The sequence below is a fragment of the Salinarimonas rosea DSM 21201 genome (assembly GCF_000429045.1).
GTDB lineage: Bacteria > Pseudomonadota > Alphaproteobacteria > Rhizobiales > Beijerinckiaceae > Salinarimonas > Salinarimonas rosea.
Map to the genome: position 1 here is coordinate 60,537 of NZ_AUBC01000001.1, position 109,130 is coordinate 169,666.

Sequence of the window (109,130 nt, forward strand, 5' to 3'; positions counted from 1 at the left end):
ACGGCGACGTCGTGCTGGTACCCAAGGGCCACCACCCCTGCGCGGCGCCCTACGGCGTCGAGATGTACTACCTCAACGTCATGGCCGGCCCCCGCCGCGCCTGGCGCTTCGCCAACCACCCGGATTTCGACTGGATCGCGCAGCGTGACGCGGGCTGACCGGGAGGAGACTGCGGCAAGCGGCGTCAGATCTCCATCACGCCCTCGACGTGCACCGGCCAGCGTCCCCGCCCCAGGAAGACCGCGTCGACCCGGAACGACCAGCCGGCATCCGCCCAGCGATTGCGGCTGCGCCAGGCGCGGATGGCGCGGGCGAGGCGGCGGCGCTTCTGCGGGGTGACCGCGACGCGGGCGTCATCGAGGGCGGCGCGGGCCTTCACCTCGACGAAGAGAACCACGCGCCCGCGGCGCATGACGAGGTCGATCTCCCCGCCCGGAACGCGCCAGCGGCGGGCGAGCGGCCGCCAGCCCTTCAGCATCAGCGCGGCCAGCGCCCGCCATTCGGCGAAGGCGCCGTGCGCGAGAGCGCGGCGGCGGCGCGCGGGGCCGGGTCCGTCTCGCGGCTCGGAACGCACGATCAATCCCGCCAGCGGGCGCGGTGCGCCCCGGCCCGCGGCGCGGTCCGGACCGCGCTCGGGTCGGAGACGTTGGTGGCGACGCGGAGCGGCATCCTGGAAGCCTCGGCCGTGCGACGGCGCCATCGAGCCGTACCGGCCCCGCGTTGTCAAGCCGGTCGCTCTGCACGTCGAACGCTCGACGCCCGTGCACAGCCCCTGGCCGCGGGCGACCACGCGCCATACCTATGCGAGGAACACTTCCGTCGCGAGGCCCCATGATCCGGCTGATGCTCAACGGGCGCGAGACCACGCTCGACGTCGACCCCGACATGCCGCTGCTCTGGGCCCTGCGCGACCACGCCGGGCTCACGGGCACGAAGTACGGCTGCGGCATTGCGCAATGCGGGGCCTGCACGGTCCATCTCGACGGCCAGCCGATCCGCGCCTGCGTCACGCCGGCGTCCGCCGTCGAGGGCGCGGCGATCACCACGATCGAGGGGATCGCGGGACCGGTCGCCGAGGCGGTGCGGGCGGCCTGGCGCGATCTCGACGTCGTGCAGTGCGGCTACTGCCAGTCCGGGCAGATCATGGCCGCGGTCGGCCTCCTCTCGCAGACGCCCTCGCCGACCGAGGACGACGTCGTCGCCGCGATGGAGGGGAACCTGTGCCGCTGCGGCACGTACCAGCGCATCCACGCCGCGATCGCCGACGCCGCGACGCGGCTCGGCTGAGGACGGCCGGCGGCGTCAGCCGTCGCGGGTGATCCGCGTGAGGTCCACCACCGGCTCGTCGCCGGCCGCCGCGCGGACGTTGCCGAAGAACTGCCGGGCGCTCTCGTGCCAGGTGAAGGTCTCGCCATAGGCCCGGCAGCGGTCCCGGGGGATCTCGAGGGCGGCGAGCGCCGCCTTGCGCAGGTCGGTGTCGAGGACGCCGCAGCCGCTCGTGCCGACGACATCGAGCGGACCGGTCACCGGGTAGGCGGCGATCGGCAGGCCGGAGGCGAGCGCCTCGAGCAGCACGATGCCGAACGTGTCGGTGAGGCTCGGGAAGACGAAGACGTCGGCCGAGGCGTAGACCTCCGCGAGCGCCTCGCCGGTCCGCGCGCCGAGGAAGCGCACGTCCCTGTAGCGCCGCTCGAGGTCCGCCCGCGCCGGCCCGTCGCCGACGATCACCTTGGTGCCCGGCAGGTCGAGCGCGAGGAAGGACTCGAGGTTCTTCTCCACGGCGACGCGACCGACATAGAGGAAGATCGGGCCCGGGGCGTCGATCACGCGGGTCTCGCGCGGGCGAAAGAGCGTCGTATCGACACCACGGCCCCAGCGCAGCACGTTGACGAAGCCCCGCTTGACCAGCTCCGCCTCGAGCGAATCCGTCGCCACCATGATGCCGCGGCCCGTGTTGTGGAAGCGGCGGATCGCGCGGTAGACCCAGCGCTCCGGCACCGGCGCACGGGCGGCGACGTATTCGGGAAACCGCGTGTGGTAGCTCGTCGTGTAGGCGAAGCCGTTCGCGAGGCAGATCCGGCGCGTCGCGATGCCGATCGGGCCCTCGGTCGCGATGTGGATGTGCGTCGGCGCGAGCTCGGCGATCTTGCGCGCCACCGCGCGCGGACGCGCCAGCGCGAGGCGGATCTCCGGATAGGTCGGCATCGGCAGCGAGCGGAAGTCGAGCGGCGTCAGGAGCACGACCTCGGCGTCGAAGTCCGGTGCGTGCGCGATCATCTGCTCGATCGAGCGCACCACCCCGTTGATCTGCGGACGCCAGGCGTCCGTCGCGACGAGGAGGCGCATCAAGCGACGGCCCGCGAGCCCGGTGCCGCGACGGGCGCGGCGGCGCCGCCGTCCGTGCGCCGCGCGAGGCGCGCCGGGCGCGCGGGCTCGGGCAGCGGCTGCGCGGGTTCGCCCTCCTGCGCGGCGAGCGCCGCCATCGCCTCGACCCAGCGCACGAGCTCGAGCCGGCCGTCGTAGTGCTCGACGATCGCCGTGCAGCTCTCGACCCAGTCGCCGCAATTGAGGTAGCGCACGCCGTCGATCTCGCGCTGGGCCGCGTGGTGGATGTGCCCGCACACGACGCCTGTCGCGCCCTGGTTGCGGGCCTCCTCCACCAGGAACTCCTCGAACTTGGAGATGAAGTTCACCGCGTTCTTCACCTTGAGCTTGGCCCAGGCCGAGAGGGACCAGTAGGTCAGGCCCAGCCGCCGGCGGATCCCGTTGACGTAGGTGTTGGACAACAGCGCCAGAGAGTAGGCCCAATCGCCCAGGTGCGCCAGCCATCTGGCGTGCTTCATCACGACGTCGAACTGGTCCCCGTGGATGACGAGCAGCCGCTCGCCCGCGGCAGTCTCGTGGAGCGCGCGCTCGCAGACCTCGATGCCGCCGAAATGAGCGCCGATATAGTCCCGCAGGAACTCGTCATGGTTGCCCGGGACGTAGATCAGCCGGGTCCCCTTGCGCACCTTGCGCAGCAGCTTCTGCACCACGTCGTTGTGCGACTGGGGCCAGAACCAGCCGCCCCGCAGCTTCCAGCCGTCGATGATGTCCCCGACGAGATAGATCACGTCGGCATCGTAGCGCCGCAGGAAGCCGAGCAGCAGGTCGGCCTGGCAGTCCCGCGTCCCCAGATGGAAATCCGAGAGGAACAACGTCCGAACGCGGATTGCTTGATCGTCGTCAGTCACTCTTCCAGCTCCGCTCCGGCTGTTTGGGCGACAAGAACCGATTCTCCATTGCACTTTGATGACGCCGGCGGCGTCCTCCGCCGGTCGTGGGCGACTTCTCGCGGTGTCCGCGCGAGCGATGCCCGCGGGGATTGACGGAAGTGGGCGCCCATGCAGGTTCCATGCACGGAGCGCGCAGCGGCGGCGACGTCGGCGGCGCTTCTCGCGAGCACCGCGCGGGTGCATAGATGGATGCTCTTCCCCCGGACCAGACAACCGTGAAGCCCGCCCTCGGCGTCAGCCTCAAGATCCTCTCCGCCCTCGCCTTCACCCTGATGGCGGCGACGATCAAGCTCGCCTCCGAGCACTTCCCGACGGGCCAGCTGATCTTCTTCCGCTCCGCCTTCGCCCTCGTGCCGCTCCTCGTCTGGCTCGCGGCGACGGACACCGTCGTCAACGCCGTGCGCACGCACAACCTCAAGGGCCACTTCCTGCGCAGCATCATCGGCTCGACTGGCATGGTGCTCGGGTTCTCGGCGCTGGCCTACCTGCCGCTGACGGAGGCCGTGGCGATCGGCTACGCCGCCCCGCTCATCGTCGTCGTGCTCGCGGCGCTGCTCCTGCGCGAGACCGTGCGCGCCTATCGCTGGAGCGCGGTCGCGGTGGGACTGGTGGGCGTCCTCGTCATGCTCTCTCCCCGGTTCGGGGACGAGGCGCTGGCGCAGGGCGCCTCGCTCGGCGCGCTCTTCGGCATCGGCGCGGCCTTCTGCACGGCCGGCGCGACTATCCAGGTGCGCCGCCTCACGGCGACCGAGCGCACCGGCGCGATCGTGTTCTACTTCAGCGCGGTGACCACCCTGATCGGCCTCTCGACGGTCTTCTTCGGCTGGGTGATGCCGACCTTGCCTCAGCTCGCGATGCTGATCGGCCTCGGCATCCTCGGCGGCATCGGCCAGATCCTGCTCACCGAGAGCTATCGCTGGGCGGACGCTTCCCTGGTCGCGCCCTTCGAGTACACGACGATGATCTGGGCGACGCTGCTCGGCTGGTTCGTGTTCGGGCAATGGCCCGAGCAGGCGGTGATCGCCGGCGCCGTGCTGGTGACGGCGTCGGGCATCTTCGTAATCTACCGCGAGCGCAAGCTCGGCCTCCAGCGCCGCAAGGAAGTGGAGATGTCCTCGCAGCGGCCGGGGTGAGGGCAGGTCGCGGACGGCACGACGCGCCGCATCGCCTGGACTCCGCCCCCGCGAGATGGTGGAAGAGGCGGCGCCCCACCAGCGCGCCCTCCCCGCCGCCGAGACCCGTCGCCCGCATGAACGCCGCACCTGTCACCGACGTCGAGACCGCCTTCACGCGCTACGAGGCGATCCGTGCGCGCCTGCCGCAGGCGCGGTTTCCCGCGCGGAGCCGGGAGGCCGCGACGCTGAGCGACATCGCCGACGCCTACGACGTCTTCGTCCTCGACGCCTTCGGCGTCCTCAACGTCGGCGAGCGCCCGATCGGCGGCGCGGTCGAGCGGGTGGCGGAGCTGCGCGCCCGCGGCAAGCGGCTCGTCGTTCTCACCAACGGCGCCACGCATCGGCGCATCGATGCGCTCGGCAAGTACGGCGCGCTCGGCTTCGACTTCGCCCCGCACGAGGTCGTATCGAGCCGCGACGTCGCGGCGGCGGCGCTCTCCGCGCAGCCGGAAGGCCTGCTCTGGGCCGCCGCAGCGGGCCCCGGCGCGCGCTTCGACGATCTCGGCGCGCGGGTCGCGGATCTCGCGGACGACCCGGATCTGCTCGCGCGCGCCGACGGGTTCCTCCTGCTCTCCAGCGCCCGCTGGGACGCGCGCGCGCAGGAGCGCCTCGTCGCGGCGCTCGCCGCGCGCCCGCGGCCGGTCGTGGTCGCCAATCCCGACCTCGTGGCGCCCCGCGAGAACGGGCTCAGCCTCGAGCCGGGCTGGTTCGCGCACGACCTCGCCGATCGCACCGGCATCGCGCCGGCCTTCTACGGCAAGCCCTATGCGGACGCCTTCCGCGCCGTCCGCTCACTGCATGCGGACGTGCCGCGCGAGCGCTTCGCGATGGTCGGCGATACGCTGCACACGGACGTGCTCGGCGGGCGCGCGGCGGGGTTCGGGACGGTGCTGATCACCGCCCACGGCCTCTTCGCCGGGTGCGACGCGCGCGGCTTCGTCGCCCGCTGCGGCATCGTGCCGGACGTGATCTGCGCGACGACCTGAGGCGCCTCAGCTCCGGCGTGCGGTGACCGGCCCGCGCGCCTGCGCGAGCGTGCCCTCGACGAGCTCGAGCGCCAGGAATCGCGCCGGGTCGACCGGCCCGGGCATGGCGAGCCGCCCGCGCGGGACGACCGCGAAGCCGAAGCGGCGGTAGTAGGGCTCGTCGCCGACGAGGAGCACCAGCCCGTGCCCGGCGGCGCGTGCCGCGGCGAGCGCGCGCGTCATGAGCGCCGCGCCGATGCCGCGGCTCTCGAAGGCGGGCTCCACCGTCAGCGGCCCCAGGATCAGCGCCGGCACGCGCCCGGCCCAGATCGGCGAGAGCCGCACCGAGCCGACGAGGAGCGTTCCGACATTGGCCGTGAAGGAGAGCGCCGGATCGTGCGCCGCGCCCTCGCGCAGGCGATAGGCCGAGCGGGCGAAGCGCCCCGGCCCGAAGGCGCGCTCGTGCAGCCGCTCGATCGCGTCGGCGTCGCCGGGTACTTCCGGCCGGATGGAGAGGGAGAGCTCGGTCATGTCGGGAATCGCAGGTCGGGCGCGGAGTCGGGCCGGGAGCGGGACGGATGGCGAACGCATGGCGGGACGCGGCCGGCGCCGCGCCGTCAACGCGCTCGTCGTCGCTCGGCTCCCGCTTTCATCCGAACCTCCCCATGCGCGATCCGCGTCGCGCGCGACCGCTCTACCAGCCTCCTCGGCGCGCGTCTACGCCGCGCCGCCCCGGCGCCGCCGGCTCACCAGCGCGCGCCGATCTCCGCTCCGTCGGCCAGCTCCGCGAGGCGTCGTCTGGTGCCCGGCGTGACGTCGTCCGGCAGCGCCCGCAGGTCGAAGAAGCGCACCTCGGCGATCTCCCGCGCGCGGCGCCTGGAATCGTCGCGGGTGAAATCGTCGACGAGGTAGACGAGGACGTGGTCGCGGTTCGACACCGCGCTGTTGAAGAAGGCGCCGTGGAGCCGCGCGGGGCCGGTGAGCACGACGCCGGCCTCCTCGATGAGCTCCCGGGCCAGCGCCTCGACCGCCGTCTCGCCGGCCTCGATGCCGCCGCCGGGCAGATGCCAGCCCGGCGTATAGGTGTGGCGCACGAGGAGCACACGCTCGTCGGCGTCCGTCACGATCGCGCGCACGCCCATCGTCATGCCGCGGGTCACGCGCCAAAGGAGATGGAGCAGCATGCGCGGCACGCGCGGGAGCATGCGGTCGGTGTCGCGCTCGGGCATGATCCAGCCCATCAGAGCGCGCGCTCGGAGGGCGGGACCGGCGCCTCGACGCGGCAGGAGAACCCCTCCGGTGCGAAGCTGAAGCCGACCGTCGCCTCGAGCTCGCTGCGCAGCACGCCCGCGATCATCCGCAGCCCGAATCCGTGCCGCTCGGGCGGCACCACCGGCGGCCCGCCGGTCTCCCGCCATTCCAGCACGAGGCGCGGCTGGGGCGCCTCGTCGATGCGCCAGGTCAGCGCGATGCGTCCCGTCTCGGACGAGAGCGCCCCGTGCTTGCGGGCGTTGGTGCACAATTCGTGGAGCGCGAGCGTGACGTTGACCGCCTGCTTCGGGACGAGGCGCACGTGCGGACCGTCGAGGTGCATGCGCTCCGGTTCCACCGCGCAGCCGTCGAAGGCCTCGCGAGCGAGCACGTCGAGCGGCGCGCCGTCCCAGCTCCGCCGGGTGAGGACGTCGTGGGAGGCCGCGAGCGCCCGCAGTCGCCCCTCGAACGAGGCGAGCCCCGCCCGCGGGTCGCCGCCGTAGGCGAAGCTCTGGCGTGCGAGGCTCTGGACGAGGGCGAGCGTGTTCTTCACCCGGTGATTGAGTTCGTCGACGAGCAGGACGCGATGGCGTTCGGCGCGCTTGCGCTCGGTGATGTCCGTCGAGATGCTGCCGACGCCGATCACCGTGCCGTCGCCGTCGCGCAGGGGGAACTTGGTCGAGATCGCATGGCGCACCTCCCCGTCCGCCGTGATCGCCTCCTCCTCGAAGATCATCGGACGGTTCTCCTGGAGGACACGGACGTCGTTGGCGCTGTAGGGCTCCGCGCTGCCGAAACGATCCCGGTCCGTGAGCCCGGCGATATCCGCGAGCCGGGCGATGCCGAAGGCATCGAGATAATGGCGATTGGCCAGGATGTAGCGGCCTTCGAGATCCTTGGCGAAGGCGTAGCTCGTCGAGTTGTCGAAGAAGGCGCGCAGCAGCGCCTCCTCCGTCATCCCGTCCAAGGCCGGCGTTCCCGCTCGATCCCGGTCGTCGCTCAAGTGAATCGTCCCCCGGCGGCGCTCCGTTCCGCGCGCAGCCTAGCGCCTCCCGCGCCGCGGTTGAAGCCTCGGCGCGGTCGCGGCACGCCGCATCCGCTCAGAGCGGCTGCGCTCCCCAGATCTCGCTCGCGTATTCCGAGATCGTCCGGTCCGAGGAGAACCAGCCGATACGCGCCGTGTTGAGGATCGCCATGCGCCACCAGGTCGGCTGATCGGCCCACAGGCCGTCGACCTCGCGCTGGGCCTCCCAATAGGCGTCGAAGTCCGGGCCGACGAGGAAGTGGTCGTTGCGGTCGAGCGCCTCGACGATGGGGTCGAACCGCGTCGGGTCCTCCGGCGAGAAGACGCCGGTCTCGATCTCGTAGAGCACGCGCGCGAGCCGCGCCGAGCGTTGGTCGGGCGAGAGGCCGGCCTTGCGCTTGGCCCCGACCTCCTCCGCCGTGAGGCCGAAGATCACGATGTTCTCCTCGCCCACGTGCTCGCGGATCTCGACGTTGGCGCCGTCGAGGGTGCCGATGGTGAGCGCGCCGTTGAGCGCGAGCTTCATGTTCCCCGTGCCGGACGCCTCCATGCCCGCGGTCGAGATCTGCTCGGAGAGGTCGGCGGCGGGGATGATCGCCTCGGCGAGGGAGACGTTGTAGTTCGGCAGGAAGACCAGCTTGAGACGGTCGCCGACCTGCGGGTCGGTGTTGATCACGCGGGCGACGTCGTGGGCGAGCTTGATGATGAGCTTCGCCTGCGTGTAGCTCGCCGCCGCCTTGCCGGCGAAGATCTTCACCCGCTTGGGCCAGGGTCGGTCGGGATGCGCCTTGATGGCGTGGTAGAGCGCGACCGTCTCCAGCACGTTGAGCAGCTGGCGCTTGTACTCGTGGATGCGCTTGATCTGCACGTCGAACATCGCGGTCGGGTCGACGTGCCAGCCTGTGCGCTGCGCGATGATCACCGCGAGCGCTTCCTTGTTGGCGTGCTTGACGGCCGAGTAGCGCGCCTGGAAGGCGGGATCGTCGGCATGCGCCTCGAGCCCGCGCAGCACGGCCGGGTCGTCGAGCACGCGCTCGCCGAGCGTCTCGACGAGGAGCTTCGTCAGCGCGGGGTTGCACTGCTGCAGCCAGCGGCGGAAGGTGACGCCGTTCGTCTTCGAGACGATGCGGTCGGGGAAGAGCGCGTGGAGATCGGCGAACACGGTCTCGCGCATCAGCTCGGTGTGCAGCGCCGAGACGCCGTTGACCTTGTTCGAGCCGAGGAACGCGAGGTGCCCCATGCGCACGCGCCGGCCGTGGGATTCGTCGATGAGCGAGACCGAGCGGATCAGGTCCTGGTCCTGGGTGGAGCCCCGCGAGACCTCCTCCAGGTGGTGCCAGTTGATCCGGTAGATGATCTCCATGTGGCGCGGCAGCAGCCGCTCCATGAGCTGCACCGACCAGGTCTCCAGCGCCTCGGGCAGAAGCGTGTGGTTGGTATAGTTCAGCGTCTGCCGGGTGAGCCGCCAGGCGTCGTCGTAGGCGAAGCCGTGCACGTCGATGAGCAGGCGCATCAGCTCCGCGACGGCGATCGCCGGATGGGTGTCGTTGAGCTGGATCGCGGCCTTCTCGCCGAGGTTCTCCAGCGTGCCGAAGGCCTGCAGATGGCGGCGGATGAGGTCCTGCAGTGAGGCGGCGGTGAAGAAGTACTCCTGGCGCAGCCGCAGCTCGTAGCCCGCCGGCGTCGCGTCCGACGGGTAGAGCACCCGCGAGATCGCCTCGATGCGCGCCCGCTGGGCCATGGCGCCGACGTAGTCGCCGACGTTGAAGGCCTCGAGCGCGATCGGCTGGGGCGCCTTGGCGGACCACAGCCGTAGGGTGTTCACGTGCGCGCCGCGCCAGCCGACCACCGGCGTGTCGTAGGCGGCGGCGAGCACCTTCTCGCCCGGCTGCCAGACCCGGTGCACGGACCCGTCGGGTCCCGGATGATCGGAGACGTGGCCGCCGAAGCCGATCTCGTAGGCGACCTCCGGCCGCTCGAACTCCCAGGGGTTCCCGAAGGAGAGCCAGTCCTCCGGGATCTCCCGCTGCCAGCCGTCCGACACCGCCTGCTTGAACAGCCCGTAGTCGTAGCGGATGCCGTAGCCATAGGCCGGAAGCTTGAGGCTGGACAGGCTCTCGATGAAGCAGGCGGCCAGGCGCCCGAGGCCGCCGTTGCCGAGCGCCGCGTCGGGCTCGGCCTGGCGCAGGCGGTCGAGATCGACGCCGAGCGGCGCGAGCGCCTCGCGGGCGGTCTCGGTGAGCCCGAGATTGCCGAGCGCGTCGAACAGCATGCGACCGATCAGGAACTCGAGCGAGAGGTAGTAGACCCGCTTCTTGCCGCTGGCGTAGGTGCGCCGGGTCGAATCGATCCAGCGGTCGACGATGCCGTCGCGCAGCGCCAGGATGGTGGCGACGAGCCAATCGTGCTCGCTGGCCCGGGACGCGTCCTTACCGACGCTGTAGAGCAGCTTCCTGAGGATCGCCTCGCGAAAGACCGCCGGATCGGCGATCTCCTCGATCGCCGGCGCGCCGGAGGGCAGCGGCCCGAGCCCGACCGGTGCGGGGGCCGGCCCCGCCGCGGCCTTCGCCGCCGCGGTCGCGGCCGCCGACGCGGAACCGGTCGCCGCCTTCCTCGACTTGCGGGCGGGCTTCGCCGCAGGCTGCGAGTCGGCCTCGGCGCGGGAGTCCGTCTCGGCGTGGGAGGCGTTCGCCACCTCGACCGCGGCTTCGACGCCGGTCGCGCCGTCGGGCTTGCGCGTGGGGGAGCGCTTCAGGTTCTGATCGACCACAGACATCGTCCTCTTGCAGGCTCGTGCCGCGCGCCTGCGGGCGCGGATCCGGACTACGGATGCCGCCCTCGAATGCCGCCGCGATGGCGGAATCGGGGCGCGGGGGCGACACGCGTCGTCGCATCGTGCGCGGCATTGGCGCCGTTTCCCCCCGTCGGCGCGAAGTGGAACAGCGGCGCGCGCCGTTGTCAAACCCGCGCGGGCCGCCTCCGCGGCCTTTTGCGGCGCGGTGTTGCGGGAATGTCGAGCGCGACCTCGAACCGTTTCGCGCAATCTCGGGGCCCCGGGCAACGATCCGTCGATCCGCGCTCAGCCGGCGGCCGCCGTCTCCTCCACGGCGCGCGGCGCCCGCGCCATCAGGCCGTCGTACAGCCCGCGCATGCGCTCGCGCCAGGCGTGGACCGGGTCGTCCGCCGCGAGCGGGTCGAAGGCGCTGATCGTGTGCGCCCACTGGAAGCTCCCGGCGATCGCGTAGTCCGCATAGGCCGGGCTCCCGCCGGCGAGATACGGCGCCTCGCCCAGCGCCGCGCGCAGCGGCGCGAGGCTCGCGCGGAAGGCCCCGAGCCGGTCCTCGCGACCGGCCTGGACGTCCTCGAGCCTTCCGCCGAAGCGCGCCTCGCGGCTCTCGCGGAAATAGGCCGCGTCCGCGCCGTCCAGCGCGGCGCAGATGTCGGCCACCACCATCCGGGCGAGGCCGGCGTTCAGCACCGTGTCCGCCCAGGTCGCCACGAAGCGGGCCTCCGCGACGCCGCCGGGGAACAGGGTCGGCGCCTGCGGGTACGCCTGCTCCAGATGGCGCGCGATGGCGAAGCTGTCGGCCACCACCGCCTCGCCGTCGACGAGGACGGGCACCTTGCCCTGCCCCGAGAAGCCGAGCGCCTCGCGCTCGGTGAAGCGCCAGGGCCGGGCCTCGAAGGCGACGCCCTTGTGGGCGAGCGCGAGCTTCGCGCGCCAGCAATAGGGGCTCAGCCGCACGGCGGGATCCGCCGCGCACAGGTCGTAGAGGACGCGGGTCATGATCGCCTCAGCGCTTCAGCGAAGCGGCGGTCTGGCCGAAGAGGACCTTCTTGTCCTCCTCCGACATCTTCTGTCCGGACGGCCGGATCTCCTCGCCCTTGGCATAGGCGCGGATGGTGGCGGGCCGTTCGCGGATCGCGTGGAACCACCGCTTCAGGTGCGGGAAGTCGTCGAGGTCTTGGCCCTGGCGCTCGTGAGACACGATCCAGGGATAGGAGGCCATGTCGGCGATGGTGTAGGCGTCGCCCGCGACGAACTCCCGGTCGGCGAGGCGCCCGTCGAGCACGCCGTAGAGCCGGTTCGTCTCGTTGACGTAGCGGTCGATGGCGTAGGGGATCTTCTCGGGCGCGTACTGGCTGAAATGGTGGTTCTGCCCGGCCATCGGCCCGAGCCCGCCCATCTGCCAGAACAGCCATTGCAGCGTCTCGACCCGCCCGCGCAGGTCGGCGGGCAGGAAGCGGCCCTCCTTCTCGGCGAGGTAGAGGAGGATCGCCCCCGATTCGAACACCGAGACCGGCTCCCCGCCGCCCGGCGGCGCATGGTCGACGATCGCCGGCATGCGGTTGTTGGGCGCGATCTTCAGGAAGTCCGGCGCGAACTGGTCGCCCTTGCCGATGTCGATCGGCCGGATGACGTAGGCGAGGCCGGTCTCCTCCAGAAACATCGTGATCTTGTGGCCGTTGGGAGTGGGCCAATAATACAGATCGATCATGGGGATCCTCGTGCGCGTGTGCGCGCCGACGGGACTTGCCGCGCGGCGGGTTCGTGAGCTGGAGATTGGGGGAGAACCGGGGGCGGGGCAAGAGAGGACGGCCGCGATCGGGGGAGGGCTCGACCGGCCGCTCGACCTGGACAGCGTCGGATCGACACGCTCCGGCGTGCCGCTACCGCCGTGGAACCGCGGCCGGGGATCGCGCGGGCGTGACGCCCCTCACCCCACCCCGACCCGCCGATAGACCCCCTCGTACCCCCGCACCGACCCGTCCCACCCCATCGGGCGCGTCATCGCCGCGCGGCGCATCGACATCAGGCGGGAGCGGGCGCGGAAGGCGTCGAGCGCGCGGCGGATGGCGTCGAGGAAGGCGGGCAGGCTCGGACGGTCGAACAGGAAGCCGGTGACGCCGTCGTCGATCGTGTCGGCGAGGCCGCCGGTGCGGGTGGCGATGGGCAGCGAGGCGAAGGCCTGGGCGTACATCTGCGAGAGGCCGCAGGGCTCGAACCGCGAGGGCATCAGCAGGAAGTCGGACGCGGCGTACATGCGCCGCGCGCGCGCCTCCTCGAAGCCGATGTCGACGCCCACCATGCCGGGGTGGCGGCGCGCGAGCGCGCGCAGCTCGCTCTCGAAGCGCCCCTCCCCGCGCCCGGTGACCACGATCTGCCCGCCGTCGGCGACGATCGCCTCGGCCGCGTCGATGGAGAGGTCGACGCCCTTCTGGTGAACGAGCCGGGAGATCACCGCGAAGAGCGGGCCGCCGGTCTCCGAGAGACCGAAGGCGCGCCGCACCGCGGCGGCGTTCGCCTCCTTGCCGTCCCAGGCGTTGAGCGCGAAGGGGCTCTCGAGGTGCGGATCGGTCGCCGGGTCCCAGCTCGCGTCGATGCCGTTGACGATGCCGGTGAGCCGGCCCTGCTCGGCGCGCAGCCGCAGCAGCCCGTCGAGGCCGCAGCCGAGCTCGGGCGTCGTGATCTCGTGGGCGTAGGTGGCCGAGACCGTGGTGACGTGGTCGGCGTAGGAGAGCCCCGCCTTGAGGAAGGACAGCTTGCCGTGGAACTCGACCCCGTCGAGCCCGAAGGCGTCCTTCGGCACGCCGAGCCGCTCCATGCGTGCCGGTGAGAACAGGCCCTGGTAGGCGAGGTTGTGGATGGTGATCACCGAGGGGACGCGAACGCCCTCCCAATGCGCGTAGGCCGCGGCGAAGCCGGTGGGCCAATCGTTGAGGTGCAGCAGGTCGGGCCGCCAGCCCGGCGCGCCGGCGCCGCGGGCGATCTCCACCGCGGCGAGCCCCAGCCGGGCGAAGCGGATGTCGTTGTCGCGCCAATCGACGCCCTCCGCATCCCCGTAGGGCGTGCCCTCGCGGTCGAAGAGCTCGGGCGCGAGCACGACGTAGATCACGAGCCCGTCGGGCGTGACCAGCTCGCCGAGGGAGCAGGCGGGCACGCCGCGATGGGCCGGGAGGCGCGCGACCACGCGGATCTCGGGATGGCTCGCCACGATCTCGCGATAGCCCGGGATCAGCACGCGCGCGTCGATCACGCCGCGCATCGCCCGCGGCAGGGCGGCCGAGACCTCCCCGAGCCCGCCGGCCTTGACGAAGCCCGTCATCTCGGGCGTGACGAACAGGACCCGCGTCTGCCGGCGCGGGCGCGCTTCCGCGCGCGATCGCGCCGCCGCGGCACCCTGCGGCTTGTTCGACCGGTCGGCCGCCATCCGCGCGGGTGCGGTGCTCATCGGTTCACCCCTCGATCTCCGGACGTCGCAGCCGACGTTAGTGCAACGCGCGAAGCGGCGCCATGGCCTTCGTGCCGCATCGCGCAAAGAGCGTGCGCGAACGCGAGGCCCATATAGGTGACTTTCCAGAGTGTGGATAATGAGCATAACCGGGACAGGCGCGCCCGCGAGGCCTCCGTCGCGGGCACGCGCGCTATGCTCGTCGACGCTGTCGCGTCCCCAGAGTTGGCGTTACCCGTTGGCGTTACCCCGGAAGCAGCGTTCCGGGAAGTCGCGTTCCGTGAAATCGCGTTCCGAAGAATGATCGCGAGGACGCGTGCGTCGCGCGCGCTCGCCCGACGAAGGATGACGGTCTTGCTTGACAGGGAGATGACGCCGCGCGCCGCGCAGGGGCGGCGCGCGCCGCGTGCGGCGGTCGGCCGAGAGCCGCGCCAGGCATCGCACCATGCACTGCGCCAGGCGCGTCCGTGCCGCGTCCCCGCGCGGCCCGCCGAGAGCGCGGACGCGGCTCCGCGCCGGCACGAGGTCGTCGTCCAGGGCATGCGGATCACCCTGCCGGCCCTGCGCTTCATGGAGATCCCGCCACCGGGGCCCATCCGGCGCTAGCGGCGATCCCGGCCGCGCCCTACGCCGCCGCGATCTCCTCGGCGGCGAGGCGTTCCAGCACGGGGATGCTGTCCCCCATCGCGAGGCCGCGCGGGCGGTTGGGTGCGTTGCCGTCGCGTGCGCGGCGGTAGACGCCCTGGAGGATGGCCGCGAGGCGGAACAGCGAGAACACCACGGCGTAGCGCCAGTGCGGCAGCGCCGAGAGGCCGCGCCGGCGCATGTAGGCCTCGAGGTAGGCGGCGTCGTCCGGCAGGCCGAGCGCCGCGCGATCGACCCCGTCGAGCCCCGCGAAGGCCGCCCCCTCCGCCGGCAGCCGCCATTGCGCCACCTGGTAGGCGAGATCCGCCAGCGGATGGCCGAGCGTCGAGAGCTCCCAGTCGATCAGAGCGACGACCCGCGGGGCGTCGGGGGCGAGGATCATGTTGTCGAGCCGGAAGTCGCCGTGGACCAGGGCGGCGGCCGTGTCGTCGGGCGCGGGCTCGGCCTCGAGCCAGGCGATCGTCTCGTCGAGGAGGGGGCGCGGCTCGGTCTCGCTCGCGCGATAGTTCTCGATCCAGCGGCGGGTCTGGCGGGCGAAGTAGCCGCCCGGCCGGCCGAAATCCGCGAGCCCGAGCGCCTGCGGGTCGAGCCCGTGCAGGGCGGCGAGCGTGGCGTTCATCGCGTCGTAGACGCGCGTGCGCTCGTCCGGCGAGAAGCCGGGCAGGCGCGGGTCGTGCACGACCCGGCCCGCGACGTGGTCCATGACGTAGAACATGGTGCCGGCCACGTCCGGGTCGGTGCACAGGCAGCGCATGCGCGGCACCGGTACGGGGCTCCCGGCGAGGGCCGCCATCACGCGGTACTCGCGGTCGACCGCGTGCGCGCCCTTGAGCAGCACGCCCGGCGGCTGGCGCCGCAGCACGAAGCGGCCGCCGTCGGCCTCGATCAGGAAGGTCGGGTTCGACTGCCCGCCCGACAGCGGCGCGATGCGGCGCAGGCGGCCGAAGCCGGGGATCGCCTCGACGAGCCGGGCCTCGATCCGCCGGGCATCGAGCGCGAGCGGGGCGGCGGCCCCCTCCCCGCCCGGGTCGTGGTCCGGGTGGTGGTCCAGATCGTGCTCCAAGCGTCCGCCTCGCTGCTACGCGGCCCTGCCGGCCTGTGCTGCGGGCGAGGATAGAGCGGCTTCGCTGCGCCCGCCAACCCGGGCGCCGCGCCCCCTGCCCGGCGCGAGCGCGCGCAGGGCGTTGAGGATCGCCGCCACGTCGATCGCCTCCTGCAGGAGCGCGCCCTCGACGGGCGTCAGCCAGCCGAGCGCAGCGGCGATCATACCCGCGACCGACAGCCCGATGCCGAGCGCGACGCTCTGCAAGGCGATCTTCCGTGCGCGACGCGCGATGCCGCGCGCCTCGGCGACGGGCTCCAGACGGTCGACCAGCACCACGGCGTCCGCCGCCTGCGCGGAGGCGGCGGCGCCGCGGGCCCCCATCGCGATTCCGACGTCCGCGGCGGCGAGCGCGGGTGCGTCGTTGACGCCGTCGCCGAGCATGACGACGGGGCCGTGCGCGCGCTCCCGGGTCACGACCGCGACCTTGTCGGCGGGTGCGCATTCCGCCTCGATCGCGTCGATCGGCAGGCCGGCGAGGAGCGCGCGGGCGACGGCCTCGCGGTCGCCGGTGGCCAGCACGAGCCTCGCGAAGCCGCCCGTCCCGCGCAGGTCCCGCAGCAGGTCCTCGACACCCGGCCGGAGGCGATCGGCGAGGACGAGCTCGGCCGCCTCCGAGCCGTCGAGGGCGACCCGCGCACGCACGGCGCCGGGCGGGTCGCCCGCCCGCGCGGGAGCGCCGGCGACGGCGACGAGCCGGCCTTCGACGCGCCCGGCGAGGCCGTCTCCGGCAGCCTCGACGACGTCCGTCGGCGTGGCGAGCGCGAGCCCGCGCTCGCGCGCCGCGGAGACGAGGGCTCGCGCCGCGACGTGGCTCGAGGCCTGCTCCAGCGAGGCGGCGAGCCGCAGGATCTCGGCCTCGTCGGCGCGGTGCCGCGCGCCCTCGCGCAGGACGATGCGCTGCAGTTGCGGGGTCCCGGCGGTGAGCGTGCCCGTCTTGTCGAGCACGAGCACCCGCGCCGCGGCGAGCCGCTCGAGGGCACCGCCGCCCTTGACGAGCACGCCCGCCTCGGCCGCGCGCGAAAGCCCGGAGACGATCGCGACCGGCACCGCCAGGATCAGCGGGCACGGCGTCGCCACGACGAGCACGGCGAGGGCGCGCACCGGGTCGCCGCTCGCGATCCAGGCGACGCCGGCGATGACCAGGGTGAGACCGAGGAAGAGCATCGCCCAGCGGTCGGCGAGGCGCGCCATCGGCGCCTTCTCGGCGCGCGCCGCCTCGACGAGCCGCACGATGCCGGCGTAGGTGCTCTCGCGCGCGGGGCGCTCGGCCACGAGATCGAACGCCTCGCCCAAATTGGTCGCGCCGCTCAGCGCCGTCTCGCCCGCCCCACGACGCACGGGCAGCGGCTCGCCGGTGAGGGCGGAGACGTCGAGGAGCGCGCTCGCGCCGGGCGCGATGCGCCCGTCGACGGGCAGCGTGTCGCCCTTGCGCACGAGCAGCCTGTCGCCTTGGCGCACCGCATCGAGCGGGATCTCGGCGAGCCCCTCCGGCCCGTGGCGCAGGGCGGAACGCGGGGCGTGGGCGAGGAGCGCCGTCATCCGCCGCCCGGCCCTGCCCTCCGCGTAGGCCTCCAGGAACTGCCCGCCCGCGTACATCACCGCGACCACGGCACCCGCGAGCGGCTCGCCGAGCACCAGCGCCCCGGCCATCGCCAGCGCGGCGACGATGTCGAGGCCGACGTCGCCCCGGTGCAGGCTGGTGACGATCTCCAGGAGCAGCGCCGCGAGGACGGGCAGCGTCGCCGCGTAGAGCGCCGCGGCACCGAGCCGCGGCGAGGCGCCGAGCGCCGGCGCGATCAGCCCCGCCGCGAGGCCGCCCGCCGCGACCGCGAGGAGCGCGAGCCGCACGCGCCCGCGCCGCCCCGCGAGGATGTCGCGCAGCGGCGAGAGCCCGCCTTCGGCGGAGGCCATGGTGGGGGACGACGCCCTGGTGGGGGACGACGCCCCGGTGGGGGACGACATGGGCCGCGACCGCTCGGAGACGTTCCAGTTCGCAGCGGTTCTAGCCCGCGATCGGAGCCGACACCTTGCGGAACGTCAATCGGCGGCCGAACCGGCTCACTTGGCGTCGCCGGCGTCCTCGTTCATGGCGAGCGCGACGAAGCGCACCTCGCCGTCGGCGTTGGACACGAGGAGCAGCGCCGACCGGCGGCCCTCGGCGCGCAGGCCCTCGATGCGCTCGGCCACTTCCTGCGGCGTCGACACCGGCTCCTGGCCGACCTCGAGGATGACGTCGCCCTCGCGGATCTGCCGCTCGGAGGCGGCGGAGAGCGGGTCGACATCGGTGACGACCACGCCCTCGACATCGTCGGCGATGGCGTAGCGCGCGCGCAGCTCGTCCGTGATCTCGGAGAGCTCCATGCCGAGCGCCTGGCGCACCGCCGCGGGGGCGTCGTCGCTCTTCGGCGCGTCGGGCGCGCTCGCCTCCGCGACGCCGTCCTCCCGGAGGCGCGCGATGGTGACGTCGAGCGTCGTGCGCTCCCCGTTGCGGATCACCTCGACGGCGACCTCCTTGCCCACGGGCGTGTTGGCGACGATGCGCGGCAGGTCGCGCGAGCTCTCGACCGCGACGCCGTCGAAGCGCACGATCACGTCGCCCATCTCGATGCCGGCGTCCATCGCCGGCCCCGCGGGATCGACGCCGGCGACCAGGGCGCCGCGCGCCTCGTCGAGGCCGAGCGCATCCGCCGTCGTCTCGTCGATGCTCTGGATGCGCACGCCGAGCCAGCCGCGCCGGGTCTCGCCGTATCGCTGGAGCTGCTCGATCACGGGCAGCGCGGTCGAGGTCGGAATCGAGAAGCCGATGCCGACCGACCCGCCCGTCGGCGAGAGAATCGCGGTGTTGATGCCCACGACCTCGCCGCGCATGTTGAACAGCGGCCCGCCGGAATTGCCGCGGTTGATCGCCGCGTCCGTCTGGATGTAGTTGTCGTAGGGCCCGCTCGCGATGTCGCGGGCACGGGCCGACACGATGCCGGCGGACACCGATCCGCCGAGACCGAACGGGTTGCCGATCGCCACGACCCAGTCGCCGATGCGCATCTCTTCCGATTCGCCGAAGGGCACGAAGGGCAGCTCGACGTCCGCCTCGATCTTCAGGACGGCGAGGTCGATGGCCGAATCGGTGCCCACGACCTCCGCCTCGTAGGTCGTGCCGTCCGGGAAGACGACCTCGATCTCGTCGGCGTCGCCGATGACGTGGTTGTTCGTGACGATGACCCCCGAGGCGTCGATGACGAAGCCCGAGCCGAGCGAGTTCGAGCGGCGCGGCATGCGGGGCGCGCTCTCGCCGCGACGGTTGAAGAACTCCTCGAACAGGTCCTCGAAGGGGGTGCCCGGCGGGAGCTGCGGCATGAAGCGCTCCTCGACCTCGGCCGTGGTCGCCGCCTGGATGTTGACGACGGCGGGCATCACGCGCTCGACGAGGTCGGCGAAGCTCTCCGGCGCGTCCGGAAAGGGCCGCGGGGCGATCTGCTGGGCGGGCGCGACCTGCGCCGTCTGGGCGAGCGGCGCGGCGAGCGGCGGCACGGCGAGCGCCGCGGCCGTCGCGACGAGGGCGAGGCTGCGTGCGAGACCCCGCTCGCCGGATCCGAACGTCCTGCCCGCACGGGCGGCGAGCCGAGAGACGGCCTCGTACATGAGAAGAACCTCACTTCATGACGTCGACGATCGGCGACGGTGGGCGCCGATCCGGGCGGGAACGTGACGGGAGCCCGCTCGCGCAACACACGACGGGAAGATCGGCCGCGGCGCGGCGCGGGTCAAGCCGGCGAACGGCCGCGCGGGCGGCGGAGAGGCCGGCCGGCCGGCATCACCCCCGGATCAGCCAGACGATCGCGACGCCGACGATCGCCGAGGCGATGCCGACGAGGCGCATCCGATCGGCCGGCGTCTCGGCCGCGGCGATCATCGCGCGCTTCACGCCCTCCGGAAAGGCCGCGAACAGGAGGCCCTCGACCGCGAGGACGAGGCCGAGGGCGACGACGAGATCCGTCATGAGGCTGCGATCATCATCGCGATCATGGGCGGCCGATCAGGTTGCGCTGCGTGACCCGCTCCTCACTGTGCCAGCGCCGGGGCGGGCGCCGCCGCCGTCGCCGGGACGACGTCGGAGGCGACCTCCGCCGCCTGGGCGGGCAGCTCGATCGGCGGCGGCACGGAGCCCGTGCCGTCGGCGGCCGGAGCCGCCGCGGCGGGGGCCTCGCTCACCGGGCCGGGAGCGGCGCCGGCACCCGCGGGAGGCGGCAGCGCGCCCTCCGCGCCCCCGCGCCGGCCCGACGGGTCGGCGAAGAAGCGGAAGAACTCCGAATCCGGCGAGAGCACGATGCGGGTCTCGGCGTTCTCGTTGCGCATCAGCGCCTGCTCGTAGGCGAGCATCGAGCGGTAGAAGGCGAAGAACTCCGGATCGACGCTGTAGGAGCCGGCGAGGATGCGGTTGCGCTCCGCATCGCCCGCACCACGCAGCTCCTCCGCCGTGCGGTTGGCCTCGGCGACGATGACCGTGACGTCGCGGTCGGCGCGGGCGCGGATCGAGGCGGCGCGCTGGGCGCCCTGGGCGCGCAGGTCCGCGGCCTCGCGCTCGCGCTCCGTCTGCATGCGGCGGAACACGGCCTCCGAGTTCGCCGGCGGCAGGTCGACGCGGGTGAGGCGCACGTCGATGATCTCGATGCCGAGCGAATCGGCCTGGCGATCGACGATCTCCTGGATGCGCAGCATCAGCTCGACGCGGTTCGTGCGGATGATCTCCGGGAAGGACGCGTTGGCCAGCACGTTACGCATGGCGGAGTTGATGAACGACTGCAGGCGGGCCCGCGCGTTCTCGATGTTGTTCACCGCCTGGTAGAACTGCAGCGGGTCGACGATGCGGTAGCGCGAGAACGCGTCGACCTCGAGGTTCTGCCGGTCGGCGGAGAGCACGGTCTGCGGCGGGATGTCGAGCGACAGCACGCGCTTCTCCACCGGCAGCACCACGTCGATGAAGGGCGCCTTCACGTAGAGGCCGGGGTCGGTGATGACGTTGCGCACGGCGCCGAAGCGCAGCACGACGGCCTGCTCGGTCTCGCGGACGGTGAACAGGGACGCCCAGGCGACGACGATAATGACGACCAGGACGATGATCGCGCCGAGGCGGAAGATCGGGTTTCTCATCGCGTGGCTCCCTGGGTGTCGAGGCGGCGCTGGATCTCCGGCAGCGGCAGGTAGGGCACGACGCCGGTCCCGCCCGACCCGTTCTGGTCGATGAGCACCTTGTCGGTCTGCCCGAACACGCGCTCCATCGTCTCGAGGAAGAGACGGTCGCGGGTGATCTGCGGCGCGTTGGCATACTCGGCGTAGATCTGGTTGAAGCGCGACGCCTGGCCCTCGGCGGCGTTGACGACCTGCTCGCGGTAGGCCTCGGCCTGCTGGACCAGGCGGGCGGCCTCGCCTCGTGCTTCCGGCACGACGCGGCTCGCGTAGGTCTCGGCCTCGTTCTGGAGGCGCACCAGGTCCTGCTGCGCGGCGTTCACGTCGAAGAACGCCTCGCGGACCTGCGCCGGCGGCACCGCCGCCTGCAGCTGCACGACGCGCACGAGCACGCCCGCGCCGTACTGGTCGAGCGACTGCTGCATGAGCTGCTCCACCTCGGTGGTGATCTCGCCCTGCTCGGTCGTGAGGATCGCCTGGATGTCGCGCCGGCCGATGACCTCGCGCATGGAGGACTGCGCGATCGAGTCGATCGTGCCCTCGGGATCGGCGATGTTGAAGACGTAGTTGCCGGCGTTGGCCGGGTCGATCTGCCACTGCACGTCGAAATCGATGTCGACGATGTTCTCGTCGCCGGTCAGCATCAGCGACTCGTCGAGGACGTCGCGCTGCTGGCCCTGGCCGACCGAGCGATAGCCCACCTCGGTGCGGTTCACCTGCGTGACGTTCGGCTTGACCACCTCGCCGATCGGATAGGGCCAGTTGTAGTTCAGGCCCGGCGCCGTCTGGCCGCTGAACTGGCCGAAGACGAGGTTGAGGCCGACCTCGTTCGGGCGCACCGTGTAGAAGCCGGTGAGCAGCCACACGCCGACGACCGCGACGAGGATCAGCGCGATCCCCTTGCCGCCGAGACCGCCGCCGCCGCCCGGGACGATGTTGCGCAGCCGGTCCTGGCTGCGACGCAGGATCTCCTCGAGGTCCGGCTGGTTGCCGCCGCCCGACGGGCCGCCGCCTCCGCCGCCGCCGCCCCACGGGCCTCCCGACCCGCCGCCGCGCTGGCCCCAAGGCCCTCGCGACCCGCCGCCGCTCTGGTTGCTCCAAGGCATGATGCGCCTTTCCCTCTCGTCAGCAACGATGAATAACAGGTTCGACGTGTGTATCCGACCCCACGGCCGAATTCCGGGACCTCGCCGAGACCCCTCGACCGCCAAGCCTCACGTGGGTTCTCGCGCGCGCGAAGTCAACCGGAAACGAGCGCCGCACGGCGCTCTAAATCAATGAAAGCGAAGGCATGTTCGTCCTCCGGGCCGGCGGGGTGGGCCTCGTGTCGCACCTCCGTGAAGGCGTCGGCGTCGTATCCGGGGAAGACGGCGTCGCCTTCGGGCTCCGCCTCGACCCGGGTGAGGTACAATTTCGCCGCGTAGGGCAGCGCCAGGGCGTAGACCTCGGCGCCGCCGGCGACCACGATCTCGGGCGCGCCCATGCGCGAGGCGATGGTGTCGGCCATGGCCATCGCCGTATCGAAGCTCTGCGCCGTGTGCACGCCGGGGTGGGAGAAGCCGCGGTCGCGGGTGAGCACCACGGTCTCGCGGCCGGGAAGCGGCTTGCCGATCGAATCGAAGGTCTTGCGGCCCATGATCAGCGGCTTGCCCATGGTGAGCGCGCGAAAGCGCCGCAGGTCGCTGCGCAGGCGCCAGACGAGCTGGTTCTCCCGGCCGATCACGCCGTTGCGCGCCACCGCGGCGACGAGGACGATCGGCCTCACGACCCGGCCTCCGCCGACGACGCGCCCGCGAGCGCCTCGAGCGCGTCCCCGGTCACCCGCATCACGGTCCATTCGTCCATCGGCACGGCGCCGATCGAGCGGTAGAACGCGATCGACGGGGCATTCCAGTCGAGCACCCACCATTCGAGGCGGGTCAGGCCCTCGGCGCGGCAGCGTGCGGCGAGGCGCGCCAGCAGCGCCTTGCCGATGCCGCGGCCCCGGGCGCTCTCGCGCACGAAGAGGTCCTCGAGGTAGATCCCGTGGCGGCCGCGGAAGGTCGAGAAGTTGTAGAACCACAGGGCGAAGCCGACGGGCTCGCCGTCCCATTCCGCGATGTCGCAGAACACGCGCGGGCGCTCGCCGAACAGGGCGGCGTCGAGCATCGCCTCGGTGGCGTCCATCTCGTGCTCGAGCCGCTCGTAGCGGGCGAGCTCCCGCACGAAGGCGTGGACGAGCGGCGCCTCCCCCGGGCGCGCGGGCCGGATGCGCAGGCTCATGCCGCATCGCCCCCGACGATCGCGACCGCGCGGCGCGACCAGCGATGCTCGGCCAGCGCTTTCAGGAGGCAATCGGCGCAATCGGCGCGGCTCACCGTGCCGCCCCGGAACCCGGCGAGGTCCTCGACGACGCGGTAGGTGCCGGTGTAGGGCCCGTGCGTGAGGACGACGGGGCGGACGATCGTCCAGTCGCGGTCGCTCGAGCGCAGCATCTCTTCCTGGCGGGTCTTGTCGGCGTAGATCGCGCCGAGCGCGAGCGGCATCGCGAGCGTGTCGTAGAGAACCCCGCCGTGGCCCCTGCTCTCGCCCGAGCCGACGCCGGTGATCACGCCGATGCGCATGACGCCGGTCGCGCGCATGGCGTCGAGGAGCCGCTGCGTCGTCTCCGAGAAGACGGTGACGGGGCGGCCCACGTTCGGCCCGTAGCCGCCGCCGCCGAGGCAATAGGCGACCGCGTCCGCCCGCTCGAGCGCCTCCTCGGCCACGCCCTCGTCGAGGATCGAGCCGCGCATGTGCGTGAGGTTCGCGCTCGCGGCGGGGCCGAGCGAGCGCCCGACCGCCACCACGTGGTGTCCCGCGGCGCGGGCCTGCTCGGAAAGCGCTTTGCCGATGCCCCGCGTCGCCCCGATGATCGCCAGTCGCATGATCCTCCTGCGGCGGCCGATCCCGCCGGTGTCGTCGCGAAAGCGCGCCCGAGTCGACGCACCGCCATCCTTCCGGAAACGCTACGCCGGGCGACCGGGCGTCGCAAGCGCGGCGCGGTCGACGCGGCTCCTTTCCGCCACCCGGTGCGTTGAAGCGGGACGCCACCACGCCACGCCCCGACGCAGCAGGAGACGAGACATGACGGACAGCCACGGCGCCTACCCGCGCGAGGCGGATCTCGACGCCGGCGTGCCCCTCGCCGACTTTCCGGACGGCGCCACTCTCGTCGGTGAGGTCCGCGGCGAGCGCGTGCTCCTGGCGCGGCGCGGGTCCGAGTTCCTCGCGGTGGGGGCGCGCTGCACGCATCTCGGCGGTCCGCTGGGCGAGGGTCTCGTGGTCGAGGACACCGTGCGCTGCCCCTGGCACCACGCCTGCTTCTCGCTGCGCACCGGGCGCGCGCTCGAGGCACCGGCCTTCGATGCCCTGCCGCGCTGGGAGGTACGGATCGTCGACGATCGCGTCCACGTCGGCGAGCGGCTGGCGCCGGACACCGGCAAGGGGCTCGGCGCGCACGACGGGGACGCCGTGGAGCGGATCGTCATCGTCGGCGGCGGTGCAGCCGGCTTCGCGGCCGCCGACCTGCTGCGCCGCGAGGGCTTCTCCGGACGCGTGACGATGCTGTCCGACGACACCGACCCGCCCTACGATCGTACCATGCTTTCCAAGGCTTTCCTCCAAGGAGCGAAGAAGGAGGGCGAGCTCGGGCTCGCCGACGATCACGGGCTCGAGGGCGTCACCCTGCGCCTCTCGACGCGGGTCGCCGCGATCGACCGGGAGGGCAGGCAGGTGCGCCTCGTGGACGGCGGCGCGATTCCGTACGACAAGCTCCTCCTGGCCACCGGCGGCGAGCCGAGGACGCCGGGCATGCCCGGCGCGGACCACGAGGCGGTGCGGCTCCTGCGCTCGCTCGACGACGCCCGCGCCATCGTCGGGCGGCTGCGGGAAGGCGCGCGGGTCGTGGTAATGGGCGCGAGCTTCATCGGCATGGAGGCGGCGGCGGCCCTGGCGAAGCGCGGCTGCGCGGTCACGGTGGTGGCGCCGCAGGACCGGCCGATGGCGAAGGTGTTCGGCGAGGCCATCTCCGACATGCTGCGCGCGCTGCACGAGGAGAACGGCGTCGCCTTCAGGCTCGGGCGCACGATCGCGGCCTTCGCCGACGGCGAGGCCGTCCTCGACGACGGGACGCGGCTCCCGGCGGATCTCGTTCTCGCCGGCATCGGCGTCTCCCCGCGCACCGACCTCGCCGAGGCCGCGGGCCTCGACGTCGAGGACGGGGTGAGGGTCGACGCGTCCATGCGCACGAGCGACCCCGCCATCTGGGCCGCGGGCGACATCGCCCGCTTCCCCGATCCGCAAGGCGCCGATCCGATCCGCGTCGAGCATTGGGTCGTCGCCCAGCGCCAGGGCCAGACCGCCGCGCTCGCGATGATGGGCCGCGTCGCGGCCTACGACGATCCCGCCTTCTTCTGGACGAAGCAGTACGATCTCTCTGTGCGCTACGTCGGCCACGCGAGCGCTCCCGACGAGATCCGCGTCGAGGGCGATCCCGCGGCGCGGGACGCGGTCGTGCACCTGCTCGAGGAGGGCGAGGTGCGTGCCGTCGCGACCGCGGGCCGCGACGCGGACGCGCTCGAGGCGAGCGAGGCGTTCCGCCGCGGCTGATGGCGCGCCGGCGGAAACGGGGTCACGCCCGCCACACCCCGATGCCTGCGGCGTGCGCCCGCCCGCGCGCCTCCGCCGCGAGCCCGTAGTGCCGTGCGAGGCGGTCGAGCGCACGCGCGACGAGCATCTTCGCCGAGCGCGCCGGCCAGCCGCGCTCGCGCTCGATCGTGGCGAGCCCCTTCAGGAAGCCGCAGACGTCGACGAGGAGGTCGAGATCCTCGCCCCCGAGGGCCTCCCCGGCGCGGGCGAGGCGCTGGCGCGCGGCGACGAGCGTCTCCGTCATCGTCTGGCGCTCGCCGGGCGCGCGCCCCGTGCCCGAACCGCCCCCGCCGAAACGCGACCAGTCGACCGTCACGCCCGGCATGATGCCGGCGACCGTGATGTCGCGCCGCAGCCGCTCCCCCGCCTCCACCGCCGCCGGCGAGAGGAAGGGCGTGCCGTCGCGATTGGCGCGGCTCGCGAGCCAGGCGAGCGGGCTCTCGGCGTTGTTGACGGCGACGCGCCGGGGCGTGCCGTCCGCGGGATCGGGACGTGCCGCGACGGCGCCGGCGCGGTGCTGCGCGGCGAACGGCTCGGCCGGATCGGCTCCGCGTCGCAGCCAGGCGCGCCCGGCATCCGTCGCCTCCAGCCGGCGCGCGCGGCCGGCACGCGACCAGCGCGCGAGATCTGCGCCCACCAGGCGATCGGCGTCGGCGCGCGGGAAGGCGCCGGCGCTCAGCGAGACGCCACGTCGGTCGGCCGCGGCACGCACGACGACGCGAGCCTCCTCGACCGGATCGGGAAAGGCGCTCGCGCCCGGTGCGGCGAGCGCCTCGAGCAGGCGTACCGCCCGACGCGCCAGCGGCGTCGATCCCGAGCCCGCCTCGCGCTGCGCCGCGGTGGCGCGCGACCGGCGTGCCGCGGGAGATCCGGCTGCGTCCCGCTTGGTCTTGTTCGTGTTTTGTTCCATCACAGATCGCCGATCCATCGGTCACCGCTCCTCGCTCCCGCAGCCAGCCAAGGGTGCATCTTTCGGCAAAAATGTCAACGAGGTTGTTAGAACGGAGGAGGAACAAAACCCCCGATCGCCCGACCCGGGATCGGCCAACCGGCCGCGTCGGGACCCCGGATTCGGGGGCCCGCTGGTGCGCGCCGAGACGCGGGCGGATCCTCGGCCGCCCCGTCGCACCTCCCCCGGGCCCTCCCTAACCGCCCGGGCTCACCGCGGGGGCGGGCGTCGTCGGCGGCGCTGCTGGCCGAGCCCCATCTCCTTGGCGAGATCGGAACGCGCGCGGGCGTAGTTCGGCGCGACCATGGGGTAGTCCGGCGGCAATCCCCACCTCTCGCGGTACTGCTCCGGCGTGAGGCCGTAGCGCGTGCGCAGGTAGCGCTTGAGCGACTTGAACTTCTTGCCGTCCTCCAGGCAGACGATGAAGTCCGGCGTGACCGATCGGCGGATCGCGACCGCGGGCTCGAGCGGCGCGTCGCGCTCGGCCTCCTTCGCGCGCCCGAGCCCGGCGACAGCGGAGTACACCAGCTCGATGAGCCCCGGCAGATCCTGCGCCGGCAGGGAATTGTTGGCCACGTAGGACGCCACCACCTCGGCCGCGAGGGTCATGTAGTCGACCGTCGTGCTGTCTTCGCTCATGTCCGCACCGCTCCCGAACCCCGACGACGCGTGACCGCCGCTCGGCCTCGGGGCCATCGACGGACAGGCGTATCGCCTTCGAGTTGCGCGCGCCTCATCCGAGCCGCACCGGCAACCAGTCCTGTCACAATCGATATTGCATTGCTTTCGATTAAGCAACCGGGAGTCCGAGCGTTCTCCCGCATACGTTCTGCACGCGAACGACGCTGCCGCGCTCGGGCCCCGCACCGGAGAGGGCCTGCCGCCGGCAGGGCCGCCGTTTCCACCACGGGGTGCTCGAGCGTATCGTGGTCGACAAGCAGGGTGCGCGTCACCCGCGGGCATCGTCCGGGACATCGTGCCCGGCGTCGTCCCGGGCATGCTCCCCGGGCTGCGGCGCGACCCCGTAGGGGGCGACGAGGCGCCAGACGTGGGCCGGAATCATCGTGCGCATCCGCTGTGGCCGGGCGCGGCGCAGGTGGAGCACGGTCTCGGCCGCCTTCATCTCGACGCGGGCACGGGCGAACTCGAGGCCACGGGGCCCGATGCGCGGCTGCAGCCACGCCACGATGGGGCGCGCCCAATCGGGCATGGCGCGCAGCGGCAGGCCGCCGGCGGCGCGGGCGACGTTGGCGACGAAGCCCTTCACCGCGCTCGCGCGCGCCCCCTTCGAGCCGCAGGCCTCGAGCACGACCTCGTCGCCCAGGAGCGAGACCAGCTCCTCGCCGCGGGCGTTGCGCACGATGAGCCATTGCTTCCCCTCGCCGCCCATGTACCCGACGGTGATGTCCGCGAGCACGTTGGTGTAGTCGACGCAGGTTCGGCAGGTGAGCGGGAAGAAGTCCGCCGGCAGCTTCGAGATCGGCAGCTTCAGGAACGGCACGGTGCGCACGCGCCCGTCGTCGTGGCGGATCTCGACGCGGTAATCCGCCCGGAACTCGAGGTAGGAGATGGTCTGCGGCGCCTCGTCGAGCAGGGCGAGGAAGCCGTGGAAGCTCTCGGTCGTGGTGTTGTCCGAGCAGGGCGTGCCGATCACGTAGATCCGCTCGAACCCGAGCTCGGCCTCGAGCGCGCGCAGGGCGTAGACCTGGCAGGGGATGCCGATCACGGCGAGGCGCGCGATGCCCCGGGCCCGCGCCGGCTCGAGCAGGGAGAGGAGTGGTGCGTAGCCCATGCGCATGCCGCGGCAGCGCGCGAGATCGGCGGGATCGGTGACGAGCACCGGCACCGGACGCCAGCGGTCCTGCGGGTCCGGGGCCATGGTGAGGACCGCCTCGACCGCGCCCGTCCGGAGCAGGCGCTCGGCGATGCGGGTCGTGATCCCCGTCCATTGCGCGCCCGCGGCGGGCGCGTGGAGCGCCGCGCGCAGCATCCTGCGAAAGGGGCCGAAATGCAGCTCGTCCGGGCGCGCCGGGTCGCGGGCGCGCCCGTGCACGCGCGCCTCTAGCCGCTCGTAGTCGGGGGCGATGAACTGGCAGGCGCGGCCGCACCGCTTCGGGTCCGAGCTGCGCGAGATCCCGCAATCGGTGCACAGGTCGCGTCGCGGCGGCTCGCCCGCGGCGGCGCGCCGCGGCGGCGTCGCCGTGCGTCCCGCCGCGCCGATGCCGCCGTCGTCCAAGGCCGCTTCCTCCGTCCCACGCGCGCGCCGGCCGGCCACGCCGGCCCCTGCACTCGGCGACTCGGAGCGTAGCGGCGTCCGGCGCCGGCGTCGGCTTCGCAGGATTGCGGATGGTTGCGAATACTCTGGGGGCGACACACGCGACGTACCGCCCGAATCCGGGTCCAGTTGCAGCGTCGCCGTCGCCGCTCTAGCGTGTCGGAGATCGACGGTCCTTCGCGTCCATAGAAACGCGTGTTCTCGTGCTCGGAACCCGACACGGAATCGCAGGGCTTCGCCGACTCTACCTTACCTTGAGTAAGCGGCGTAGAACCCAAGCCAATTTGCGTCGCGCCGGGTGAACGTCTATCACGGCACCACACAACGGCTCGAAATCGAGTGAAGGCGGGAATGGACATGGCGCGGAGAACTTACAAGAATCGTTGCTTGGCTTTCCTTCCGGATGCCGACCTCGAGCGCCTGGAGCGCCGCCTCTCGCCCGTATCCTTCGAAATCGGGGACGTCCTGATGGAGGCCGACACCCCCATCTCCCGGATCGTTTTCCTGGAATCCGGATTGGTATCTTACGTAACCGTCATGGAGGACGGCGCCTCGATCGAAAGCCTCACCATCGGTCCCGACAGCGCCGTCGGCCTGATGGGCGGTGTCGGCGCGCCGCGGTCGCTGCGCCAGGCGATCATGCACGTCGAGGGCGACGGTTTCGCCATCTCGACGGCGGACATGCTCGCCGCCTGCGAGGAGAGCGCGGTGATCCGCGACATGGCCGTGCGAGCGAACATGGTCACGACGGGCAAGCTCCTGCAGAGCGTCGCCTGCAACGCCAAGCACGGCCTCGAGCAGCGCTTCGCCCGCCGTCTCATCGCCTGCTCGGACGCGAGCAGCGCGAAGCGCTTCGCACTGACGCAGGAGCAGATCGCCGACACGCTCGGCGTGCGCCGCACGAGCGTGACCGCGGCGGCGCGCACGTTGCGCAACGAGGGCCTGATCGCCTACCGCCACGGGCGCATCTGGGTGGAGAACGCCGCCGGCCTCGAGGCGCGGGCCTGCGAGTGCCGGGCCGCGATTCGCTCCGAGCTCGACGTGCTCCTGCCCCGGCGCCAGCCCTCCGAGCTCCGAGCCAAGGCGGGCTGATCGGGCGTTAAGCGCCGCTTAGGGGGGAGGTCGGTACAACAACCGGACCTTCCGCAGGGTAATTCGATTACATGAATACCGAGCATCGCACTCCGTCGTCCCGCCACGCACACCCGGCGCGTCCTCGGCAGGCCGCTCGTGCGTGGCGACGCTCGGACGGCGCCCTCTGTCGGAACGAGACGCTGTCGCTCGTCGGTTGCCGTGCGGAGCCGCGCCCGGCCCGGCGACCCTCGTGCCCGTGACGGCGCGCTCATGATCGAGAGCGGCCTCACGCGTCTCGTCTATCACAGCCGGATGGCGGCGGGTGTCGATGCGGATGCGCGCGCCGCGCTCGTCGCGACGAGCCGGCGCCACAACGAGGCGCGCGGCCTGCGCGGCGGGCTCGTGCTCTACCGGGGCGTCTTCATGCAGGCGCTCGAAGGCGGATCCGAGGCGATCGGCGAGCTCTTGCGGCAGCTTCTCGTCGACCCGCGCCACCACGCGGTGACGCTCGTCGCGCTGGGCCCCGTCGAGGCCCATGCGCTGCCCCCGGTGAGCCTCGCCATGCTCGAGGACGAGGACGCCATCGAGGAGCTGCTCGCCCGCCGCGCCGCGCGCCCGCCCTTCGACCCGAGCACCCTCGATGCCGCCGCGATGACCACCCTCGTGCGCGACGCCTGCCTCACCAGGACTTTCTTCCTGGACTGATCTCGGCTACGGCTCCTGGCGCAACGCGGGGCACGCACCATATCTCCGCGATCGACCTCCGAAGGGTCGAGACCCGAACTCGACGGCGCGGCCTCGCGAGAGGTCGCGCCGCTTTTTTTCCCGGCACGCCTCCCGCTCGGGCGGCTCAGCCACTCGCGCGCGCGTGCTCCCACGCGATCAGCAGCACGCCGGCGAGGACGATCGCGAACCCGACGAGATGTATCCAGGCGAACGGCTCGCCGAGCAGCGCGTAGGAGAGCAGGAGCGCCGAGGTGGGCATCACCGCCATGAACCCGGCCGCGATCGAGCCCTGCGTGCGTGCCACGCCGGCGTACCAGAGCCAGGAGCCGAGCGCGAGCGTACCCGCCCCGTACCACGCGACCGCGATCCAGGCGCGCGCGTCGACGCTCGCGGCATCGAAGCCCGACCATTGCCAAATCGCGAAGGGCACGAAGAGCGGGATCGACATCGCCGCCGCCAGGAAGGCGACGAGCACGGGGTCGACGTCCCGGGAGACGCGCTTGCCGAGGAGCGTGTAGGCCGCCTCGCAGCAGACCGCGCCGAAGACGAGGCCGACGCCGAGCCAGGAGACGCCGGAGGAGCCCTCGTTGGCCCCCGAGCCGGAGCCGCCCTCCCCGCCGAGCTGGAGGACGAGGACGCCCGTGACCGCGAGCGCGATCGCGGCGATCTTCCGCCAGGTGACCGCGTCCCGCATGAAGACGACCGACGCCGCGGCCGTCACGGCGGGTGCCGTCGACATCACGATCGCGCCGGTGACGCCCGACACCATCCCCATGCCGTAGAGCATCAGCGCGCTGAAGCCGAACATGCCGAAGAGCGCGATGAGCGCGGCGAGCATCCAATCCTTGCGCGAGAGCCTGCGCACCTCGCGACGCCGGCGCCAGACGATCGGCGCGAGCACCAGCGCGCCGATCGCGACCCGCAGGGCGGAGCCGACGAAGACCGGCATCGCCTGCGTGACGATCTTCGATACCGGCGTGGCCGAGCCGAAGAACGCCATGCCCACGGCGAGGCGGGCGTAGGTGGCGGCCTGCGATGGGCCCTCTCCCGAGCCGGCGTTCCCGGATCCGTCGTCGTGCGGGGCGTCTCGGCGGGGCTCCATGGGCTGCGAACGCGTCGGCGCCGCCGCCGGTTCGCGCCGCATCGGGAATCGCACGGAGCCGCGCGGGGCTTGCGGCTGCGTTAAGTTAGTTTATTCTAATGTTTGCATTGAAACGGAGATCCGCCATGACCCTCGACCGCGCCGTCCTCGCCTTCGCCGGCTTCATGATCCTCGCCTCGCTCGTCCTCACCGCGACGGTGTCGCCGCACTTCGTCTGGCTCACGGCCTTCGTGGGTGCGAACCTGATCCAGTCGGCCTTCACCGGCTTCTGCCCGGCCGCCATCGTCATGCGCCGCCTCGGGCTGCGTCCCGGGCCGGCGTTCTGAGCCCTCGCCCGCGGCGCCGGCCGGCGCTCACCGCGGCCGACGTGCCGCGAGGGCTCCCGGCAGGCGGGCCTCGACCAGCGCCTCGATCCCGTCGGCGAGGCCGTGGGCGAGCCCCGGCCGGTCCTCGGGCGACGCTGCCAGGAAGCCGCCGAGCGCCGCCTCCCACCCGTCGGGCCCCTCGAGGCCCATCGCCCGCACCTGCGCCACGAGCCGCTTCTCGCCGGGATGGAGCGCGTGGTTGGCCGCGAAGAGCATGTCGAACCAGGACGCCAGGAACGCGGCGGCGCGGTGGTTGCTCGCCACCGCGTCGGCGCGCGCACCCGCGAGCGTCAGCTGCTCCAGGAAGGAGCAGCGCGCCCCGCGCAGCATCGGCGCATTGTGCGCGCAGATCGCCCGCGCCAGCGCCTCCGGATAGGGCGCGCGCGCCCGCGCCCGGAGGCCCGCGAACCAGCCGCCGGGGTCCACCAACGGCCGCGCCCGCGCGACGTTGTAGACGAGGCAGGTGGACCAGCCGAGGCTCGGCTCGGCCCGCTCCATCGCGGCGGCGATCCGGTCCTCGATCCAGGCGGGGTCGCGGTACATGACGTCGAGGCCGATCCCCGCACGGTCGAGCCACTCGTCGCCGGGCTCGAAATAGCGGTTGTCGATTTCCCCCGTGCCGGGCACCGCGTGCTCCGAGACCAGCGCGCGGCGGGCGGCGACGCTGGGGCGCGGGTCGGCGTAGACGTAGAGGTCGAGATCCGAGAGCGCGTCCGCGAGCGCCTCCCCGCCCCCCGACGCCCGCGACCCGCCGAGCGCCACGGCCCGCACTCCGGGCTCGCGGCCGAGTCGCTCCGCGACCGCGCGGGCGATCGCCTCGGCGCGCTCGGCGGGGACGGGCGTGGGGCCCGGGTCGTGCGGCATGGCGGGCTCCAGATCGGTGCGGCGCGCGACAGGGATTGCGGAGGACTGGCGACGACAACGCGCGGGCGGGCGCGCCGATCCGCGCGGCGGCGCGCGATCAGACGCCGCGGACGATCGGCAGGCGCGCGAGATGCGCGTCGATCGTCGTCACCGCGGCCGCCGGCAGCGACAGGTGCGCCTTCTCCGCCTCCCACGCGAGGAGGAAGCGCTCGGTCGTCTCCCGTGCCACGGCGAGCGCCGGCCGCACCGGCAGGCCGGCCTTCTCGGCCAGGTAGGAGAGTTCCTCGCGCCCGAACGCGTCGAAGCGGCGGGTGCGGGCGAACTTCAGGGCAAAGCCATCGTCGTCCAGGAAGGCGATCGTCGAGACGAGGTCGTAGGCCGGCGCGAGGCGCGGCGTGCGCCGATCCGGGTAGATGAGGGACCAGTTCTTGAGGTGCATATCGGCATTGCCGATCAGCACGCAGAACACCACACGGCGGACGAGCTCCGCCACGCTCTCGGCTCCGCTCTCGATGCCGAGCACCTGCGCGATGCTGCGCACCGTGGCCGTCTCGTACTTCCGCTCCGGATAGACCCCGAACACCTGAGCGAAGTCCTCGATGTGCACCGGCCCATGGGGGCCGCGGTCGAAGCGGCGGATGGCGAAGGCCCGGCCCTCGCGCCGGCCGATGCCCTCCGGCAGGCCGCCGATCGCGTCGAGATCGACGAGCCGGAATTCGGGTACGTCGATGCCGACAGCGCGGGCGAGGCTCATCATGGCATGCTCGTTCTCCGGCACACCCTCGAAGCGGCTCGACGGCAGCTTGACGATCCAAGCGCCGCCCACGCCGTGCGCGGGAATGGCGAGACCGCCGTTCCTGCCGCGGTTCTCGATCGCGGAGAACTTGAGCTGCACGCCCGCGAGGGAGAAGCGCAGCGCATCCGGCCGATCGCCTCCCGCGCCTTCCGCGAGACCATCGTCGGCCATCGGCGGCCATGCCTCGCCGTCGGCAGGCGCGATGGTGACGGCGCCCGGCAGGTCCCGCCCGAGCACCCACAGCAGAAAGAACTCGCGCTCGGCATGCACGCCCGCACGCCGGGCGAGATAGTCCCGCAGCGGCCCCTCCGGCAGGAGGTTGGCGAAGAAGGGCGCGACGCGTCGCTGCGTCGCCGGCAGCTCGGTGATCAGCCCGCCGAGCGCGTCCTTGAAGGAGAGGCCGAGCGTCGGGCGGTCCTCGCGCGCGACGTAGCTGTCGCTGAAGGCGAAGATGGTGCGGTCGCCGCCCAGATGGGCGAGCGTGCCGATCGTCTCCCCGTGGAGCCGGACGTCGAGGACCGAGACGTCAGGCATCGTCGTCCTCCCCGTCGAGCGTGTAGGCCGGACGAACGGCAGGCGCCGCGCCGTCGGTGACAGCCCTCACGATGCTGTCGACGGCGGGCAACGCCTTGCGCGGGACGAGCCGCAGGTCGAGGTCGAGCACGCGCGCGAGCTCGACGAGGCTCGACAGCTTCAGGTCGACCGCGCCGCTCTCGATCTTGGAGACGTGGCTCTGGGGCAGGCCGACGAGAGCACCCAAGGCGCGCTGGCTGAGGCCCTTGCCCAGGCGGGCCGACTTGAGGCGCATGGCGATGGGCTCGGCTGCCGACACGATATGCCCTCGCATATAGACGGGGTGTTTCGATCTGCTTGGACATATGTATCGCGCCACCGGCCGTATGTCGAGGCCGAGCCGGGTGATCCGAGCGACGTGCGCCGTAACCTCGCCTCGTCGAGCTGCCCGGAGGCTCGGATGCATCGGGTCTTCCGCCGGGAGGGTACGGCTTCGGGCGCCGGTGCCGGGATGCGCGGCGAAGGGCACGACGCCTGCGCGCCGCTCTTCAGCATGCGTGGCTCCGCGCCCGGACCTGCCTCGCAATCCGGAACGACAGCCGATGCACTACACGCGAATGTCGGAAGAAGGTGGCGCGCCCGAAAGGATTCGAACCTCTGACCCCCAGATTCGTAGTCTGGTGCTCTATCCAGCTGAGCTACGGGCGCCTGCCGTCGCGGCGATCGCTGTGCGTCGTCGCGAGGCCGGTGGAATAGGAAATCCCGGCGGGCTTGGCAAGCGGGTTTTCGCCTCGAAGCGCACTTTTTTCGGGCCGGTCGCCACGGACGGCCGCCGGCCCGGTGCGTCGCGGCCGATCACGCGCCGTCGCGCGGCCGATCGGGGATCTCGATGCGGAAGGCGGCGCCCGGCAGCGTCCGGGCCGGGTCGACGTCGTGGACGATGCGGCCGCCGTGGAGCCGCACGATCTCCGCGCAGATGGCGAGGCCGAGCCCCGTGCCGGAGGCGCGGGCGGCGCCCTTGAAGGGCTCGAACAGGTGCTCGCGCGCCTTCGCCGGGAGCCCCGGACCCGAATCGCAGACCTCGACGATGCACGCCCCGTCCGCACGGCGCGCGGAGATCCGCAGGACGCGCTCCTCGGCGGGCAGGCGCACCATCGCCTGCACGGCGTTGCGGGCGAGGTTGACGAGGACGCGGGCGAGCTGCTCGCGGTCCGCGTCGATCGTCACGTCCGGCGCGACGTCCAGCTCGAGCCGCGCCGCGCCCTCCCCGGCCGGCCGAGGGAGCGCCTGCGCGTCCGCGGCGGCGAGCCCCGGCACGGCGTGGAGATCGGCGAGGATCTCGACGAGCGGCAGCACGCGCCGGCTCGGCGCCGGCTCGACGGCGCGGCCGTAGGCGAGCGTCGCCTCCGAGAAGTCGATCGCGCGCTGGAGGGTCCCGATCAGCCGCGGCGCGATGCGCTGGACGGTCGGGTCCTCGACGTCCGCCAGGCGGTCGGAGATCAGCTGCGCCGAGGCGAGCATGTTGCGCAGGTCGTGATTGATCTTGGCGACGCCCAGGCCGAGCTCCGCGAGCCGGCGCTTGGTGCGCAGCTCCTCCGCCAGCGCGCGCTCGGTGCGCTCGAGAGCCCGCTCCGCGGTGCCGATCTCGTCGGTGCGCCGGCTCGGCGCGATGATGCGCGAGGCGTCCTCCGGCTCCTCCGAGAAGCGCTCGAGGTTGGCCGAGAGCCGGCGCACGGGACGCACGATCACCGCCTGGAGCGAGAGGTAGACGAGCCCGGCCGTGATGCCGGAGATGATCAGGGACAGGATCAGGATGTTGCGCGAGAAGCCGAACAGCGCCTCCCGCAGGGGCGCGGGGTCGATGACGATCTCGACGAAGTCGATCTCCGCGGCGTTCGGCCCGGTACCGTCGCCGACGACGCGCATCATGCCGGGGTCGCGGCCGACGAGCGTGGCGAAGGCGGCGGGGATGGCCTCGAGCGGCGATTGCGTGCGCAGGTCGACCGTGCGGACGACCTCGGGGGGCATGGTGACGTCGACGGCGAGCAGCCGGCGCGTCCCGCCGCCGCGCACCGCCACCAGCTCGGCGCCGACGCCCGCGAGCAGCTTCTCCTGGAGGCCGGGCATGTCCGCGTCGCCCGCGTCGAGGACGAGGGCGGCGATCTGCGCCGCCGCGAGCCGGTCCGAGAGCCAGCTGCGCTGGAAGTTCGCCACCGAGGGAACGTAGATCAGCACCTCGGCCAGCATGACGAAGGCGATGGTGAGGACGAGGAGGCGTCCCGAGAGGCCCACGACGGGGCGCCGCGGCCGCGCCGCGGGGGCGGCGGCCGCGCCCTGCAGGATCCCGTCCCGCGAGATCCCGTCCTGCACCAGGCCCCGGGTCGGTTCGGCGATGGTCGCGTCGTCCATCGGGCCTCCAGTCCCGCCTAGCCGAAGCTGCGCATCAATCGGCGCCAGCGCTGCACCCAGGGATTCGTCGCGAGCGGTCGCAGGTCCTCGACGGCGGCGCGCTTCGTCAGCTCCGAGTAGGTCGGGTACGGCATCACGATCCCCGCGAGGTCCCGCGCCTTCAGGCGCTTGGCGAGGGCGAGCGTCCAGGGCGCGATCAGCTCGCCCGCGTGCGGGGCCGCGATGGCGCAGCCGAGCACGCGCCCGTCGCGCGCCACGAAGGCCTTGATCAGGCCGTGCGTGCGCCGCTCGGCCTTGGCCCGGTCCAGCTCGCCGACGGGCCAGCGCAGGATACGAGCCTTCGCGTCCCGGCGAAAGGCCTCCTCCTCGGAAAGCCCGACGCTCGCGATCTCGGGGTCGGTGTAGGTCACGCGCGGGATCGCCGTCGGATCGAGCGGCGCCCGGAGGCGGAAGAGCGCGTCGCGCACGACGAGCGAGGCGTGCTGGCTCGCCGCGTGGGTGAAGCGCAGGCCGCCCGTTCCGCCGCTGGCGCAGTCGCCGATGGCGTAGATCTTACGGTTGGTGGTGCGCAGCCGCGCGTCGACCCGGATGCCGGCGGCGTCGTGGGCGACCCCCGCCGCCTCGAGCCCGAGGTCGCCGACCGTCGGGCGGCGCCCGGCGGCGACGAGGAGGTGCGAGCCTTCGAGCACCTCCTCGGGGGCCCCCTCCCCCGCACGCACCCGGAGGCGCACGCCGCCCGCGATCGCCTCGGCGGCGAGGACCGCGATGCCCTCGCGCAGGTCGACGCCCTCCGCGCGCAGGGCGTTCGCCGCAATGGCCGCGACCTCGCGGTCCTGCCCCGCCAGCGCCGGGCCGTTCGAGACGACGACGACCTCGGCCCCGAGACGGCGATGCGCCTGGGCGAGCTCCATGCCGACCGGCCCGGCGCCGATCACGAGCAGGCGGCGGGGACGCTCGTCGAGGTCGAAGACCGTCTCGTTCGTGAGATACGGCGTCTCGGCGAGGCCCGGGATGTCGGGCACGAGGGGGCGCGACCCGGTGGCGAGGACGAAGCGCCGGGCGCGCACGCGGGTGCCCTCGACGTCGAGCGTCGCGCGATCGACGAAGCGGGCGTGCCGCGCGAGCACGGTGACGCCCATCGCCCGGTAGCGCGCGACCGAGTCGTTGGGGGCGATGTCCGCGATCACGGCGCGGACATGGGCGCGCAGCGCCGCATAGTCGACGCTCGGCTCCGCGGCCGAGACGCCGAACGGCGCGCCGGAGCGGATCGCGTGGGCGTGGGCGGCCGCGGCGATGACGGACTTCGACGGAACGCAGCCCGTGAGCAGGCATTCCCCGCCCATTCCGCCGCCGGGCGTGCCGTCCCTCTCGGCGCCCTTCTCCACCAGGACGACGGAGGCGTCGAGGGAAGCGGCGACGGCGGCGACGGACAATCCCGCCGCTCCGGCGCCGACGACGCACAGATCGGGCTCGAGCATGTCGGTCATCGTGGTCCTCGCGACCGCTGTCGCACGCGCCCGGGTCGGTGGCAAGGGGCCGCGCGCGGGCGAATCACCCGGCGATCGCCGCCGGAGCGAAGCGGTCCGTAAAGCGATTCAACAAGCATGGTACAACAAAGGTGGTCGTGGGCCGTCGATCAGCCAAGCAATCGGCACGTCTTCCAGCGCCGCGCGGACGTAACCCGCTGCGGAGGCGATGCGGATGCAAACACAATTTCTGACGAACATCATGTACCGCCGACGTTACAACAAACATATGTTAGGCACGTTCGGATTGCGCTCTGCGCAGGCGGAGACGGGCCTCGCCCGAACGCTATGCGAGCGATCCGACACAGGGGCCGGACGCGGATCGCTCACATCACGAGTCGCCGAACGGATGCGGAATCCTCGGCCAGGCCGGCACAAGCCCTTCACATTCAAGGATTTCCGCTCGTGCGTACGTCCGCGCGACCGGCTTGCCGGCCGCCATCCGAGCGTAGCCGTCCCGACGCATTACGTGCGAAAGCCAAACTTCCGGATTGGCGAAACCGCACGATGCAGGCTCGAAACCCTGCATTCTCCCAAGGCGGCAAACCGCCGTCGGCGCCCTTATGCATCTGCATTTTCGGGGCTTTCGGCATCTCTCGTCGATTTTTCCGCAACTCCGTCGACGTGTCGTTATTCTATCCACGGCCCACCGGGCACCGGACCCGACGCAGGATTTCTCGCGCACTTCCATTTACAGGCACGGAAAAAACGCATATCTCCTTAGACACACTCAACCCGAGATCAGTGGAAGCCCATGTCAACTCGTTGCCCCACCGACATCGACCGCTTCGTCGGTCAGCGTATCCGCCTGGCGCGCCGTATCGCCAAGATGAGCCAGCAGAAGCTGGGCGAGCAGATCGGCGTGACCTATCAGCAGATCCAGAAGTACGAGAACGGCACCGACCGCATCGGTGCCGGGCGCCTGCACCAGGTGTCCCTCTCCACCGACCAGCCGATCGAGTTCTTCTTCTCGTTCGGCGAGGAAGTCGAGGCCAAGCAGAGCGATCGGCAGGACATCCTGGCGGACGACGGCGTCCAGCGCCTGATCGTCTCGGCCTCGAAGATCCGCTCGCGCAAGCTCCTCGACAATCTCGCCCAGATCGCCGAGACCTTCGCCACCGCCGAGGTCACCGAGGCGCCGAAGGCCTGATCCCGCGCACCGCGCGGCTTCGCGACGCGCGGGGGCCCATGGCTCCCGCGCGCGGCGACGCAGCTCTCCGGTCTTCTCGCCCGAGAAACGGTGACGACCGCAATGCGTGCCTTCCACGACGCCCGGTCCGCCGCCCACGATCCGGATCGCTACTTCCGGCGCGGCGCGATCGTCGCGCATCCCGAGCAGGCCTCCCGCTACGCGGTCCTGCGTGATGCGATCGCCGGCCACCATCGCCTCGAGGCCCCCGCCGACCACGGCGAGGCGCCGATCCTCGCAGTGCACGACGCCGGCTACATCCGCTTCCTCGCCGAGGCCTGGAGCCGCCGGGCCGAGATCCCCGGCAGCATCGACGAGGTGCTCTCCGGCCATTTCGCCCGACCGGACATGAGCCGCCGTCCCGAGGGACTGCTCGGTCTCGTCGGCTACTACACCGCCGACACCTCGACGCCCGTCCGAGCGGGCACATGGGAGGCGGTGCGGGCCGGCGCCCAGGTCGCGGCCAGCGCCGCCGACGCCGCGCTGGCGGACGGGCGCGCCTACGCGCTCTGCCGTCCGCCGGGCCATCACGCCTATGCCGCCTCGGCCGGCGGCTTCTGCTTCATCAACAACAGCGCCGTGGCCGCACAGCGCCTGCGCGAGACGCAGGCGCGTGTTGCGATCCTGGATATCGACGTCCACCACGGCAACGGCACCCAGGGGATTTTTTACACACGTGGAGATATCCTCACGGTGTCGGTTCACGCAGACCCCGCGGACTACTTCCCCTACTATGCCGGATATGCCGACGAGACCGGCGCGGGCGCCGGCGCGGGATGCAACCGCAACCTCCCCCTCGCGCACGGCTCCGGCGACGACGCCTGGCTCGCCGCGCTCGCCGAGGCGCTCGACGGGATCGCGCGCTTCGCGCCCGGCGCTCTCGTCGTCGCCCTCGGCCTCGATGCGTCGCAGGACGACCCGATCGGCGCGCTGCGCGTGACCACCGACGGGTTCGCCCGCGCCGCCGAGGCGATCGCCGGAGCCGGCCTGCCGACCACGATCGTGCAGGAGGGGGGATACCTCTGCGAGGCGCTGCCGCGCAACCTCTCCGCCTTCCTCGACGCCTTCGACGCGGCCGCGGGCGCGACCGCGCTCAGAGCCCCGTCGCGCCCATGAGCCAGGCTTTGGTCGGCGCGTCGGCGCCGACGGGGATCGAGAACACCACGGGCGTCTCGTAGGGGTGGACCTCGCGGATCGTCGCGCCGACGGCCTCCTCGAGGCCGCGGCGCGTCTTCACCAGCCCGACGATCTCGGATGCCTCCTCGATCGCGCCCTGCCAGGCGTAGACGCTGCGCATGCCCGGGATCAGGTTGACGCAGGCCGCGAGGCCCCGCTCGACGAGCGCGCGCGAGACGGCGCCCGCCGCCGCCTCGTCGGGAAAGGTCGTGTAGACGAACAGCGGCTCATCCATGCTATGCCTCCTGTCGAACGCGTGTGTCCCAGCCGGGCGATAGGTGCAGCATCCCGATGAGCCGTGACAAGACGATCGCCTTCGTCGCGAGCGAGCATCCCGAGGCGCAGGGCGCGGCCGAGCGCCTGCGCGCCCGCTACCCCAGCGTCCCGGCGGGAGAGGCGGACGTGGTCGTCGCGCTCGGCGGCGACGGGCTGATGCTGCAGACGCTCCACCTGTTCATGGGCGTGGAGAAGCCGATCTACGGGATGAACCGCGGCTCGGTCGGCTTCCTGATGAACGACTACCGCGAGGACGGGCTGCTGGAGCGCCTCGCCGCCGCGCAGCGCGCGGTGGTGCACCCGCTCCTGATGACGGCGCTCGACACGCAGGGCCGCACCCACACCGCGCGGGCGATCAACGAGGTCTCGATGCTGCGCCAGACGCACCAGGCCGCGAAGCTGACGATCGCGGTGGACGGCAAGGTGCGCATGGCCGAGCTCATCGCCGACGGCCTGCTGGTCGCCACGCCGGCGGGCTCGACCGCCTACAACTTCTCCACCGGCGGCCCGATCCTGCCGCTGAACGCGCCGCTCCTCGCGCTCACCCCGATCTCCGCCTTCCGCCCCCGGCGCTGGCGCGGGGCGCTCCTGCCGGACCACGCGCGGGTGACGATCGAGGTGAAGGAGGCGGAGCTGCGCCCCGTCGCGGCGGTCGCCGACCACACCGAGTTCCGCCGCGTGGCGCGCGTCGAGGCCTCGCTCGACCGCACGGTGGACCTCGTCATGCTGCACGATCCCGGCCACGGCCTCGACGAGCGTATCCTGCGCGAGCAGTTCGGGCCGTGAGCCGATAGTCCGAGGCCCGAGACGCCGGGAGACCCGAGATGCGGATCGCCTTCGAGAACCTGAGCTTCGTCGTCGCCGAGGACGACCCGTTCTGGCGCCGGCTCACGGTCGCCTGGCTCGAGGCCTTCGGCGCGCGCTCGGTGCGCGACACCGCCGACGGCGCGCGGGCGCTGGCGCTGATGCGCGAGGCTCCCGCGGACGTCGTCGTCACCGACTGGGAGATGCCCGGCCTCGACGGCATCGCGCTGACGCGGGCGCTGCGCGACCGCGCCGCGAGCCCGAACCCCTTCGTGCCGATCCTGATGCTCACCGCCTACGGCGAGCGCGGGCGGGTGATGCGGGCCATGCGCGCGGGCGTGAGCGGCTACCTCGTCAAGCCCGTGACGCCGCGGGCCTTCTACGAGCGCCTCCTCGCCGTTCTCGCCGACACCCGCCCCTTCGTGGCGACGCCGCACTATTTCGGGCCGGACCGCAGCCGCCCGCAGGCGCTCGTCCTGCCGCAGGAGGCGTGAGGTATGCGGATCATCCCCGCACCGCCGAAGGCGGGCAAATCTTCCCGCGAGCCCACTCGCGAACCCTCGCGGGAGCCCGCGCGCGAGCCGAGGCCCACTTCACCGCGGCCTCGCCGCGAGACGGTGCCGGTCCCCGCCGACCTGCGCGAGCGCGCGCTCGCCTTCGACGCCGGCTACGAGGAGGCGCTCGAGGAGTCCGTCGCGCGCGCCGAGGCGGCGGAGGCTCGGGTGCGGGCGGACACGGGCGACGTTCTCGCCGCCGAGGCCGCGCGCTGCGCCGGCGTGGCCGACGGCTTCGCCGCCGGGGACGCGGCCTGCCGCGCGCGCTGCCTGCGTGCCGCTCATCGCCTGCGCGGGACGGCGCTCGGCGTCGCGTCCCCGCAGGTCGCGCGCATGGCCGCGAGCCTCGCCCGCCTCCTCGCCGGCGCGGAGAGCCGAACCCCCGGCGCCCTCGTCGCCGCCCACGTCGACGCCCTGCGCGCGGCGGCGGACGGCAAGGCGGACGCGCGTGCCGCCGAGACGCTGGCGCGAGAGCTCGAGGCGGCGGTGGCGGCCGTGCTCGCGCGCCTGCGCTGACGCTCTAGGCCCGCTCGATCCGCCCGGAATAGCAGCCGGGCTTCGCGTTGTGGGCGTGGATCGTGCACACCGCCGGTTCGGCGAAGAGCCGCTCGATCAGGCTCTCGACCTCGGCGCCGTCGACCACGTCGGCGTCGCGCATCATGCCCTCGGCGTCGAAGGCGCGCAGCGACAGAAGGCGCGTGCGCATGACCTCGGGAACGACGCCGACCCGGTCGTACGTCTCGCGCGCGCCCTCGCGCACGAAGATCGCGTGCGATGCCCGATAGGGCGTGCCGGCGGGCTGGGAGACGTGGTTGAGGAGGAGCACCGTCTCCCCGAGGTGCGCATCGCGCATCTCGATCCTGTCCGGGTACCCCGGCGCGCGATCGACCACGAGGCGCCGGACGCCGCGCGCCGCGAGATCGGCGTCGGGAAGGCCGTAGAGCGGCAGGAAGGGTTCCGGCGAGAGGCCGGTGATGCGGAAGGTCATGACGGGTGTCTCCGGGTGAGGGTGCCGCGGAAGACAGCATGCGCCGGGTGCGCGGGCCACCCGTTTGCGATGCCCACCGGACGTTCGTTCAGACCGAACGAAACGTTGAAGACAATGCATTTCACGGAACGTCTGCGTCCCGGTACATCCTCGCGGACATCGACACCACACCGGGGCCACGCTCATGTCCGCATCGTTCGATCACGCCGACACCCTCTTCAGCGCCGGCCCGGGCGCGACGCCCGTCGCGGTCGCCTTCGGCGACGGCATCGGCCCGGAGATCATGGCGGCGAGCCTGCGCGTCCTCGCGGCGGCGGGCGCGAACATCGCCTGCGAGCCCATCACGATCGGCGAGGCCGTGTACCGCGCGGGCGAGACCTCGGGCATCCCGGGCTCCGCCTGGGAGACGATCCGGCGCACGAAGGTGCTCTTCAAGGCGCCGATCACGACGCCGCAGGGCGGCGGCTACAAGAGCCTGAACGTCACCATGCGCAAGGCGCTCGGCCTCTTCGCCAACGTGCGCCCCTGCTCGGCCTACGCGCCCTTCGTTCCGACCATGCACCCGACGATGGACGTGGTGATCGTGCGCGAGAACGAGGAGGATCTCTACGCCGGCATCGAGCACCGGCAGACGGACGACGTCGTCCAGTGCCTCAAGCTGATCACGCGCCCGGGCTGCGAGCGCATCGTGCGCTACGCCTTCGAGTACGCCCGTGCCAACGGCCGGCGCAAGGTCACGGCCTTCACCAAGGACAACATCATGAAGCTCACCGACGGCCTGTTCCGTCGGGTCTTCGACGAGATCGCGCCCGAGTATCCCGAGATCGAGACCGACCACTGGATCATCGACATCGGCGCGGCGAAGCTCGCGGCGCAGCCGGACCTGTTCGACGTCATCGTGACGCCGAACCTCTACGGCGACATCGTCTCCGACATCGCGGCCGAGGTGACCGGCTCGGTGGGCCTCGCGCCGTCGGCGAACATCGGCCCGCACGGGGCGATGTTCGAGGCGATCCACGGCTCGGCGCCGACCATCGCCGGGCAGGACGTGGCGAACCCGTCGGGCCTGCTGCTGGCGGGCGTGATGATGCTCGTCCATCTCGGCCAGGCCGATGTCGCCACCCGTGTCCACAACGCCTGGAAGCGCACGCTCGAGGACGGCATCGTCACCGCCGACCTCGCCCGCGGCCGCGACGTCGTGCCGGTGGGCACGCAGGCCTTCGCCGACGCGGTGATCGCGCGCCTCGGCCAGGCGCCGCGCACGCTTTCGCCGGTCGCCTACCAGGCCGGCGCCCCGCTCGGCGTGCCGCAGGCGGCACCGCGCCGCAAGCAGGCGAAGGCGCTGGTCGGCATCGACGTCTTCGTTCACGACGACGGGATCGATCCGGACGCCATCGCCGCGCGCCTGCAGGCGGCCGCCGCGGGCCCCTTCGCGCTGACGCTCCTGACCAACCGCGGCGTCAAGGTCTGGCCGCAGGGCCTGCCGGAGACGAGCCTCGTCGACCATTGGCGCGCCCGCTTCAAGGCGCCCGCGGACACCACGCCCACCCACGCCGACGTCGCCGCCCTGCTCGCGGCGCTCGCTGCGGCGGGGATCGACTTCGTGAAGACGGAGCAGCTCTACACGTTCGACGGCGTGGCGGGATACTCGCTCGGCCAGGGCGAATGAGGCGCGGGACGCCGCTCGTGGAGGCCCGTGCGGGGGACACGCCGCGCGGGCCTTCATCGTTCATGTGATGCGAACGATATCTCCAAAACAATGAATTATACAGATCACGGATAGGCATGTAGTCAGGGGGCCCGCGCCACGTCCAGCGAGCCTCCGCCGCCATGGTCCTCGACTTCCTCGCCACCTTCCTCGCCCAGCTCCAGAAGCCCACCCTCGCCTTCCTGATCGGCGGCATGGTGCTGGCTGCGCTGGGCAGCCGCTTCGAGATCCCGGACGCGATCTACCGCTTCGTCGTCGCCTTGCTGCTCCTGCGGATCGGGCTCGGCGCGGGCATCGAGATCCGCGAGGCGGAGCTCGCCGCGCTGGCTGTGCCGGCGCTGGTCGCGGCCGTCCTCGGCGTGGCGATCGTGCTGATCGGGCGGTTCACGCTGGCGCGGATGCCCGGCGTGCGGGTCGAGGACGGGGTCGCGACGGCAGGGCTGTTCGGCGCCGTCTCGGCCTCGACGCTCGCGGCCGGCATGGTGATCCTCGACGGCGAGGGCGTCGCGTTCGAGGGCTGGGTGCCGGCGCTCTACCCGTTCATGGACATCCCCGCGCTCGTCACCGCGATTGTGCTCGCCCAGATGCACCGGCGGCGCAAGGAGGGCGACGGTGCGCGCGTGGCGCTCTGGCCGATCGTCGTCGACAGCCTGCGCGGCGCCGCGCTGTCGGCGCTGCTGCTCGGCCTCGCGATCGGTCTCCTCGCGCGGCCGGAATCGGTCTACGAGAGCTTCTACGACCCGCTCTTCCGCGGGCTCCTGTCGATCCTGATGCTGGTCATGGGCATGGAGGCCTACAGCCGCCTCGCCGAGATGCGCCGCGTTGCGCACGTCTACGCCGCCTACGCGATTGCGGCGCCGCTGGTGCACGGGCTTCTGGGCTTCGGGCTCGGCTGGGTCGCCCACGTCCTCACCGGCTTCTCGCCCGGCGGCGTGGTGCTGCTCGCGGTCATGGCCGCGTCGAGCTCCGACATCTCCGGCCCACCGACGCTGCGCGCGGCGATCCCGACGGCGAACCCCTCGACCTATGTCGGCTCCTCCACCGGCATCGGCACGCCGGTCGCGCTCCTCTCCATCCCGCTCTGGCTCGCGCTCGCGCAGACCGTGTTCCCCGCCTGAGAGGCCTCCCCATGACGACACCGGCCACCAAGATCTCGATCGTCGCCGAACGCTTCCTCCTGCCGCAGATCGAGCGCATCCTCGAAGCCGAGAAGGTCAGCGGCTACTCGATCTTCCCCGGCGGCGGCAAGGGCGCGCACGGCGTCCACCCCGCCGACGGCGCCTCGCTCGTGCGCGAGTTCTCGATCGTCAAGCTCGAGGCGGTGATGCTCGACCGCGCCGCCGCCGAGCGCATCGCCGAGGCGCTGGCGCGCGAGAGCTTCCAGCGGCACTCCGGCATCGTCTGGCTGGAGAGCGTGGAGGTCGTGCGCACCGAGAAGTTCCGCGGCGAAGGCGGCTAGACGGCCGCCCCCGAAAGAGCGAGCCCGCCGGGAGGCTTCCCTCCCGGCGGGCTCTACGATGTCTCGCCGTGCTAAGCACCGAGGTGCTCACGCGTGAGGCCAGTCAGGGGTCCGAAGACCTCAGCGGGCAGCCTCGGCGAGGTGACAGCGCTGACAAAGAGACACTGGACCACCTCCTTTCGCTTGTTTCGACTTCGGACATGATAGGTGGCGAACCCTCGCGAGAAAAGAGGGAGATCGCGCCCGTCCGCACGAAAAGTGTGCAGGGCCCGACTCGAGGGTCAGCCGATCGGGCGCTCGTCGGCGATCACCTTGCCGTCGTCGGGAAGGCTGCCGGGGGCGACGAGGGCGACCTCGCCGCGCAGCTTGAGCACCGCGCGCACGGTGTCCTCCAGCGCCTGCTTCAGCGCCGGCGTCGCCATGCCCGTCTCCGCGTCGAGCGTCATCGCGTCGCTCTCGCCGACGCGGCGCACCACGAGCCGGGCCTTGCCGATCTCGGGGTGGCGGCGGGCGATCTCGGCCACCTGCTCGGGGCGCACGAACATGCCCTTGACCTTCGTCGTCTGATCGGCGCGGCCCATCCAGCCCTTGATGCGCATGGCCGTGCGCCCGCACGGGCTCGGCTCGACGAGCGCGGCCGTCAGATCGCCGAGCGCGAGGCGGATCACCGGATGGCGCGGCTCGAGCGTCGTCACCACGACCTCGCCGACCTCGCCCGGCGCCACGGGCAGGCCGTCCGGCCCGACGATCTCGAGGATCACGTCCTCGTTGACGGACATCCCCTCTCCGGCCTGCGTCTCGTAGGCGATGAAGCCGATGTCGGCGGTGGCGTAGGCCTGGCGCGCGACGACCCCGCGGCCGGCGAGCTCCGCCTGGAGCGACTTCGGGAAGGCCGCGCCCGAGACCACCGCCTTGGTCAGCGACGAGGCGTCCCGCCCCGTCTCGGCTGCGGCATCGAGCAGGATCTTGAGGAAGTCCGGCGTGCCTGCATAGGCGACGGGGCGCAGCGTCTCGATCAGCTCGAGCTGCGCCTCCGTGTTGCCGGGACCGGCGGGGATCACCGAGCAGCCGAGCGCGCGCGCGCCCGAATCCATGATGAAGCCGCCGGGCGTCAGGTGATACGAGAAGGTGTTGAGCACGACGTCGCCCGGCCGCAGGCCGATCGCGTGGAGGCCGCGCGCGGCGCGCCAGGGGTCGGCCCCCTCCCCTTCCGGCTCGTAGATCGGCCCGGGCGAGGTGAACAGGTGCGGCAGGCCGTGCGTGCCGTCCGGCAGGAAGCCGCCGAAGGGCGGGCTCTCCTTCTGCAGGCGCGGCAGGTCGGACTTGCGCAGGACCGGCAGGCGCGCGAGCGCCTCGCGGCTCGTCACCGCGGCGGGGTCGACGTCGCCGAGCTGCGCCCGCCATCCCGGCGCGCGCAGGGCCGCCTCGAGCACGGCGGGAAGGCGGGCGAACAGGTCGGCCTCGCGCGCGGCGGGATCCTGCGTGTCGCGCGCGTCGTAGAACTCGCTCATCGGGGCGTCTCCTCGCGGTCTCGTGGTTGGCGCCCATAAGAGCGGCGCGCACCGCGATCCGCAAGCCGCCTCGCGTCCTCGCCCGCTTCCTCCCCGGACGGGAGGAGTCCGCGCGCAGCGCGGGCGGTGGGGCCGTTCGACCGTCGTGGCGAGCGGTATCGCCGCCCTCCCCACCCTCCGGCCTGCGGCCTTCGTCCTCCCCTGCGGGGAGGTGGCTGTCGGCGGCCTCTGGAGACGTCGCAGACGACCCTCAGCCCCAGAGCGCCCGCTCGGGCGGGTGCACCAGCGAGCCGTCGAACACGAGCGCGGGCTCGCGGTCCCGCGCCAGCAGCAGCGGGCCGTCGAGGTCGACGAAGCGGGCGCGCGGGGCGAGCAGCATGGCGGGCGCCATGGCGAGCGAGGTGGCCAGCATGCAGCCGACGAAGATTCCCATGCCGCGCGCCTGCGCGGCCTCGGCCATCGCCAGCGCCTCCGTGAGGCCGCCGGTCTTGTCGAGCTTGATGTTGACGAGGTCGTAGAGCCCGTCGAGCCGCGGCAGGCTCGCACGGTCGTGGGCGCTCTCGTCGGCGCACAACGGCACCGGCCGATCGATGCCGCGCAGCGCCTCGTCCGCCGAGGCGTGGAGCGGCTGCTCGACCAGGGCGAAGCCGGCGTCGGCGCAGGCGGCCACGAGCGCGGGCAGCGTCTCGACGCTCCAGCCCTCGTTGGCGTCGGCGATGAGGGTCGCGTCCGGCGCGCCGCGGCGCACGGCGGCGATGCGGGCGGCGTCGCCGTCGGGCGCGCCGAGCTTGATCTTCAGGATCGGCCGCGCCGACGCCTTCGCGGCGGCCGCCTCCATCGCCTCCGGCGTGTCGAGGGAGATCGTGTAGGCCGTCGTCGCCGGCCGCAGCCGGTCGACCCCGGCGGTGACGGCGGCGGGCACGCCGGAGCGCTTCGCGTCGAGGTCCCACAGGGCGCAGTCGATCGCGTTGCGCGCCGCGCCCGCGGGCAGCACGTCCTGGAGCGCCTCGCGGCCCATGCCCCCCTCGAGCATCGCGCGGACGGATTCGATCTGCGCCACCACGCTCTCCACGCTCTCGCCGTAGCGTGCGTAGGGCACGCACTCGCCCCGGCCGATCGCCCCGCCCTCGGCGATGGTCGCGAGGACGACGACCGCCTCCGTGCGGGAGCCGCGGGAGATGGTGAAACGGCCGGCGATCGGGAAGGCTTCGGCGGCGACGGTGAGGCTTCGGTGCATCATGCCCCAGGAATAGACCGGGCGGCCTCGACCGGGAAGCCCGTACGCGCTATCACCCATGCATCATGCGTATTGGCGATTGACGGGTCGAGCCACGTGTCCGCGACCGACGCGCCCCAGGCGACGGCTCCCGAGGAGGAGCGCCGGCCGGCTCCGCAGGCGGATGCCGCCTCGGGCGCGCTCGCCCTCTCCGGGGACTGGACGGCGGAGTTCGGCACCGCGCTCGAGCGCGCCGCGGGCACCCTCGTGGAGGCCGCCCGAGACAAGGGCGCGACGACGCTCGACCTGTCCGGGATCGGCCGCCTGGACACGGCCGGCGCCGTCGCCATCGAGCGCGCCCGGCGCGCCATCGCCGCGGCCGGCGCCGAGCCCGCGCTCCGAGGCGCGAGCGACCGGCACGCGACCCTGCTCGGGGAAGTCTCCCGCGCCGGGCTGGAGCTGCCCGAGCACGCGCGCACCTCGCCCGTCGTGGACTTCCTCGTCGACGTCGGCCGGGTGATGACGGAGGCGGGGCGCGACCTCGTCTCGGGCATCGTCTTCCTCGGCGAGGTGATGATGGCGCTCCTGCGCGTCGCGGCGAAGCCGTGGCGCTTCCGGGGCACCTCCCTCGTCAACCAGATCGACCAGATCGCGCTGCGCGGCCTGCCGATCATCCTGCTCATCTCCTTCGTGGTGGGCGCGATCATCGCCCAGCAGGGCATCTTCCAGCTGCGCCAGTTCGGCGCCGCGACCTTCGCCGTCGACCTGATCGGCATCCTCGTCCTGCGCGAGCTGGGCGTGCTCCTGTCGGCGATCATGGTCGCCGGCCGCTCCGGCTCGGCCTTCACCGCCGAGATCGGCGCGATGAAGATGCGCGAGGAGATCGACGCGCTGCGGGTCATGGGCCTCGACCCGATCGAGGTCCTCGTCGTGCCGCGGCTGCTCGGGCTCGTCATCGGCCTGCCGCTGCTGGCCTTCTGCGCCTCGATGTCGGCGATCCTGGGCGGCGGCCTCGTCGCCTGGGTCTACGGCGACGTCGCGCCCGACGTGTTCATCGCCCGCCTGCGCGAGGCGATCGACCTGTCGACCTTCCTGGTGGGCCTGATCAAGGCGCCCTTCATGGCGATCATCATCGGCATCATCGCCTGCATCGAGGGGCTCGCCGTGAAGGGCTCGGCGGAATCGCTCGGCCAGCACGTCACGGCGTCGGTGGTGAAGGCCATCTTCATGGTGATCGTCCTCGACGGCCTGTTCGCCATGTTCTTCGCCGCGCTGGACTTCTGAGGCATGGACGAGCCGCCCCGCATCGACGACCTCGGCCCCGCCCCGCGGGACCGCGACCGCATCATCCGCGTGCGGGGGCTCGAGGTCGGCTTCGGCGACAAGACGATCTTCCGTAACCTCGACCTCGACGTCTATCGGGGCGAGATCCTCGGCTTCGTCGGCGGCTCGGGCACCGGCAAGTCCGTCCTCACCCGCGCGATCCTCGGGCTCCTGCCGACGCGCGCCGGCGCGATCGAGATCTTCGGGCGCGATCGCGCCGGGCTCTCCGCACGCGAGCGCCGCGACATGGAGACCCGCTGGGGCGTGCTCTTCCAGAACGGCGCGCTCTTCTCCGGCCTCACCGTCAAGCAGAACGTCCAGATGCCGATGCGCGAGCACCGGGAGATGTCGCAGGCGATGATGGACGACCTCGCCATGCTCAAGATCGAGATGGTCGGCCTCAAGCCCGACGCCGCCGACAAGTTTCCCTCGGAGCTTTCGGGCGGCATGATCAAGCGCGCGGCGCTCGCCCGCGCACTGTCGCTCGATCCGGACATCGTCTTCCTGGACGAGCCGACCTCGGGCCTCGACCCGATCGGCGCCGCGGACTTCGACGACCTGATCGCCACCCTGCGCGACACGCTGGGGCTGACCGTGTACATGGTCACCCACGATCTCGACAGCCTGTTCACGGTCTGCGACCGGATCGCGGCGCTGGCCGAGCAGCGGGTCATCGCCGAGGGGCCGATCGAGACCATGCTGGCCTCGGACCACCCGTGGCTGCGATCCTACTTCCACGGCAAGCGCGCGCGCGCGGTCGCATCCGAGAGCGCGTGAGGGACGATCATGGAAACGCGTGCCAACTACGCCATCATCGGCCTCTTCACCCTTCTCGTCGTCGCCGCGGCGTTCCTGTTCGTCTACTGGTTCGCGGTCAGCGAGAGCGCCGGCGCCCGGGCGCAGGTCCGCATCGTCTTCGAAGGGTCGGTTGCCGGCCTCTCGCGGGGCGCGCCCGTGAACTTCAACGGCATCCGCGTGGGCGAGGTGACGAACCTCGCCATCGCGCAGGACAACCCGAGCCGCGTCGTCGCCGACGTCACCGTCGACCCCTCCGTGCCGCTGCGCGAGGACACGACGGCAAGGCTCGAGTTCCAGGGCCTGACCGGCATCGCCTCGGTGGCGCTGTCCGGCGGCAGCGCGCAGGCCGAGCCGCTCCTGCCCCACCCGGAGCCCGGCCCGCCGGTCATCGTCGCCGAGCCGTCCGACTTCCAGGACCTGATCGAGAGCGCCCGCAACATCGCCCGGCGCGCCTCCGACGTGTTCGACCGCTTCGACACGCTCGTCGCCGAGAACGACCAGGCGATCGCCTCCACCGTCCAGAACGTCGAAGCCTTCTCCCGCGCGCTCGCGGAGAACGCGCCGGCGATCGACCGCTTCCTCGAGCAGGTCGGCGAGGCGGCAGGACGCATCGGGCCGCTGGCCGATTCGCTCGACGAGCTCTCGCGCAACGTCAACGACATCGTCGCGGCGATCGACCCCGAGAGCGTGGCCCGCTCGGTCGAGAACGTCGCGACCTTCACGCAGACGCTCGCCGATTCCGAGGAGCAGGTGGCGCAGGCCTTCGAGGACGCCGCCGCGCTGGTGTCGCGCCTCAACGAGACCGCGACGAGCGTCGAGGCGACGGTGGCGGACGTGCGCGGCTTCGTCGCCGCGCTCGATGCGGAGGCGCTCGATGCGACCGTGGTCAACGTGCGCGCCTTCTCGCAGACGCTCGCGGACAACCGCGAGACGGTCGCGTCCGTGATCGAGGACGCCGCGAGCCTCACCGAGACGCTGGCGCGCTCCTCCGAGCGGCTCGACGCGACGCTCTCGAACGTCGAGGGCGTCTCGCGGACGGTCGCCGCCAACCGCGACAACATCGACCGCGTGCTCGGCCAGGCGGCGGAGCTGACGACGCGCCTCACCGCGGCCTCCGAGACGCTGCAGACCACGCTCGACGACATCGACGGGCTCGTCGCCGCCGTCGACCCGGCCCGCGTCGAGGCGACGCTCGCCAATGTCGAGGCCTTCTCGCGGACGCTCGCCGAGAACCGCGGGGACGTCGAGGCCGTCATCGCCAATGCCCGTTCGCTGACGCAAACGCTGGAGGGCACCGCCCAGCGCCTCGACGGCACGGTCGGGCGGGTGGACGCCCTCGTCGCGGCGGTCGACCCGCAGACGGTCGGCGCGACCCTGGAGAACGCCCGCGTCTTCTCGCAGACGCTGGCGGACACCCGCGCCGACCTCACCGCCACCCTGGCGGACGCGCGCGCGATCGCCGCGGCGATCGACCCGGCCGTCGTGCAGTCCACGCTCGGCAACGTCGAGGGCTTCTCCCAGACCCTGGCGGCCAATCGCGAAGCGGTGGATCGCGTCATCGCCAACGCCGAAAGCCTGACGCAGACGCTGGCGCAGACGTCGACGCGGCTCGACGGCGCCATCGACCGGGTGGAAACGCTCGTCGGCGCCGTCGATCCGGCCGCCGTCTCGGCGACGGTGGAGAACGCCCGCGCCTTCTCGCAGACGCTCGCCGACAACCGCGAGAACGTCACGCTCGCGCTCGAGGAGATCGGCCGTATCGCACAGGCGGTCGATTCGGAGCGCATCGAGCGCGTGATCGCCAATGTCGAGAACTTCTCGCGGACGCTCGACGCCAACACGGACGAGGTCGACCAGGTGATCGCCAACGCGGTCTCGATCTCCGAGCAGCTCGAGGCCTCCGCGGGGCGCGTCGACCGCGTGCTCCAGGCGGCCGAGGACTTCCTCGGCACCGCCGCGGGCGACGACGGCGAGGCGCTGTTCGACGAGATCCGCGCGGCGGCCGCCGCGATTCGCGTGCTGGCGGAGAACCTCGACGTGCGCACGCAGACGCTCACCCAGAACATCGGCAGCTTCACCGGCACCGGCATCCAGGAGGTGCGCGGGCTCGCCGAGGAAGGGCGTCGCACCCTCGAGGACATCGGCCGCGCCGTGCGCTCGCTCGAGCGCGACCCGTCGCAGGTGATCTTCGGCGGAGACGGCGGCGGGGGCGTGCGCGAGTACCAGGGCCGGCGTTGACGCGCCGGCGGGGTTCGTATTCGGATGGGGTCGCGTTTCGAGGGGGCGTGAGGCGATGAGCGGAACACGATACGTGGGGCGAGGGCGCATCCTGGCCGCCGCGCTGGCGCTGGGGTCGGTCGGGCTCCTCGCCGGGTGCGCCTCCGCGCCCGCCCTCGTGACCTACGGTCTCGCCGCGCCGGTGGAGCGCGTCTCGGCGCCGATGCGGCTGCCGGGCCTCGTCCTCATCGTCGAGCCCTCGGCGATCGAGCTCTACTCGACCGAACGCGTCGTGGTGCGCGAGCCCGACGGGGCGTTGTCCTACCTGCCGGGCGTGCAATACGCCGACCAGCTCCCCGCCCTGGTCCAGACGCGCCTCGTCGAGACCTTCGAGAACGCGAGCCGGCTCGGCGGCGTCGCCCGCCCCGGCGACCGGGTCACGCCCGACTGGCAGCTCAACTCCTCGATCCGCACGTTCTGGGTCGACGTCGAGACGAACCTCGCGGTCGTCGAGATCGCGGTGCGCGCCGTCTCCGAGGCGAACGGGCGCGTCGGCGCGGCGCGGGTGTTCACGGCGCGCGTGCCGGTGGCGGCGATCGAGGGTCGCGCGGCGATGCTGGGGCTGGAAGCGGCGCTCGCCGAGGTCATGCTCGACATCGTCCGCTTCGCCGGCACCGGCGGCGGCAACGCCTGACGATCGTCAGCCCGGCAGCCGGACCACGGCGCGCAGGCCGCCGAGCGGCGCCTCCTCCAGCGCGATGTCGCCGCCGTGCGCGCGGGCGATGTCGCGGGCGATCGGCAGGCCGAGCCCGGACCCGCCCTCGTCCTGGTTCCGGGCCTCGTCCAGCCGCACGAAGGGCTTGAACACCTCGTCGCGCAGGTCCTGCGGGATGCCCGGACCGTCGTCGTCGACGGTGATCGTCAGCCAGCGGCCCTCGTGCACGGCCCGCACCGCGATCGTGTCGCCGTGGCGCGCGGCGTTCGAGACGAGATTCGTGAGCATGCGCCGGAACGCGTCCGGCCGCACGATGATGCCGGCGTCGCCCTCGATCGCGAGCGTGACCGGATGGCCCTGGCGGCGGGCGTCGGAGACGACCTCCTCCAGCAGCCCGGAGAGATCGACCTCCACCGCGCTCTCCCCGGCGTCGCCGCGGGCGAAGGCGAGATAGCCCTCGAGCATGCGGGTCATCTCGTCGACGTCGCGGCGCAGGTCCTCGACGTCGGGGGCGTCCATCAGCGCGAGCGACAGCTTGAAGCGGGTGAGGATGGTGCGCAGGTCGTGCGACACGCCGTTCAGCATCGTCGTGCGCTGCTCGCGCGCGCGCTCGATGCGCCGCTTCATCTCGATGAAGGCGTGCCCGGCCTGGCGTACCTCGCGCGCGCCGCGGGGCCGGAAGTCGGTCTCGCGGCCCTTGCCGTAGCTCTCGGCCGCGTTCGCGAGGGTGAGGATCGGGCGGATCTGGTTGCGCAGGAAGAGGATGGCGATCGCCATCAGGACCAGCGAGGAGCCGATCATCCACAGCAGGAAGATGTGCGAGTTCGAGGCGTAGGCCTGGCTGCGGCGCGCCACGACGCGCATGACGGCGTTGTCGAGCTTGATCCGGATCTCGATGAGGTTCGAGCGCCCGAGCGTGTCGATCCAGAACGGGCGGCCGATCTGCCGGGCGATCTGCTCGGAGAGGGCGGCGTCGAGGATGGAGAAGAAGGGCTTGGGTCCCGGCGGCGGCAGGTCGACGCCGCGCTGGATCTCCACGTCGAGCCCGAGCCGCTGGGTGGCGATGCGCCTGAGCGTCCGGCCCTCCTCGTCCTGCGGATAGGTCTCCCAGACGTCGATCAGCGCCGCGATGTCCGCCGTGACGGCCGACGAGAGGCGCATCGTCACCGTCTGCCAGTGCCGCTCCATGAAGACGTAGGCGATGATCGACTGCAGCAGCACGATCGGCACGATGACGATGATGAGCGAGCGGGCGTAGAGGCCCTTCGGCATCATCGAGCCGAGCCAGCGCGCGCCGCGGCCGTACATGCGCCCCGATGTCCGGATCGGCGCGCCGGCCGCGCCGAGCGCGCGGCGCAGCACGCCGGGCGATCGGGGCGCCTCCCGCGCGGTCGCCCGCGGCGAGATCGCCTCCTGCGGCGTGGTCTCGCGCGGGGCGGCGCCGGCGCCGTCCATGCCGCTCACCGCTCCGCGACGAGCCGGTAGCCGACCCCGCGCACGGTCTGGAGGACGAGGGGGTTGGCCGGATCGATCTCGATCTTGCGGCGCAGCCGGTTGATCTGGACGTCGACCGTGCGCTCGTTGAGCGCCGCGCCGGCGCCGGAGAGGTCCTCGCGCGGCACGTTCTCGTTGGCCCGCGCACCGAGGATCGTCAGGATCTCGCGCTCGCGCTCGGTGAGCCGCACCGTCTCGTCGCCGCGCCTCAGGTCGCCGCGGTCGAGCCGGAAGACGAAGGGCCCGAAGCGGATCTCGTCGCCGGGAGCGGCCTCGCCCGCCGGCGCCGCCGGCGCCGCGCGCCTGAGGATGTTGCCGAGCCGCAGCACGAGCTCGCGCGGCTCGAAGGGCTTGGGCAGGTAGTCGTCCGCGCCGATCTCGAGGCCGGTGATGCGGTCCTGCGCGTCGGTGCGGGCGGTGAGCATCAGGATCGGCGTGTCGGAGGTCTCGCGCACGGCGCGGGCGTAGTCGAAGCCGGTCTCGCCGGGCATCATCACGTCGAGGACGAGAGCGTCGAAGACGAAGTGCTCGGACTTCGCCCGCGCCTCGGCGGCACTCGCGGCCGCGGTGACCCGAAAGCCGTTCTCGGCGAGATACTTGGAGATGAGCTCGCGCAGGCGCCGGTCGTCGTCGACGACGAGGACGTGCGGGGCGTGGTCGGGGACCTCGATGCGGGCCTCGGCCCCGGGCGCCGCGGCGCCGATCCCCTGCGCGTCCGTCATGTCGCTCCTCCAGAGCCGCCGTCGGGGCCGGCGACCCGACGCGTCACGGCGGCGCGCCCGTCGGGGTCGATCATCGCGAGCAGGAAGTCCACCACTGCGGCCCGGCCCTCCGGCGGCGTGTCGGCGAGGGCCCGGCCGACCCGGCGCGTCTGCAGCCGTGCGAGGCGCAACGCCAGCGCGCCGCCGTCCTGCGTCACGAAGAGCAGGCGCTGGCGGCGGTCGGTCGTCCCCGGGCGGGCCTCGACGAAGCCCTTCTCGATCAGCTCTTTCAGCACGCGGTTCAAGCTCTGCTTGGTGATCCGCAGGATCTCCAGGAGTTCGGCGATCGTGAGGCCGGGATTGCGCGAGACGAAATGCAGGACGCGGTGGTGCGCCCGCCCGAAGCCGTAATCGTCGAGGATGCGGTCGGGATCCGAGACGAAGTCCCGGTAGGCGAAGAAGAACAGCTCGATGAGATCGTAGGCCGGCACGTCCGGATCGGCGCCGGCGGCCTCGCGGGCGTGTGCCCGCGCCGCGTCGCGCACGCGATCGGAGGCCGCGCTCTCGGCGGCTGCGGGATCGGGTGCGCCGTCTCTCGTCCTGGCGGTCGCCTCGGTCACGTCGGAAAATTTCCTCGTCCGGTTATGTCAGCCTTGTTGACATATCTCAGGCGGATTGTTACTCGTCAAGCCGGAACGACGTAATGATCGATCGTTCTGGGCTCCATATGGGTAATCCCGTGTCGCTGCGGATACGGATCGCGACATGGAGCCGCCCCGCCGCGCAAAGGCCCGCATTTCAAGGAGAAGCGGTCTCATGTCCCCTCTGCCCTTCGATCAACGGGACGGCCTGATCTGGCTCGACGGCACCCTGGTGCCGTGGTCCGAGGCCAAGCTGCATGTGCTTTCTCACGGATTGCACTACGGCTCCTCCGTATTCGAGGGCGAGCGCGCATACGGCGGCGTGATCTTCAAGTCGACGGAGCATTCCCAGCGCCTGCGCCGCTCGGCCGAGGTGCTCGACTTCGAGATTCCCTACTCCGTCGCCGAGATCGACGCGGCGAAGGAGCTCGTGCTCGCCAAGGCCGGCCTCGTCGACGCCTACATCCGCCCGGTCGCCTGGCGCGGCTCGGAGATGATGGGCGTCTCCGCTCAGGGCAACACGATCCACCTCGCCATCGCCGCCTGGGACTGGCCGAGCTACTTCAAGCCCGAGGAGCGCATGAAGGGCATCCGCCTCGACATGGCGCAGTACCGCCGCCCCGACCCGGCGACGGCGCCGTGCCACTCGAAGGCGGCGGGCCTCTACATGATTTGCACGATCTCCAAGCACGCCGCCGAGCGCAAGGGCTACGCCGACGCCCTGATGCTCGACTGGCAGGGGCGCGTCGCGGAGTGCACCGGCGCGAACGTGTTCTTCACCCGCGACGGCGCGATCCACACGCCCATCGCGGACTGCTTCCTCGACGGCATCACCCGGCGCACGGTGATCGACCTCGCCAAGCGCCGCGGCTTCGAGCTGGTGGAGCGCCGCATCATGCCCGACGAGCTCGCGACCTTCGACGAGTGCTTCATCACCGGCACGGCCGCCGAGGTGACCCCCGTCTCCGAGATCGGCCCGCACCGCTTCACGCCGGGCAACATCACGATGACGCTGATGGAAGACTACATGTCCGAGGTCCGCCCCCGCGCGCAGGCGGCGTGATCCCGACGCCGGGGTGCGGCGCGCTTCCGCGCCGCGCTCCGCCGCTGTATCCTCCCGGCATGAGCGACGCAGCGACCGGCCCCATCGTCACCCTCCCCGAGCGCAAGGCGCGCGAGGCGGGGCGGCGTGCGGCTGCGGTCGCGGCCGTCTCGGCTCGGCTCGCCGCCTACGCCCGCGTCCACGGCGGTCGCTACCTGGTCTACGGCTCGGCCGCGCGCGGCGCGATGCGCCACGACAGCGACCTCGACCTTCTCGTCGACTTCCCCGCCGCGCTCCACGCCGAGGCCTGGCGCTTCGCCGAGGATGCGTGCGCGCAGGCCCGGCTGCCCGCCGACATCCGGCCGCTGGCCTGGTGCACCGAGCGCTTCCGCGCGCATGTGGCGGCCGATTGGGTGGTGCTGGGATGAGCGACGCGCGCTGGATCGAGATCGACGCCGACGTCGCCTCCGCCCTGATCCATTTCGGTCGCGCGGTGGAGATCTTCGAGGCGGGCGGGCTCGAGGGGGACGATCTGGACGCCTACAAGAGCCGCATGGCCCTTCTCCAGGCGATGCAGGCCGGCCACACGTCGCTCGAGGCTGCCCTGGAGCGCATCCTCGTCCTCCTCGGGGAGGAGAAGCCGGTCCTCTCCGCCACCTATCATGCCGACCTCGTCAGGCGCGTCTCGTCGCCGATCCCCGGCGCCCGCCCGGCGGTGATCTCCGGGGCACTCGCCCGCGCGGTGGACGAGACGCGCCGCTTCCGGCACGTCGCGCGGAAGGCCTACGACGGATTCGAGGTCCCGCGCGCCGAGCCCGCCGTCGCGGCGGCACGCGTCGTGCGCGACGCGCTCGCGGAGGCGATCGCCGGCTTCCGCCGCGCCCTCGACGGCTGATCGCCCTCACCCGCCCGCGGGGCGCGTGAGCGAGAACCGCGTCTCCTCCGTCGCGACGAAGTAGTCGCGGTAGCCGGCGCGCGCGATCGGCTTCATGGCGGCGGTGTCGAGGAGGCCGTCCACGAGGTAGCGGTCGTCGATGTGCACGCCCACGACCTGCCCGATCGCCATCGTGTAGCGCGTCGTACCGTCGAGCGCGGTGAGCGGCACGACCTGCAGGAGCTTGCATTCCAGCGCGACGGGGCTCTCCGCCACCCGCGGCGGCGCCACGAGCCGCGAGGGCGCGGCGGTGAGGCCGGCATGCGCGAACTCGCTCTGCCCACGCGGCAGCGGGGCGGAGGTCGCGTTCATCGCCTCGCGCAGGTCCCAGGTCGCGAGCGAGCAGACGAACTCGCCGGTCTCGCGGGCGAAGCTGAGCGCGTCCTTCTCCCCGTCCGAGGAGAAGGCGACCATGTGCGGCCGGTCCGAGACGGCGTTGAAGAACGAGTAGGGCGCGAGGTTGACGCGCCCCTGCACGTCGACCGCGCTGATCCAGCCGATCGGGCGCGGGGCGACGATCGCCTTGAACGGGTCGTGCGGGAGCGGGTGGCCGGCGGCGGTCTCGTAGAACATCGAGGGATCCCTCACAGCCGCGTGACGATGTCGGCGAGCTCCGGCCGCGGTCGGTCCGCCATCTTCGTCGCCGCCGTGCCGATGTGGACGAAGCCGGCGATGCGCTCGTGCGGGGCGAGGCCGAGCGCGTCGAGGACGCGCCGGTCGAAGGCGATCCACTCGGTGATCCAGGTCGCGCCGAAGCCGTGCGCCTGCGCCGCCAGGAGCAGGTTCTGGCAGGCGGCGCCCGCGGAGAGGACCTGCTCCCATTCCGGGATCTTCGGATGCGGCGCCGCGCGCGAGACCACGGCGACGCAGACCGGCGCACGGACGAGGCGCCCCCGCTCCATCGCGCGCTCCTCCTCGCCCGCCTCGGGCCTGTCGGCGAGGAAGGCGGCCTCGATCGTCTCGCCGAGCCGCGCTCCGGCGGCGCGGTCGATCACGAGGAAGCGCCAGGGCGCGAGCCGGCCGTGATCGGGCACGCGCGCGGCGATGCGCAGCATGTCGTCGAGCGTCTCGGCGTCGGGGCCGGGCTCGCCGAGCTGCTTCGTGGGGCTCGAGCGGCGGGTGCGAAGGGCGTCGAGAAGAGGCAGCGCGTCGAGAAGGGTCATGTCGTCCATCGTCTGTCCACAATCGATGCCGATCGGTATAAGCGCTCCGGAGCACGGGCGCGAGCCGCGCGCGTGCATGGATTACCTTGCTCACCGCACAGCACAGGCCCCGATGCAGTTCCCGAGCCGGATGCCCCCGACGCGCACCGCCCTCCCCGCGCGCTTCGCCACGCTCCTGGCGGTGCTCTTCCTCGCGCTCGCCGGCCTCGGCCCCGCCCGGGCGCAGGGCGGCTCGTCGGAGGCGATCGACGCGCTGCCGGTGCTGCCGCAGGCGGGCGAGCTCGCGCTCGCCGCCTTCCACGCCGAGACCGGCGAGCCGATCCTGGAGGGCCTGATCTGGCGCGTCTTCGAGCTGCGGGAGGGCGCGCCGGTCCTCGTCGCGCGGGAGGAAGCGGCGACGCCGCGGGTGTCGCTGCCGCCGGCGAACTACATGGTCCATGTCTCCTGGGGCTTCGCCTCCGCCATGCGGCAGGTGACGATGCACTGGGGCGACGTCGTCGAGCGGCTCGTGATCAGCGCGGGCGGCCTGCAGGTGCGCGGCGTCGTCGGCGACCGGCCGATCCCCGGCAACGACCTCACCTACGCCGTCTACCTGCCGATCGGGGACGATGCGGAGGGGCGGCTCGTCGTCGCGGAGGCGCGGCCGTCCGACCTCGTGCGCCTGCCCGAGGGCGAGTACCACGTCGTCTCCACCTACGGCGACGCCAACGCCTCGATGCGCACGGACCTTTCCGTCGCGGCGGGTCAGGTGACGATCGCCACGCTCAACCATCGCGCGGCGCGGGTGACCCTCAAGCTGGTGGCCGAGGAAGGCGGCGAGGCGTTCGCCGGCACCGCCTTCTCGGTGCTGACGCCCGGCGGCGACGTGGTGCGCGAGGCGATCGGCGCCTTCCCGTCGGTGGTTCTGGCGGAGGGCGACTACGTGCTGATCGCCCGCCACGAGGGGCGCGTCTTCACCCGCGAGTTCCGGGTCGAGAGCGGGCTCGATCGCGACATCGAGGTTCTGGCGCAGGGCTGAGGCCCCCCTCGTCCGCGCTTGCGTCGCGGGCGTCTTCGCCGCACTGAAGGACGCCCGACCCGGAGAGAGCATGCAGCCGGACCGCTTCGAGACCACCCCGCCGCCGGGCGCCCCGCCGCCCGGAAAGCCTCCCCGCGAGCCGGCCTTCAACCTGCCCACCGTCGTCCTCGTCCCGATCGGGCTCCTGTTCGCGATCCACGCGATCGTCGGGCTGTTGGGGCTCGAGGCCCGCTTCGGCATCCTGATCGACCTCGGCTTCGTGCCGGCGCTGTGGACGACGTGGCTCGATGCGGACGCCACGAGCGAGATCGCAAGGCGCCTGCTCGCGGGCGACCCGATCGACGTGCAGCGCGACATGGGCTTCGCGCGCCTCGTGCTGCAGGAGGGCTCGGGCGGGTTCTGGACGCTCCTGACCTACGCCTTCCTGCACGGGTCGTGGATGCATGTCGGGCTCAACGCCGTCTGGCTCGCCGCCTTCGGCACGCCGATCGCGCGGCGGCTCGGCCCCGAGCGCTTCCTCTGGCTCGCGGCGCTGACCGCGATCGCGGGGGCGCTGATGCACTGGGCGACGCACGCCTACGACGTCACGCCGATGATCGGCGCCTCCGCGGTCGTCTCGGGCATGATGGCGGCATCCGCCCGCTTCGCCTTCACGCCCCGGGGCTTCGGCTGGCTGCCGCCCCACCTCGCGCCGCGGCTGGGGCTCGGCGAGATGCTGCGCAACCGCACGGCCATGCTGTTCATCGGCGTGTGGCTGGCGATCAACCTCGTCTTCGGCGTCGCCGCGGTGCCGCTCGGCCTCGCCGCGGACGGCGGGATCGCCTGGGAGGCGCATGTCGGCGGCTTCCTCGCGGGGCTGCTCCTGTTCCCGCTGTTCGACCCGTTGCCGCGGCGCCCGCGCGACCTCGCTTGAAAAAGCCGCCGTCGTCTTCCATCCTGGCGTGCCGTCGCCGAGACGAGCGGCCACGAAGAGCCGACCGAGGCGACACGAGGCGGCGACACGAGGCTCGTGGAGGAAACGATGACGGTCAGGCAGGTTCTCGCCGAGAAGGGCGAAGGCGTGGTTACGCTCGCGCCCGATTGCAGCCTCGCCGAGGCGGCCCGCCTCCTGGCGGACAGGCGCATCGGCGCGGTCGTCGTCAGCGGCGACGGCGGACGGGTCGACGGCATCCTGTCCGAGCGCGACATCGTTCGCGCGGTCGCCCGCGAGGGCGCCGCCGCGCTCGACGCGCGGGTGGAGAGCTGGATGACCCGCGAGGTCGTCACATGCGCCCGCGAGGTGGCGATCGACGACCTGATGCAGACGATGACCGAGGGCAAGTTCCGCCACGTCCCGGTCGTCGAGGAGGGCCGGCTCGTCGGCATCGTCTCGATCGGCGACGTGGTGAAGCGGCGCGTCGCCGCGATCGAGGCGGAGGCGCGCATGCTCAAGGAGTACATCGCGGGCTGACGCTCCCGCCGGGGTCCGGGACCATCCGCGCGGGCACGCGACCGCGCGTCGCTGTACGAAATCGCCGCGCGCCGGCGAACCATTTTTCACGCATGCGTTACCGTCGAGGGGGTCGGGTGCGTCCCGACCTTCAAAATGCACGATTCGCGTCCTATATTCCGGTGAAGGCGCGGTCGTCCTGAGGAGGCCGCGCGGGGTCCGCCCGTCGTGGGGACCGAAGGAGGAGAAGACATGGCTGGCGCGCTACCCGTACTCGCCAACGAAGGCGGTCTGTCCCGCTACCTGGACGAGATCCGCAAGTTCCCGATGCTGGACCCGGCCGAGGAGTTCATGCTCGCCAAGCGCTGGCGGGAGCATGGCGATTCCGAGGCCGCGCACAAGCTCGTCACCTCGCACCTGCGCCTCGTGGCGAAGATCGCCATGGGCTATCGCGGCTACGGCCTGCCGATCTCGGAGGTCGTCTCGGAGGGCAATGTCGGCCTGATGCAGGCCATCAAGCGCTTCGAGCCCGACAAGGGGTTCCGGCTCGCCACCTACGCGATGTGGTGGATCAAGGCGGCGATTCAAGAATACATCCTGCGATCGTGGTCACTCGTGAAGATGGGCACGACCGCGAACCAGAAGAAGCTCTTCTTCAACCTGCGCAAGGCCAAGAGCCGCATCTCGGCGCTCGACGAGGGCGACCTGCGCCCCGACCAGGTCAAGGAGATCGCCACCCGGCTGGGGGTGACCGAGCAGGACGTGGTCGACATGAACCGCCGGCTCGGCGGCGACGCCTCGCTCAACGCGCCCCTGCGCGAGGAGGGCGAGGGCGAGTGGCAGGACTGGCTGGTCGACGGGTCCGCCTCGCAGGAGACGATCCTCGCCGCCGAGGAGGAGGGCCAGAACCGCCTCGCCGCCCTGCGCGAGGCGCTCGGCGTCCTCAACGAGCGCGAGCGCCGCATCTTCGAGGCGCGGCGCCTCTCCGACGACCCGATCACGCTCGAGGACCTCTCCACCGAGTTCGGCGTCTCGCGCGAGCGCGTGCGGCAGATCGAGGTGCGCGCCTTCGAGAAGGTGCAGGACGCGGTGAAGAAGAACATCGCCGTGATCGAGGCGGCCCCGGGGCGCCCGCGCGAGCTCACGGACGCGCGGGCGGGGTGAGCGACCCGGCCACCCCCCTGGGCGCCGACGCGCGCCGCGCTCATTGGGAGCGGGTCTACGCCGAGAAGGGCGAGGACGCGCTCAGCTGGTTCGAGCCGCGCGCCGAGACCTCGCTCGCCCTCCTGGACGCCGCCGGCATCGCGCCCCGAGCCGTCGTCGACATCGGCGCCGGCACCTCGCGCTTCGTCGATGCGCTGATCGAGCGCGGCGTCCCCGAGATCACGCTCCTCGATCTCTCCGAGACGGCGCTCGCGCGGACGCGGGAGCGGCTGGGCCCGGACGCGGCCGGGGTGCACTTCGTCGCGGCGGACGTGACCACGTGGACGCCCGACCGGACGTTCGACCTCTGGCACGACCGTGCCGCCTTCCACTTCCTCACCGATCCCGAGGGCCGCGCCGCCTATCTCGCCCGCCTCGCCACCGCCCTGCGGCCCGGCGGCCACGCGCTGATCGCGACCTTCGCCGCCGATGGCCCGGAGCGGTGCAGCGGGCTCCCCGTCCGGCGCACCGACCCGGAAGACCTCGCCGCGACGCTGGGCCCGGGCTACGCGCTCGTCGACGCACGACGGATCGTGCATCGCACCCCGTGGGGGAGCGAGCAGCGCTTCCAGGCGAGCCTGCTGCGAAGAGCCTGACGCCGCCCGTCGGCGCGCGCGTCAGTCGACGGCGTGCGGCGTATCCCGCTCCGCATCCAGGTTCGCCCGCAGCCGTGCCAGCAGCGGCAGGGCGGCCTCCACCTCCGCGGGCGAGATGCCCCGTGCCACGCCGGCGAGCCGAGGGGCGAGCGCGGCGATCGCCGCTTCGCGCGCCGCCCGGCCGGCCTCGGTGATGAAGACCACCTTCGCCCGCGCGTCCGCCGGATCGGGCGTGATCGTCACCCAGCCGGCACGGTCGAGGTGCTGGAGCGTGTTCGTCATCGTGCTCTTCGTCACCTGGAAGGCGCGGGCGAGGCGCAGCGGGCTCGACGGACGGCCGAGACGGACGAAGTGGTTGAGCACGACGAATTGCGGCAGGGTGAGATCGCCCGGCATGACGCGCTCGAACAGGCGCGAGGCAAGCTGGTCGATGATGGCGATCTCGTTGATCAGCCGGAAGACGAGGGGGTCGCCCGTGGCGCCCGCGTGCGCAGCGCTGCCGCTCCCCTCCCCCTCCATGCGTCACCCCTCCCGGATCGCAGCCTCCACCGGCCAGCGCGGGCTCGGCGGAACCGCGGGACCATAGCCGAGGCGGCCGAGCATCTGAAGCGTCTCTCCCGGCGCGACCCCGAGCGTCGTGCGCAGGCGCACGGCGTGATCCGCCATCTCGGGGAACTCCTGCAGAGCCTGGCTGAGCGGGTGGAGGCCCAGGCCGAGTGCCGTGGCGGCGAGGTTGAGGCGCATCCAGTCGCGGCCGGCCGCGATCTGGTCCGCGCGGGTGTTCGCCGCGGTCGTCGTCCACAGGAAGGCGGGGGAGGCCTCGATCGGCGCCAGGCCGTAGGCGGTCATCTGCCGCATGATCGGTCCCGGCGAGCCGGATTCCAGCTCCGCCGTGGCGTTCTCGCGCGTGAGGATGCCCTGCGCCGCGAGATCCTCGATCATCGGCCCCGTGAGGTCGATGCCGTCGGGCGCGGCGTCGACCTCGGCGCGGCCGATGCGCAGGAGGTCGATGCTCTCCCGGGCCGCAGCGGGCGTCTCCATCTCGAGCCGCATGGCCGAGAGCGCTAGGTCGCGGATCTGCGACACCTCCGGCGCCCCCGTCGCCGTGGCGACGCGCCCGCCGTGCCGCACCGATGCCGCCAGCGCGGCGAGCGCGTCCGCGGGGACGGCCCGGTCCATGGCATAGGGCGCCTTGTTCGAGCGCCGGTCGAGGATCGCGGAAAACAGCGGATCCGGGGCGCCGCCACCGGGGGCGAAGCGCACGCGGGCGACGGGGCGCGTGTCGAGCCGCGGGGCGGGCTCGCCCTCGGGGAACAACGACACCTCGGCGGCACGGCCCTCCTCGGCGGCGGCGAGGACGAGCGTCTCCAGGAAGGCACCGAGCCCGATCGTGATCTGCCGGTCGAACGGGTCGGTGTGCGGCAGGCGCCGCTCGAGGTCGCAGAAGAGGTCGAGGGAGTCGTCTCCCTCCAGGGCGACGCGCCAGGGCTGGCGATTGTGCGGGCTCGGCGCGAGCACCGCCCAGGAGAGCGCCCGCCGGCGCATCTCGGTCTCGCCCGTTCCGGCGGTGAACCAGGGCGCGACAGCGGAGGGCGTGCCGGTGGGCACGGCGGCGCGGGCGAGGCGCGCGCGGCCGAGATCGGCGGCGAGAACGGCCGTGCCTCCGAGGAGGACGAGGAAGCGGCGACGGTCGAGGGACATGGACGGCTCTCCTTTTTGTTCGATGTCGAACTGTATAGTTCAACGTCGAACCAAAAGAAAGAGCGAAGGTCGACGAGAGCGCCACGAGGGGACCGGGCGCCGCGCCGACGCCCCGATCGGACGCCCCGGCTCAGCGCCCGCCGCCCCCGTCGACCCCCGCGCGCAGCGCGCGGTGATGCGCGAGATAGCCCGCGAGGTCGCGCCCCGGTTGGTGCGCGAACGGCTGCGCGCCGAGCGCCGCCTCGCCGCTCCGGTCCAGGCGGAAATCGCGGAAGGCCTCGCGTCCCTCGTCCCAGGCGCCGAGCAGCCAGCAATCGGTCGCGGCGGTGATCGCCAGCGGCCGCACCCGCCTGCGGCTGCGCGCTCCGTCGAGCGCCACGTAGGCGAAGCTGGCCGGCAGGCGCTCGCGGATCGCGCGGCGGAACAGCGCCGCGACGGGAGGCGCCTTCCCGGATGCGCGGCGAACGGCCGCGAGCGGGGACGCCTCCAGAGCGCCGGCGCCGGGCTGCGGCAGCGCGGCCTCGAGCTTCGCCCGGGCCTCGGCGGCCGCACGCGCCAGGTCGGGGTCGCCGGCCGCGATCACGAACGCGGCGCCGAGCGCCAGGGCCTCGACCTGCTCGTGCGTGAACGCGAAGGCCGGGAGCTCGTAGCCCCGCCCGGCGACGTAGCCGAAGCCCGCGGCGCCGTCGATCGGGACACCCGACGCCTGGAGGTGTGCGACATCGCGATAGATCGTCCGTTCGGAGACCTCGAGCGCCGCTCCGATCTGCCGAGCGGTGAGGACCCGCCCGCCACGCAGCAAGCCCATGATGCGGAAAAGGCGCTCGGCCCGGCGCATGGCGCGATCCTCCTGACAGCATGCTGGCAGGAGCCGTAGCGTAAGTACGAGCCTGCGACCACACAGGAGAGAGCCGCACCATGAACCGTCCCGCATCCATCGTCGCACTTGCCGCCGCCCTCGCCTCCGCGCCGGCCTCGGCCGAGCCGGCCTATGAGATCGTGCTGTACAGGGTTCCCGATCCCGCCACCGCCGATGCCGAGCGTGCCCGCGCGGAGCAGCACGTGCGGGCCCTTCCCGGCTTCGTCGGCTGGACGACGCTGATCGACACGTCCGATCCGACGAGGCGCGTCGACATCGTCGTCTGGCGATCGCTCCCCGAGGCGCAGGCCGCGGGTCGGCAGGTCCAGTCGGATCCGCGCTTCGCCGCGTTCATGGCGAGCATCGGCGCGGTCGACGGCTTCGGCCATTTCCGCGAGGCTGCCACCGCCGAATGAGGCGCCGGCGCGTGGGTGAAGCGGGTCGGCGTCGTCGCCGGCCCGGACCGCGCCGAACGCGTTTGCCGCCGGCCCGTTGCGGTGCTAGAGCCTCGCGCATGACGCAGACGAGATCCCCCCGCGGCGGTCCCCGCCCGACTTCGCGCAAGCTCGCGCGGCAGGACGCCGGCGCGCGCAAGGACGCGCGGCCGCGGGCGGGCAAGGCCGCGAAGCCGGCCGCGGGCGGCAAGCCGGGCAAGCCGGGAAAGCCCGCCACCAAGCCCCCTGCCGCACGCACGGCGAAGCCGGCCGCCGCGACGTCGCAGGCCGGGGCCTCGCGCCCCGGCGCGCCCGGTGTCGCGGGCGATCTTCCGCCCAAGCGCGTCCAGCGCGCCGCCGCCGCGGCTACCCTCGCCACGGGCATCCAGACCCTCGTCGTCGAGCCGGACGAGGGAGAGATGCGGCTCGACCGTTTCCTGTCGGCGCGCTTCCCGCAGCTCGCCTTCACCCACATCCAGCGGATCATCCGCACCGGGCAGCTGCGGGTCGACGGCAAGCGCATGAAGCCCAACGAGCGGCTCGCCGCGGGCCAGAGCGTCCGCGTGCCGCCTCTCAAGATGGAGGAGCAGCGGCCGCGCTCGCCGACGCGCAACGAGAGCGACGTCGCCTTCCTGCAGTCGATCACCCTCTACGAGGACAAGGACGTCCTCGTCCTCAACAAGCCCGCAGGCCTCGCCTCGCAGGGCGGATCGGGCACGACGCGCCACGTCGACGGCTTGCTGGAGGCGCTGCGCGACGAGAAGGGCGAGAAGCCGCGCCTCGTCCACCGCCTCGACAAGGAGACCGCCGGCTGCCTCGTGGTGGCGAAGTCGCGCTTCGCGGCGAGCGTGCTCGCCAAGAGCTTTCGCTCGCGGGTCACGCGCAAGGTCTACTGGGCGATCGTGGCCGGCGTGCCGAAGACGCGCCAGGGCCGCGTCTCGACCTACATCGCCAAGGAGATGCTGCCCGACGGCGACAGCCGCATGCGCGTCGCCCAGCACGGGGACGACGGGGCGGAGCACGCGCTGACCTACTATGCGGTGATCGAGCAGTCGGCGCGAAAGCTCACGTGGGTCTCGCTGAAGCCGGTGACCGGGCGCACGCACCAGCTGCGCGTCCACATGGCCTCCGTCGGGCACCCGATCATCGGCGACCCCAAGTATTTCAACGTCGAGAACTGGGAGCTGCCCGGCGGCATCCAGAACAGGCTCCACCTGCTGGCGCGCCGGATCGTGGTCCCGCATCCGCGCACGGGCAAGCCCATCGACGTCACGGCGCCGCTGCCGCCGCACATGCAGCAGACCTTCAACCTCCTGGGCCTCGAGACGGACGCCTACGATCCGATCGTCGAGGCTCCGGAGGAGTGAGCGAGACGACCCCGAACCGGCGCGATACGCCGAAAGGAAGCACGACGATGTTCACCCTCGAGATCGGCGGCCGCGCCGTCGCCGTCACCGACGCCACCCCCGAGGCGGAAGCCCGCGAGCTGCTCGAGAGCCTCGCCGACGAGATGATCGAGCTCGAGAGCGAGGGCAAGCAGATCTGGGACGGCGAGAGCCCGCTCCACGTCCGCCCGGCGACGGAGGACGAGATCGACGCCTTCGACGAGGCGGAGATGGACGAGGAGCCCGAGGAGGACGACGAGCCGATCGTCATGTTCCTCATCCCCGTCGACGGCCTCGAGGAGGACGACGAGGACGAGGACTGACATGGCCCGCCTGCGCCTCGTCATCCTGGACGTCGACGGCACGCTCGTCGACAGCCAGGCCATCATCGTCGAGGCGCAGGTGCGCACCTTCCGCGCGCACGGGCTCACCCCGCCGACGCGGGAGCGCTCCCTCTCGATCGTCGGCCTGTCGCTGCCGGAGGCCTTCCGCGTCCTCGTCGGCGAGGACGGGCCGTGGGCGGCGATGGCGCAGACCTATCGCGAGGTGTTCTTCGCCCTGCGGGCGGACGCCACCCACGAGGAGCCGCTCTACCCCGGCGTGCGCAGGACGCTGGAGACGCTGGCGCGGCGCGCGGACGTGCTGATCGGGATCGCCACCGGCAAGAGCCGGCGGGGCGTCGCCCACCTCGTCGCCCGCGAGGGATGGGAGGGCCTGTTCGCCACGATCCAGACGGCGGACGACGCGCCCTCGAAGCCGCATCCGGGCATGATCCTCCAGGCGCTCGCCGAGACGGGCGTCGCGGCGCCCGACGCCGCGATGGTCGGCGATTCGACCTTCGACATGGAGATGGCGCGCGCCGCGGGCATCGGGGCGATCGGCGTTTCCTACGGGTTCCACGGGGTCGGCGCGCTGCGCGACCGCGGCGCGCAGGTCATCGTCGACCGCTTCCCCGACATCCTGCCCGCGCTCGACGGGATGTGGCGCACGTGAGCCGGCGGCTTGCGCCGGGCGCGTGCTGGCTTATGTGACGTCATCGTCCCGAAGCCCCGTCCCAAGTCCCCGAGGAGCAGCATGCCCGACGATTTCTGGCGCGATCTTGCCCCCGAGCCCGGGGAGACGCGGCGCGACCCGCGCGAGGCGGCGCGCGCGGCGATGATGCCCGAGCTGCCCCGGCGCTTCTACGAGCGCGCGAGCGCCGAGCCGCATCCGGACGGCGGCTTCGCGCTCCACCTCGACGGGCGCCCGGCGAAGACGCCGGGCAAGCGCGCCCTCCGTGCCCCCTCCCGCGGCGCCGGCGACGCGCTCGCCGCCGAATGGCAGGCACAGGGCGAGCGCATCGACCCGACCGCGATGCCGCTCACGCGGCTCCTCAACGTCGCCATCGACGCGGTCGGCGCGGCGATGGAGCCCGTGGCCGAGGAGATCGTGAAGTACGCCGGCTCCGACCTCGTCTGCTACCGCGCCGGCGATCCCGAGGCGCTCGTCGCGGCGCAGGCGCGGGCCTGGGACCCCGTCCTCGCCTTCGTCCGCGAGCGGCTCGGCGCGCGCTTCCTGCTGGCCGAGGGCGTGATGTTCGTCGAGCAGCCGCGCGAGGCACTCGATGCGGTGGCCGAACGCGTCTCCCGCGAGACCTCGCCCTTCGCGCTCGCGGCACTCAGCGTCATGACGACGCTGACCGGCTCCGCCCTTATCGCGCTGGCGGTGGCCGACGGCGCGCTCGCGCCGGACGAGGCGTGGGAGGCGGCCCACGCCGACGAGCTCCACCAGGAGCGCGTCTGGGGCGCCGATGCCATCGCCGTCGAGCGCCGGGAGGCGCGGCGGCGGGAATTCGAGGCGGCGGTGCTGCTGTATCGCGAGGCGGGGTGAGGGGCCGGCGACTCGAGACCGGCTTGGCCGAGGGCGCCTTGTCGAGGGCGCCTTGTCGAGGGCATGAACCTGATATACATTTACCCACGTATATCCAACCGGGGAGGATGTTCTCGTGCAGGTCGCCAAATGGGGGAATTCCCTCGCCATCCGGCTCCCCGCCGATCTCGTGCGAGAGCTCGGGCTGAAGGAGGGTGACCAGGTTGCCCTTCGTGCCGATGCGGACGGGCTTGCTGTGAAGCGCGAGCCTCGTCCCGAGGAGGTTCTTGCGTCGCTACGTCGCTTCCGCGGGCGACTGCCCGCGCGCGAGCGCCTGAGCCGCGACGACGCGAATGCGCGCTGAGTTCCTCGATACGAACATCATCCTCTACCTTCTCGACGAGGGGCCGAAGGCGGACGCGGCGGAGGGTCTCCTCGGTGACGGCGCGGTGATCAGCGTCCAGGTCCTGAACGAGGCTCTGGTCAATTGCATCCGCAAGGCCGGAATGAGCTGGGAGGAAGCCGGAAGGTTCCTCTTCGGGATCAGGCAGCTCTGCAGCGTCGTCGATCTGACCGCGCAGATACACGACGTCGGCCGCGCGCTGGGGGCGCGCTACGGCTTCTCGGTCTACGACGCCATGATCGTCGCCGCCGCCCTGACGAACGGCTGCACGACGCTCTACTCCGAGGACATGCAGGACGGGCTGCTCGTCGAGGATGTCCTGCGCATCGAGAATCCGTTCAGAGCGCTCTGATCCGACGCCTGCGCCGACGTCTCGTATATCGAGCGTGGTCGGTGGAGCACGCCGTCCTCGCGCCGGGCGAGCCGCTGCGACCGACGAGGTCAGACATCCAGCTTGCGGTATTTGCCCGGCCGACCGCGCGTGCGCGTCATGAAGGCGACGACCTCATCGGACTGCGCCAACGTCGCCAGCCCGAGGATGCCGAGCTCCGTCATGGACTGCACGCCCGTCGCACGCTTGGCGGCCTCGATCAGGGCCGGCGGCGCGCGGAAGCTGATGTGCTGCGACCGGTTACCCTCGAGAAGGCCCGAACGGCGTGCTTCCGCCAGGATCGACGACTTCGGCACGGCGGCCTCCCCATGTGCGAACGCTCGTTCTCGTAGCACATCCCGCCCTCCCCCGTCCCCCTCCCCCTTTCTTCCCATTCCCCCGTGCGCCCCGCGCATGCTAAGCCGCCTCGACACGGCATCCGGAAGACGAGGCGTCGATGAAGGACATCCTGGAGAGGCTCGAGGACGCGCGGGCTCAGGCGCGGCTCGGTGGAGGGGAACGACGCATCCGTGCCCAGCACGAGCGCGGCAAGCTGACCGCCCGCGAGCGCATCGCGCTGCTCCTCGACGAGGGGTCCTTCGAGGAATTCGACATGTACGTGCAGCATCGCTGCGCGGACTTCGGCATGCAGGACCAGAAGATCCCAGGCGACGGCGTGATCACCGGCTACGGCACCATCAACGGGCGCGCCGTCTTCGTCTTCTCCAAGGACTTCACCGTCTTCGGCGGCTCGCTGTCCGAGGCGCACGCGCAGAAGATGATCAAGATCCAGGATCTGGCGCTCAAGATGCGCGCCCCGATCATCGGCCTGTTCGACGCCGGCGGCGCCCGCATCCAGGAGGGCGTCGCGGCGCTCGCGGGCTATGGCGAGGTGTTCGCGCGCAACGTCAAGGCGTCGGGCGTGGTGCCGCAGATCTCCGTCATCATGGGTCCGTGCGCCGGCGGCGACGTCTACTCGCCGGCGATGACGGACTTCATCTTCATGGTGCGCGACACGAGCTACATGTTCGTCACCGGCCCCGAGGTGGTGAAGACCGTCACCAACGAGACCGTCACCTCCGAGGAGCTCGGCGGCGCCTCCGTGCACACGACGAAGTCGTCGGTCGCCGACGGCGCCTTCGACAACGACGTCGAGGCGCTGCTCCAGGTCCGCCGGCTCGTCGACTTCCTGCCCGCCAACAACACGGACGGGCCGCCCGAGTGGGACAGCTTCGACGACGCCGAGCGCATCGAGCATTCCCTCGACACGCTGGTGCCGGACAACCCGAACAAGCCCTACGACATGAAGGAGCTGATCCTGAAGGTCGTGGACGAGGGCGACTTCTTCGAGATCCAGGAAGGCTACGCCCGGAACATCGTCACCGGCTTCGGCCGCATCGAGGGCCGCACGGTCGGCATCGTGGCCAACCAGCCCATGGTGCTCGCGGGCGTGCTCGACAGTGACGCCTCGCGCAAGGCGGCGCGCTTCGTGCGCTTCTGCGACGCCTTCTCGATCCCGCTCGTCACCTTCGTCGACGTGCCGGGCTTCCTGCCGGGCACGGCGCAGGAATACGGCGGCCTGATCAAGCACGGCGCGAAGCTGCTCTTCGCCTTCACCCAGGCCACCGTGCCGATGGTCACCGTTATCACCCGCAAGGCCTACGGCGGCGCCTACGTGGTCATGGCGTCGAAGCACATCGGCGGCGACGTCAACTACGCCTGGCCCTCCGCGCAGATCGCGGTGATGGGCGCCAAGGGCGCGGTGGAGATTATCTTCCGCCAGGACATCGGCGATCCCGAGAAGCTCGCCGCGCGCACCAAGGAATACGAGGACCGCTTCATGAGCCCCTTCGCGGCGGCCGAGCGCGGCTATGTCGACGAGGTGATCATGCCGCACTCGACCCGCCGGCGGATCTCGCGGGCGCTCGCCATGCTCCGCTCGAAGGAGGTGGACGAGCCCTGGCGCAAGCACGACAACCTGCCGCTGTGAGGGGCTCCCCTCTCCCGGATGGGAGAGGGGCTGGGGGTGAGGGCGTACGGTCGACCGGCTCGCGCCTCGGCGGGACGCATGGGCGCAACTCCACGCCTCCCTGCGACGCCGCACACGGCATTTCCTCACCCCCGCCCCCTCTCCCTCTCGGGAGAGGGGAGCCGTCCGAGCATTGCGATCGCCCCCCCGCGGGGGCTACAACGGTGGCCTTCCAGACGCGAGGCCCCCGATGCGCACCGAGACCCCTCAGACCCTGAAGCTCGCCGAATATCGCCAGAGCGACTTCCTGATCCCGCGGGTCGCCCTCGACATCGCGCTCGACCCGCACGCGACGCGGGTGCGCGCCACGCTGGAGATCGAGCCGAACCCGGCGGGGCGGGTCGACGTGCCGCTCGCGCTCGACGGCGACGACCTGGTGCCCGTGGCGGTGGCGCTCGACGGGGAGCCGCTCGACCCACAGACGTTCACGGCGAATGCGGACGGGCTCGTGATCCATCAGCCGCCGCGCCGGCCCTTCACCCTCACCGTCGAGACCCGCCTCGACCCGACCGCCAACACCAAGCTGATGGGCCTCTATCGCTCGCGCGGCGTCTACTGCACCCAGTGCGAGCCCGAGGGCTTCCGGCGCATCACCTACTTCCTCGACCGGCCGGACGTGCTCTCGATCTACGAGACCCGCATCGAGGCGGACGCCGCGGAGGCGCCGACGCTGCTCGGCAACGGCAACCTGGTCGCGAGCGGCCCCGTGGGCGACGGCACGCGGCACTATGCGCTGTGGCACGACCCGCACCCGAAGCCGACCTACCTGTTCGCCCTCGTCGGCGGCAGCCTCGCCAAGATCTCGAAGCCCTTCACCACGATGACCGGGCGCGAGGTCGAGATCGCCGTTCACGTCGAGCCCGGCAAGGAGGGGCGCGCCGGCTACGCGCTCGACGCGCTCGAGCGCTCGATGCGCTGGGACGAGGAGGTCTTCGGGCGGGAGTACGATCTCGACGTGTTCAACATCGTTGCCGTGTCCGATTTCAACATGGGCGCGATGGAGAACAAGGGGCTGAACATCTTCAACGACAAGTACGTCCTCGCCTCGCCGGAGACCGCGACCGACACGGACTACGCCAACATCGAGGCGATCGTCGCGCACGAGTACTTCCACAACTGGACCGGCAACCGCATCACCTGCCGCGACTGGTTTCAGCTCTGCCTGAAGGAAGGCCTCACGGTCTACCGCGACCAGGAGTTCTCCTCGGACATGCGCTCGCGCCCGGTCCACCGCATCGCCGAGGTGCGGGCGCTGCGGCTGCGCCAGTTCGCCGAGGACGCCGGCCCCCTCGCCCACCCGGTGCGGCCGAGCGAGTATCGCGAGATCAACAACTTCTACACGGCGACCGTCTACGAGAAGGGCGCGGAGGTCATCCGCATGCTCCGCACCCTCGTCGGCGAGGAGGCCTTCGCGGCGGGCATGGACCTCTTCTTCGCGCGCTGCGACAACGCTGCGGCGACCGTGGAGGACTTCCTCGCCTGCTTCGCCGAGGCGAGCGGCCGGGACCTCGAGCATTTCGCGCTGTGGTACGCGCAGGCCGGCACGCCGCGCCTCGCGGTGACCGGTCGCTGGGACGAGGCGGCGAAGACCTACCGGCTCGACTTCGCCCAGTCGATCCCGCCGACGCCGGGCCAGCCGACGAAGCGCCCCGCGCTCGTCCCGATCCGCCTCGGCCTCGTGGCCGAGGACGGGCGCGAGATCCCGGCCACCTCCCCGCGGCTGCGCGAGGACGGCGTGTTCGTGCTCGACCGGGCGTCCGACAGCCTCGTGCTCGAGAACGTGCCCGTGCGCCCCGTCCCGAGCGTGCTGCGCGGCTTCTCGGCGCCGGTGCGGGTCTCGCGCGACCTCTCGGAGGCCGACCTCCTCACGCTCCTGCGCCACGACCCCGACCCGTTCAACCGCTGGCAGTCCGCCCAGACGGTCGCGATCCGCCTCCTCACCCGCGCGGCGGTGGACGGCACGCTCGCCGAGGAGGCGGTGCGGGCCTACGCGGACGCGCTCGCCGCCTTTCTCGACGCCGAGGGCGAGGCCGACCCGGCCTTCGCCGCGCTCGTGCTGGCGCTGCCCGGCGAGCCGGACGTCGCTCAGGACATCGGCTCGGACGTCGATCCCGACGCCATCCACACGGCGCGCGAACGCATGCGCGCGCTCGTCGGTGGCGCCCTCGCCCCGCGCCTCGCGGTGCTGCGCGAGCGCCTCGCCTCGCGCGCGCCCTACGCGCCGGACGCCGCGAGCGCCGGGCGCCGGGCGCTGCGCAACGGCGCTCTCGACCTGATCGCCGCCGCGGACCCCGCCGCCGGCATCGTGGCAGCCGCCGATCAATACGACGGGGCCGACAACATGACGGACCGCCTCGCGGCGCTCGGCGTCGCCGCGCACACGCCGCCGACGCCGCGGCGCGAGGAGATGCTCGCGGACTTCCGCAGCCGCTTCGACGGCGAGCCGCTCGTGCTCGACAAGTGGTTCGCGCTCCAGGCGACGATGCCGGAGGCCGGGACGCTGGAGCGGGTCGAGCGGCTGATGGCCGATCCGGCCTTCTCGTTGTCGAACCCCAACCGGGTCGGCGCGCTGATCGGGGCCTTCGCGCTCTCGAACCCGACGCAGTTCCATCGCCCCGACGGTGCGGGCTACGCCTTCGTGGCCGACAAGGTGACCGCGTTGGACGCGACGAACCCGCAGACCGCCGCGCGCGTGCTCACCGCCTTCAACACCTGGCGCACGATGGAGCCCGGTCGCCGCGCCAAGGCGGAGACGACGCTGCGGACGATCGCCGACCGCCCGAGCCTGTCGCGGGACGTCTCCGACATCGTCGGGCGCATGCTCGGGTGAGAGGCGAAAAGGGTCGCGGGTTGTCACCCCGGGTCGCGAAGCGGGCCCGGGGCCCAGATCCGCCGACGTTCTGCTCAGCGTGCGCTGCAGCGCGCGCGTCCACGGACGCCGACGGAGGCCTTCCCCGCCGCGGCGCTGGCGCGCCGCTCGAGAAGCACCTGTGGTTCTGGGTCCCGGACTTGCTTCGCAATCCGGGATGACAACCCCTCGCTCGACTGTCGGATCACCCGAAGGCGATCAGCGCGGCGAAGCCGACGCTTCCCACGAGGATGCGCCACCAGGCGAACAGCGCGAAGCCGTGCTTGGAGACGTAGTCGAGCAGCGTCTTGACCACGAACAGCCCCGCCACGAAGGCGGAGACGAAGCCGATCGCGATCATCGTCGCGTCGTTCGCCGAGAGGTCGCGCCAGGATTGCCCGAGCTCCCAGACGAAGGCGCCGGCCATGGTCGGCATGGCGAGGAAGAAGGAGAACTCGGCGGCCGCGCGCTTGGAGGAGCCCATCAGCATGGCGCCGACGATCGTCGCGCCCGAGCGCGAGACGCCGGGGATCATGGCGAGGCACTGGATCACGCCGATCGCCAGATACATCGGCAGCGGGAAGCGCGTCGCCTCCTCGTGGCGCGGGTTCAGCGCCATGCGGTCGACGGCGAGCAGCACGATGCCGCCGACGACGAGCGTGGTGCACACGACGCGGGGATCGAACAGGACGCCGAGGATGAAGTCGCGCGCGAGCACGCCGACGACGGCCGCCGGCAGGAAGGCGATCAGCACGCCGACGACGAAGCGCCGCGCCTGCGGATCGCTCGGCAGCGCCTTGGCGATCGACCACAGGCGGCCGAAATAGGCCGAGAGGATCGCCAGGATCGCGCCGAACTGGATCAGGATCGCGAAGGTCTTGTCGGCGTGGCTGTCGAGGCCGAACAGGCTCTGGAGCAGGATCAGGTGCCCGGTCGAGGAGACCGGGATGAACTCGGTCGCACCCTCGAGCAGGCCGAGGAACAGGGCCTTCACGGCCTCGAGGAGTGTCATGGGCTCGCGCTCGTCCTTCGTCCGGCCGCCGCGGCGGGGATTCGGGCCCGCGGCGTCGAGCGCGGTCTAGACCGCCGGGGGCGCGAGCGCCAGCCCGGCGACGCGCCGCACCGCGAAAGATCGTTACCGTGCCTTAACCGTCACCGGCCTTAATGTCGCCCGTCTCCAGCGCTCTCAGGGCTCATGGCCAAACTCCACCACTACCCGCTCTGCCCGCATTCGCGCTTCGTCCGTCTCGCCCTCGCCGAGCTCGGGCGGGACGTCGAGCTCGTCGAGGAGCGCCCCTGGGAGCGCCGCGACGCCTTCCTCGCGCTCGATCCCGCCGGCCAGACGCCGGTCCTCGTCGCAGACGACGGCCTCGTCGTGCCCGGCGCGAGCGTCATCGCGGAATGGCTCGACGAGACGCTCGGGGCGGACGCGCCCGAGCGGCGGCTGATGCCCGCCGACCCGGCGGCGCGCGTCGAGGTGCGCCGGCTGACGGGTTGGTTCCTCGGCAAGTTCTGGGACGAGGTGTCGGGCTACCTCGTGAACGAGAAGATCTACAAGCGCTTCGTGCCGCGGGCGAACGGCGGCGGGCCGCCCGACATGGCCTCGATCCGCGCCGCGCGGGCGAACGTGCGCTACCACCTGCGCTACATCGGATTCCTCGTCCAGCGCCGGAACTTCCTCGCCGGCGACGCGCTGACCCATGCCGATCTCGCCGCCGCCGCCCATATCTCCTGCGTCGACTATCTCGGCGACGCGCCCTGGGGCGAGGACGAGGCGGCGAGGACGTGGTATGCACGGGTGAAGAGCCGCCCGAGCTTCCGCGCGCTCCTCGCCGACAAGATCCCCGGCATGGCGCCCGCCGACAGCTACGCGGACCTGGATTTCTGAGGCCTGGACTTCTGAGACCCGAACGCCTCAAGCAGCACCTGACGGAGCGCGCCCGCGCGCTCGGCTTCGACGCGCTCGCGGTGACGCGGCCGGAGGCGGTGCCCGACCTCGGCCCGCGCCTCGCCGCCTGGCTGGAGGCGGGGCACCAGGGCACGATGGGCTGGATGGAGACGACCGCGGAGCGGCGCGCCGACCCGCGCACGCTGTGGCCGGAGGTGCGCTCCATCGTCATGCTCGGCATGAACTACGGGCCCGACGAGGATCCGCTCGAGGCGATTCGACGGCGCACGAAGGCCGCGATCTCGGTCTACGCACAGGGACGCGACTATCACGACGTGATCAAGGGACGGCTCAAGGAGCTCGCCGGCGTGCTCGCGTCGCAGGCCGGCGACGACGTCAAGGTCTTCGTCGACACGGCGCCCGTAATGGAGAAGCCGCTCGCGCAGGCCGCGGGAATCGGCTGGCAGGGCAAGCACACGGTGCTGGTCTCGCGCGCGCTCGGCAACTGGCTCTTCCTCGGCGCGATCTTCACCACCGCCGAGCTTCCGGTCGATGCGCCCGAGGGCGACCATTGCGGCTCCTGCCGCCGCTGCCTCGACGCCTGCCCGACGAACGCCTTCCCCGCGCCCTACGTGCTCGATTCGCGCCGCTGCATCTCGTACCTGACGATCGAGCACGCGGGGCCGATCCCGGAGGACCTGCGCACGGGCATCGGCAACCGGGTCTACGGCTGCGACGACTGCCTCGCGGTCTGCCCCTGGAACAAGTTCGCGCACGCTGCGCGCGAGCAGAAGCTCGCCGCCCGCCGCGACCTCGCGTCGCTGCCGCTCGCCGACCTCGCCCGCCTCGACGACGCCGCCTTCCGCGCGCTGTTCGCCGGTACGCCGATCAAGCGCACGGGCCGCGACCGCTTCGTGCGCAACGTGCTCGTCGCCATCGGCAACAGCGGCGAGCCGGCGCTGGTGGAGGTCGCCCGCGAGCGGCTCGACGACGCCTCCCCGCTGGTGCGCGGGATGGCGGTGTGGGCGCTGGCCCGCCTCCTTCCGCCGGAGGCGTTCGAGACGCTGCGCACCGCCCGCGTCGACGCCGAGAGCGACGCGCACGTGCGCGCCGAATGGCGCTCCCGCCCCATCGGGGCGGGGACGATCCGCGAAGCGGATCAGGGGCGGGGTCCCGCGGCGCGACGCGTGTAGGTTCGGCTGTCGCCGAAGCGCCTTTCGGCGCACCCCCTCCGTCTCGTCGCCTCCGGCGCCGATCCACCTCCCCCGATGGGAGAGGAGCGAGGAGCCGCCACCGGCTCCCGTCCCGTTGGGGCGGGGACGATCCGCGCGAGCGGATCAGGGGCGGGGTTCCGCGGCGCGACGTGTGCCGGTTTCGGCTCCGCCGCCGATTCACCTCTCCCGACTTCTCCTGTCACGCCGATTCCAGGCGGGAGAGGAGCGCCCTCACGCCCCCTTCTTGGAGACCTTCGCCTGCTCGAAAGTCGCCATGTCCGTGTGGCAGGCGCAGGCCGCCTTGATCACGCCCATCGCGAGAGCCGCACCGGAGCCTTCGCCCAGGCGCATGTTGAGCGCGAGCAGCGGCGTCTTGCCGATGCGCTCCAGCGCCTCGCGATGGGCGCCCTCGGCGGAGAGGTGGCCGGCGACGCAGTGCTCGAGCGTGCGCGGGTCGAGCGCGTGCAGCACCGCCGCCGCGGCGGTGGAGACGTAGCCGTCGATCACGACCGGCACCCGTTCGGCGCGCGCGGCGAGAATGGCGCCCGCCATGGCGCAGATCTCGCGGCCGCCGAGCCGACGCAGCACCTCGAGAGGATCGCCCAGCGCGTCCCCGTGCAGCGCGAGCGCATCCTCGATCGCCGAGATCTTGCGCGCGAGCCCGCCGTCGTCCACGCCGGAGCCCCGGCCGACCCAGTGCGAGGGCTCGCCGCCCCAGAGCGCACAGTAGATCGCCGCGGCCGCCGTCGTGTTGCCGATGCCCATCTCGCCGACGCCGAGCAGGTCGGTGCCGCCGGCGATCGCCTCCATGCCGAAGGCCATGGTGGCCACCGCGTCCTTCTCGCCCATCGCCGGCTCGCGGGTGAAATCCTTGGTGGGGATGTCGATCGCGAGGTCGAAGACCTTGAAGCCGATGCCGTAGGCGGCGCAGATCTGGTTGATCGCCGCCCCGCCGGCGGCGAAGTTCTCCAGCATCTGGCGGTTCACCGCGTCCGGGAAGGCGGAGACCCCGCGGGCGGTGACGCCGTGGGCACCGGCGAAGACCGCGACGAGCGGGCGCGCCACGGTCGGCTTCGGCTTGCCCTGCCAGGCCGCGAGCCACTCGGCGAGCCATTCGAGCCGCCCGAGCGAGCCCGCGGGCTTCGTCAGCTCCGCGTCGCGGGCACGCACGGCGGCGACCGCCGCCTCGTCCGGGCCCGGCATGGCGGCGACGAGCGTGCGGATGTCGTCGAAGGGCGTGCCTTCCTGCGGGGCGGACGTGTCGGTCATGGTGGCCTCCAAAGCCCGAAGGACCGGGCACGAAAGACGGGGCGCGACCGGCCGTGGCGCAAAAGGTCGGCGGAGCCGCACGCGCCGGGTGAAACGAGTCGCGCTGCGACGTATAGAGGAGCGGGCCGCATCGGTGAAGGCGGCGCACGGGCACGGGCGGAGCGCGCGAGGGCATGCACGGCACGGCGGACGATCGGTCGACGGGGCACGAGGGGCCGATCGCGGGTGCGCTCGCCGACGTCGCGCGGGCGCTGCGCTTCTATTCGCGCCTGCCCGTTCCCGCCCTGCCCTGGGAGGCGGATCCCCACGCTCTGCCCGACTTCGCCCGCATGGCGCGGATGCTGCCGGTCGCCGGCCTGATCCTCGGCCTCCTCGGCGCGCTCGTGCTCGTCGGCGCGAGCCTCGCGGGCCTGCCGCCTCTGGTCGGCGCGGGGCTCGCGATCGGCGCGCTCGCCGCGATGACCGGTGCGCTGCACGAGGACGGGCTCGCCGACGTCGCCGACGCCTTCGCCGGCGCGACGACCCGCGCGCGGCGGCTCGAGATCATGAAGGACAGCCGCGTCGGTGCCTTCGGCGCGACGGCCCTCGCGCTCGCGCTGATCCTGCGCGTCGCCGCGCTGGCGGCGCTCGTGGAGGGCGCGGGCGCGCTCGCCGCCGCCGCGGCGTTCTGCGCGCTCTCGGCATTGTCGCGGACCGCGACGCTCGTGCCGCTCGCGCTGGCCGATCCCGCCCGCGCGGACGGCGCCTCCGCCTCGGTCGGGCGCCTGCCGCGACGGACGCTCGCGCAGGCCGGCGCGATCGCGACCGCGCTCGCCCTCGCCCTCGCGCTCGCCGCCGGCCTCCCGCTCGCCGGCATGCTCGGCGCCTGCCTCGCCACCGCGCTCGCCGGGTGGGCGATCACCCGCTGGTCGGTGGCGAAGATCGGCGGCCAGACCGGGGACGTCGCCGGCGCCGCCCAGCAGGTGGCGGAGATCGCCGCGGCGCTCACCCTCTTGATCGCGCTCGCCCGTTGACGAGATATGGACGCATGAGCACCGACGCGAGCCCCGTCTCCTCCCCCTGCATCAAGGTCTGCCTCATCGACGAGGAGACCGGCCTGTGCGAAGGCTGCGGGCGCACCCGCGCCGAGATCGCGACCTGGGGGCGCATGCCCGAGGCGGAGCGGCGCGCCGTCATGGCCGGGCTCGAGCGGCGCATGCGCGTCGCCTTCCTCGGCGAGGACGCGGCGGCCGCGCCGGCGGAGAACGCGCCGGCCGAGGGCGAGGCCGGCTGATGCCCGGCGCGATCGGCCTCGCGCTCCTCGCCTTCGGGCTCGCCGCGCTGGTGTGGACCCACGGCGAGCGCGCGATCCTGGGGCTGCCGCCGGAGGAGTTCGCGCGGCTGACCGCGCTCACCGCCCTCGTCCTCTTCATCTCCGGCTCGCTGTTCTCGCGCTATCGTGGGCGCTTCGCCGCCTTCCCGGGGCACCTCGTCTCTTGGGTGGTGATCTTCGTCGGCCTGATCGTGCTCTACACCCACCGCGTCGAGCTCGAGTCGGTGGCGCTGCGGGTGATGGCGGAGCTGCGCCCGGGTGCGGCGGTGCGTGTCGCGCCGGGCGAGGTGAGCGTGCGGCGCGGCTTCGACGGCGCCTTCGTCGTGCGCGGCAGCGCCAACGACACGCCGCTCGACTTCATCTTCGACACCGGCGCGAACGTCGTCGTCCTCACCGCGGACGCCGCCGGCCGGCTCGGCTACGGCGCGGACGACCTCGCCTACCGCGTGCCGGTGCTCACCGCCAACGGCCGCACCATGGCCGCGCCGATCGTGCTCGAAACGCTCGCCGTCGGCGACATCGTCGAGACCGGCGTGCGCGCGCTCGTCGCCCGCCCCGACGCCCTGCCGGGCAACCTGCTCGGGATGAGCTTCCTGGACCGGCTGGAGTCCTACGAGGTGCGCCGCGACGAGCTGGTGCTGCGGGGGCGGGGCTGAAGGGCGCCATCGGCTCCCCTGCGTTGCCTTGATTTTCATGATCGGCGCATGACATCATGAATCTCAGAGCCCCGCGGCGCGGTGCCGAAGGAGGATCGTCGTGACCCAGGTCCGCGAGCATGCCTACGCGATCGAGACGTTGGAGCTGGCGACGGAGGACGCCCGGGTGCTGCCCGCGGGACATACGCTGATCGTCCATGCCGACAGCCGACGAGACCTGGCGCTGGCGCGCCGCGCGATCCAGGCGCTCGATCTGCGTGCCGCGCCGGGGCGGGCGATGCGCCGGTCGGAGAGGATCGACCGGCTCGTCGACGCGCTCATAGAAGATGAACCGCTGTCGTCCTCGGAGGCCGACATCGAGGCGGACAACGCCGCGCTGAGGGCACGCTATCTCGTGACGGTCCCGACCCTGACGGCTGCGGAGCTGCACCGCGCGGCGGGGAGCGCGGCGGCGAACCGAAGCGCGCTCGCGGCGGGATGGAAGAAGGAAGGCCGTGTCTTCGCGATCACCCACAAGGGTATCGACCGCTTCCCGGCCTTCCAGTTCGCGGACGGGCGCCCCCGCCCCGTGGTTCGTCGGGTGCTCGCGGCCTTGCCCGACGATATGACGCCCTGGCAGGTCGCGTTCTGGTTCGCATCCGGAAACGGCTGGCTTGCCGATGCCGCACCGCAGGACCGGCTCGACGATTCCGATGCGGTCGTGGCCGCCGCGGAGCGGATGCGGGAGGGCACGGCCGGGTGAGAGAGGTTCCGTCGCCTCCGGCCGACCTCCTCGCACCCAATACGGCCGTGTTGCCCTCCGGGAGCCTGGTCCACCGCATCCATCTCTCCCGCTTCGGCGGCGCCGCCTTCAATCCGTGCCTGGGCCGCCCCACCCGGTTCGCGCCGATCACCGACGCACAGGGACGCTGCGTGCCGTCGCTCTATGCGGCGACGACGCGCGAGGCGGCGATCTTCGAGACCGTGTTCCACGATGTTCCCGTAAATGCCGCGTTCAAGACGGTCCCGCTTGCGGACGTCATGGCGCGCAGCCACAGCCTCCTCGCCACCAGGCGGCCGCTGCTGCTCGCGCAGCTGCGCGCCCCGGATCTCGCCAAGTGGGGCATGACGCACCGCGAGCTCGTATCGGCACCCGCGAGCGCGTACGAGAGCACTGCGCTCTGGGCGCAGGCGCTCCATCACCGCTTTCCGGATCTCGACGGGCTGGCTTGGACCTCGAACCGCTGCGACCCGGACAGCGCGATGCTTCTCTACGGAGATCGGGTCGAGGCGGGCGCGCTGGAGCGCCTCTCGACGACCAGCGTGGCCGGCGACGAGAGCCTGCTCGCCGCGGTGCGCGAGGCCGGGGCTCGCGCGGGGACCGTCCTCACGCTTTGATCGCAGCGGCCCCCTGCCCTGCCATGCACACGCCGCCCTCCGGCGAAAGCCGGGCTTCCAACGTCGGCGCAAGCGGGCTAAGACGCGGCCCGGAAGGGGGACGCGCGGCGTCCCGAACGCGAGAGCCGAAGAGGTCGAACGATGGCGAAGATCAAGGTCGCGAACCCGGTGGTGGAGCTCGACGGCGACGAGATGACCCGGATCATCTGGGCCTTCATCAAGGAGAAGCTGATCCATCCCTATCTCGACATCGACCTCGAGTACTACGACCTCGGCGTCGAGCACCGCGACGCCACCGACGACCAGGTGACGATCGACGCGGCGAACGCCATCAAGAAGCACGGCGTCGGCGTGAAGTGCGCCACCATCACGCCGGACGAGCAGCGGGTCGAGGAGTTCGGCCTCAAGCAGATGTGGCGCTCGCCCAACGGCACGATCCGCAACATCCTCGGCGGCGTGATCTTCCGCGAGCCGATCATCTGCAAGAACGTGCCGCGCCTCGTGCCCGGCTGGACCCAGCCGATCATCGTCGGCCGCCACGCCTTCGGCGACCAGTACCGCGCCACCGACTTCAAGGTGCCCGGCAAGGGCCGCATGACCATCAAGTTCGAGGGCGAGGACGGCACGGTCATCGAGAAGGAGGTGTTCCAGTTCCCGGGCGCCGGCGTCGCCATGGCGATGTACAACCTCGACGAGTCGATCCGCGACTTCGCCCGCGCCTCGATGAACTACGGCCTGAACCGCAAGTACCCGGTCTACCTGTCGACCAAGAACACCATCCTGAAGGCCTATGACGGGCGCTTCAAGGACCTGTTCCAGGAGGTCTACGAGGCCGAGTTCGCCGACAAGTTCAAGGCGGCGGGCATCACCTACGAGCACCGCCTGATCGACGACATGGTCGCCTCGGCGCTGAAGTGGTCGGGCGGCTACGTCTGGGCCTGCAAGAACTACGACGGCGACGTGCAGTCCGACACCGTGGCCCAGGGCTTCGGCTCGCTCGGCCTGATGACCTCGGTGCTGATGACGCCGGACGGCCAGACCGTGGAGGCCGAGGCCGCCCACGGCACGGTGACGCGCCACTACCGCGAGCACCAGAAGGGCAAGGAGACCTCGACCAACTCCATCGCGTCGATCTTCGCCTGGACCCGCGGCCTCAAGCACCGCGCCAAGCTCGACGGCAACGCGGAGCTCGACCGCTTCGCCGACACGCTCGAGACGGTGTGCATCGACACGGTGGAGGCCGGCCACATGACGAAGGACCTCGCGCTCCTCGTCGGTCCCGACCAGCGCTGGCTGACGACCACGGGCTTCCTCGACAAGGTCGACGAGAACCTGCAGAAGGCGATGGCTGCCGGCTGAGCCCGGGGTGCCGGCCCGGCCCGCGCGGCCGGGCCGGCACGTCCATCGTTCGCCGCCTTCTTTTCGCGGCCGGCGACCTTGGAAATGACACGATCCCGGTGTATCTGAAGATCATCGAGTTTTAGGCCGGACGACTTGGCCGGGATGCGCACCCCTCGACACGAGTTGGGGTGCGTGGCTGACGACCTTCTCCGAGACATCGATATTCGTGGGCGCGCGCTCGCGTGCGCCCGAGCCTCCATGCATGCCTCGAGAGGATACAATCATGCAGACCGGTACCGTGAAGTGGTTCAACGCGACCAAGGGCTACGGCTTCATCCAGCCCGACGAGGGCGGTGGCGACGTGTTCGTGCACATCTCCGCCGTGGAGCGCGCGGGCCTGCGCGGCCTCGACGAGGGCCAGAAGGTGTCCTACGAGGTCGTCGCCGACCGCCGCACCGGCAAGTCCTCGGCGGACAAGCTCGCCGTGGCGTGAGCCGCCGCCGGTCGCTCTCGGGCGATCGGATCGTGAGACGCGAAGGGCGCCGGCCGCGAGGCCAGGCGCCCTTTTTCGTGCCCGAGGTGAGCCATCGCGATCAGTCGAGTGGTTCGTCGCCCTCGGCCTGCGGGTCTGGCCGCCGACGTGCCGTATGGACGAGTGCCCGGATCCAGACGACGTGCCCATCCGTCCGGTAGACGGGGCGATAGCTCGGATGAGGAAACAGCTCGCGCGTCCCCGGTACGCGTCCGGCATGCCCCAGCGAAGGCCGATCTGCCAACCGTGAGGCTGCACGAGAGAACGTCTGGTCGAGCCGATTGGCCGCTCTCGGGTTGTCTCGCGAGACGTCGTTCGGAATATCGAGCGGATCCTGGACCGCTTCGGGTGTCCAGCGGACGGTCACGCGAGATCGACGCCGAGCCGGCGCCGTCGCTCTGTGAACTCGGCCTCGACATCCTCGCTGGTGCGCAAGTCCCCCGATCTCATCGAGGCGCGGGCGATATCGACCTTGCGTCGCGGGAATGCCGCGTATTCCGGCGTCGGGGCCTCACGCTCCTCACGCTTCTCCTCGACATAGCCGCGCACGAGCGCGCGCTGGATCTCGTCCGGGGTACGTCGTCGATCGCGGTGCGCCGAGGAAGGCGTCCCGCAGCTCCGGATCGAGCTCGACCGTCAGGCCGGTCACGTCGGCCATCTCGACGTCCTCGCGCATCCCGGCCATGATACCCCGCCCCGGGCGCCTGGGCCAGCGCCCCGGGGCGACGGCGTCACCGCCGGCGCGGGCCGCCAGGACGCGAGCCGCCCGGACGAGGTCCCACCGGGCCGCGGTCGTCCTTGTGGCGGAACACGAGGCGCCCCTTGTCGAGGTCGTAGGGCGACATCTCGACGGTGACGCGATCGCCGGCGATCGTCTTGATGCGGAACTTGCGCATCTTGCCGGCGGTGTAGGCGATCACCTCGTGGCCGTTCTCGAGCTCGACCCGGAACTTCGCGTCGGGGAGAACCTCGGTCACGACGCCCTCGAAGGTAATCAGCTCCTCTTTCGCCATTCGGTCATCCTTTGATCAACGAAAACCACCGCCACGCCCCTCGGGCGGCGGTGTCGAATTGCGCTCTGGCTTTAAACCCACGGCCGCGCAACGTCAAACGCCCGCGGGCCTGCGCACCCGGGCGGACGAACGGCCGCGCGCCGGTGGGGGCGCGCCTGTCTCGGCCTCCTAGATGGGGTGCGAAACGGCGCAGCGCAAGGCGGCGGTGGCGCCCTCGCCAGCTCCAGCAGGCCGTGTACCAACCGGGGCCACGTGTTGGCGCGATATTCGATCGCGCCACGAAGTCGAGTGCGCGCCAGTGTCGCTGGACTCGCCCTGTCGCCACCGCGTACCATATTCGAGCGAGAAGCCAGATCTCGGGGCGACACCATGACGACGCGTGCCACGGTCACTGCATCCGGACGCCTCAGCTTGCCAGCGGACCTGCGGCGGCGCCATGGCCTGGCTGAGGGTGGAGAGATCATCATCCAGGAGACGGACGACGCGATCGTGCTGAGGACCGTGGACCAGGTGCTGGCCGAAGCGCGTGCCATCGCCCGCTCCATCGCCGAGCGCGGCGGCGGCAGCGTCGACGACTTCCTCTCCGAACGGCGAGAGGACGCTGCCCGAGAATGAGCCGGGTCGTCCTCGACACCTCGGCCGTGCTCGCTTTGCTCCTGGACGAGCCGGGAGCCGCGGCGGTTCGCGCATCGCTCGATGGCTCGGTCATGGCTGCTCCGAATCTCGCGGAGCTCGTTGGCTACTTCGCTGCCCGGGGCGGCGGCTCTCGGGAGATCGATCGCCTCGTCGATCTCCTTCCCGTCGAGATCGCTCCCGTGGATCGCGCATTGAGCCTCGCCGCTGGCCACCTTCGTGCGACTGGAGACGTCGGGCTTTCCCTCGGCGATCGCTACTGCCTCGCCCTCGCCTCGCGGCTGGCGCTCCCGACCCTGACCGCCGATCGGGCGTGGGAGACGGTCGGGCCGCGTGTCGGTGTCGAGGTCAGGCTCATCCGCTAGCGCGGGAGAGGCCATACGAAAACGGCGGGTCCCCGGGGACCCGCCGTCGCCGTCATCAGACCGTCCGGCCGCGGCTCACTCGCCGCCGCCCAGCGTGTGGACGTAGACCGCCAGCGCCTTCACGGTCGCGTCGTCCAGGCGCTCGCCGAAGTGCGGCATCATCCCGCCGCGACCGTTGACGAGGCCCTCGAGGATCACCTCGCGCTCGGAGCCGTAGAGCCAGATGCCGTCCGTGAGGTTCGGGGCGCCCATGTCGCGGAGGCCCTCGCCGGTCTCGCCATGGCAGGCGGCGCAGTTCGTCGCATAGAGCTCGGCGCCCTGGGTCGGATCGAAGCCCGCCGGCGTCTCGAGGCCCGAGAGCGAGCGCACGTAGTCCGCCAGCACGATCGCGTCCTCGCGGCCGAACCAGCCGTCGCGCACGAAGGCCGGCATGTCGCCGAAGCGCGTGTCCATCGGCGTCGAGCGGATGCCGTAGGTGATCGTCTGGTGGATCGCGTCGAGCGAGCCGCCCCACAGCCAGTCGTCGTCGACGAGGTTGGGGAAGCCCGTCGCGCCGCCGCCGCCGGCCCCGTGGCAGGCCGAGCAATTGTCGCCGAAGGCGGCGCGCCCGTAGGCCTGGGCGAAGGCGAGGAGCTGCGGGTTCTCCTCGATCGAGACGAGCTCGACGTCGCGCAGCGCCGCGATGTCGCCGCCGCGGGAAGCGTCGAGCCGCTCCAGGTCGCTGACCACCGCCGAGCGCGAGTTCCAGCCGAGGATGCCGCCGGTCGCCGTGCTGACCAGCGGGATCGCCGGGTAGAGCAGCACGTAGATCGCCGAGAAGGCGATGGTGATGTAGAAGAGATACAACCACCAGCGCGGGAGCGGATTGTTCAGCTCCGTGATGCCGTCCCATTCGTGCCCGGTTGTCGAGACCCCGGTCACCTTGTCGATGTCCTGCTTCTTCTGGGCCATGGCCTCAATCCTCTTCGATCGGCGTCCGCGCGGCCTTGTCGAAGGTCGAGCGGTTGGACGGCATGAGCGCGTAGGCGATGACGAGCAGGAACCCGAAGATGAAGATCAGGAGCCCGCCGGTCTGCGCGAAGGAGGCGAGAAGCGAGTAGGTCTCCATGGCGGCCTCCTCAGCGCACGTTCGCCTGGCCGTCGTAGGTCGAGAAATCGACCAGCGTGCCCAGCGTCTGCAGGTAGGCGACGAGCGCGTCGCCCTCGGTGATGACCCCGTCCGAGCGGCCCGAGAAGGAGCGCGCCTGCGCCTTCGGGTAGCGCTCGAGCAGGCTCGCCTGGTCGGGATCGTCCAGCGTCGCCTGGACGATGACGTCCGTGCGGGCGTTCTCGATCATCTCCGGCGTATAGGGCACGCCCATCGCCGCCTGGACGGCGAGATCCGTGCCGATCGTGTCGAAGTCGAGCGGCGTCTCGAACAGGAACGGATAGCCCGGCATGATCGAGGCCGGCACGAGCGAGCGCGGGTCGACGAGGTGCGCCACGTGCCAGGCGTCCGAGTACTTGCCGCCGACGCGCGCGAGGTCGGGCCCCGTGCGCTTCGAGCCCCACTGGAAGGGCTTGTCGTACATCGACTCGGCCGCGAGCGAGTAGTGGCCGTAGCGCTCCACCTCGTCGCGCAGCGGTCGCACCATCTGGCTGTGGCAGTTGTAGCAGCCCTCGCGGACGTAGATATTGCGCCCGGCGAGTTCGAGGGGGCTGTAGGGTCGCATGCCCTCCACCTCCTCGATCGTGTTCTTGAGGTAGAAGAGCGGTGCGATCTCGACGATGCCGCCGATGGCGACCACGCCGATGATGCCGGCCACGAGGACGACCGAGTTCTTCTCGAAGATTGCGTGCTTGTTCCAGAGAGACATGTCTCGCCCCTCCCCTTACTCGGCCGCGACGAGCGGCGACTTCGGCTCGGCCTCGGCGACCGGCTTCACCGCACGAACGGTCATGACCAGGTTGTAGACCATGATGAGTGCACCCGCGAGGAACAGGATCCCGCCGAGGCCGCGGATCACGTAGTAGGGATGCATCGCCTCGGTGGTCTCGATGAACGAGTACTCGAGGAAGCCCAGCGCGGTGTACGCCCGCCACATCAGGCCCTGCATGATGCCGGCGACCCACATGGAGGAGATGTACAGCACGATTCCCAGCGTCGAGATCCAGAAGTGCCAGTTGACCAGCTTGAGCGAGTACAGCCGCTCGCGGTTCCACAGCCAGGGCACGAGGCAGTAGACGGCGCCGAAGGAGATGTACGCGACCCAGCCGAGCGCGCCCGAGTGCACGTGGCCGACGGTCCAGTCGGTGTAGTGCGAGAGCGAGTTCACGACCTTGATCGACATCATCGGGCCTTCGAAGGTCGACATGCCGTAGAAGGCGATGGACACGACCATGAGACGCAGGACCGGATCGGTGCGCAGCTTGTCCCAGGCGCCCGAGAGCGTCATCAGGCCGTTGATCATGCCACCCCAGGAGGGCATCCACAGCATGATCGAGAACACCATGCCGAGCGTCTGCGTCCAGTCCGGCAGCGCCGTGTAGTGGAGGTGGTGCGGGCCGGCCCAGATGTAGAGGAAGATCAGCGCCCAGAAGTGGATGATCGAGAGGCGGTAGGAATAGACCGGCCGCTCGGCCCGCTTCGGCACGAAGTAGTACATGATCGCGAGGAAGCCGGCGGTGAGGAAGAAGCCGACCGCGTTGTGGCCGTACCACCACTGCACCATCGCGTCCTGCACGCCCGACCAGACCATGTAGGACTTGGCCGAGAACAGCGACACCGGGATCACGGCATTGTTGCCCAGATGCAGGATCGCGATCGTGACGATGAAGGCCAGATAGAACCAGTTCGCCACGTAGATGTGCGGCTCCTTGCGCTTGCGCAGCGTGAGCATGAACATCAGCAGATAGGCGACCCACACGACCGTGAGGAACAGGTCGGCGTACCACTCCGGCTCGGCATATTCCTTCGACTGGGTGATGCCGAGCAGGTAGCCCGTGCCGGCGATCAGGATGAAAAAGTTGTAGCCCAGCACCACGAACCACGGCGTGATGTCGCCCGCGAGCCGTGCGCGGCTCGTGCGCTGCACCACGTAGAGCGACGTCGCCAGCAGCACGTTGCCGCCGAAGGCGAAGATCACCGCGGAGGTGTGCAGCGGGCGCATGCGGCCGAAGTTGAGGAAGGCGAGGTCGAAGTTCAGCGCCGGGAAGGCGAGCTGGAACGCGATCAGCACGCCCACCGTGAAGCCGGCGATGCCCCAGACCATGGCCGCCACGGTCGCGAACTTGACGGGACCCATGTTGTAGTTGGGCTTGCCGTCGATCTCCTGCGGCGGCAGCGTCGCGGAACGCTCGTTGTAGCGGTTCATGATCGCGAACACCGCCGCGACGGAACCCGCCGCGAACAGGTAGGCGTGGAAGGCGTAGGCCGCTTCCCAGGCTTTGGCGGCGACGACGATGGAGAGGAGCGCGAGCGCCGCGAACGCGAGCGCGCTCCCCCCTTCGCCGAGCGTCATCCTCTTGCCTGGAGCGACCGGCGATGCGCCGATGGAGGCCATGGAAATCCCCTCGAGATGCTGCCGTGACTGACACGCGCCCGGACGAGGTGGTCCGGGCCTTGGCGGCACCATTCCTGGAACCGCCGCCATCGGGCCTTGATCTCGGTCAATGAGACGGCATTCTCGACGACGAAATGAGCAGCGGAAGGGAACCAAACGCGATGACGATCGAGCCGCAGGTACCCGCCGCCCTCGTCGCTCTCCTGCTCGCGGCGCTCGTCGCGCCCACGGCGGCCCCGACGGCGGCGCTCGCGCAGGCACCGATCGCGGTCGTGGCCCCGCAGAGCGGGCCGCTCGCCGCCTTCGGCGCCATGCTCGAGACGGGGGCGACCCGCGCGGCGGAGGCGATCAACGCGCGCGGCGGAATTCGCGGCGAGCCGGTGGAGATCCTCGTGCGCGACGACATCGGCGACCCCGCCCGCGCCCGCACGGTGGCGGGTGCGCTCGTCGCGGAGGTGCCCGACCTCGTCGCGGTGATCGGCCACGTCACCGCGGGGCCCTCGCTCGAGGCGGCGCCGATCTACGCGCAGGCCGGCGTCCCGATGATCACGCCCGCGGTCGGCGAGCCCCGCCTGACCGAGGACGCGGCCTGGAACGTGCTGCGCCTCGCACCCACCGATTCGGCGCAGGGCGCGCTCGCGGCCCGCCACATCGCCGCGCGCGATCCGGACGCGCGCGTCGCGATCGTCCACGACAAGTCCGGCTTCGGGAAGGGCGTCGCCGACACGGCACGCGCCGCGCTCGATACGGCCGGGATCGTGGACGTGTTCTACGAGGGGCTCGACGCCGGCGAGCCGAACTATCGCGGCCTCGCCGCGCGGATCGCCGCGGCCGAGCCCGGCTTCGTCTATTTCGGCGGCCTCGCCCCCGAGGCCGCGATCCTGCTGCGCGACCTGCGCGCCGCGGGCTCCCGGGCGGTGCTGGTGGCGACCGACGCCATCGTCTCCCCCGTCTTCGCGAACCTCGACCCCGCGCTCGCCGCGGGCACGCTGATGACGGCGGCCGCAGATACCGCCGGCAACCCCGCAGCGACGACGATCGCAGGCGCGATCCTCGCCGAGGCTGCGGCCACGCAAGCGGGAGCGGGCGAGGATGCCGCCGGCGAGCCCGGGCAGGCGGCCGATCCCGCCGCGGTCCCCTCGCCGCCGAGCGTGGTCCCGGTCCTCGCAGCGGAGGACGTCATCGAGACGCTCCACCCGGTGGCGCTGCGCGCCTACGCCGCCGTCGAGGCGATCGCCGCCGCGGCGAACGCAGTCGGCCCCGGAGAAGGCGAGGCCATCGCCGCGCGCCTGCGCGAGGCGCCGGTCGACACCGCGCTCGGCCCCGTGCGATTCGACGCGGCCGGCGAGGTCGAGCTCGAGCTGCTCGCCGTGCACGAATGGCGGCCGGGGCCGCTGGGACAGCTCGACTATGTGGGGAACGCGTTGGGCGCGGGCGACTAGAGCATCCGCGCGCGTGGTCGCCGAGGCGGAAGGACGGGAGGGCGGCGGAGATCGTCAAGATGCTTGACTAAATCGGCGCGCCGGCCGAAGCTGGAACCTCGCTCGGAGACCGATCATGCCTCCCGCCGATCCTCTCGCCGTTCCCGCCGCCCACGACGCGCCGACGGACCGGCTGACGTCGAGATACGACGCCGCCGCCCGGCGCTGGCACGGCAAGATCTCGCGCTTGCGCTACCTCGACGCCTACGCGGCGATCGCGCGAAGCGCGCGGGAGCGGGTCGCGCCGGCGCATTCCGGTGCACCGCTGCGCGTGCTCGACGCCGGCGCGGGCACGGGCGGCTTTTCGCTGGCGTTTGCCGCGACCCGGACCGAGCCGCTCGCGCTCGACCTGCTCGACCGGTCGGGGGCGATGCTCGCGGCGGCACGGGCGAACCTCGAGCAGGCGGGCCTGTCCTGCCGCACGATCGTCGGCGCCCTGGGCGAGCGGTCGCTGGAGCACGGGACCTACGACGTCGTGCTGTGCAGCCATCTCGTCGAGCACCTGCCCGATCCGACGGCCGCCCTCGCCGACTTTCGCGCGGCGCTCCGGCCCGGCGGCGCGCTGCTCCTCGTCGTCAGCAAGCCGCATTGGTGCACGGCGCTGCTGCGGCTCGTCTGGGGCCATCGCGCACTGGCGGATGCGGAAGTCGCAGAGCGCCTCGCGGCCGCGGGCCTCGTCGACCACGCCCGCTGCCCGTTCGCGCTGGGCCCGCCGAGCCGCACGAGCATGGGCCATCTCGCGCGCCGCCCGGTCGAGGCGACGTGACGGCGCGCCGGGACGACCGACCGGACCATGTCGGCATCCTGCTGTGGGACGCCGCCGCCGCTTGGCACGCGCGCTTCGTCGCTGCGATGGTGGCGGCCGGCCATCCGTGGTTCGGCGAGGCGCGCGGGACACTGCTGCGCCACATCGGGCGCGAGGGCGTGCCGCAGGGCGAGCTCGCCACCCGCGCGGGCCTGACCAAGCAGGCCGTGCAGCAGCACGTCGACACACTCGTCGCCGACGGGATCGTCGAGCGCGCGCCCGATCCTGCGGACGCGCGCCGCAAGCAGGTCCGCCTCACGCCCGCCGGCCGCGCCGCCCTCGCCGACAGCGATCGAATCAAGGGCGAGATCGAGGCCGCCTACGCGGCCCGCCTCGGGGCGGAGCGCTTGGCCGGCTTGCGCGCGGCGCTCGCGGCACTGGCGAAGCGCGACTGCTAGAGCACCTGACGGCTCATCACCTGTCTCGCGAGCCGAATCTGCGTTCCTCGCACGACCTCTCGCACACCCGCGTCGGAGCGAGCGCGCAGCGGATCAGAACGCGTACAGTCCCACGGCGAACCACGCCCAATGCGCGATCAGCACGCCCATCCCCAGGACGAAGATCGGCCCGCGCTTCCTCACGTCGTTCGACGTCACGAACACGGCCGCGTGGGCGATTCGCGCGGCGACGAAGGCCCAGGCGAGGACGAGGTCGACGAGATCTCCCTCCCCCGTCACCAGCAGGAACGCGACGAGGACGTAGAAAAGGACCGGCAGCTCCAGCTGGTTCTGGAAGCAGTTGCCGATCTGCAGGATGCGCTTGGGCCAGTTCGGCTCGCGCAGGGCGATGTCGCGCATCTTCACCTCGCCCCGCCCCACGGCGGAAAAGCGCATCCGCCCGCCCCAGACGAGGAGCGCGAAGGTCATCGCCACGAGGACCAGGGCGGGCGCGAGCAGCGCGCCCGCAGAGACCGGCCCGCCGATCATGTGCGCGAGGGATAGTTCGGGCTCTCGCGGGTGATGGCCACGTCGTGGACGTGGCTCTCGCGCAGGCCTGCATTGGTGATGCGCACGAACTCGGCGCGCGTGGCGAAGTCCTCGAGCGTGCGCGAGCCCGTGTAGCCCATGGCCGCGCGCAGGCCGCCGGCGAGCTGGTGCACCACGGCATAGACCGGCCCCTTGTAGGGGACCTGGCCCTCGATGCCTTCGGGCACGAGCTTCATCTGGTCCTTGATGTCCTGCTGGAAGTAGCGATCGGCCGAGCCGCGAGCCATGGCACCCACGGAGCCCATGCCGCGATAGGCCTTGTAGGAGCGCCCCTGGTAGAGGAACACCTCGCCGGGCGCCTCCTCGGTGCCCGCCAGCAGCGAGCCGACCATCACGGTCGAGGCGCCGGCGGCAAGGGCCTTGGCGACGTCCCCGGAGAACTTGATGCCGCCGTCGGCGATCACCGGCGTGCCGGTGCTCTCGGCGGCGCGCACGGCCTCCATCACCGCGGTGAGCTGGGGCACGCCCACGCCCGCGACGATGCGCGTCGTGCAGATCGAGCCCGGCCCGATGCCGACCTTCACGGCGTCGGCGCCGGCGTCGATCAGCGCCTTGGCGCCGTCGTAGGTCGCGACGTTGCCGGCGATGACCTGGACCTGGTTGGAGAGCGTCTTCACCCGTGCGACGGACTTCAGCACGCCGGCCGAATGGCCGTGGGCCGTGTCCACCACGACGACGTCGCAGCCCGCCTCGACCAGACGCTCGGATCGCTCGAACCCGGCGTCTCCCGTCGTCGTCGCCGCGGCGCAGAGGAGGCGGCCCTGCGCGTCCTTGGCGGCCTCCGGGAAGGCGACCTGCTTCTCGATGTCCTTGACCGTGATCAGGCCGGTGCAGCGGAAATGGTCGTCGACGACGAGCAGCTTCTCGATCCGGAACTGATGCAGCAGCCGGCGCGCCTCGTCCTGGGAGACGTCCTCGCGCACCGTGATCAGCCGATCCTTGGTCATCAGCTCGGAGACCGGCTGGGACGGATCGTCGGCGAATCGCACGTCGCGGTTCGTGAGGATGCCGACGAGCTTGCCCTTGCGGCCGGACGGCCCGCGCTCCACGACGGGGATGCCGGAGATGTGGTTGCGCTTCATCAGCTCGAGCGCGTCGGCGAGCGTCTCGTCGGGATGGATGGTGATCGGGTCCATCACCATGCCCGACTCGTACTTCTTGACGAGGCGCACCTGCTTGGCCTGCTCGTCGGGCTCGAGGTTGCGGTGGATGACGCCGATGCCGCCCATCTGGGCCATGGCGATCGCCATCCGGCCCTCGGTGACGGTGTCCATCGCCGAGGCGATGATCGGCAGGTTGAGGCGTATCTGGCTGGTGAGCCGGGTGCGCACGTCCACCTGCGACGGCAGCACGTCCGAGTGGGCGGGACGCAGCAGGACGTCGTCGAAGGTCAGGCCCTCGGTCAGTCGGTCTTCGATCAAACGGGCCATGGTTCCAACTCCCTCGCGGCGGGGACGGCCGGGCGACGCGTCATGCGCCCGCGGCCCTGAGTTGGCGTGGGTCCGTATCATGCGGAAGACGGCCGGTCGAGAGGTTCTCGCGCCGCAGCATCGCGCGGCGCGGGGAAGGACCGACCGATCGCGTCGCCGCGGCGCCCGTCACGCGCCGTCGGTGACGATCGGGCCGTGCCACGTCCGCGCGGCGTGGCATCCGCGCGACGAGAAGCCGGAGCTTAGGCCGCTCGTCCGCGACGCGATTCGCCGCGGCGTCGCCCGCGGACCGGCCGAGGACGCCCGCCGCTGCCGGCTTGCGGGGGAACCCGGCAGGCTCTACCTCGAAGCGATGGACACCGATCCGCGCGAGCCGCCCGAGGCGGGGCGGCGCAAGAGCTATCATCACGGCAACCTGCGCGAGGCGCTGGTCGAGGCCGCGCGGGTGCTGATCGAGGAGAAGGGCCCGCTCGGCTTCACCATGGCGGAGGCGGCACGCGCGGCAGGGGTGAGCCCGGCGGCGCCCTACCGGCATTTCGCCGGGCGCGAGGAGCTGATCGAGGCGGTGGCGCTGCAAGGCTTCACGCTGTTCGCCGAGCGGCTGGAGCGCGCCACCGAGGGCGGCGAGAGCGCCCCGCTCGCGGCCTTCACGGCAGCGGGAAACGCCTATCTCGACTTCGCCCGCTCGAACCCGGGCTACTACATCGCCATGTTCGAGTCGGGCGTCGCGATCTCCGCGAACGCGCAGCTGAACCGGATGGCGGACCGGGCGATGGCCGTCCTGCGGCTCTCGGCGGAGCGGCTCTCCGCGCATCTGCCGGCGGCGAAGCGCCCGCCGGCGGGCATGGTCGCGAACCATATCTGGGCCTTCAGCCACGGCGTCGTCGAGCTCTTCGGACGCGGCCGGCCGGGATCGCGCGCGCCCTATTCCGCCGAGGAGATGCTGGAGAGCGGCACCGCCATCTACCTGCGGGGCCTCGGCCTCATACCCTGATCGGCGCGCCCGTCGGCGAAGTTCGCGCATTCCGGCTTGACAGTTCCCCGTGCGGCGACCATCTATGTGAATGTGAATAACATTCACATCAGAAGGTGCGCTATGCAGACCATGACCATGACCATGAGCTCGGCGACGGATTGGATCGTCCGCTGTCGCGACTGGCTCGACGAACGCGGAAAAGGCGCCTGGATCGCCGCCATCGTGGCGGGCTTCATCGTCTTCTGGCCCATCGGCCTGGGCCTTCTACTCTACATGATCGGGAGCAAGCGGATGGCATGCAAGGGCTGGGGCCGGCGGAACCGGCAGGCGGTGTCGGGCGCGACGGGCAACGCCGCCTTCGACAGCTATCGCGCCGAGACCCTCAAGCGCCTCGAGGAGGAGCGCGACGCGTTCATGTCGTTCCTCGACGAGCTGCGCCAGGCCAAGGACCGCGCCGAGTTCGACCAGTTCATGGCGCGCCGCAACGACGGCGGCGCGTGACGGCCCACCGGCCGGCACCGTCGCATGGACGACGAACCGGCGCGCCGCACGGCCTGAGGGGATCAGAAAAGGGGCCGCCCTCGCGGACGGCCCCTTCCCGCATCGACGCACGCTCGATGCGTCGGCGCGCTCAGAAGTCCATGTCCGGCGCGCCGCCGGCGGCCGGGGCGGCCTTCTTGGGCTTCTCGGCGATCATCGCCTCGGTGGTGACGAGGAGGCCGGCCACGGAGGCGGCGTCCTGCAGCGCCGTGCGCACGACCTTGGCCGGGTCGATCACGCCGAACGAGAACATGTCGCCGTACTGGCTCGCCTGGGCGTTGAAGCCGAAGGCGTAGTCGGCGCTCTCGAGCACCTTGCCGACGATGACCGAGCCGTCCTCGCCCGCGTTGAGCGCGATCTGGCGGGCCGGCGCCTGGATCGCCCGGCGCACGATCTCGATGCCGGTCTTCTGGTCGTCGTTCGCGGGCTTCAGGTCCGCGAGCGCCTTGACCGCGCGCAGCAGCGCGACGCCGCCGCCCGGCAGGATGCCCTCCTCGACCGCGGCCTTGGTGGCGTGCATCGCGTCGTCGACGCGATCCTTGCGCTCCTTCACCTCGACCTCGGTGGCGCCGCCCACGCGGATGACGGCCACGCCGCCCGCGAGCTTGGCGAGACGCTCCTGCAGCTTCTCGCGGTCGTAGTCCGAGGTGGTCTCCTCGATCTGCGCCTTGATCTGCGCGACGCGCGCCTCGATGTCGGTCTTCGAGCCGGCGCCGTCGACGATGGTGGTGTTCTCCTTCTCGATCACCACCTTCTTGGCGCGGCCGAGCATGTTCAGCGTGACGTTCTCGAGCTTGATGCCGAGGTCCTCGCTGATCGCCGTGCCGCCGGTGAGGATGGCGATGTCCTGCAGCATGGCCTTGCGGCGATCGCCGAAGCCGGGCGCCTTCACGGCCGCGATCTTCAGGCCGCCGCGCAGCTTGTTGACGACGAGGGTCGCCAGAGCCTCGCCCTCGACGTCCTCGGCGATGATGACGAGCGGCTTGCCCGACTGCACCACCGCCTCGAGCACGGGCAGCAGCTCCTGCAGGTTGGAGAGCTTCTTCTCGTGGATGAGGACGTAGGCGTCCTCGAGCTCGACGCGCATCTTCTCGGCGTTGGTGACGAAGTAGGGCGAGAGGTAGCCGCGGTCGAACTGCATGCCCTCGACGATGTCGAGCTCGGTCTCGAGGCTCTTGGCCTCCTCGACCGTGATGACGCCCTCGTTGCCGACCTTCGCCATCGCCTCGGCGAGGAAGCGGCCGATCTCCGAATCGCCGTTGGCGGAGATGGTGCCGACCTGGGCGATCTCGTCGTTGTTGGCGATCTTGCGGGCGTTCTTCTTCAGGTCCGCGACGATCGCCTCGACGGCCATGTCGATGCCGCGCTTGAGGTCCATCGGGTTCATGCCGGCGGCAACCGACTTGGCGCCCTCCTTCACGATGGCCTGGGCGAGAACGGTCGCGGTCGTCGTGCCGTCGCCGGCGAGATCGTTCGTCTTCGAGGCCACCTCGCGCACCATCTGCGCGCCCATGTTCTCGAACTTGTCGGAGAGCTCGATCTCCTTGGCGACGGTGACGCCGTCCTTGGTGATGCGCGGCGCGCCGAACGACTTCTCGATGACGACGTTGCGGCCCTTCGGGCCCAGCGTCACCTTCACCGCGTCGGCGAGGATGTCGACGCCGCGCAGCATGCGCTCGCGGGCGTCGGCGGAAAACTTGACGTCCTTGGCAGCCATTTTTCGTCACTCCTCGAGAGACATGACCTGTCTTGAAGCTGGATCAGGCGGCCTTGCGCGCCGCCTCGGACGCGTCGAGCACGCCCATGATGTCGGACTCCTTCATGATGAGGAGATCCTCGCCGTCGATGCGCACCTCGGTGCCGGACCACTTGCCGAAGAGCACGCGGTCGCCGGCCCTCACGTCGAGCGCGACCACCTCGCCCTTCTCGTTGCGGGCACCCGGACCCACCGCGACCACCTCGCCCTGCTGGGGCTTCTCCTTGGCGGTGTCGGGGATGATGATGCCGCCGGCCGTCTTGGTGTCGGCCTCGATGCGGCGAACGACCACCCGGTCGTGCAGGGGACGGAACTTCATGGCTTCTCAGTCTCCGAATGATGCGAGATCGTCATGATCCTCGTCGAGCGGGTGTGCGCGGTTGTCGCGCCACGCCCCGCCCGAGCGCGGAGGTAGTCGGCCCAAGGTCACGCTTCAAGAGGGACCGGAGAAAATTTTGGCACTCTCTCCATCGGAGTGCCAGGGGCGGGGGGCGGAAGCATGGCAGCACTCCTGAGCAGACGCTGCCAAGATATTGATTTAGCGGAGAAAAGCTGCTTTCGCGCTTGCGCGGATCGCGCACTGTGGCATCATCTCGGGAGCCGGCGTACGCGTCGGGTGTGCCACCTGCGCGGGGCCGGCGACCGTCGTCACACGCATGGAGCCCCCGCATGGCGTCGACCGCGTTCACGAAGCAGCTCGCAGGCTACGGCCTGACCACGGCTCACATCCTCTACCGCCTGCCGGACCACCCCGGCATCCTCCAGACCTACGTCTGGCAGGACTACGATCTCGCGCCGCGCTTCCCCGAGCTGAACGATTTCCTCGCCTTCTGGCGCCGGGAGCTCGACGGCCCGCTGCACTCCGTACGGGTGGCCCACCAGGGGCTGATCCGCCCGGCGGAGTTCAACGCAGTGGACGGGATCGTGACGCTGCATTGAGCCGCTGGCGCCGGGGCGTGCGGCCTCCTATCTGAGGGGCGCCCGAACTCGCACCCCCGGCCGGCATCGTGCAGCGCACCTCGGAAATCCTCGAGCGGCTCGTCGAGAACGAGACCGCCGAGACACTCACCCTCGGCGAGATCGTCCTGCGCCTGCGGGCGCGCTCCTTCGGCGTGCTGCTCATCCTGTTCGCGGCGCCGATGCTGATCCCGACGCCGCCGGGCTTCTCCACCGTGGCCGCGGCACTGATCGTGCTGGTGGCGTTCCAGTTCCTGGTCATGCGCCGGTCGCTGTGGATGCCGCGCCGGCTCGCCCGCCGCACGGTGCGCACCGACTTCCTCCAGCGGGTCGTCGCCTGGACGGTGCCCAAGCTCAAGCGGATCGAGCGCTGGTCGCGCCCGCGCGCCGTCTCGATCACCCGCCTGCGCGCGCGCCGGCCGCTCGGCGTGCTGATCCTGATCCTGGCGGCGATCATGGCGCTGCCGATCCCCGTCGTCGGCAACACGCCGCCGGCGATCGCCATCGTGCTGATGGGCTTCGGCATGATCGAGCGCGACGGCGCCTTCGTCGGCGCCGGCGTCACGGTGGGCATCCTGGCGATCGGCCTGATCGCCGGCCTCGGGCTCGGCCTCACCGCGGCCTTCGAGGCCTTCGTCCCGGCGAGCTGGCTCGCCGCCCTCCCCTTCTGACGGCCCTTCCTCCCCGGAGGGGAGGAGTCCGCGCGGAGCGCGGGCGGTGGGGCCGTTCGCCCGTTCCCGCGGGCCAGACAGCCGCCCTCCCCACCCTCCGTCCTTCGGCCGTCGTCCTCCCCTGCGGGGAGGAGGCGGGCGCGGCGGCTCATCCGCGCCGGTAGGCCGGCTTCGGCAGGGTCTGCTTCGTGTCGGCCATTCCCGCCCACGGGTCGCGCTTCAGGTGCGCGAGGCGGGTCGGCAGGTTCTCCACGGTGAAATGGTCGGGAGCGATCTCCGGGCCGAGCTCGTCCCACCCGAGCGGGGCCGCCACCGGCGCGCCGGGGCGGGCGCGGGTGGAGTAGGCGGCCACCGCGGTCGCGCCGCGGCCGTTGCGCAGGTAGTCGATGAAGATCCGGCCCTGTCGCGCCTTTTTGGCGAGCGTGTCCGTGTAGCGGGCGGGCTCGTCCTTCGCCATCGCGCGCGCGAGACCCGAGGCGTAGGCCTTGGCCTCGTCCCAGCCCGCCTTCGGCACCAGCGGGACCACGACGTGCAGGCCCTTGCCGCCGGTCGTCTTGACGACGCTCTCGAGCTTGTCGGCGGCGAGCCGCTCGCGCACGGCCCGGGCCGCCTCGATCACCTCGGGAAAGCCCACGCCCTCACCGGGGTCGAGATCGAAGACGAGCCGGTCGGGCCGCTCCGGGTCGTCGAGCGTCGAGCCCCAGGGGTGGATCTCGAGCACGCCGAACTGGACGAGGCTCATCAGCCCGCGCAGGTCGCGCACGGCCACGAGGCGGTCGTCCCCCACGTTCGGCGTCAGCACCGCGCGGTCGAGGCCCGCCCAGGGGTGCTTGGCGAAGAAGCAGTCCTTCTGGGCGCCGGCCGGGCAGCGGATCACCGCGAGCGGCCGGTTCGCGATCTGCGGCAGGATCCAGTCCGCCACCTCGACGTAGTAGTCGGCGAGCCCCTGCTTGGTGATGCCCTGGCCCTCCCAGAGGACGCGGTCGGGGCTCGTGAGCGCAATGCCGGCATAGGCGTCCTGGTCCGTGCCCATCGTCGTCCTCGTCTTGCGCGTGCTCGTCTTGCGCGTGCTCGCCACGCCGGCCTTGCTCGACTTGCCCGCGGGCAGGTCCCGTGCCTCGCCCCCCGACGGCGCCGGGGACTCCCGCACGACCTCGCGCGGGTCCTTGTCCTCGCGCAGCCCCTTGAAGGAGGCGTGCCGCAGGAGCCCGTCCGGCGTCCAGCCCCGCAGCTCGACCTCGGCGACCAGCTCCGGCCGTGCCCAGCGCACCCTCGCGGTGGCGGCGCGCGGCAGCGGCGCGGAGAACGGCGGCGCATGCGCGTGGACGGCCTCGATCGCGTCGTGGAGTGCCTTCGCGTCCGCTTCCTTGAAGCCGGTGCCGACGCGCCCGACATGGACGAGCTCGTCGCCCTCCCAGACGCCGAGCACGAGCGAGCCCACCGCCTTGCGCCGGCTCGTCGCCGGGACGTAGCCGGCGATGACGAATTCCTGCCGCGCCGAGCACTTGGTCTTGCGCCAATCCTCGCCGCGCCCGGAGCGGTACGGGCGGTCGGCGCGCTTGGAGATCACGCCCTCGAGGCCGATCCGGCAGGCGTGGCGGACCATCGCCTCGCCGTCCGCCTCGATGTGCTCGGACAGGCGCACGAGCCCGCCCGCGGGCGCATCGTCGAGGAGGAGCGCGAGCAGGCGCTTGCGCTCCGCCAGCGGCGCGCCGGTGAGATCGACGCCGTCGAGATGCAGGAGGTCGAAGGCCTGGTAGACGATGGCCGAGCCGTCGCCGGCCTTCAACGCCGCCTGCAGCGCACCGAAGTCCGAGACGCCGCGCGCGTCCTCCACCACCGCCTCGCCGTCGATCAGCGCCGTGCCGAGCTCGAGCCCGACGAGCGCTTTCGCGAGCGGGCCGAACCTCTGCGTCCAGTCGAGGCCCTTGCGCGTGAGGAGCGCGACCTCGCCCGCGTCGATGCGGGCCTGGAGGCGGTAGCCGTCGAACTTGATCTCGTGCAGCCAGCGATCGCCCGAGGGCGCCACGTCGGAGAGGCTCGCGAGGCAGGGCGGCACGAAGGCGGGGAGCTTCGCCCGTCTCGCGCCGGGGATGTCGGCGAGGCCGGGGGCGGGAACGCCGGCGCGGACGGCCTTCGGCTCCGCGCGGGGCGACGGCTTCCTCGCTGGAGCCTTCTGCGCCGGAGCCTTCTTCGCTGGAGCCTTCGGCGCCGAAGCCTTGCTCGCCGACGGCTTCGCCTTCGGATCGGCCACCTTCGCCTCCCAGTCGGCGCGACGGACGTCGCCCGCCTTCAGGTCCGCGATGGTGCGCCCGGAGACGACGGAGGTCTCCTCCTCGGCCAGGATGTCGCCCGCGCCGGCGGGGCGGGCGGCCTCGTCGTCGGACTTGATCAGGAGCCAATTCTCCTTCGAACTCGCCCGCCGCTCGTTGCCCGCGCCGGTACGCACCAGGTGCCAGCGCCCGCCGAGCCGCGTACCCTCCAGGGTGAACGTGAGGCGGCCGCGCTCCATGCCCGCGCGCGGGTCGCCCTCGGGCTCCCAGACGCCCTCGTCCCAGACGATCATCGCGCCCCCGCCGTAGGCCCCCTCCGGGATCAGGCCCTCGAAGGCGAGATAGTCGAGCGGGTGATCCTCGGTGTGGACGGCGAGCCGCTTGTCGCCGGGAACGAGGCTCGGGCCGCGGGTCACCGCCCAGGACAGCAGCACCCCGTCGAGCTCGAGCCGCAGGTCGTAGTGCAGCCGCCGCGCCGCGTGCTTCTGCACGCAGAAGCGCAGACGCTCGCGCCGCCGGCGGGCGGCGGCCCGCCCCGTCGGCTCGGGCGTCGCGTGGAAGTCGCGCTTGTCGCGGTAGCGCCCGAGCGGATCGTCCGCCCCGCGGGCGGCCTCTGCGGTGCGGCGTGCCATCGGGGCCTCCCCCTCAGCTCGCCTTGCGCTGCTTCGCCGCCGGCTTGCGCGCCGTGGTGCGGCCGCTCTCCTTCTTGCCGGACGCGCTCGCCTTCGCGGCGCTCGGCTTGGATGCACTCGGCTTGGAGGCCGAAGCCTTGGACGGCGCGGCCTTCGACGCGGAGGCCTTCGACGGGGCGGCCTTCGACTTCGCCGACCCCTTCGAGCCCTTCTCCTCCGCCGCCTCGGGGACCGTGCGCGCCTTCGCCTTGGTGCGGCTCGGCGGCCCCTTCCTCGCGGGATCGCCGCCTTCCTCGGCGGCGAGCGAGCGCTTGAGCGCGTCCATGAGGTTGACGACGTTCGAGGGCTGCGGCGCCTTCGGCCGCGGCGCCTCGGCGGCACCGGACTGCTTGGCGCGGATCATCTCGACCAGCGCATTCTCGTAGCGGTCCTCGAAGGTCTCGGGCTCGAAATGCCCGGTCTTCGTCTCGACGATGTGCAGCGCGAGATCCTTCACCTCGTCGGGATAGTCGACATCGGGAATGTCCTCGAAGACCTCCTCCTCGCCGCGGATCTCGTAGGCGTAGTGCAGGGTCGTGCCCATCAGCCCGTCGTCGAGGGGCTCGAGCAGGATCAGCCGCTCGCGCCGCGCCATCACCACGCGCCCGATCGCCGCCATGCCCTTCTCGCGGATGGCGTCGCGGATCACGGCGAAGGCCTCCTGCGCCACCTTGTCGTCGGGCACGAGGTAGTAGGGGCTGTCGAGGTAGCGCTCGTCCACCTCCGAGCGCGGGACGAAGGTCTCGATGTCGATCGTGTGGGTCGATTCGAGCTTGAGCGCGTCGATCTCCTCGTCCTCGACCTGGATGTACTCGTTCTTGCCGACCTTGTAGCCCTTGACCTGATCCTCGGCTTCCACCGGCTCGCCGGTCTCGGCGTCGACGTAGACCCGCTTCACGCGGTTGCCCGTCTCGCGGTTGAGGGTGTTGAAGCGCACCTTCGCGGAGGACGTCGCGGCGGGGTAGAGCGCCACGGCGCAGGAAACCAGCGAAAGCTTCAAGTAACCTTTCCAGATCGCGCGCGCGGCCATGGGTGATCTCCAGATCTCGACCCGCATTCGCGAGTCGAGACGACTCGTGCGCGGAGTCGATCGACTCGCCAGGCGAATCGAACGTGACTCTCGCCGAGTCGTTCCGGGGCTACGAAGACTCGCGCTCGTCGAGCAAAACTCCTCTCCCGTCCGGGAGAGGGGAGCCCGTCAGATCCGCCAGAGGCGCGCGGGGTAGTCGATGACGAACCGGTCCGGGTCGGCGCCGACCGCGGCCATGGCGCGCAGGACGACGTCGTCGGAGGGAAGCCGCATCAGCGGCACCGCGCGGGCCAGCGAGTCCACGGGCGCCTTCTCCTCGAACAGCGCCCGGAAATGCGGCTCGTCGATCAACGGCGCGAGGGACGCGAGCACGCCGCCGCGGATGACGACGCCGCCGGTCGCCGCGAAGACGATGCCCATGTCGCCCGAGAAGCGCGCGAGGTGCTTGAGGAAGGCCGCGACCGTGGCGCGCGCGTGCGCGCTCTCGCCGGAGACCGCGCGGGCCGCGACGAGGGGCGGATCGCCCTCGACGGCCGCGGGGTCGAGGCCGAAATCGGGCGCCAGCGCCCGGTGCAGACGCACGAGGCCCGGCCCGGAGAGGATCGCCTCGGACGTGATGCGGCCGAAATGCCGCTCGAGCCGCGGGAAGACGCGGTAGTCCTCCTCGTCGATCGGCCCGAAGCCGACGTGCCCCGCCTCCCCCGGCAGCGGCGCGGCGCGCCCCGCGACGGTGACGAGCGCGGCCATGCCGAGGCCCGTCCCCGGGCCGAGCACGAGCTTGGGCCCGCCGCCGGGCGGGACCGGAGTGCCGATCTGGACCGCATCCTGCGGCTCGAGCACGGCGAGCGCCAGCGCGGCCGCCTCGAAGTCGTTGAGCAGCAATCCCTGCGCGAGGCCGAAATGGCGCGCGAGGTCGGCCCCGTCGAAGGTCCATTGCGCGTTCGTCAGCCGCGCCTCGCGCCCGAGCACCGGCCCGGCCGCGCAGAGGACGAGGCTCTTCGCCCCCGAGGGCGTCGCCGCGATCGCCTGCTCCACCGCCTCGTAGGCCGTCGGCGTCTCCTTCGTGCGCAGCCGGCACACGGGAACGAGCGGCGCGCCCGGCGCCTCGGCGAGCGAGAAGCGGGCGTTCGTACCGCCGACGTCGGCGACGAGGAGGGGATGCGGGAAGGAAGTCATGACCTCTCAACGCGCGAGGGGCGGAAGGGGTGTCTCCCGACCGTGATAGGCGACAGGGCCGGGCGGGGGCAACAGCCGGGGCGGCCGCGGGATGGAATGTCGTCGATGCCGCGCGCCGACCGCCGCCGCTCCGCAGGAAAGGACGGAGGCCGAAGGCCGGCGGGTGGGGCGGGCGGCGATGCCGCGCCCGAGGATGATCGAACGCCCCTGCCGCCCGCTCTTCGCGGCGGCTCCTCCCCTCCGGGGAGGACCTGGGTCGTCGCAGTGGTGCGAACACCCCTCGGCCCGCGACCCGCCGCCCCCTTCACAAGCCCCGCCCCCTGACGTAAGCCTCTCGCCCATGAACGGCCCCTCCACCAGCGCCCCCTCGACGAGAGCCCCCGGCCTCGTCAAGATCTGCGGCCTCAGCACGCCCGAGACGCTGGATGCGGCGCTCGCGGCGGGTGCCGACATGGTCGGGCTCGTGCATTTCGCCCGCTCCCCCCGGCACGTCGAGATCGACGCGGCCGTGGCGCTCGCCGAGCGGGCGCGCGGGCGCGCGCAGGTGGTGGCACTGGTGGTCGATCCGCAGGACGACCTCCTCGCCGCGCTCGCCGTGCGGGTGCGTCCCGATCTCCTCCAGCTCCACGGCAGCGAGACGCCCGAGCGCGTCGCCGCCATCCGCGAGCGCTTCGGCGTGCCCGTGATGAAGGCGATCGGCATCGCGGAGGAGGCCGATCTCGCCCGCGTGGCGCCCTACGCCGCCGTGTGCGACCGCCTGCTCTTCGACGCCAAGCCGCCCAAGGACCCCTCCGCGCTGCCCGGCGGCAACGGGCTCGCCTTCGACTGGCGGCTCGTCGCCGCGCTCGACCCCGGCCGGCCGTCCATGCTGTCGGGGGGGCTGACGGCGCACAATGTCGGCGCGGCGATCGCCGCGACGGGCCTGCGCGCCGTCGACGTCTCCTCCGGCGTCGAGACCGCGCCGGGGCTCAAGGACCCCATCGCCATCGCGGCCTTCACGGCCGCCGCCCGCGCCGCCTGGCGCGCACAGGACGAGGCAGGAACGCCGTGACCGCTCCGCAGAAGCCCAACTCCTTCCGCAACGGCCCGGACGAGACCGGGCATTTCGGCATGTTCGGCGGCCGCTTCGTGGCCGAGACCCTGATGCCGAACATCCTCGAGCTCGAGGCCGCCTACGCCGCGGCCAAGGCCGACCCCGAGTTCGAGCGCGAGCTGCGCGCCTACGCCAAGCACTATGTCGGGCGCCCGAGCCCGCTCTACTACGCCGAGCGGCTCACCGAGCACGTGCGCGAGAGCGCGGGCCCGGACAAGGGCGCGAAGATCTACCTGAAGCGCGACGAGCTCAACCACACCGGCGCGCACAAGGTCAACAACGTGCTCGGGCAGATCCTGCTCGCCCGGCGCATGGGCAAGAAGCGCATCATCGCCGAGACCGGCGCGGGCCAGCACGGCGTCGCCACGGCGACGCTGTGCGCGCGCTTCGGGCTCGAGTGCATCGTCTACATGGGCGCCGTCGACGTGGAGCGGCAGAAGCCCAACGTCTTCCGCATGGAGATGCTCGGCGCCACCGTCGTGCCCTGCCATTCCGGCTCGAAGACGCTCAAGGACGCCATGAACGAGGCGCTGCGCGACTGGGTGACCAACGTCGAGACGACGTTCTACTGCATCGGCACGGTCGCCGGCCCGCATCCCTATCCCGGCATGGTGCGCGACTTCCAGTGCGTCATCGGCGACGAGGTGCGCTGGCAGATGCAGGAAGCGGAAGGCCGGCTGCCGGATTCGCTGATCGCCGCCATCGGCGGCGGCTCGAACGCCATCGGCCTGTTCCACCCCTTCCTCGACGACGAGAGCGTCGCGATCTACGGCGTCGAGGCCGCCGGGCGCGGGGTCGAGACGGGCGAGCACGCGGCCTCGATCGCCGGCGGCAAGCCGGGCGTGCTGCACGGCAACCGCACCTACCTCTTGATGAACGACGACGGGCAGATCACCGATGCCCACTCGATCTCGGCCGGGCTCGACTATCCCGGCATCGGCCCCGAGCATTCCTGGCTCGCCGACGTGGGGCGCGTGACCTACCTCTCGGCCCGCGACGACGAGGCGCTCGCCGCCTTCCAGATGATGTCGAAGCTCGAGGGCATCATCCCCGCGCTCGAGCCCGCCCACGCCATCGCCAAGGCGGTGGAGATCGCGGCGGAGCAGCCGCGCGACCACCTGATGGTGGTCAACCTGTGCGGCCGCGGCGACAAGGACATCTTCACGGTGGCCGAGCATCTGCGGGGCGGGCTGTGATCGCCGCCCTCGCCGAGCCTGCCCGCCGCCCATCGGAACAGACGCCATGACCGCCCGCATCGACGCCCGCTTCGCCAAGGCCCGCGCGGAGGGCCGCGCCGCCCTCGTCACCTACGTCATGGCCGGCGATCCCGACCCGGAGACCTCGCTCGACGTTCTGCGCGCCCTGCCGAAGGCCGGGGCCGACATCGTCGAGCTGGGGCTGCCCTTCACCGACCCGATGGCCGACGGCCCGGCGATCCAGGCGGCGGGCCTGCGGGCGCTGAAGGCCGGCCAGACCACCGCGAAGACGCTCGATCTCGTGCGCCGCTTCCGGGCGGAGGACGCGGACACCCCGGTCATCCTGATGGGCTACTTCAACCCGATCTACCAGTACGGCGTGCCGCGCTTCCTCGCCGACGCGAAGGCGGCCGGCGTCGACGGCATGATCGTGGTCGACCTGCCGCCGGAGGAGGACGCCGAGCTCTGCCTGCCCGCCCTCGAGGCCGGCCTCGCCTTCATCCGCCTCGCGACGCCCACGACCGACGACAGGCGCCTGCCGGCGGTGCTCGCGAACACGGCGGGCTTCGTCTACTACGTCTCGATCACCGGCATCACCGGCGCGGCGACGCCGGACTTCGGCAAGGTCGCGAGCGCGGTCGGCCGGATCAAGCGCCACACCGACCTCCCCGTCGTCGTCGGGTTCGGGGTGAAGACCGGCGCGCACGCCGCCGCGATCGCCGAGGGCGCCGACGGCGTCGTCGTCGGCTCCGCGCTGGTCGCGACGCTCGAGGCGAGCCTCCAGGACGGCG

The 109,130-nt window shown here is 72.0% G+C and carries 116 protein-coding genes and 1 tRNA gene (2 of these 117 cut by a window edge); 59 read left to right on the forward strand and 58 right to left on the reverse strand.

The genetic code is table 11. The features are described 5' to 3' along the window. A protein-coding gene (gene iolB, locus G407_RS0100250) for a 5-deoxy-glucuronate isomerase (protein ID WP_029029196.1) crosses the window boundary here: on the forward strand, window positions 1-158 show its 3' portion. 652 nt of this gene lie to the left of the window's left edge; only the last 158 of its 810 coding nucleotides appear in the window; the start codon falls outside the window, past its left edge; the stop codon is at window positions 156-158. A 26-nt stretch (window positions 159-184) separates the two neighbouring features. Here the strand turns inward: iolB and G407_RS0100255 are convergent, their stop codons facing one another. Continuing rightward, window positions 185-574, reverse strand: a complete 390-nt coding sequence (locus G407_RS0100255; RefSeq protein ID WP_029029197.1) for a YraN family protein — start codon at window positions 572-574, stop codon at window positions 185-187. A 257-nt stretch (window positions 575-831) separates the two neighbouring features. Here G407_RS0100255 and G407_RS0100265 point away from each other — a divergent pair, with 257 nt between their 5' ends. Then, a complete protein-coding gene (locus G407_RS0100265) occupies window positions 832-1,287 on the forward strand; it encodes a (2Fe-2S)-binding protein (protein ID WP_029029198.1) in 456 nt (151 codons plus the stop codon). Between the two features lie 15 nt (window positions 1,288-1,302). Here the strand turns inward: G407_RS0100265 and G407_RS24820 are convergent, their stop codons facing one another. After that, window positions 1,303-2,346, reverse strand: a complete 1,044-nt coding sequence (locus G407_RS24820; protein WP_052340742.1) for a glycosyltransferase family 4 protein — start codon at window positions 2,344-2,346, stop codon at window positions 1,303-1,305. Beyond that, window positions 2,346-3,233, reverse strand: coding sequence for a UDP-2,3-diacylglucosamine diphosphatase (locus G407_RS24825; protein WP_245258986.1), 888 nt, complete (start codon window positions 3,231-3,233; stop codon window positions 2,346-2,348). Before G407_RS24825 ends, G407_RS24820 begins: the two co-directional genes overlap by 1 nt. A gap of 257 nt (window positions 3,234-3,490) precedes the next feature. Here G407_RS24825 and G407_RS0100280 point away from each other — a divergent pair, with 257 nt between their 5' ends. Continuing rightward, window positions 3,491-4,408, forward strand: a complete 918-nt coding sequence (locus tag G407_RS0100280) for a DMT family transporter (RefSeq protein WP_043538584.1) — start codon at window positions 3,491-3,493, stop codon at window positions 4,406-4,408. 116 nt (window positions 4,409-4,524) lie between these two features. Beyond that, window positions 4,525-5,436 carry an HAD-IIA family hydrolase gene (locus G407_RS0100285; protein WP_029029200.1) on the forward strand — a complete coding sequence of 304 codons (912 nt, stop codon included), beginning with the start codon at window positions 4,525-4,527 and terminating at the stop codon, window positions 5,434-5,436. 6 nt (window positions 5,437-5,442) lie between these two features. Here G407_RS0100285 and G407_RS0100290 read toward each other — a convergent pair whose 3' ends face one another. The 7 genes from G407_RS0100290 to glgA form a co-directional block, all read right to left on the reverse strand. Beyond that, on the reverse strand, window positions 5,443-5,946 hold the full coding sequence (locus tag G407_RS0100290) for a GNAT family N-acetyltransferase (protein ID WP_029029201.1): 504 nt from the start codon (window positions 5,944-5,946) through the stop codon (window positions 5,443-5,445). Between the two features lie 215 nt (window positions 5,947-6,161). Continuing rightward, window positions 6,162-6,656 (reverse strand): NUDIX domain-containing protein, encoded by a 495-nt coding sequence (locus G407_RS0100295; protein WP_156917426.1) that lies wholly within the window; start codon window positions 6,654-6,656, stop codon window positions 6,162-6,164. Continuing rightward, window positions 6,656-7,624, reverse strand: a complete 969-nt coding sequence (locus G407_RS24830; protein ID WP_052340744.1) for a sensor histidine kinase — start codon at window positions 7,622-7,624, stop codon at window positions 6,656-6,658. The genes G407_RS0100295 and G407_RS24830 overlap by 1 nt, the downstream gene beginning before the upstream one ends. A gap of 142 nt (window positions 7,625-7,766) precedes the next feature. Then, window positions 7,767-10,466: a glycogen/starch/alpha-glucan phosphorylase gene (locus tag G407_RS24835; RefSeq protein ID WP_084327114.1), complete on the reverse strand. Its 2,700-nt coding sequence runs from the start codon at window positions 10,464-10,466 to the stop codon at window positions 7,767-7,769. A 303-nt stretch (window positions 10,467-10,769) separates the two neighbouring features. Next, on the reverse strand, window positions 10,770-11,477 hold the full coding sequence (locus G407_RS0100310) for a glutathione S-transferase N-terminal domain-containing protein (RefSeq protein WP_029029203.1): 708 nt from the start codon (window positions 11,475-11,477) through the stop codon (window positions 10,770-10,772). Between the two features lie 7 nt (window positions 11,478-11,484). Beyond that, on the reverse strand, window positions 11,485-12,189 hold the full coding sequence (locus G407_RS0100315) for a glutathione binding-like protein (RefSeq protein WP_029029204.1): 705 nt from the start codon (window positions 12,187-12,189) through the stop codon (window positions 11,485-11,487). Between the two features lie 219 nt (window positions 12,190-12,408). Continuing rightward, complete coding sequence (gene glgA, locus G407_RS24840) at window positions 12,409-13,923, reverse strand: glycogen synthase GlgA (protein WP_052340745.1); 1,515 nt, start codon at window positions 13,921-13,923, stop codon at window positions 12,409-12,411. 354 nt (window positions 13,924-14,277) lie between these two features. Here glgA and G407_RS0100325 point away from each other — a divergent pair, with 354 nt between their 5' ends. Further along, window positions 14,278-14,529, forward strand: coding sequence for a hypothetical protein (locus tag G407_RS0100325; RefSeq protein WP_156917428.1), 252 nt, complete (start codon window positions 14,278-14,280; stop codon window positions 14,527-14,529). 19 nt (window positions 14,530-14,548) lie between these two features. On the opposite strand, the gene G407_RS0100330 is transcribed toward G407_RS0100325, so the two are convergent. From G407_RS0100330 to G407_RS0100370, 9 genes are all read right to left on the reverse strand, one after another. Beyond that, a complete protein-coding gene (locus G407_RS0100330; RefSeq protein WP_245258987.1) occupies window positions 14,549-15,631 on the reverse strand; it encodes a phosphotransferase family protein in 1,083 nt (360 codons plus the stop codon). Between the two features lie 15 nt (window positions 15,632-15,646). Further along, window positions 15,647-17,635 carry a heavy metal translocating P-type ATPase gene (locus G407_RS0100335; protein ID WP_245258988.1) on the reverse strand — a complete coding sequence of 663 codons (1,989 nt, stop codon included), beginning with the start codon at window positions 17,633-17,635 and terminating at the stop codon, window positions 15,647-15,649. A gap of 96 nt (window positions 17,636-17,731) precedes the next feature. Then, window positions 17,732-19,312, reverse strand: a complete 1,581-nt coding sequence (locus G407_RS0100340) for a DegQ family serine endoprotease (RefSeq protein ID WP_029029208.1) — start codon at window positions 19,310-19,312, stop codon at window positions 17,732-17,734. A gap of 172 nt (window positions 19,313-19,484) precedes the next feature. Beyond that, window positions 19,485-19,670: a DUF2065 domain-containing protein gene (locus G407_RS0100345; protein ID WP_029029209.1), complete on the reverse strand. Its 186-nt coding sequence runs from the start codon at window positions 19,668-19,670 to the stop codon at window positions 19,485-19,487. Window positions 19,671-19,732: 62 nt separating this feature from the next. Continuing rightward, complete coding sequence (hflC, locus tag G407_RS24845) at window positions 19,733-20,821, reverse strand: protease modulator HflC (protein ID WP_084327116.1); 1,089 nt, start codon at window positions 20,819-20,821, stop codon at window positions 19,733-19,735. Next, window positions 20,818-21,963, reverse strand: coding sequence for an FtsH protease activity modulator HflK (gene hflK / locus G407_RS0100355; RefSeq protein ID WP_029029210.1), 1,146 nt, complete (start codon window positions 21,961-21,963; stop codon window positions 20,818-20,820). Before hflK ends, hflC begins: the two co-directional genes overlap by 4 nt. Before the next feature lie 134 nt (window positions 21,964-22,097). Beyond that, the gene (locus tag G407_RS0100360; protein WP_029029211.1) at window positions 22,098-22,622 is read right to left on the reverse strand and encodes a dihydrofolate reductase; all 525 of its coding nucleotides are present in this window, start codon (window positions 22,620-22,622) and stop codon (window positions 22,098-22,100) included. Beyond that, entirely contained in the window at window positions 22,619-23,119 is a 501-nt protein-coding gene (locus tag G407_RS0100365) for a GNAT family N-acetyltransferase (protein WP_029029212.1), read from the reverse strand. Before G407_RS0100365 ends, G407_RS0100360 begins: the two co-directional genes overlap by 4 nt. Then, on the reverse strand, window positions 23,116-23,763 hold the full coding sequence (locus G407_RS0100370) for an NAD(P)-dependent oxidoreductase (protein ID WP_043538586.1): 648 nt from the start codon (window positions 23,761-23,763) through the stop codon (window positions 23,116-23,118). The genes G407_RS0100365 and G407_RS0100370 overlap by 4 nt, the downstream gene beginning before the upstream one ends. 199 nt (window positions 23,764-23,962) lie before the next feature. Between G407_RS0100370 and G407_RS0100375 the strand changes: the two genes are divergently transcribed. Next, window positions 23,963-25,486, forward strand: coding sequence for an FAD-dependent oxidoreductase (locus G407_RS0100375; RefSeq protein WP_029029214.1), 1,524 nt, complete (start codon window positions 23,963-23,965; stop codon window positions 25,484-25,486). Between the two features lie 22 nt (window positions 25,487-25,508). Here G407_RS0100375 and G407_RS24850 read toward each other — a convergent pair whose 3' ends face one another. From G407_RS24850 to G407_RS24855, 3 genes are all read right to left on the reverse strand, one after another. After that, window positions 25,509-26,453: a DUF6456 domain-containing protein gene (locus tag G407_RS24850; RefSeq protein WP_245258989.1), complete on the reverse strand. Its 945-nt coding sequence runs from the start codon at window positions 26,451-26,453 to the stop codon at window positions 25,509-25,511. 231 nt (window positions 26,454-26,684) lie between these two features. Further along, complete coding sequence (locus G407_RS0100385; protein ID WP_029029215.1) at window positions 26,685-27,113, reverse strand: Ros/MucR family transcriptional regulator; 429 nt, start codon at window positions 27,111-27,113, stop codon at window positions 26,685-26,687. A 310-nt stretch (window positions 27,114-27,423) separates the two neighbouring features. After that, window positions 27,424-28,710: a Coenzyme F420 hydrogenase/dehydrogenase, beta subunit C-terminal domain gene (locus G407_RS24855; RefSeq protein WP_425337479.1), complete on the reverse strand. Its 1,287-nt coding sequence runs from the start codon at window positions 28,708-28,710 to the stop codon at window positions 27,424-27,426. Between the two features lie 555 nt (window positions 28,711-29,265). Here G407_RS24855 and G407_RS24860 point away from each other — a divergent pair. Both G407_RS24860 and G407_RS30040 read left to right on the forward strand, forming a co-directional pair. Then, entirely contained in the window at window positions 29,266-29,841 is a 576-nt protein-coding gene (locus tag G407_RS24860) for a Crp/Fnr family transcriptional regulator (RefSeq protein ID WP_210163049.1), read from the forward strand. Between the two features lie 252 nt (window positions 29,842-30,093). Continuing rightward, a complete protein-coding gene (locus G407_RS30040) occupies window positions 30,094-30,528 on the forward strand; it encodes a BLUF domain-containing protein (RefSeq protein WP_052340751.1) in 435 nt (144 codons plus the stop codon). Between the two features lie 145 nt (window positions 30,529-30,673). Here G407_RS30040 and G407_RS0100405 read toward each other — a convergent pair whose 3' ends face one another. Further along, complete coding sequence (locus G407_RS0100405; protein WP_029029216.1) at window positions 30,674-31,651, reverse strand: DMT family transporter; 978 nt, start codon at window positions 31,649-31,651, stop codon at window positions 30,674-30,676. Between the two features lie 125 nt (window positions 31,652-31,776). Between G407_RS0100405 and G407_RS0100410 the strand changes: the two genes are divergently transcribed. After that, window positions 31,777-31,977 (forward strand): YgaP family membrane protein, encoded by a 201-nt coding sequence (locus tag G407_RS0100410; RefSeq protein ID WP_029029217.1) that lies wholly within the window; start codon window positions 31,777-31,779, stop codon window positions 31,975-31,977. Window positions 31,978-32,004: 27 nt separating this feature from the next. Here G407_RS0100410 and G407_RS24870 read toward each other — a convergent pair whose 3' ends face one another. The 6 genes from G407_RS24870 to G407_RS0100440 all read right to left on the reverse strand — a co-directional run bounded on the left by G407_RS24870 (window position 32,005) and on the right by G407_RS0100440 (window position 38,085). Further along, entirely contained in the window at window positions 32,005-32,880 is an 876-nt protein-coding gene (locus tag G407_RS24870; RefSeq protein ID WP_052340752.1) for a nucleotidyltransferase domain-containing protein, read from the reverse strand. A gap of 97 nt (window positions 32,881-32,977) precedes the next feature. Next, window positions 32,978-34,210, reverse strand: a complete 1,233-nt coding sequence (locus tag G407_RS0100420) for a type II toxin-antitoxin system HipA family toxin (protein WP_029029218.1) — start codon at window positions 34,208-34,210, stop codon at window positions 32,978-32,980. Next, on the reverse strand, window positions 34,203-34,508 hold the full coding sequence (locus G407_RS0100425; protein ID WP_210163050.1) for a helix-turn-helix domain-containing protein: 306 nt from the start codon (window positions 34,506-34,508) through the stop codon (window positions 34,203-34,205). Before G407_RS0100425 ends, G407_RS0100420 begins: the two co-directional genes overlap by 8 nt. Before the next feature lie 312 nt (window positions 34,509-34,820). Beyond that, window positions 34,821-34,897: transfer RNA gene (locus tag G407_RS0100430), tRNA-Arg, on the reverse strand. A gap of 147 nt (window positions 34,898-35,044) precedes the next feature. Continuing rightward, window positions 35,045-36,598: a sensor histidine kinase gene (locus G407_RS24875; protein WP_043538591.1), complete on the reverse strand. Its 1,554-nt coding sequence runs from the start codon at window positions 36,596-36,598 to the stop codon at window positions 35,045-35,047. Window positions 36,599-36,615: 17 nt separating this feature from the next. After that, window positions 36,616-38,085, reverse strand: a complete 1,470-nt coding sequence (locus G407_RS0100440) for a dihydrolipoyl dehydrogenase family protein (protein WP_029029220.1) — start codon at window positions 38,083-38,085, stop codon at window positions 36,616-36,618. A gap of 793 nt (window positions 38,086-38,878) precedes the next feature. Here G407_RS0100440 and G407_RS30045 point away from each other — a divergent pair. Continuing rightward, window positions 38,879-39,274: a helix-turn-helix domain-containing protein gene (locus G407_RS30045; RefSeq protein ID WP_052340756.1), complete on the forward strand. Its 396-nt coding sequence runs from the start codon at window positions 38,879-38,881 to the stop codon at window positions 39,272-39,274. A gap of 102 nt (window positions 39,275-39,376) precedes the next feature. Further along, window positions 39,377-40,429, forward strand: coding sequence for a histone deacetylase family protein (locus G407_RS24885; RefSeq protein ID WP_043538592.1), 1,053 nt, complete (start codon window positions 39,377-39,379; stop codon window positions 40,427-40,429). Here the strand turns inward: G407_RS24885 and cutA are convergent. Then, window positions 40,407-40,724: a divalent-cation tolerance protein CutA gene (cutA, locus tag G407_RS0100455; RefSeq protein ID WP_029029221.1), complete on the reverse strand. Its 318-nt coding sequence runs from the start codon at window positions 40,722-40,724 to the stop codon at window positions 40,407-40,409. The genes G407_RS24885 and cutA overlap by 23 nt on opposite strands. Window positions 40,725-40,780: 56 nt before the next feature. On the opposite strand from cutA, the gene G407_RS0100460 reads away from it, so the two are divergent. The 3 genes from G407_RS0100460 to G407_RS0100470 all read left to right on the forward strand — a co-directional run bounded on the left by G407_RS0100460 (window position 40,781) and on the right by G407_RS0100470 (window position 42,639). Beyond that, the gene (locus tag G407_RS0100460) at window positions 40,781-41,551 is read left to right on the forward strand and encodes an NAD kinase (protein WP_029029222.1); all 771 of its coding nucleotides are present in this window, start codon (window positions 40,781-40,783) and stop codon (window positions 41,549-41,551) included. Between the two features lie 38 nt (window positions 41,552-41,589). Beyond that, window positions 41,590-42,063: a response regulator gene (locus G407_RS24890; RefSeq protein ID WP_084327122.1), complete on the forward strand. Its 474-nt coding sequence runs from the start codon at window positions 41,590-41,592 to the stop codon at window positions 42,061-42,063. Between the two features lie 123 nt (window positions 42,064-42,186). Further along, the gene (locus G407_RS0100470; protein WP_029029223.1) at window positions 42,187-42,639 is read left to right on the forward strand and encodes a hypothetical protein; all 453 of its coding nucleotides are present in this window, start codon (window positions 42,187-42,189) and stop codon (window positions 42,637-42,639) included. A gap of 4 nt (window positions 42,640-42,643) precedes the next feature. Here the strand turns inward: G407_RS0100470 and G407_RS0100475 are convergent, their stop codons facing one another. Beyond that, on the reverse strand, window positions 42,644-43,111 hold the full coding sequence (locus tag G407_RS0100475) for a DUF1203 domain-containing protein (protein WP_029029224.1): 468 nt from the start codon (window positions 43,109-43,111) through the stop codon (window positions 42,644-42,646). Between the two features lie 184 nt (window positions 43,112-43,295). Here G407_RS0100475 and G407_RS0100480 point away from each other — a divergent pair, with 184 nt between their 5' ends. From G407_RS0100480 to G407_RS0100490, 3 genes are all read left to right on the forward strand, one after another. Continuing rightward, complete coding sequence (locus G407_RS0100480) at window positions 43,296-44,780, forward strand: NADP-dependent isocitrate dehydrogenase (RefSeq protein ID WP_029029225.1); 1,485 nt, start codon at window positions 43,296-43,298, stop codon at window positions 44,778-44,780. Between the two features lie 161 nt (window positions 44,781-44,941). Then, window positions 44,942-45,937: a sodium-dependent bicarbonate transport family permease gene (locus G407_RS0100485; protein WP_029029226.1), complete on the forward strand. Its 996-nt coding sequence runs from the start codon at window positions 44,942-44,944 to the stop codon at window positions 45,935-45,937. 11 nt (window positions 45,938-45,948) lie between these two features. Then, entirely contained in the window at window positions 45,949-46,278 is a 330-nt protein-coding gene (locus G407_RS0100490; protein WP_029029227.1) for a P-II family nitrogen regulator, read from the forward strand. 281 nt (window positions 46,279-46,559) lie between these two features. Here G407_RS0100490 and G407_RS0100495 read toward each other — a convergent pair whose 3' ends face one another. Next, window positions 46,560-47,789 (reverse strand): phenylacetate--CoA ligase family protein, encoded by a 1,230-nt coding sequence (locus G407_RS0100495; RefSeq protein ID WP_029029228.1) that lies wholly within the window; start codon window positions 47,787-47,789, stop codon window positions 46,560-46,562. 250 nt (window positions 47,790-48,039) lie between these two features. Next, on the reverse strand, window positions 48,040-49,026 hold the full coding sequence (gene dgcA, locus G407_RS0100500; RefSeq protein ID WP_029029229.1) for an N-acetyl-D-Glu racemase DgcA: 987 nt from the start codon (window positions 49,024-49,026) through the stop codon (window positions 48,040-48,042). 96 nt (window positions 49,027-49,122) lie between these two features. On the opposite strand from dgcA, the gene G407_RS24895 reads away from it, so the two are divergent. The 4 genes from G407_RS24895 to G407_RS0100520 are packed head-to-tail and all read left to right on the forward strand — an operon-like array spanning window position 49,123 to window position 54,037. Then, a complete protein-coding gene (locus G407_RS24895; RefSeq protein ID WP_052340758.1) occupies window positions 49,123-50,289 on the forward strand; it encodes an ABC transporter permease in 1,167 nt (388 codons plus the stop codon). A gap of 3 nt (window positions 50,290-50,292) precedes the next feature. After that, window positions 50,293-51,105 carry an ABC transporter ATP-binding protein gene (locus tag G407_RS0100510; protein ID WP_084327124.1) on the forward strand — a complete coding sequence of 271 codons (813 nt, stop codon included), beginning with the start codon at window positions 50,293-50,295 and terminating at the stop codon, window positions 51,103-51,105. 9 nt (window positions 51,106-51,114) lie between these two features. Continuing rightward, window positions 51,115-53,364 carry an MlaD family protein gene (locus G407_RS30050; protein ID WP_052340760.1) on the forward strand — a complete coding sequence of 750 codons (2,250 nt, stop codon included), beginning with the start codon at window positions 51,115-51,117 and terminating at the stop codon, window positions 53,362-53,364. 55 nt (window positions 53,365-53,419) lie between these two features. Then, window positions 53,420-54,037: an ABC-type transport auxiliary lipoprotein family protein gene (locus G407_RS0100520; RefSeq protein WP_029029231.1), complete on the forward strand. Its 618-nt coding sequence runs from the start codon at window positions 53,420-53,422 to the stop codon at window positions 54,035-54,037. A gap of 6 nt (window positions 54,038-54,043) precedes the next feature. On the opposite strand, the gene G407_RS0100525 is transcribed toward G407_RS0100520, so the two are convergent. The 3 genes from G407_RS0100525 to G407_RS24905 are packed head-to-tail and all read right to left on the reverse strand — an operon-like array spanning window position 54,044 to window position 56,873. Then, a complete protein-coding gene (locus G407_RS0100525) occupies window positions 54,044-55,513 on the reverse strand; it encodes an ATP-binding protein (RefSeq protein WP_084327126.1) in 1,470 nt (489 codons plus the stop codon). A 5-nt stretch (window positions 55,514-55,518) separates the two neighbouring features. Then, complete coding sequence (locus G407_RS0100530) at window positions 55,519-56,274, reverse strand: response regulator (protein ID WP_052340764.1); 756 nt, start codon at window positions 56,272-56,274, stop codon at window positions 55,519-55,521. Then, complete coding sequence (locus tag G407_RS24905) at window positions 56,271-56,873, reverse strand: MarR family winged helix-turn-helix transcriptional regulator (protein WP_043538678.1); 603 nt, start codon at window positions 56,871-56,873, stop codon at window positions 56,271-56,273. The genes G407_RS0100530 and G407_RS24905 overlap by 4 nt, the downstream gene beginning before the upstream one ends. 196 nt (window positions 56,874-57,069) lie before the next feature. Here G407_RS24905 and G407_RS0100540 point away from each other — a divergent pair, with 196 nt between their 5' ends. The 3 genes from G407_RS0100540 to G407_RS0100550 are packed head-to-tail and all read left to right on the forward strand — an operon-like array spanning window position 57,070 to window position 58,831. Then, a complete protein-coding gene (locus G407_RS0100540; protein WP_029029234.1) occupies window positions 57,070-57,957 on the forward strand; it encodes a branched-chain amino acid aminotransferase in 888 nt (295 codons plus the stop codon). Between the two features lie 59 nt (window positions 57,958-58,016). Then, window positions 58,017-58,364 carry a nucleotidyltransferase family protein gene (locus tag G407_RS0100545; RefSeq protein WP_156917429.1) on the forward strand — a complete coding sequence of 116 codons (348 nt, stop codon included), beginning with the start codon at window positions 58,017-58,019 and terminating at the stop codon, window positions 58,362-58,364. Further along, window positions 58,361-58,831, forward strand: coding sequence for a ribonuclease toxin HepT-like protein (locus G407_RS0100550; protein ID WP_029029236.1), 471 nt, complete (start codon window positions 58,361-58,363; stop codon window positions 58,829-58,831). The genes G407_RS0100545 and G407_RS0100550 overlap by 4 nt, the downstream gene beginning before the upstream one ends. 6 nt (window positions 58,832-58,837) lie before the next feature. On the opposite strand, the gene G407_RS0100555 is transcribed toward G407_RS0100550, so the two are convergent. Both G407_RS0100555 and G407_RS0100560 read right to left on the reverse strand, forming a co-directional pair. Further along, window positions 58,838-59,443, reverse strand: a complete 606-nt coding sequence (locus G407_RS0100555; RefSeq protein WP_029029237.1) for a flavin reductase family protein — start codon at window positions 59,441-59,443, stop codon at window positions 58,838-58,840. 11 nt (window positions 59,444-59,454) lie between these two features. Next, window positions 59,455-60,033, reverse strand: coding sequence for a nitroreductase family protein (locus tag G407_RS0100560; RefSeq protein ID WP_029029238.1), 579 nt, complete (start codon window positions 60,031-60,033; stop codon window positions 59,455-59,457). Window positions 60,034-60,163: 130 nt separating this feature from the next. Between G407_RS0100560 and G407_RS0100565 the strand changes: the two genes are divergently transcribed. From G407_RS0100565 to G407_RS0100585, 5 genes are all read left to right on the forward strand, one after another. Continuing rightward, a complete protein-coding gene (locus G407_RS0100565) occupies window positions 60,164-61,051 on the forward strand; it encodes a hypothetical protein (protein ID WP_052340766.1) in 888 nt (295 codons plus the stop codon). 70 nt (window positions 61,052-61,121) lie between these two features. Then, on the forward strand, window positions 61,122-61,964 hold the full coding sequence (locus G407_RS24910) for a rhomboid family intramembrane serine protease (protein ID WP_052340768.1): 843 nt from the start codon (window positions 61,122-61,124) through the stop codon (window positions 61,962-61,964). Between the two features lie 108 nt (window positions 61,965-62,072). After that, window positions 62,073-62,501 carry a CBS domain-containing protein gene (locus tag G407_RS0100575; protein ID WP_029029240.1) on the forward strand — a complete coding sequence of 143 codons (429 nt, stop codon included), beginning with the start codon at window positions 62,073-62,075 and terminating at the stop codon, window positions 62,499-62,501. A gap of 231 nt (window positions 62,502-62,732) precedes the next feature. Further along, a complete protein-coding gene (gene rpoH / locus G407_RS0100580) occupies window positions 62,733-63,644 on the forward strand; it encodes an RNA polymerase sigma factor RpoH (RefSeq protein WP_029029241.1) in 912 nt (303 codons plus the stop codon). Next, the gene (locus G407_RS0100585) at window positions 63,641-64,279 is read left to right on the forward strand and encodes a class I SAM-dependent methyltransferase (protein WP_245258991.1); all 639 of its coding nucleotides are present in this window, start codon (window positions 63,641-63,643) and stop codon (window positions 64,277-64,279) included. The genes rpoH and G407_RS0100585 overlap by 4 nt, the downstream gene beginning before the upstream one ends. A 21-nt stretch (window positions 64,280-64,300) precedes the next feature. On the opposite strand, the gene G407_RS24915 is transcribed toward G407_RS0100585, so the two are convergent. The 3 genes from G407_RS24915 to G407_RS0100600 form a co-directional block, all read right to left on the reverse strand. Further along, entirely contained in the window at window positions 64,301-64,798 is a 498-nt protein-coding gene (locus G407_RS24915) for a MarR family winged helix-turn-helix transcriptional regulator (protein WP_052340770.1), read from the reverse strand. Between the two features lie 3 nt (window positions 64,799-64,801). After that, complete coding sequence (locus tag G407_RS0100595; protein ID WP_029029243.1) at window positions 64,802-65,980, reverse strand: Acg family FMN-binding oxidoreductase; 1,179 nt, start codon at window positions 65,978-65,980, stop codon at window positions 64,802-64,804. Between the two features lie 130 nt (window positions 65,981-66,110). Then, window positions 66,111-66,818, reverse strand: coding sequence for a helix-turn-helix transcriptional regulator (locus G407_RS0100600; protein WP_029029244.1), 708 nt, complete (start codon window positions 66,816-66,818; stop codon window positions 66,111-66,113). An 80-nt stretch (window positions 66,819-66,898) separates the two neighbouring features. On the opposite strand from G407_RS0100600, the gene G407_RS30055 reads away from it, so the two are divergent. From G407_RS30055 to G407_RS0100635, 7 genes are all read left to right on the forward strand, one after another. After that, window positions 66,899-67,255, forward strand: a complete 357-nt coding sequence (locus tag G407_RS30055; protein ID WP_052340772.1) for a hypothetical protein — start codon at window positions 66,899-66,901, stop codon at window positions 67,253-67,255. A gap of 98 nt (window positions 67,256-67,353) precedes the next feature. Further along, window positions 67,354-68,640, forward strand: coding sequence for an RluA family pseudouridine synthase (locus G407_RS24925; protein WP_043538593.1), 1,287 nt, complete (start codon window positions 67,354-67,356; stop codon window positions 68,638-68,640). 47 nt (window positions 68,641-68,687) lie between these two features. Further along, window positions 68,688-68,981, forward strand: coding sequence for a hypothetical protein (locus tag G407_RS0100615; protein WP_029029245.1), 294 nt, complete (start codon window positions 68,688-68,690; stop codon window positions 68,979-68,981). Window position 68,982: 1 nt separating this feature from the next. After that, window positions 68,983-69,651 (forward strand): HAD-IA family hydrolase, encoded by a 669-nt coding sequence (locus tag G407_RS0100620; protein ID WP_084327129.1) that lies wholly within the window; start codon window positions 68,983-68,985, stop codon window positions 69,649-69,651. Between the two features lie 81 nt (window positions 69,652-69,732). Further along, window positions 69,733-70,527: an ATP12 family chaperone protein gene (locus G407_RS0100625; RefSeq protein WP_029029247.1), complete on the forward strand. Its 795-nt coding sequence runs from the start codon at window positions 69,733-69,735 to the stop codon at window positions 70,525-70,527. A gap of 115 nt (window positions 70,528-70,642) precedes the next feature. Continuing rightward, a complete protein-coding gene (locus tag G407_RS0100630) occupies window positions 70,643-70,870 on the forward strand; it encodes an AbrB/MazE/SpoVT family DNA-binding domain-containing protein (RefSeq protein ID WP_029029248.1) in 228 nt (75 codons plus the stop codon). Further along, complete coding sequence (locus G407_RS0100635) at window positions 70,860-71,261, forward strand: PIN domain-containing protein (RefSeq protein ID WP_029029249.1); 402 nt, start codon at window positions 70,860-70,862, stop codon at window positions 71,259-71,261. Before G407_RS0100630 ends, G407_RS0100635 begins: the two co-directional genes overlap by 11 nt. Window positions 71,262-71,350: 89 nt before the next feature. On the opposite strand, the gene G407_RS24930 is transcribed toward G407_RS0100635, so the two are convergent. After that, complete coding sequence (locus G407_RS24930) at window positions 71,351-71,596, reverse strand: hypothetical protein (protein WP_052340774.1); 246 nt, start codon at window positions 71,594-71,596, stop codon at window positions 71,351-71,353. Between the two features lie 140 nt (window positions 71,597-71,736). Here G407_RS24930 and G407_RS0100645 point away from each other — a divergent pair, with 140 nt between their 5' ends. Further along, window positions 71,737-73,269, forward strand: coding sequence for an acyl-CoA carboxylase subunit beta (locus G407_RS0100645; protein ID WP_029029250.1), 1,533 nt, complete (start codon window positions 71,737-71,739; stop codon window positions 73,267-73,269). Window positions 73,270-73,498: 229 nt separating this feature from the next. Beyond that, window positions 73,499-76,138, forward strand: a complete 2,640-nt coding sequence (gene pepN / locus G407_RS0100650; protein ID WP_029029251.1) for an aminopeptidase N — start codon at window positions 73,499-73,501, stop codon at window positions 76,136-76,138. 223 nt (window positions 76,139-76,361) lie between these two features. On the opposite strand, the gene G407_RS0100655 is transcribed toward pepN, so the two are convergent. Continuing rightward, the gene (locus G407_RS0100655) at window positions 76,362-77,168 is read right to left on the reverse strand and encodes an undecaprenyl-diphosphate phosphatase (RefSeq protein ID WP_029029252.1); all 807 of its coding nucleotides are present in this window, start codon (window positions 77,166-77,168) and stop codon (window positions 76,362-76,364) included. 183 nt (window positions 77,169-77,351) lie between these two features. Here G407_RS0100655 and G407_RS0100660 point away from each other — a divergent pair, with 183 nt between their 5' ends. Then, window positions 77,352-78,044, forward strand: a complete 693-nt coding sequence (locus G407_RS0100660) for a glutathione S-transferase family protein (protein WP_029029505.1) — start codon at window positions 77,352-77,354, stop codon at window positions 78,042-78,044. Between the two features lie 11 nt (window positions 78,045-78,055). Then, window positions 78,056-79,237 carry a tRNA epoxyqueuosine(34) reductase QueG gene (gene queG / locus G407_RS24935; protein WP_084327201.1) on the forward strand — a complete coding sequence of 394 codons (1,182 nt, stop codon included), beginning with the start codon at window positions 78,056-78,058 and terminating at the stop codon, window positions 79,235-79,237. A 252-nt stretch (window positions 79,238-79,489) separates the two neighbouring features. Here the strand turns inward: queG and cobT are convergent, their stop codons facing one another. Beyond that, the gene (gene cobT / locus G407_RS0100670; protein WP_029029253.1) at window positions 79,490-80,527 is read right to left on the reverse strand and encodes a nicotinate-nucleotide--dimethylbenzimidazole phosphoribosyltransferase; all 1,038 of its coding nucleotides are present in this window, start codon (window positions 80,525-80,527) and stop codon (window positions 79,490-79,492) included. 173 nt (window positions 80,528-80,700) lie between these two features. Here cobT and cobS point away from each other — a divergent pair, with 173 nt between their 5' ends. The 7 genes from cobS (at window position 80,701) to G407_RS0100705 (ending at window position 85,706) form a co-directional block, all read left to right on the forward strand. After that, window positions 80,701-81,540: an adenosylcobinamide-GDP ribazoletransferase gene (gene cobS / locus G407_RS0100675; protein ID WP_043538597.1), complete on the forward strand. Its 840-nt coding sequence runs from the start codon at window positions 80,701-80,703 to the stop codon at window positions 81,538-81,540. A 14-nt stretch (window positions 81,541-81,554) separates the two neighbouring features. Beyond that, the gene (locus G407_RS24940; RefSeq protein WP_043538598.1) at window positions 81,555-81,800 is read left to right on the forward strand and encodes a DUF1289 domain-containing protein; all 246 of its coding nucleotides are present in this window, start codon (window positions 81,555-81,557) and stop codon (window positions 81,798-81,800) included. Next, window positions 81,800-82,495, forward strand: a complete 696-nt coding sequence (locus G407_RS0100685) for a retropepsin-like aspartic protease family protein (protein ID WP_043538600.1) — start codon at window positions 81,800-81,802, stop codon at window positions 82,493-82,495. The genes G407_RS24940 and G407_RS0100685 overlap by 1 nt, the downstream gene beginning before the upstream one ends. Before the next feature lie 100 nt (window positions 82,496-82,595). Next, complete coding sequence (locus G407_RS31975) at window positions 82,596-83,237, forward strand: hypothetical protein (RefSeq protein ID WP_052340776.1); 642 nt, start codon at window positions 82,596-82,598, stop codon at window positions 83,235-83,237. Between the two features lie 47 nt (window positions 83,238-83,284). Next, window positions 83,285-83,872, forward strand: coding sequence for an RES family NAD+ phosphorylase (locus G407_RS0100695; RefSeq protein WP_169728750.1), 588 nt, complete (start codon window positions 83,285-83,287; stop codon window positions 83,870-83,872). A 141-nt stretch (window positions 83,873-84,013) separates the two neighbouring features. Beyond that, entirely contained in the window at window positions 84,014-85,231 is a 1,218-nt protein-coding gene (locus G407_RS0100700; protein ID WP_029029257.1) for an NADP-dependent isocitrate dehydrogenase, read from the forward strand. Between the two features lie 265 nt (window positions 85,232-85,496). Continuing rightward, window positions 85,497-85,706 carry a cold-shock protein gene (locus G407_RS0100705; RefSeq protein ID WP_029029258.1) on the forward strand — a complete coding sequence of 70 codons (210 nt, stop codon included), beginning with the start codon at window positions 85,497-85,499 and terminating at the stop codon, window positions 85,704-85,706. A gap of 100 nt (window positions 85,707-85,806) precedes the next feature. On the opposite strand, the gene G407_RS30880 is transcribed toward G407_RS0100705, so the two are convergent. From G407_RS30880 to infA, 3 genes are all read right to left on the reverse strand, one after another. After that, window positions 85,807-86,112: a type II toxin-antitoxin system RelE/ParE family toxin gene (locus G407_RS30880; RefSeq protein ID WP_084327133.1), complete on the reverse strand. Its 306-nt coding sequence runs from the start codon at window positions 86,110-86,112 to the stop codon at window positions 85,807-85,809. Beyond that, entirely contained in the window at window positions 86,109-86,294 is a 186-nt protein-coding gene (locus G407_RS32225; RefSeq protein ID WP_052340780.1) for a hypothetical protein, read from the reverse strand. Before G407_RS32225 ends, G407_RS30880 begins: the two co-directional genes overlap by 4 nt. Before the next feature lie 182 nt (window positions 86,295-86,476). After that, complete coding sequence (gene infA, locus G407_RS0100715; RefSeq protein WP_029029259.1) at window positions 86,477-86,758, reverse strand: translation initiation factor IF-1; 282 nt, start codon at window positions 86,756-86,758, stop codon at window positions 86,477-86,479. Window positions 86,759-87,127: 369 nt separating this feature from the next. Here infA and G407_RS0100720 point away from each other — a divergent pair, with 369 nt between their 5' ends. Together G407_RS0100720 and G407_RS0100725 are read left to right on the forward strand one after the other, a co-directional pair. After that, on the forward strand, window positions 87,128-87,373 hold the full coding sequence (locus tag G407_RS0100720) for an AbrB/MazE/SpoVT family DNA-binding domain-containing protein (RefSeq protein ID WP_029029260.1): 246 nt from the start codon (window positions 87,128-87,130) through the stop codon (window positions 87,371-87,373). Further along, window positions 87,370-87,756, forward strand: a complete 387-nt coding sequence (locus tag G407_RS0100725) for a type II toxin-antitoxin system VapC family toxin (RefSeq protein ID WP_029029261.1) — start codon at window positions 87,370-87,372, stop codon at window positions 87,754-87,756. The genes G407_RS0100720 and G407_RS0100725 overlap by 4 nt, the downstream gene beginning before the upstream one ends. Window positions 87,757-87,831: 75 nt before the next feature. Here the strand turns inward: G407_RS0100725 and ccoP are convergent, their stop codons facing one another. From ccoP to ccoN, 4 genes are read right to left on the reverse strand one after another with little or no spacing between them, the layout of a single operon-like run. Next, window positions 87,832-88,707, reverse strand: a complete 876-nt coding sequence (gene ccoP, locus G407_RS0100730) for a cytochrome-c oxidase, cbb3-type subunit III (protein WP_029029262.1) — start codon at window positions 88,705-88,707, stop codon at window positions 87,832-87,834. A gap of 4 nt (window positions 88,708-88,711) precedes the next feature. Continuing rightward, window positions 88,712-88,864: a cbb3-type cytochrome c oxidase subunit 3 gene (locus tag G407_RS0100735; protein ID WP_029029263.1), complete on the reverse strand. Its 153-nt coding sequence runs from the start codon at window positions 88,862-88,864 to the stop codon at window positions 88,712-88,714. Between the two features lie 10 nt (window positions 88,865-88,874). Further along, window positions 88,875-89,612: a cytochrome-c oxidase, cbb3-type subunit II gene (gene ccoO, locus G407_RS0100740; RefSeq protein ID WP_029029264.1), complete on the reverse strand. Its 738-nt coding sequence runs from the start codon at window positions 89,610-89,612 to the stop codon at window positions 88,875-88,877. Between the two features lie 15 nt (window positions 89,613-89,627). Further along, a complete protein-coding gene (ccoN, locus tag G407_RS0100745) occupies window positions 89,628-91,256 on the reverse strand; it encodes a cytochrome-c oxidase, cbb3-type subunit I (RefSeq protein WP_029029265.1) in 1,629 nt (542 codons plus the stop codon). A gap of 203 nt (window positions 91,257-91,459) precedes the next feature. Here ccoN and G407_RS0100750 point away from each other — a divergent pair, with 203 nt between their 5' ends. The 3 genes from G407_RS0100750 to G407_RS0100760 all read left to right on the forward strand — a co-directional run bounded on the left by G407_RS0100750 (window position 91,460) and on the right by G407_RS0100760 (window position 93,982). Continuing rightward, a complete protein-coding gene (locus G407_RS0100750; protein WP_029029266.1) occupies window positions 91,460-92,740 on the forward strand; it encodes a branched-chain amino acid ABC transporter substrate-binding protein in 1,281 nt (426 codons plus the stop codon). A gap of 115 nt (window positions 92,741-92,855) precedes the next feature. Continuing rightward, window positions 92,856-93,545, forward strand: a complete 690-nt coding sequence (locus tag G407_RS30065) for a class I SAM-dependent methyltransferase (RefSeq protein WP_052340782.1) — start codon at window positions 92,856-92,858, stop codon at window positions 93,543-93,545. Beyond that, complete coding sequence (locus G407_RS0100760) at window positions 93,542-93,982, forward strand: MarR family winged helix-turn-helix transcriptional regulator (RefSeq protein WP_029029267.1); 441 nt, start codon at window positions 93,542-93,544, stop codon at window positions 93,980-93,982. The genes G407_RS30065 and G407_RS0100760 overlap by 4 nt, the downstream gene beginning before the upstream one ends. 93 nt (window positions 93,983-94,075) lie before the next feature. On the opposite strand, the gene G407_RS0100765 is transcribed toward G407_RS0100760, so the two are convergent. Continuing rightward, window positions 94,076-94,510 (reverse strand): MAPEG family protein, encoded by a 435-nt coding sequence (locus G407_RS0100765; protein ID WP_029029268.1) that lies wholly within the window; start codon window positions 94,508-94,510, stop codon window positions 94,076-94,078. Beyond that, entirely contained in the window at window positions 94,507-96,000 is a 1,494-nt protein-coding gene (gene guaB / locus G407_RS0100770; protein WP_029029269.1) for an IMP dehydrogenase, read from the reverse strand. The genes G407_RS0100765 and guaB overlap by 4 nt, the downstream gene beginning before the upstream one ends. A 352-nt stretch (window positions 96,001-96,352) precedes the next feature. Here guaB and G407_RS0100775 point away from each other — a divergent pair, with 352 nt between their 5' ends. Then, the gene (locus tag G407_RS0100775) at window positions 96,353-96,994 is read left to right on the forward strand and encodes a TetR/AcrR family transcriptional regulator (RefSeq protein WP_052340846.1); all 642 of its coding nucleotides are present in this window, start codon (window positions 96,353-96,355) and stop codon (window positions 96,992-96,994) included. A gap of 102 nt (window positions 96,995-97,096) precedes the next feature. Further along, window positions 97,097-97,477: a DUF2852 domain-containing protein gene (locus G407_RS0100780; protein ID WP_043538602.1), complete on the forward strand. Its 381-nt coding sequence runs from the start codon at window positions 97,097-97,099 to the stop codon at window positions 97,475-97,477. Between the two features lie 130 nt (window positions 97,478-97,607). Here G407_RS0100780 and groL read toward each other — a convergent pair whose 3' ends face one another. Both groL and groES read right to left on the reverse strand, forming a co-directional pair. Continuing rightward, window positions 97,608-99,233 (reverse strand): chaperonin GroEL, encoded by a 1,626-nt coding sequence (groL, locus tag G407_RS0100785; RefSeq protein ID WP_029029272.1) that lies wholly within the window; start codon window positions 99,231-99,233, stop codon window positions 97,608-97,610. Window positions 99,234-99,276: 43 nt separating this feature from the next. After that, on the reverse strand, window positions 99,277-99,591 hold the full coding sequence (gene groES, locus G407_RS0100790; protein WP_029029273.1) for a co-chaperone GroES: 315 nt from the start codon (window positions 99,589-99,591) through the stop codon (window positions 99,277-99,279). Between the two features lie 350 nt (window positions 99,592-99,941). On the opposite strand from groES, the gene G407_RS0100795 reads away from it, so the two are divergent. Both G407_RS0100795 and G407_RS24960 read left to right on the forward strand, forming a co-directional pair. Beyond that, window positions 99,942-100,211: an usg protein gene (locus G407_RS0100795; RefSeq protein WP_029029274.1), complete on the forward strand. Its 270-nt coding sequence runs from the start codon at window positions 99,942-99,944 to the stop codon at window positions 100,209-100,211. A 68-nt stretch (window positions 100,212-100,279) separates the two neighbouring features. Then, a complete protein-coding gene (locus G407_RS24960) occupies window positions 100,280-100,900 on the forward strand; it encodes an exopolysaccharide biosynthesis protein (RefSeq protein WP_052340784.1) in 621 nt (206 codons plus the stop codon). A gap of 148 nt (window positions 100,901-101,048) precedes the next feature. Here the strand turns inward: G407_RS24960 and ligD are convergent, their stop codons facing one another. The 3 genes from ligD to G407_RS0100815 form a co-directional block, all read right to left on the reverse strand. Then, window positions 101,049-103,805 carry a DNA ligase D gene (gene ligD, locus G407_RS24965; protein ID WP_052340786.1) on the reverse strand — a complete coding sequence of 919 codons (2,757 nt, stop codon included), beginning with the start codon at window positions 103,803-103,805 and terminating at the stop codon, window positions 101,049-101,051. A gap of 13 nt (window positions 103,806-103,818) precedes the next feature. Beyond that, window positions 103,819-104,874, reverse strand: coding sequence for a non-homologous end joining protein Ku (ku, locus tag G407_RS24970; protein WP_084327137.1), 1,056 nt, complete (start codon window positions 104,872-104,874; stop codon window positions 103,819-103,821). Between the two features lie 168 nt (window positions 104,875-105,042). Continuing rightward, entirely contained in the window at window positions 105,043-106,050 is a 1,008-nt protein-coding gene (locus tag G407_RS0100815; protein WP_029029275.1) for a glucokinase, read from the reverse strand. Between the two features lie 340 nt (window positions 106,051-106,390). On the opposite strand from G407_RS0100815, the gene G407_RS0100820 reads away from it, so the two are divergent. The 3 genes in view from G407_RS0100820 to trpA are tightly spaced (at most 59 nt apart) and all read left to right on the forward strand, a layout consistent with a single transcriptional unit that may run on beyond the window. Then, window positions 106,391-107,101: a phosphoribosylanthranilate isomerase gene (locus G407_RS0100820; RefSeq protein ID WP_052340788.1), complete on the forward strand. Its 711-nt coding sequence runs from the start codon at window positions 106,391-106,393 to the stop codon at window positions 107,099-107,101. 59 nt (window positions 107,102-107,160) lie between these two features. Continuing rightward, a complete protein-coding gene (trpB, locus tag G407_RS0100825) occupies window positions 107,161-108,339 on the forward strand; it encodes a tryptophan synthase subunit beta (protein ID WP_052340847.1) in 1,179 nt (392 codons plus the stop codon). Between the two features lie 46 nt (window positions 108,340-108,385). Then, on the forward strand, window positions 108,386-109,130 hold the 5' portion of the coding sequence (gene trpA / locus G407_RS0100830; protein WP_029029278.1) for a tryptophan synthase subunit alpha. Its footprint extends 89 nt past the window's final position; 745 of the gene's 834 nt are visible here — the first part of the coding sequence; the start codon lies at window positions 108,386-108,388; its stop codon lies beyond the right edge, outside the window.

Coding starts and splice junctions, on each gene's coding strand:
- G407_RS30045 (WP_052340756.1), top strand. CDS start 38,879: ATGTCAACTCGTTGCCCCACCGACATCGACCGCTTCGTCGGTCAGCGT.
- G407_RS0100600 (WP_029029244.1), bottom strand. CDS start 66,818: ATGCGCCGGGCCGAGCGCCTTTTCCGCATCATGGGCTTGCTGCGTGGC.
- groES (WP_029029273.1), bottom strand. CDS start 99,591: ATGAAGTTCCGTCCCCTGCACGACCGGGTGGTCGTTCGCCGCATCGAG.
- G407_RS0100635 (WP_029029249.1), top strand. CDS start 70,860: ATGCGCGCTGAGTTCCTCGATACGAACATCATCCTCTACCTTCTCGAC.
- G407_RS0100655 (WP_029029252.1), bottom strand. CDS start 77,168: ATGACACTCCTCGAGGCCGTGAAGGCCCTGTTCCTCGGCCTGCTCGAG.
- G407_RS0100575 (WP_029029240.1), top strand. CDS start 62,073: ATGACGGTCAGGCAGGTTCTCGCCGAGAAGGGCGAAGGCGTGGTTACG.
- G407_RS0100700 (WP_029029257.1), top strand. CDS start 84,014: ATGGCGAAGATCAAGGTCGCGAACCCGGTGGTGGAGCTCGACGGCGAC.
- G407_RS0100345 (WP_029029209.1), bottom strand. CDS start 19,670: ATGACGGATCTCGTCGTCGCCCTCGGCCTCGTCCTCGCGGTCGAGGGC.
- G407_RS0100545 (WP_156917429.1), top strand. CDS start 58,017: ATGAGCGACGCAGCGACCGGCCCCATCGTCACCCTCCCCGAGCGCAAG.
- cutA (WP_029029221.1), bottom strand. CDS start 40,724: ATGGATGAGCCGCTGTTCGTCTACACGACCTTTCCCGACGAGGCGGCG.
- glgA (WP_052340745.1), bottom strand. CDS start 13,923: ATGAGCACCGCACCCGCGCGGATGGCGGCCGACCGGTCGAACAAGCCG.
- dgcA (WP_029029229.1), bottom strand. CDS start 49,026: ATGCACCGAAGCCTCACCGTCGCCGCCGAAGCCTTCCCGATCGCCGGC.
- G407_RS24890 (WP_084327122.1), top strand. CDS start 41,590: ATGCGGATCGCCTTCGAGAACCTGAGCTTCGTCGTCGCCGAGGACGAC.
- G407_RS0100565 (WP_052340766.1), top strand. CDS start 60,164: ATGCCCCCGACGCGCACCGCCCTCCCCGCGCGCTTCGCCACGCTCCTG.
- G407_RS0100520 (WP_029029231.1), top strand. CDS start 53,420: ATGAGCGGAACACGATACGTGGGGCGAGGGCGCATCCTGGCCGCCGCG.
- G407_RS0100625 (WP_029029247.1), top strand. CDS start 69,733: ATGCCCGACGATTTCTGGCGCGATCTTGCCCCCGAGCCCGGGGAGACG.
- G407_RS0100295 (WP_156917426.1), bottom strand. CDS start 6,656: ATGGGCTGGATCATGCCCGAGCGCGACACCGACCGCATGCTCCCGCGC.
- G407_RS0100815 (WP_029029275.1), bottom strand. CDS start 106,050: ATGACTTCCTTCCCGCATCCCCTCCTCGTCGCCGACGTCGGCGGTACG.
- G407_RS0100285 (WP_029029200.1), top strand. CDS start 4,525: ATGAACGCCGCACCTGTCACCGACGTCGAGACCGCCTTCACGCGCTAC.
- pepN (WP_029029251.1), top strand. CDS start 73,499: ATGCGCACCGAGACCCCTCAGACCCTGAAGCTCGCCGAATATCGCCAG.
- G407_RS24885 (WP_043538592.1), top strand. CDS start 39,377: ATGCGTGCCTTCCACGACGCCCGGTCCGCCGCCCACGATCCGGATCGC.
- G407_RS0100335 (WP_245258988.1), bottom strand. CDS start 17,635: ATGTCGTCCCCCACCGGGGCGTCGTCCCCCACCAGGGCGTCGTCCCCC.
- G407_RS30065 (WP_052340782.1), top strand. CDS start 92,856: ATGCCTCCCGCCGATCCTCTCGCCGTTCCCGCCGCCCACGACGCGCCG.
- cobS (WP_043538597.1), top strand. CDS start 80,701: ATGCACGGCACGGCGGACGATCGGTCGACGGGGCACGAGGGGCCGATC.
- hflC (WP_084327116.1), bottom strand. CDS start 20,821: ATGAGAAACCCGATCTTCCGCCTCGGCGCGATCATCGTCCTGGTCGTC.
- G407_RS24925 (WP_043538593.1), top strand. CDS start 67,354: ATGACGCAGACGAGATCCCCCCGCGGCGGTCCCCGCCCGACTTCGCGC.
- G407_RS0100765 (WP_029029268.1), bottom strand. CDS start 94,510: ATGATCGGCGGGCCGGTCTCTGCGGGCGCGCTGCTCGCGCCCGCCCTG.
- G407_RS0100780 (WP_043538602.1), top strand. CDS start 97,097: ATGCAGACCATGACCATGACCATGAGCTCGGCGACGGATTGGATCGTC.
- G407_RS0100595 (WP_029029243.1), bottom strand. CDS start 65,980: ATGTCCCTCGACCGTCGCCGCTTCCTCGTCCTCCTCGGAGGCACGGCC.
- G407_RS30050 (WP_052340760.1), top strand. CDS start 51,115: ATGGAAACGCGTGCCAACTACGCCATCATCGGCCTCTTCACCCTTCTC.
- hflK (WP_029029210.1), bottom strand. CDS start 21,963: ATGCCTTGGAGCAACCAGAGCGGCGGCGGGTCGCGAGGGCCTTGGGGC.
- G407_RS24870 (WP_052340752.1), bottom strand. CDS start 32,880: ATGCCGCACGACCCGGGCCCCACGCCCGTCCCCGCCGAGCGCGCCGAG.
- ccoN (WP_029029265.1), bottom strand. CDS start 91,256: ATGACGCTCGGCGAAGGGGGGAGCGCGCTCGCGTTCGCGGCGCTCGCG.
- G407_RS0100525 (WP_084327126.1), bottom strand. CDS start 55,513: ATGGACGGCGCCGGCGCCGCCCCGCGCGAGACCACGCCGCAGGAGGCG.
- infA (WP_029029259.1), bottom strand. CDS start 86,758: ATGGCGAAAGAGGAGCTGATTACCTTCGAGGGCGTCGTGACCGAGGTT.
- G407_RS0100490 (WP_029029227.1), top strand. CDS start 45,949: ATGACGACACCGGCCACCAAGATCTCGATCGTCGCCGAACGCTTCCTC.
- G407_RS0100385 (WP_029029215.1), bottom strand. CDS start 27,113: ATGAGCGAAGACAGCACGACGGTCGACTACATGACCCTCGCGGCCGAG.
- G407_RS24940 (WP_043538598.1), top strand. CDS start 81,555: ATGAGCACCGACGCGAGCCCCGTCTCCTCCCCCTGCATCAAGGTCTGC.
- G407_RS0100405 (WP_029029216.1), bottom strand. CDS start 31,651: ATGGAGCCCCGCCGAGACGCCCCGCACGACGACGGATCCGGGAACGCC.
- G407_RS0100340 (WP_029029208.1), bottom strand. CDS start 19,312: ATGTACGAGGCCGTCTCTCGGCTCGCCGCCCGTGCGGGCAGGACGTTC.
- G407_RS30055 (WP_052340772.1), top strand. CDS start 66,899: ATGAACCGTCCCGCATCCATCGTCGCACTTGCCGCCGCCCTCGCCTCC.
- G407_RS0100555 (WP_029029237.1), bottom strand. CDS start 59,443: ATGTTCTACGAGACCGCCGCCGGCCACCCGCTCCCGCACGACCCGTTC.
- G407_RS0100705 (WP_029029258.1), top strand. CDS start 85,497: ATGCAGACCGGTACCGTGAAGTGGTTCAACGCGACCAAGGGCTACGGC.
- G407_RS0100475 (WP_029029224.1), bottom strand. CDS start 43,111: ATGACCTTCCGCATCACCGGCCTCTCGCCGGAACCCTTCCTGCCGCTC.
- G407_RS0100480 (WP_029029225.1), top strand. CDS start 43,296: ATGTCCGCATCGTTCGATCACGCCGACACCCTCTTCAGCGCCGGCCCG.
- G407_RS0100375 (WP_029029214.1), top strand. CDS start 23,963: ATGACGGACAGCCACGGCGCCTACCCGCGCGAGGCGGATCTCGACGCC.
- G407_RS0100370 (WP_043538586.1), bottom strand. CDS start 23,763: ATGCGACTGGCGATCATCGGGGCGACGCGGGGCATCGGCAAAGCGCTT.
- G407_RS0100820 (WP_052340788.1), top strand. CDS start 106,391: ATGAACGGCCCCTCCACCAGCGCCCCCTCGACGAGAGCCCCCGGCCTC.
- G407_RS0100560 (WP_029029238.1), bottom strand. CDS start 60,033: ATGACCCTTCTCGACGCGCTGCCTCTTCTCGACGCCCTTCGCACCCGC.
- ku (WP_084327137.1), bottom strand. CDS start 104,874: ATGGCCGCGCGCGCGATCTGGAAAGGTTACTTGAAGCTTTCGCTGGTT.
- G407_RS0100440 (WP_029029220.1), bottom strand. CDS start 38,085: ATGACCGACATGCTCGAGCCCGATCTGTGCGTCGTCGGCGCCGGAGCG.
- groL (WP_029029272.1), bottom strand. CDS start 99,233: ATGGCTGCCAAGGACGTCAAGTTTTCCGCCGACGCCCGCGAGCGCATG.
- G407_RS0100485 (WP_029029226.1), top strand. CDS start 44,942: ATGGTCCTCGACTTCCTCGCCACCTTCCTCGCCCAGCTCCAGAAGCCC.
- ccoO (WP_029029264.1), bottom strand. CDS start 89,612: ATGTCTCTCTGGAACAAGCACGCAATCTTCGAGAAGAACTCGGTCGTC.
- G407_RS0100720 (WP_029029260.1), top strand. CDS start 87,128: ATGACGACGCGTGCCACGGTCACTGCATCCGGACGCCTCAGCTTGCCA.
- G407_RS0100750 (WP_029029266.1), top strand. CDS start 91,460: ATGACGATCGAGCCGCAGGTACCCGCCGCCCTCGTCGCTCTCCTGCTC.
- G407_RS24820 (WP_052340742.1), bottom strand. CDS start 2,346: ATGCGCCTCCTCGTCGCGACGGACGCCTGGCGTCCGCAGATCAACGGG.
- G407_RS0100735 (WP_029029263.1), bottom strand. CDS start 88,864: ATGGAGACCTACTCGCTTCTCGCCTCCTTCGCGCAGACCGGCGGGCTC.
- cobT (WP_029029253.1), bottom strand. CDS start 80,527: ATGACCGACACGTCCGCCCCGCAGGAAGGCACGCCCTTCGACGACATC.
- G407_RS0100795 (WP_029029274.1), top strand. CDS start 99,942: ATGGCGTCGACCGCGTTCACGAAGCAGCTCGCAGGCTACGGCCTGACC.
- G407_RS0100775 (WP_052340846.1), top strand. CDS start 96,353: ATGGACACCGATCCGCGCGAGCCGCCCGAGGCGGGGCGGCGCAAGAGC.
- G407_RS0100540 (WP_029029234.1), top strand. CDS start 57,070: ATGTCCCCTCTGCCCTTCGATCAACGGGACGGCCTGATCTGGCTCGAC.
- G407_RS0100290 (WP_029029201.1), bottom strand. CDS start 5,946: ATGACCGAGCTCTCCCTCTCCATCCGGCCGGAAGTACCCGGCGACGCC.
- G407_RS24910 (WP_052340768.1), top strand. CDS start 61,122: ATGCAGCCGGACCGCTTCGAGACCACCCCGCCGCCGGGCGCCCCGCCG.
- G407_RS0100620 (WP_084327129.1), top strand. CDS start 68,983: ATGGCCCGCCTGCGCCTCGTCATCCTGGACGTCGACGGCACGCTCGTC.
- G407_RS0100460 (WP_029029222.1), top strand. CDS start 40,781: ATGAGCCGTGACAAGACGATCGCCTTCGTCGCGAGCGAGCATCCCGAG.
- G407_RS0100495 (WP_029029228.1), bottom strand. CDS start 47,789: ATGAGCGAGTTCTACGACGCGCGCGACACGCAGGATCCCGCCGCGCGC.
- ccoP (WP_029029262.1), bottom strand. CDS start 88,707: ATGGCCCAGAAGAAGCAGGACATCGACAAGGTGACCGGGGTCTCGACA.
- G407_RS24850 (WP_245258989.1), bottom strand. CDS start 26,453: ATGGATCGGCGATCTGTGATGGAACAAAACACGAACAAGACCAAGCGG.
- guaB (WP_029029269.1), bottom strand. CDS start 96,000: ATGGCCCGTTTGATCGAAGACCGACTGACCGAGGGCCTGACCTTCGAC.
- G407_RS24830 (WP_052340744.1), bottom strand. CDS start 7,624: ATGACGGAGGAGGCGCTGCTGCGCGCCTTCTTCGACAACTCGACGAGC.
- G407_RS24835 (WP_084327114.1), bottom strand. CDS start 10,466: ATGTCTGTGGTCGATCAGAACCTGAAGCGCTCCCCCACGCGCAAGCCC.
- G407_RS0100315 (WP_029029204.1), bottom strand. CDS start 12,189: ATGATCGATCTGTATTATTGGCCCACTCCCAACGGCCACAAGATCACG.
- G407_RS0100645 (WP_029029250.1), top strand. CDS start 71,737: ATGAAGGACATCCTGGAGAGGCTCGAGGACGCGCGGGCTCAGGCGCGG.
- G407_RS24915 (WP_052340770.1), bottom strand. CDS start 64,798: ATGGAGGGGGAGGGGAGCGGCAGCGCTGCGCACGCGGGCGCCACGGGC.
- ligD (WP_052340786.1), bottom strand. CDS start 103,805: ATGGCACGCCGCACCGCAGAGGCCGCCCGCGGGGCGGACGATCCGCTC.
- G407_RS0100725 (WP_029029261.1), top strand. CDS start 87,370: ATGAGCCGGGTCGTCCTCGACACCTCGGCCGTGCTCGCTTTGCTCCTG.
- G407_RS0100420 (WP_029029218.1), bottom strand. CDS start 34,210: ATGCCTGACGTCTCGGTCCTCGACGTCCGGCTCCACGGGGAGACGATC.
- G407_RS0100365 (WP_029029212.1), bottom strand. CDS start 23,119: ATGAGCCTGCGCATCCGGCCCGCGCGCCCGGGGGAGGCGCCGCTCGTC.
- rpoH (WP_029029241.1), top strand. CDS start 62,733: ATGGCTGGCGCGCTACCCGTACTCGCCAACGAAGGCGGTCTGTCCCGC.
- G407_RS0100550 (WP_029029236.1), top strand. CDS start 58,361: ATGAGCGACGCGCGCTGGATCGAGATCGACGCCGACGTCGCCTCCGCC.
- G407_RS0100530 (WP_052340764.1), bottom strand. CDS start 56,274: ATGACGGACGCGCAGGGGATCGGCGCCGCGGCGCCCGGGGCCGAGGCC.
- G407_RS0100685 (WP_043538600.1), top strand. CDS start 81,800: ATGCCCGGCGCGATCGGCCTCGCGCTCCTCGCCTTCGGGCTCGCCGCG.
- G407_RS0100410 (WP_029029217.1), top strand. CDS start 31,777: ATGACCCTCGACCGCGCCGTCCTCGCCTTCGCCGGCTTCATGATCCTC.
- G407_RS0100615 (WP_029029245.1), top strand. CDS start 68,688: ATGTTCACCCTCGAGATCGGCGGCCGCGCCGTCGCCGTCACCGACGCC.
- G407_RS30040 (WP_052340751.1), top strand. CDS start 30,094: ATGATCGAGAGCGGCCTCACGCGTCTCGTCTATCACAGCCGGATGGCG.
- G407_RS0100265 (WP_029029198.1), top strand. CDS start 832: ATGATCCGGCTGATGCTCAACGGGCGCGAGACCACGCTCGACGTCGAC.
- G407_RS0100510 (WP_084327124.1), top strand. CDS start 50,293: ATGGACGAGCCGCCCCGCATCGACGACCTCGGCCCCGCCCCGCGGGAC.
- G407_RS0100660 (WP_029029505.1), top strand. CDS start 77,352: ATGGCCAAACTCCACCACTACCCGCTCTGCCCGCATTCGCGCTTCGTC.
- G407_RS0100310 (WP_029029203.1), bottom strand. CDS start 11,477: ATGACCCGCGTCCTCTACGACCTGTGCGCGGCGGATCCCGCCGTGCGG.
- G407_RS24875 (WP_043538591.1), bottom strand. CDS start 36,598: ATGGACGACGCGACCATCGCCGAACCGACCCGGGGCCTGGTGCAGGAC.
- trpB (WP_052340847.1), top strand. CDS start 107,161: ATGTTCGGCGGCCGCTTCGTGGCCGAGACCCTGATGCCGAACATCCTC.